A 115,343-nucleotide genomic window follows, 5' to 3' on the forward strand; every position below is an offset into this window, starting at 1 on the left:
TGTTGTCCCCCGCCCCTTTCGAGGTCGCAACCATTACTGGTCGAGGTTAGTCCGGTGGGCACAGGTCGTACCAGCTGACCTGGCTATGTTGTCATAGCACCTCCTTACTCGCGCCGTTACAGCGCACCATTCATGCCGCGATAAGGGATGCCGCACGCCCGCAATGGGCGCGAGACCGGCACACCGCGCCATGGCTTGATCCACGGCTTCGTGCCGGACTCGAGGCGGGCGATGATTTCCTGGGTGATACGGGTAGCAGGCGACACTCCGCCGCTTTGTCCCTTGCGATAGGCCATGTTGGATCTCCTGAAATGGCCTGACGACAGTTTCGTCGGTCAGTGCCGGAGATCCCGGAGCCCCCTCCGCTCTCTTTCCATGAAGGAAGCGGCCCCCCGGCATGTGCCGGAGGACCGCTTCACGGTGGCGAGCAGCCATTCCTGTCAGGAGGAGGTCAGGCGGCCAGCTCGCTCGGAGGCTGATTGTCGTCGTTGGCGACGAAATCCGCGTCGGGACTTTGCGCTTCGTTATCGGCAGGAATTTCCGGCTGGTCGGCAAAGCGCATGACTTCGGGCACCCAGGCGAGTGCCCTTTCCCGAACTTCGACCTCGGTGATGTAGGTCCCCGCGAAGACGCGCTCGGCGCTCATCGCGAGATCGCCCTTTTTCACCGATGCGAAGCGTGAGGACAGTTCCAAACCGCCAACATCGGTGAGCGCATCAAGGATGACCTGCTTCGAGACGCGGTCGAAGTAATTTGCCGCGGTCGGACGCCACCATTGCGCCATGTCGATGCCGATCGTGCTGCCCAGATGATCCTGGAACGTGATCTGACGTTCGCCTGCCATGTTGAGGCTCGCCTCGAGCGTGCGAGCGACGACGAAGCCGAGCCATGCTGCGCGACTTTCATCAGCGAGTGCCCGGAACATCTTGAAGCGCAACGAAGCGTCTTCGCCAGATCGCCAACTCTCATCGAGACCCGAGCGCAGGTCCGCAAGGGATGCGCTTGCCGGCGCATCCTTCGCTTCGAACCCGACAATCGGACCCGCGGGGACGCCGCCACGCAGGGTCGTGGCCGCGCGTGACCGCCAGTCGTGGATGTCGGCATCCGCGAGGGTGAAGACCATGATGTCGAGCGAAAGGCCAGGATCCGATGCAACGTGGAGCGCGAGCACGTCACGACGTTGCATCGCAAGTTCGTCGACCAGACGCTTGGAAAGCGCTGCACGGCGTTTGCCATCACTGCCGACACTCGCAACAACTTCGACGACATCTTCGTCACCAACGACTTCGATATCGCGCTCGCCGTAGAACACCGGCTGAAGAACCGGTGTGCCATCGCGCGAGAGAACGAGGATCATTCCGGCATCGGCCTTCAGTTCGGGTGCCAGTTCTGGGGGCTTTGCCCGAATGTCCTGGCATTCGCGCTCGATCGCTTCGATCGTCGCCTCGGCCGCAGCAATTGCTTCTTCGGCGCTGTCTTCATCCTCGAGAATGGCCGCATGCTCGTCATAGGAAGCATCGAGTTCATCAAGGCGGGCCAGTTCGGCGTCAGTCAACGGAGCCGGCTCGGCCGGAAGGCGAATGAGGCCTTCGACGAGATCGTGACTGGCATAGGGGTCAAGCGTCGGCTTGACCCAGGCGAGGCCCTGCTCTGCGGCGAGCGCCTTGGCACGTTTCTCCATCTCCTCCGAGGCGAGGGTTTCGAGAAGCGCGACATCAACCCAGGACTCGCTGTCATCGTCGTCGAAGAGTTCGCGTTCGATCCGGCCACCTGCAGAGATATATGCGTCGCGACCGACAAGACGGGCCCGAGCATCGCTGCCACGAACCGTGCCGGAGAGCACCATGCGCCGGATACTGTCGGCGCTGGGCGCATAATAGCCCGAAGACGCCTGTTCATAGACGCGAGCCTGAATCTCCTGGTCGGAGGTCGCGCCGAAAGCTTTGGCGAGATCGAGAGTGATTTCGCCAGATGCCAGAGCATCGAAGACGACAGGCGCAAGGGTCGCGAGACGCAGCCGGCCTTCGACGAAGCGGACCGTCAGTCCGAACCTGCGCGCGACATCTTCCGTCGAGGCGCCTGCCTCGATCAGGGCAGCGAACGCCTGCGCTTCGTCGGCGGGGTTCATCGCGAGGCGATGGAAGTTCTCGGCCAGGCTCGTTTCGACTGCGATTTCCGCATCGTCCTCAAGCACGAGGCAGGTAACCTCGTAGCCCTTCGGCAGGACTTTCTCTTCGGCAAGCGCCAGCAAGGCGCAGCGGCGGCGCTCTCCGGCTTCGACCTCGAATTTTCCACGAGCGGCAGGCCGAACGATGAGGTTCTGCAACAAGCCATGGGCGGCAATGCTCGCTTTCAGTTCGGAATCTGCGTCTGGGTCGCCATGACGGCGCACATTGCGAGGGGACCGGACCAACTTGGTCAGCGGGATCGACTTGATCAAGGGACGTACTCCTGATTACGAGCCCAAGCACCGACTTTCGACGCTCGTTCGGCTCAATCAGAAGCAAGCCCCCTTCCCTCTCTTATGACTCTGGTCGGACCATTCCTTATTCAGCAACATCAAGTCAGGACGAGTTGTGCCTTGGTTGCCGGTACATTCCCTATCGCCGCCCAGCACATGCAATCCACGAATTTTTGACGGGAGTTACGACTGGTTCATTGCTCTCTTTGTGTTCAGAATAGCGGACGATAAACTGATTTGCATCTGGGCGTAGGCGAACCTGTCCGTCGTCAGAACATTTGGCACAACTTGTCCGTCGTCAGAACATTTGGCACAACTCGCGGCGTAAATTAGCGGAGTGCGGGCCTCGTCTCGGGGTTGATGTTATGCGGCGAGCTTGCGGTGTTGCAAGCGTCGATATTCGATGGTCTGTCGTTTGATCCTTTCGCGTTGTTTGATGATGGCGGGTGCCCTGCCGAAGTAGGCATCGGCGGGCGTCACGTTGCTGAGGCTCTCGTGGTAACGCTGGTGGTTGTAGTGCTCGACGAAGGCCTCGATCCGGGCCTCGAGGTCGCCGGGCAGGAAGTAGTTTTCCAGCAGGATGCGGTTTTTCAGGGTCTGATGCCAGCGCTCGATCTTGCCCTGGGTCTGCGGGTGTAGCGGGGCACCGCGCGCGCTCCACGACCAACTGACCGATCTTCGCGTGAAGCTTCTCGACTTCGGCCTCGCTGGCCGCCCGGGCCGCATCACTTGCCCCCGAGAACGTGCCTGCCATCCCTTCGACCGCCTGCCGCTTCCACGCCGCGATCATCGTATGGTGAATGCCATGCTTCGCTGCCAGCTCCGCCAGCGTCAGGTCACCCCGGATCGCTTCCAGTTTCTTTGTTCGCAGGTGAAGAAACGCGGTGCAAAGCTCGGACAATCTTGCGCCCCCCGCCATTTGCCGTTTGACAAGCAGCAGGCTTTCATTCCAGTTGAATGGACAACGTTGTCCAATTACCCGTTTGTCGGCTGAGTAGAGAAGCGGCTAGAATTGCGGCAAGACGATCAAGCGTTCGGCTTGCGAACGACTACTGATGAAGCGCGGCAAAAGCCGCCATGAATGGAGGGGGGTTGGTAGCGTTATCCGGCGAGGCTGCACAACCAGCAGGGCATACGGATGCCCGTGGACTCCAGCCGTTCGTGTTTGCCCTGTTCTTCATATTCGGCGGAATCACTTCGCTGAACGACGTCATCATTCCCAAGTTGAAAGAATTGTTCGAGCTGAGCTGGACCGAGGCGATGCTGGTCCAGTTCTGTTTCTTCTTCGCCTATGCCGCGATAGGCATTCCCGGTGCGATGCTGATCAAGAAGATCGGCTACATGCGCGGGGCAGTTGCAGGCCTCCTGACCATGATGGTCGGCTGCCTGCTATTCATTCCCGCATCCCAGAATGCGGTGTATGGTCTGTTCCTGTTCGCCCTGTTCGTCCTCGCCAGTGGTGTAGTGATCGTGCAGGTGGTGGCCAATCCGCTGATCTCGATGCTCGGCCCTGCACGCACCGCGCATAGTCGGCTGACATTCGCGCAGGCGTTCAATTCGCTTGGAACCACGCTCTTCCCCTATTTTGGCGCGATCATAATTCTCGGAAGCTTGGCGACGGTTACGGCAGCCGAGCTTTCCGGGGCGGAATTGGCGGCCTATCGAACCCAGGAAACGATCGTAATCGTCAATGCCTATACCGGCCTTGCGGCAGCCCTTGCGATAGTTGCCCTGGTCGTCTGGCTGTGTCGCAATCGCCTGAAGGGTGAACGCCATGAACCTGGATCCGGCCTCGGCGGGCTGGACCTGCTGAAGCGCCCACGCTTCGGCTACGGCGCGCTCTGCATCTTCCTTTATGTCGGGGCGGAAGTTTCGATCGGCTCGATCATCATCAATTACCTGACGCAAGATCGCGTGTTCGACCAGCCAGAGCAGGCTGTTGCCTGGATGATCATCCTGTATTGGGGCGGCGCGATGATCGGCCGCTTTATAGGCTCCGCCATCTTGCGTGTGCTGAGCCCGGGCAAGGTTCTGGCATGTGTGTCGGCCGGAGCCATTGCGCTGATCCTGATCTCGACGGGAACAGAAGGATCGGTCGCAGGATACAGCCTGTTGGCCGTGGGACTTATGAACTCGATCATGTTTCCCACCATTTTCACACTCGCCTGCGATAATCTGGGCTCAAGAGCAGCAGACGGGTCCGGGATCATCAACGTCGCCATTTTCGGTGGCGCCGTCGTTCCACTGCTTACCGGTATGATTGCAGACGCAAGTGGCAGCCTGTCCATCGCCTTGGCGCTTCCCGCCATGTGTTATGCAATCATCGCCGGTTTCGGCGTTTTCGCACGCCGCCCCGCCGACGGATAAACCTCATGTGCCCACACCACTCCACGACAAAGGGAACTGCATGTCCCGTTCAGCCATGATTGCAGCGCTGTCCGCCCTGCTCCTCGCAACACCGGTCGCTGCCGAACAGGTTATGCGGGTCGAGCAAGGCCCTCTTTCGGGCGTAAAAGACAACGATGTCAGAATTTATTATGGAGTTCCGTTCGCCGCCCCTCCGACAGGAGCAGATCGGTGGGCTCCGCCGCGCCCGCCACACCCCTGGGACGAGACGGTTCGCCGAGCCGACGTGATGCCGCCGAGTTGTCCGCAGGAGCTATCGGCGGAAGGCTTCATGATGTGGACCAGTGAATACATGACGCCCGTCGAGCCGGGGGTGAGCGAGGATTGCCTCTTCGCCAACATCTGGACCGCGGCCGAAACGCCCGGTGCAGCATTGCCGGTGCTCGTCTACATCCATGGCGGTGGATATACCTCAGGCTCCGGCACAGTGCCTGTCTATGACGGGGCCAACCTTGCTCGACAGGGACTCGTCGTCGTCACTATCAACTACCGGCTGGGCGTGCTCGGCTTCCTTGCTCATCCCGAGCTGACTGCAGAACAGCGTGGCGCGTCCGGGAACTACGCGCTTCAGGACCAGATCGAAGCACTGCGCTGGATAAGGCAGAACATATCTGCGTTCGGTGGCGACCCGGCCAAAGTCACCATTGCGGGTCAGTCTGCCGGTGGCGGTTCGGTCCTTGGCCTCCTGGCCTCTCCGGAAGCCAAAGGGCTGTTCCGTGCGGCCATCGTGCAGAGCGCGCCGGGCATGGGCTCCTATCCTCCGCTTTCCGCCGCAGAACAATCAGGCTCGGCGCTGGTAAAAAGCTGGAACGTTCAATCGATCGCCGATGCTCGCGCACTTCCGGTCGAGAAGCTTACCGTATCTCCGGGGCCCGGCGGTGGTGGTCTGCCCATCGCCGACGGGAAGGTCATTCCAACCGCATCGCAATCTCTTGGAATGGCGAATGATGTCCCGGTCATGACCGGTTATACACTCAACGATCTGTTCGCGCCGACCCGCCGCGTAACTGCTACCGAATGGAACACGGAAGCGCGGGAACGCTATGGCAGCCAAGCCGAGAAATTTCTCCGGTTCTATCCGGGCGACAGTGACGCTCAGGCTTCGGATTCCGCAACCCGGGAAATCACTGCCCGCGCAGAGATGGCCCCAATTCTGGAATGGATGGAGCACCGGGGCGCCCAGAGCCCTGTCTATGCCTATCTTTTCAGCCACGTCGAACCGGGACCCAATGCCGCACAATACGGGGCGTTCCATTCTTCGGAACTGCCATACATGTTCGATACGCTGCATCTTTCGCCGGGGCGGGATTTCACCGAGGTGGATCGCAACGTCGTCAGGCAGTTTTCCGGTGCTGTGGTCAATTTCGTCACCACCGGAAATCCGGGCGGAGGGACAGTACCAACCTGGCCTGCGCTTGATGCGGAGGGCAAAGCGGTGATGGAATTTAACGCCACCGCCAAGCTTTCACGGATTTACCCGGAAGGAGCTGACGGTGTGATTGCCGCGGGCAGCCCGCCAGCGCTGCCAAATCCCTTCGCCGCTCCGGCAACTCCCTGAACAGATCGAGAAGGAATACATCATGCGTTTGATCCGATCGATTGCGGCCTGCGCGCTGATTTCATCAGCCCCGCTGCAAGCGCAGGTCTGGCCTGCCGTGGATGCCGCCCTCCAACCGATGGTCGATAAGGGTGAACTGGCTGGCGTAGTGACGATCGCGATGAAGGACGGCGCGGTGGTGCATTCCTCGGCGATCGGCAAGCGCGATCTCGAAAGCGGGAAACCAATGGAAACCGACACAATTTTCCGAGCCTTTTCGATGACCAAGCCGGTCACCGCCGTGGCAATGATGATCCTGTATGACGAAGGTAAATGGCAGCCGTCAGATCCGATCACCAAGTTCTTGCCCGAACTTGAGGGGGTGAAGCTTTTCAAGGGGATGGATGCATCGGGCAATCCGATCATCGAGGCTCCGCAATCTCTGCCCACAATCGAGCAGTTGCTGACGCATACTGCCGGATTCAGTTATGGCTTCATGCCAGGTTATGTCGACGATCTCTATCGCGCCGACAGCCCGATGGCAGCGCAATCGACCGATGCCTTCGTTGACAAGCTCGCCGCCCTCCCGCTCCTTTTCGAACCCGGTACCCAATGGCAATACAGCGTGGCGATGGATGTCCAGGGCGCAATCGTCGAGCGGATCAGCGGAATGGCGCTGGCCGACTTCATGGAACAGCGCATCTTCGCACCGCTCCGCATGACGGACACGGCATTCTACGTTCCGCTTGAGAAGAGAGAGCGTTTTGCATCGCTCTATGAGTGGCAGAACGGGAAACTGGCAAAGCCCGGCGGCGGCAGGTTTGCCGCAACCTATGCGGATCCTCCAGGCTTTGCATCAGGGGGCGGAGGCTTGGTCACCACGGCCGGAGACTATGCACGCTTCGGGCAAATGTTGCTGAACGACGGTGTCCTGGACGATGTCCGCATCCTTGCCCCCGGATCAGCAAAAACCATCATGACCGATCATCTCCCTCCTGCGCTTGTCAGCGGAAAGTTCGGCATCGGCATGCAGCAGATCCGCCCGGGATATCAGTTCGGTTACAACGGGGTCGTCGTGACGGATCCAGAGCTGGCTGGGGTCGATATGGGGAAAGGCAGCTATCTATGGGACGGCGCGGCAGGGACATGGTTCTGGGTCGATCCGACCAATAATCTCGTATTCGTCGGTATGATCCAGCGCCTGATGGCATCAGGCGGTATGCCCAATATTCAAGCCATCAGCCAGAAAGCCGTCAAGCAAAGCCTCTCCAATTGAAGTCGTCCGGCACAGCAGGAAGTCCTATGAAGAACAAATTCCTTTTCCCCCGGATTTCCGGCCTCGCCTTTCTTGCCACGCTGGGCGCCTGTTCGTCGGCTGACGGCTCGTCCATCAACTCAACAACAGCATCAGCGCCCGTGACACAGATTACGCTGGGCAGCCGTCATAAGCCCATCATCAAGGTCGATGGCCTGCAGTTTCGTGATCTCGACAACGACGGGAAGCTTGCCCCGTTTGAAGATTGGCGACTAGCTCCCGCTGTCCGCGCTCGTGACATCACAGCTCGGATGACACTGGAAGAGAAGCTGGGCACGCTGTTGCATGGAAGTCTTCCGGGCAACTCCGGGCGGTTCGACAATTCCGACACGGGCTATGCGCTGCAAGCTGTCGGCACTGCCATCGGTGAAAACCACGTCACCAGCTTTATTTCTCGGCTCACCGCCGAGCCAGCGAAACTCGCCGAGCAAAACAACGCTGTGCAGGCTCTGGCCGAACAGGCGCGGCTCGGCATTCCCGTCACCATCAGCAGCGATCCACGCAACCACTTCCAATACGTTCTTGGCGCCAGCGAGGTCGGTGGCGGGTTCTCCCAATGGCCCGAGCCACTGGGCTTCGCCGCACTGGCTGACCCTGCCCTGGTCCACGAATTCGCCGACATTGCACGGCGGGAATATCGTGCCGTCGGCATCCACATGACCCTTTCACCACAGGCCGATCTTGCGACGGAACCTCTGTGGCCGCGTCAACCCGGTACTTTCGGGAGCCAGCCCGGCCTCGCCGGTTCGCTGGCAGCTGCTTACGTCGAGGGTTTTCAGGGTGGCAAGGACGGGCCTGGCAGGGATGGCGTACTCAGCGTTATCAAACATTTCGCCGGATACGGAGCACAGCCTGAAGGTTTTGACGGACATAATTATTATGGGCGCTACGCAGATCTCGACGATGCCGAATTCGCTCATCACGTCGATGCGTTCCGGGATTCCCTGAAGGTGAAGGTGGGCGGTGTGATGCCAGCCTACCCGATCCTGCGCGGCCCTACGATAAATGGCCAACCCGTCGAACAGGTCGGCGCGGGCTTCAGTTCATTGCTACTCGACACGCTTTTGCGTGATGAGCTCGGCTTCGATGGTATGGTCGTCTCGGACTGGGCGATCACACAGGATTGCGACGAGCCTTGCAAAGCGCCGACTGCGGAGAACCCTCAAACTCCTGCACATATTGCCACGTCCTGGGGAGTCGATCATCTCTCAAAGGCCGAACGATTTGCCATTGGCCTCAAGGCAGGGATCGATCAGTTCGGTGGGGTAGACGACCCGGCGCCCTTGATGGAAGCATTTGATCGCAAGCTGATCGATGAGACACGGATAGACGCGTCGGTCGTCCGCGTCATGACCAGCAAATTCCAGCTCGGACTGTTCGAGAACCCCTACGTCTCGCCGGATGCAGCGGGCGACATGCTGGGCAATAGGCAGTTCGCCGCCCGGGCCGAGGAAACACAGCGCAAGGCGCAGGTGCTCCTGAAGAATTCCAATGCTCTCCTGCCGATCGCGGCAGACCACCGGAAAGTGTACCTGTTTGGTGTGGACCCACTCGTCGCCCAAAGAGCTGGTCTCATCGTGGTGAACCGTCCGGAAGATGCCGACTTCTCGGTAATTCGTAGCGAAGCGCCATCAGAGATGCTTCACCCGCACCACTTCTTCGGCAGCCGCTACAAGGAAGGCAGACTGGATTTTCGACCTGGTGATCCGGCCTATGATGAGCTTCTGAAAGCCAGACGGTACGGCCCGACGATTTTGGCGATCTTTCTGGATCGCCCTGCCATCCTCACCAACGTTCTGGATCACTCTGATGCGGTTCTGGCAAATTTCGGCGCGAGCGATGCAGCCGTGCTGGATGTAATACTCGGCAAAGCCAATGCTCAGGGAAGACTTCCTTTCGAGCTTCCCTCAAGCATGGCCGAAATTCGAAATCAACGCTCGGGAACTCCAGACGATACCACCAATCCGCTATTCACCAGAGGGGCCGGCATCCTGCCCTGACCGCTATCACACAGACGTCACGGATCGGCCACTGCGCACGACAAGGGAGGAAATCGGCATACTTATCCCTTTTCCCTGCAGGGCAATTTCGGTGATTTCGGCCTGCAATTGACGAAGGGTTTGTTCCGCGCGCCCAGCATCGCGCGCGATCAGTGCTCGCACTATGTCTGTTTCCCGCGCCCGGTAATGTTCCTGCGTTGGAACTTGGGTTGGCGTGCCGCCCATGCGAATCTGGTAGGAAACTACACAGAGCGCCAGAGTGTCCAGCATCGGACTATCGGCAAGCCTGGCGAAGGCTTGCTGTAACAATATGAAGCGCTGCGGTTCGGCATTGTGGTCAATGAGCTCCTGCAGCCCGCGACATTCAGTTGCTTGTTCCGCAGGTTCCATCGCGAACAGGCTGACCGCTGCCTGGCGCAAATTCACCGCATTTATATCCCACATCAAATCCACCAGCCCTGCGGGCGTGCGATGCTCTGATGCAAGCAGAGGAAAGAACTGCCGAATGACGCCGACGGCGGAAGGCTGCTTCAATTCATATCCGCCCCCTCGCCCTTTGCGGGCTTCGAGCACATCCAGATCTTGCAGGATACGAACTGCCTGCCTGATCACCGCTCGCGAGGGATCGAACTTCGTGCGCAAAACCGCCTCGCTTCCAAGGCTTGCACTATGTGCATTCGCGTTCTGCCGGATGATACGCATCGCGACGTTTGCCGCTCGCGCACTCGTGCCGCGCGATGGCTCCTCACAGGCGTTGCTATGTTCAATCGGAGCCAGAGAGAGAAGCCGAAGTGCCGCGCCATAGTCATGGCAGGAAAGAGCCGCGGCAATCTGCCCCGCTACCGCCAGCGTAGATGCCACCTCGCCAACCGTTTCCTCAGTCAGACTGAGACGTCCGAGAGCCCTCGCGTAAACCGAGAGCAGGGTTTCATCGGCCGCGCGGGCAAGCCATTCACGTACTGCCTCGCCTTTGACTGGCATGGGGAAAGGCCCGCGTCTTTGCTTCAGGCGCTCGATCAGCATCCGGTCCAACGCCCAAGCTCCACGCTTGACTTGAGACTGTGTAATCCCGTTCGCGCTGAGAAAAGCTGCAAACGCAGTTGCCACGCTTTCAACCTGCGGGCGCTCGACACTGAGCCCCCCCGCCCATCCACGGCGCATCCGCAGCGATCCCCGGCTTTCAACGATCCGCAGGGCTTCACGAAACGTTTCACGGCTGACGCCGAACTGCTCGCGCAGTTCCGCTTCGCGCCCGATGACTTCGCCAACCGGCCAGCCAAGCAAGGCTGTAAGGCTCTCCATTTCCCATGCCGTATGGCCCGGCGCATTAGCTGCTAGCCGACTTTCACCGCTAACAAACTCGTAGAACTCGTCGATATTCCCCGTCACCGGCTCGGTTTCAATTAGGTGACTTTTTTCCATTCCCTCTTCCCCTACGAACTCCGTGACAACCAGATGAAACGCTAACGAATGGCGTTCCCTGAGACAACGTTATTCTACGGAGGGAGATGGAAATGAGGTCTTGGATTCTTGTATCGGCGGCGATGACTACTTGCGCAATGGCGGCCGGCGGAGCGAATGCGCAGCAATCCGAGCGGGCCAATGCAACGCCTGCCGAGCAGGGCCTGAGCGAAATTGTCGTCACTGCGCAACGCCGCGAGGAAAATCTGCAAGACGTTCCGATTGCCGCAACGGCGTTCAGCGGAGAAGCGCTGCAAGACAAGGGTGTCGAACGCCTGGCTGACCTGCAGTTCGCCGCGCCTTCCCTTTCCGTCACGGATTCAGGCCTCACTCAATCAGTAAACATCAGAGGCATCGGCATAGCCAGCGGATCGCCTGCAGTAGCAAACGGCGTAGCGACCTATATTGACGGCATTTTCCAGCCACCGGTGCTGACTACCTCCAGCTTTTACGACATCCAGTCAGTGGAAGTCCTGCGCGGTCCGCAAGGCACGCTCGTTGGGTCGAATTCCACCGGTGGCGCGGTTTTTGTCACGACCCAGAACCCCACGACCGATCGAGTGAAGGGCTTCCTGCAGGGTAGCTACGGAACTTTCGACGAAGTCACGGCGCAGGGGGCGCTCAACCTTCCGATTACTGACACTCTGGCGGTCAGGGCAGCAGGCAATTTCCGCAGCCGTGACAGCTATTATGAAGATCTTGGGCCATTCGATAACAAGCCGGACAGCCTGGAAGAATATGCGGGGCGGCTCAGTATGCTTTGGCAGCCCGGTAATTTCCGGGCCCTCGCCAAAGTGGAATGGATCGACAAGAATACCGGCGGATACGCCTATCGCCCGATTGTCGGCACTGCGTTCGACAACAACCTGACCGACGACATTCGCGAACTGACTTACAACACGCCGACACTCAATTACGAGCGCGGCTTCCTGTCCAGTCTCGAACTCCGTTACGAACTGGATAGCGGAATCGTGCTGCGCTCGATGAGCGGTTACAGCTACAAGCGCTTCAACAATCTGTACGACAGCGATGCGGCGATGGTTGCTCCGGACCCGGCCAACAGCGCCAATCAAACCCTGGATCAATACACGGACGAGCGCCAGTACAGCCAGGAGGTCAATATTATCTCGCCGCTGGATGGCGCGTTCAACTGGATTCTCGGCGGATATTACCAGAAGAACGACATCACCGTCGATCTGGACATCGACACCGGAGGGCCGGTGCAGATCGAGATCAAGCAGGCACCGAAGAAGCAGGTCTGGGGTGTGTTCGCTCATACGGGTTACAAGTTCAACGACCAGTTCGAGCTTCAGTTCGGGCTGCGCTATTCCGCATTCAACAGCACGGGTACGGGTTCCACCCGTCTTACGGGAATTCCGATCCCGTTTCCGCCGTTCGAAATGGAAGTCTTCACGCCCGACAGCAACAGCCACAAGGACGACATGGTAACGGGCAAGCTGGCGCTCAATTGGACTCCCGACGAGAACAATCTGATCTACGCCTTCGCCGCACGTGGCTACAAGCCGGGCGGCGCGAATTCCGCCACCTCTGAATTCGGCCCTGAATCCGTATGGGATTACGAAATCGGCTGGAAATCGTCTTTCATGGACAACCGCATCCGTACCCAGCTCGGCGCGTTTTACATGGATTACAAGAACTTCCAGTTCGATGCGATTGACATCGCAACTGGCAACAACGGTGTCACCAACATCTCGAACGCCACCATCAAGGGCGTCGAATTTCAGGTCCAGGCGCAGTTTGGCGGTTTCGGCATCGATGGCGGCATCGCCTATGTGGACTCGAGCGTCGACCCGGTAACCGTAGTCAACGGCCGGCTGCTCCCGCCCAATGGGGGGCAACAGCTAGGCGGCCAATGCCCTCCGGGTGTACCATCCAACCCGCCCGTCTGCTTCGACTATGATCCGTTTCTTGGCGTAGCTGGCGGTGGCCCGAACCTGTTCTCGCCGGAATGGAGCTACAACATCAGCGCCCATTACGAGTTTCTTCTCGGCGGTGATGCAAAACTGACGCCTCGCGTAAGCTGGGCCTATGTCGGTCCGCGCTGGACCAACCTGTATTACGACCCGGATCTGGATTACCTGAAGGGGCGCGGGTTGCTTTCCGCGCAGCTTGCGCTGGACCTCGGTGATTGGTCGATCGAAGCATACGGCACCAACCTGGCCAACAAGGAATATGTCTCCGGCCAGAGCGGCAACAACGCATTCTACGGCGCCCCTCGCGAATATGGCGTTCGCGCTTCGGTCCGGTTCTGAGGAAATCCATCATGAACAGGCTCTTCGGCCCTGCGCTGCTCGCGGCCGTCTTTCTCCCGGCCACTGCGTGCATGCATGGCCAGGCCGGATCACCCGACGGGGGGGTAACTTCGGGTGATCCGGCCACTCGCTGCGCAGCACTGGCAAGCGCGATGCAGGGCAGATGGCCAGGTGCCGAGGTCCGGCTGATCTCTGCAGAGTATCATGCTGCAGGTCCGGCCATTCTTCCCCCAAATCCCATGGGAATGCCGTCTGGCCCGGCACCGCTTCTACCCGAACATTGCGAACTGGTAGGCTCAATGCATGAGCGGACCGGCGTCGATGGACAGTCCTACGCGATCCAGTTCCACCTGCGCCTACCTGCTGAATGGAACGGGCGGTTCTTCATGCAGGGCGGTGGCGGTACCAATGGTGAATTGGGCGATGCATTGGGCCAGATGGGATCAGGCCCACCTGCACTTGCTCAAGGCTATGCCGTTCTTTCTCAGGATTCAGGGCATAGCAACCGCACGAATAGCCCCCCCGAGAAAGGCGGCATGACCTCGTTCGGAATGGATCCCCAGGCTCGCGCCGAATATGGCGGAACCTCCCTCCCCGTGACTGTCGGTGCGGCAAAGGCGTTGGTGAACAGCTATTACGGCGCCGCTCCGACACGCAGCTACTTCGTGGGATGTTCCAAAGGCGGGCAGGAAGGAATGATGCTGGCGCAGCGCCATCCCGCACTGTTCGACGGCATCATTGCAGCTGCTCCGGGCATGTCGCTGCCGCGCGCCGCAATCGCACAGGCTTGGGATACGCAGGCGCTCGCTGCTGTGTCCGCAAAACCCCCGACACCAGCAAGCATTGCCTCAAGCTTCAGCAACGAAGATCTGCAGCTCGTCAGTTCCGCCGTGCTCGCTGCCTGTGACAGGGACGATGGGATAGCCGACGGCATCGTCGGCAATTTCCCCTCATGCACCACCGCGAAGGTCAAGCCTCGCCTTGATGGGTTGGCATGCACCGGTTCCAAGGATCAAACCTGCCTATCGACAAACCAGATCGACGCCTTGGTAAAGATACATGAAGGCCCAAGAAACAGCTCTGGATCACAGCTTTACACATCATTCCCATGGGATGCTGGCTGGGCCGATTTCGGCTGGCGCATCTGGAAGATGGGTAGCCCAGATGGGAGCATTCCCTCGCTCAACGTGGCAATGGGCGCACCTGCACTCGCGCAGATTTTCACCACGCAGCCGACCCTCCCGGGGCTAGGGCTTCAGGGTAGCCTGAATTATGCGCTGGGCTTCGATTTCGATCAGGACGCCGCGAAAATCTACGCGAGAGATGGACTTTTCCTCCGCTCCGCCTGGGATGACATCGGTGCCAGATCACCCGACATCGCAGCGTTTGCGGCACTCGGACACAAGATGATCGTCCCTCACGGGGTGTCAGACCCGGCCTTCTCCGTGAAGGACACGACTGCCTGGTGGGATGAGACAAACACACAGATGGGCGGGAATGCGGCCAACACTGTGCGTGTTTTCCCGGTGCCGGGAATGGGACATTGCAGTGGCGGCCCCGCAACCAGCGATTACGACGCCTTCTCCGCGCTAGTCGAATGGGTCGAGCAAGGCCGGGCTCCGGACACGATCACCGCTCGTTCAACACCGAACACTCCCTGGCCCAATCGCTCGCGGCCGCTCTGCCCCTGGCCGAAGATTGCGCACTACGTCGGAACAGGCAGCGCAGAAAGCGCCGACAGCTTTGAGTGCCGATAGACGGCGCCGTCCCGAGTGGACGGCCCCGTTTCCACAAAGGTTGATGCAGTTCTCATCCCTCGCGTCCGATATCCAGAAGTCTACGCTGGCCTGCTATCAGCAGGCGGGACTTTTACTCGCCAAAGTTGAGTAGCTACAATAACTTAGGAAAGCATTTGATGACTGCATCGAAATAATCTGCACGGAGCGGGGATGCCTACCGTTCAGAACTGCCGGGAAAGCATCGCCTGGAATGTCGCCGCCCTTTCGCCCTGCCCAGCGCGCAGGCCGGTTTCAAGATCGAGCGACCAGCCGCCCTTCAAGATATCGAACAACACGCCGACAGCGAGTTGGAACTGCTCGCGCCGCCAGCCATTGCCCTCCAGTTCGTAGATTGCCTCACCGGGGATGTCCGCATAGTCGAGCCATTGCGCATCGACATCGGCGAATTCGTGGTTCCATTCGGCGCGCAGATGCGGCGTCAGGAAGCCGAAGCCGGTCTTGCGCTGAAACTGGATCGTACCACCGAGCGTGCCGGTGAGCGAAGTCACCTCGCGCTCGTCGAAGCGGAGGTTGTATCGCCCAGCCCCTTCCTCAACATAGGCGCCGAGATCCGCATCCATATATTCGCCCCGGCCATAAAGCGACCAGCGCAATGGGCCGTCGGTACGGTCGATCCCGAGCGAGAGCGCCGCGACAGTATAGCCCCCGTCACGTTTGGCCGTGGCGATGCTGTCAACCGCTTCGACCAGCCGCCGGGTGGAGAAATCCAGCTGGCCGCGCCCGATCATCCCGTCAATGAACATGTCCAGGGCAGGCTGGAAGCTGGCATAGGCCGCAAAGATCGAGCTCTTGCTGCGCACCCGTGCGTTCGAACCGATCCGGCTGATATCCTCTCCATAGCCGCCACCGATCCCGACCAGCAGGCCCTCATCAAGCTTTATGTCGATGCCGCCGCTGAGGCCGGAGGTGGTGGCGGTGATCTTGCTTCGATCGGTCGTCGCATCGCGCGTGCCGATATCGATTGCACCGCCCATCCAGATCGCCAGCGAGCCGATCGGGCGCGTGCCATCGCCCTCACCCCCGACGGCCATGGGCGCGTCCGGATTGCCGTCGGCCTCAGGAACGTCGCCCGAGTAACGATGCGCCGCATTCAGCCCGGGGAGCCGCATTCCGGCAATGCTGGCCATTTCCGGATCCTCGTTCGGGCGGAAATCGCTAGGTGTGCCGTCACGCGATCCCAGCGTCACGCCCATCGTCAGCCCGGGACGCCCGCCACCATTGTGGAGCTGCTCTGCCCGGCGCATGAAGTTGGATGCCTGCGTCCGGGCAAAGCGACGGGTGGCCTCGGCCTGTGCATCGCTGATCGCACCGACATTGGGATCGGTTCGCGGATCGGGCCTTGCCTCGACAGTCAGCGTCACCGTGGAAGGTGCCGATGGCCCGAACATGTTGCTGAGCGTATAGGTGACCACGATGGTCCCGCCGAAACGGTGGTTCGGGGTCACATCGAGGCGATAGTCTGCCCCCTGGCCCGATCCGCTGGCGACGATCGCGGTCGTCGCCGAATCCTGTGGCGATATGCTGATTACGTTGGCGCCAGTGAACGGACCTCCGACCGCGCCTTCGGTCAGCATCACCGAAACCATCTGCCCATCGCCTGTCTTGGCGATCTTTGCCTGCGCGGTCGGAACCTGGCCCACCACCGTGATTGCGATCGTCGCCGGGGACGAAGTGCCGCCCGGGCCTACCGCGACGAAGGTGAAGCTGTCCGTCCCGGCAAAGCCGACCTCTGGCGTATAAGTGGCGATGAAGGGCGAAGGTGTGGCAAGCGCACCCTTGCCCGTCGGCACACGTGCGGTGTTACCCAGCGTCACGTTCCCATGCCCGGGCTCAGTGCGGATTTCGACGTGGTCGTAAACCCCGCTGACCAGTGCGGACAGGTCGATCTCGACGCTGCCGTCGGCCGAAGTCGTGCGTCCGGCAACCGTGCCGCTGCCCGAGGCCGCCGTCGGCGCGGCCGGCGTGGCAACGGTCAAACTTACCGTTGCTGGAGGCGAGGAGCCGCCCGGCCCGGTCGCGATATAGCTGAAGCTGTCCGCACCGTAATAGCCGCTGCCTGGCGTATAGGTGACGACGTTGCCGGCAATCGAGACACTGCCATGCTCTGGCTCGGTGCCGATTTCGATCTGCGAATAGACGCCGGTAATTTCGCCCGAGAGGTCGATCTCCGTGCCGGGGCTGTCATAGCCGACGGCCACGCCGGTCTTCCCGCCCGCGACCGGTGTGCCGGGCGTCGCCACGGTATGGCGGACTGTTGCCGGAGCGGATATGCCGCCCGGGCCCTGCGCTGTGTAAGTGAAGCTGTCCGCCCCAAAATAGCCTGTGGCGGGAATGTAAGTCGCGACATCACCCGCGATGCTCACCGTGCCATGTGTCGGATCGGTGGCGAGCGCGATGCCCGAATGCACACCGATGATCGATCCCGACAGATCGATTGCGGTGCCGCCGCTGTCATAGGCGACTGCTATCCCATCCTTGTCCGTGGCAATTGGCGCCGCCGGGGTCGCTACGGTGACGCTGACAGTTGCCGGGATCGAAGTGCCGCCGGGGCCTTCCACCGTGTAGGTAAAACTGTCCGCCCCAAAATAGCTCGCGGCCGGAATGTAGGTCACCACATAGCCCGCGACACTTACAGTGCCATGGGCGGGCTCCGTCCCGATCGCGATGGCCGAATGTACGCCGGAGACTGCATCGGAAAGATCGATCGCCGTTCCGCTGCTCTCATAGGCAACCGCGACTCCCGCCTTGTCCGCCGCAGTCGGTGCGGGCGGGACGGCGACATTCAGCGTCACGGTGGCGAAGTCGGAAATACCGCCCGGGCCTTCCGCCGCCCAAGTGAAGCTGTCAGTCCCGTGATAGGTCGGCGCGGGAATGTAGGTAACCACATTGCCCGCGACGCTCAGCGAACCATGCGCAGGGTCCGCACCGATCGTGATCGTATCGTGCGGCCCGCCGGTGATCGAACCCGAAAGGTCGATCGCGACGCCGCTGCTGGCATAGGGCACAGCGATGTTGCTCTTGTCGGCCGCGATGGGCTTGTCGATGAAGGTATAGGTGACGCTGCCAGGAGTGGTCTGGCCGTTGACGGTTACCGTGACGCTCTTCGCGCCCGAGCCGCTGGCCGGGGCCGTGACCGTGAGAGACGTAGCGCTTGCCCCGGTCACCGTGCCATCGCCCACCGAGCCGAAGCTGACCGTGTTGTTGCCCGGAGTGCTGCTGAAGCCGGTGCCAGTGATCGTCACGACCTGGCTGACCGGGCCAGAATCCGGCGAGATCCCGGTGATCGTGGGCACCACCACGAAGCTGCTGGTGCCGCTGAACGAGGTTCCGGCATAGCCATTCGGCGTCGAGACGGCGAGCGAGAAGCCCGGGGAAGAGCCCGGCGTTGCCCCCAGGTGGAGAAATCGCCTTCTGGGCGCGGGTTCGGACAGTTTCGATTTGCTCGCTGTTCAATGTTGCCCACCTTTCAGGTAGATACCACTCGAAACACGGCACCTGTTCCCGCATTTCGAACTAGGTCGACCCCCGTACCATCCCAGTGATAGTCTAGGTGACGCCCTTGAATAGGGTCTGACGCGCGGTCGGGGTAAAACAGCCCAACACATTCGCCGTTCTGATGCCGGATGCTCGGATAGACCAGACCTTCCGCGCCATTCGCCCTGAGCGTTGCAGCGAGGCTTTGCGATGCGACATAGCTGTCGGGATCAAGCGCAGGATCCTCTGGCTCAATGCCCCTGAGATCACGAAGGTCGGCGTTTACTGACAATACGATTTCACGGAACTGCGAGATCCAACCTGGCGCTTCGGCAGTGCGAGCCATGAAGCGGGCATGATGATGGATTGTTTCGAACAGCGCTGTTTCGAATGTATCCCCCGCGTATAGCACGCCGTAGGTCCCATCGGTGAAGCGACTTGGCCGGTCCGTGCTAACATGCGTGAACGGCGCCATCAGATAGGATGCGCCATTTCCGCCTACCCGGCGATCAGCCGGCACCAGATCGAGATTGCCGATCGTCGCCATAATGCGAGGATTGGTTTTTTGCTCGGCGGAGATCAGCAGCGGCCAATCTGCAGGGTCTGCGATGCCTTCGAACAGGTCAATCGGTGGAAAGGCACTGCGGATAATCCGTACAGCACCTTTCCACTCGACCTGGGCAACCGGAATCGCCTTGGGATCAATCACCAGGCACCACGTTCGGCATCAAGATAGCGACGCACCCGCATGATATCAGTCAGCTCGCCGCCAAGCATGACGTCGAGCGCACTCACTCCGGCAAAGGCGGCGTTACCTGCCTTGATCCAGGCGTAGCCACGTTGGGCTTCGGAAAAAATGATCCTCAGCGCCTTGTGGATACCCATCAGATTGGAGAGCCGCGCCGCGCCATCGCGCGAGACACGGCCTGCACCCTCAGCCTTCCATCGCCGGTAGGAGCGAACCGGCATGTCGAGCAAAGTCGCGGCTTGTTCGTCGGTTAGTTCCCATTTCCCAAACAGGTTCAGCACGGCGCGAAACATCGCCGCTGCTTCCTCCTGGGTTACAGGATCGGGCCGGAAGGAGTGGGGGACGGTATCAATGGGTTGCAGAGCCAACATGATTATTCTCCATATGGCAGTATATATTACTTTGAATGCCATTTGGCAAGATTCGTCAAATTTGGCCTGCAAGCCGCGCCAAGACCGCCACTGCGTTCATCGTCGGGACGAAAAGTCGCGTTTGATAGCGTATGATCTCGGTGAAACACCCATGTGCCTTGTACCAGTCTAGGCGAGACGCCGACCAACCAGTCAGTTCGAGCCGCTGCGCGCCGTTGACGAGGCTGCGCTTGAGCGTGAGCGCTTCGCGGCTTTTGATTTGCATCGGCCGCCCGGTCCCGTTCACCGCATCGACGATTTGCTCTGCCGAAAAGGCATGTTCGTCTTCAAGCCCAAGCGCCTGGCATAGTTCGGGCACGCAATGGAGCGGAACCTCCCGGCCTAACAGCGAGCGTCCGTCTCGCGCCGAAATCCGGCTGACGCGAACATAGTCGGAAGGGAGTTTGTCCCACACCGGGAGCAACAGGCCGGTTGCAAGATGCAGTCGCTCACGCTTGTGATTTGAGGCGGCGTCATCGACCTCCGCCTGCCAGAGGCGCTGAAATTCGGTTGGATCCACTGTTTCCCAGTTGCTCTCCTCGAGTTGATCGGCAGTGATGTGTCCGTGCTTCACGGGACGAACTAGCTCGAAGCGGGCCACACGCATACCTTCGTCGGTGAGCAGACTGCGAGCCGGGACAAGCAACCCGATCCGGCCTGAGCGCGCATTACGCAGAAGTTGCTGACGCGCACCTGACAAGCCGTAGAGCTCGTCGAGGCGTTCGAGACGCAAAGGCTTAAGCGCGCGGGCGATCTCGAGTTCGAGGAGATGCGTAGTCGCACCCGACAGCGCATCGGTGCGCAGTAGCGTGTCGGTCAGCACCTCGTAATGCTCTACCGCAATAGTCTCGACCCCAATGTCGAGCGTGCCGGCCTGGCGTGCTGCATCGATCCGCGCTTCGACGAGGCCGAGAAACTCGTCAAATATGCCGTTTTGCAAAGCAATCGGCAACGCGAGGATGCGATTGAGCCAGCGCTGGATTGTTGGCAGGTCATCGACCATCCCGCCGTCGGGCCCTTCGACCCTGAGCCCGCTCAATTCCTCAAACCGAGAAAGCGTAACGGCTTCCAGCTTGCCTGCGAACAACAGGCCGAACCAGCGATGAAGCGCCTCCTTGGCGTAGGTGCTCTCAAGATTATCGGCAGGATCGAAGAGGTTCTGCCCACCTGTCTGGCGCTGCCCTCGGGTCAGTGCCCCGAGACTGTCGAGCCGACGTGCAATGGTCGATATAAACCGACGTTCGCCACGCACGTCGGTGGTCACCGGGCGGAACAGTGGGGCCGACGCCTGATTGGTGCGGTTGGTACGGCCAAGGCCCTGAATTGCGGCATCGGCCCGCCAACCCGGCTCAAGCAGGAAGTGGACCCGGCGCATCTGGTTCTTTGCCGCAAGGTCGGCATGATAACTGCGGCCGGTGCCACCGGCATCGGAGAAAACCAGAATCCGCTTTGTCCCGTCCATAAAATCTCGCGTTTCGGCGACATTGGCGCGCGGAGAGCGCGACTGGAGCACCTGGCGTCCATCGCGTCCGACGATCAGGCGGCGGGTACGTCCGGTGACTTCGGCGACCTGATCGACACCGAACCGTTCGATGATCGCATCGAGCGCCGTCGCGATCGGCGGCAAGGCACAGAGCTGCTCGATCATGCGGTCGCGCGCGGCAAGCGCCGAACGACAGAGAACAGGAGCACCATTCTCATCACTCATCGGTTCGGACCGGGCATTGCCATTCTCGTCCGTGAACACCGCCATCAGCCGAACCGGGAAGCTTTTGGTGAGGTAATCGACCACGTATTCTTTGCAGTCGCAGTTTATGTCGAGCGTGGCGGCGGGAGGCGCAGGTTTCCTTCGGTTTTCCATGATTTCACTCCAGATAATTACCGTTCCTTCGACCTCAACAAGACGAAGGAACCAACATGCGAACAAGATCATCATTGCCGTTTCGAGCGGCCCCGCTCCGGGTCGAAGACCCGACCAGTCACAGCACCCTTTTCACCGCATTCCTCTCCTCTCTGTCGCTCGACGCGAGGTCAGGCTGCGCGGTTCTGTATGGCGCGGCGGTCCGCCATTTCCTGCATTGGCTGGACCTGCACGGGATCGCGATCCGCACGATCGACGACCGGACTGTCCGGCGGTTCGAGAAGCATCGGTGCCGGTGCCACCGGTATTCGGCACAGCAAGCGCACTACAAGGCTGACCAAGCAGCAAGGGTCAGGCGGTTCGTCCGGTTCCTGGAGGATCAAGGCTACGTCGAAGTCGACGACGGGATCGACGATTTGCCACGGCACCTCGCTGACTATTCCAATGCGATTGATCGCCTGCAACTCGCGCAGGGACCGGCGCAGTCCTATCTATCCGAGGCCGAGCACTTCGTGGCCTGGCTTCGCTTTGCGCGACGACGGTGGGCCGATATCGACGACACGATCATCGACCAGTACGCCGTGCATGATTGCCGTTGCCCGGTCTGGCGCAAGCGGGGCAAGCTGGTCGCCACGGGCACCAAGCGGCGGCGGCGCTGCGCTCGTCACTTCGTCGAGTTTCTGCGAGGCCGGGGCGCCATCCCATTGGTTGAACCGGTGGCGGACGATGACCCCCACATGTCGGCTTACCTGGCATGGCTCAAGCAACATCGCGGCGCCACGGACGAGACGATCCGGCGCTATCGGACCGATATCAGACGGCTCATGCCGATGCTGGGCGAGCCTTCGCAATGGGATGCCGCCGGACTCAGGAGCGCATTCCAGCGACGAAGCAAGGAGACGCCGGGCTCGGCATCGCTGCTCGTCACGATAATGAGGAGCTACATCCGGTTTCTGGTCGTGCGTGGCGAGTGCCGGCCGGCATTGTTGCATGCCGTTCCATCAGTGCAGCGCTACCGCCTTTCGACGCTGCCGCGCCACGTCGACCCGGCAACGATCGAGAGGATCATTGCGGCCTGTCCGACAGATCGTCCGGTGGAAGTCCGGGACAAGGCCATCATTCTTCTGCTCGCCAGGCTCGGCCTGCGGGCTGCCGATATTCAGGACATGCGCCTTGAGGATATCGACTGGCGATCCGGCCACCTGACGGTCAAGGGCAAGACGCGTCGGCCGGACCGACTGCCGTTGCCGCAGGATGTCGGTGACGCGATCCTGGCATATCTCGCGGCAGCCCGCCCGAAGGCCGCCGAAGAGCATTTGTTTCTGCGCGCACAAGCCCCGTTTCGGCCATTCCGCTCGTCCGCCGAGATCGCGGGCATCGTCGCTCGTACGCGCGACCGCGGTGGGATCGACGGGGTGCCGACCGGGTCGCACATATTCCGGCATTCGCTTGCCACCAACCTGCTGCGAGCGGGCGCAGGCCTGGAGTCCGTCGGGACCATCCTGCGTCACAGCTCGCCCGAGACCACTGCCATCTACGCCAAGGTCGATCTGCCAATGCTCATGAAGATCGCGCAGCCGTGGCCGGGAGAACCGTCATGCTGAACATGCACATTTCCAGATACGTCGCGCTGCATCGCAGCCTGGGGCGGAAGTTTTCCGAACAGGAACGCTTGCTGCGCCAATACGCCGATTTCGCCGTCCGCGCCGGTGACCGGCACACCCAAGTGCATCGCATCTACGGCTGGTGCCACACGGCAAGCTCGCAGAACGTGGCCCGCCATAGGTTCGACGCCGTACGTAACTTCAGCCTTTTCGCTCACGCCGAAGATTCACGCCACGAGGTTCCGCCTGCCGGCGTCTTCGGCAGGGGCAAGCGGCCACGCCCGACCCCGACCATCATCGAACCGGAACAGGTCCGGGCGATCATGACCGCGGCAATGGACGTTGCGCCCCAAGGCACGATCAGCCCATACACGTACCATTATCTGTTCGGCCTGCTGGCGGCGACAGGTCTCCGGATTTCCGAGGCTCTCGCTCTTCAATGCAACGATCTCGTCGAGGATGGCCTGATCGTTCGCAACGGCAAGTTCGGCAAGCAGCGGCTGATTGCCCTGCAGCCATCGACCCGTCAGGCGCTCGAAGCATATCTCGCCACTCGGGCAAGGCTTGGCGCCACGGGCAATGACCTGTTCGTGACCATCCGGGGGAGAGCACCGCACAAGGTGCGCGCCCACGTGGTGTTCGTCAGGCTGGCCCGGCAGCTCGGATACCGCGGACCGACCGGAACGGCCGGGATGCGGTTACACGACCTGCGGCACACTTTTGCCGTGCGTTCCCTTGAGTCCTGTCCGCCGGACAGGGAAGCCATCGCTCACCACATGGCTGGGCTCAGCGTCTATCTGGGGCACACGTCGGTCGCCAACACCTATTGGTATCTCGAGGCCACTCCGGTGCTGCTGCGCGACATCGCTGCCGCCAGCGAGCAACTTTACCGGGGAGAAGCGGCATGACAGCGCTTGCTCCGCATCTCTCGGCATACTTGCGTGAACATCTGCCACGCGAACGCGCTGTCAGTCCGCACACAGTGAAGACATACGCCAACTGCTTCGTCCTCCTGGTCCAGTTCGCTGCCGATCGTCTGAAGCGTCGGCCGACAGATCTCGCGATCGAGGATCTCGGCACCGACATGATCATGGCCTTCCTTGACCATGTCGAGAACGGTCGCGGCAGCTGTGTTCGGACCCGCAATGGCAGACTCGCCGCGATCCGGTCCTTCTTCCGCTACATCGAGTATCGTATTCCGGCATGCCTGGATCAGGCCCTTCGCGTCAGATCGATCCCTACCAAGAAGACCGACAAGGCGCTGATCGATTACCTCGACCGGGCGGAGATCAAGGCTTTGCTCGATGCCCCGGATCCCCGGACACGCCTTGGCACCCGCGATCGCGCAATGCTGCATCTGGCCTATGCTGGCGGGCTGAGGGTGTCGGAACTCGTAACGCTGCAGCTGCGCGATTTCCCGGACCGCTCCCTGTCCACCGTGCACATCATGGGCAAGGGTCGGCGTGAACGGGTCCTGCCGCTCTGGAAGGAGACCCAGTTCGCATTACGCGCATGGCTTGCGCTCCGCCCCGAAGCCGAGGTCGCCGAGATATTCCTCAATGCCAACGGCCAGCCGATGACCCGCGACGGGTTTGCGTTCCGTTTGGCCCAGCACGTCAAGGCCGCGGCAGAGAAGCAGCCGTCGATCCTTGGTAAGCGCGTAACACCGCACGTGCTGCGACATTCCTGCGCAATGCACACGCTCGCGGCGACCGGGGACATTCGCAAGGTCGCATTGTGGCTCGGCCATGCCAGCATCCAGAGCACCGAGACCTATTTGCGCGCCGATCCCGAGGAGAAGCTGCAGATTCTCGCGGCGCACGGCGCTCCTGCCATCAAGCCCGGGCGCTTCAAGCCGCCATCCGATGCCCTGATCACGATGCTCACCGACGTTCGTAGACGGGCCTAGCCCGTCTCCGGACCCCCCCCTGGCACTCATATTATCTGGAGTGAAATCATGGAAAACCGAAGGAAACCTGCGCCTCCCGCCGCCACGCTCGACATAAACTGCGACTGCAAAGAATACGTGTAATGTTGAGCTAAACATTACATCAATTCGCGAGGGGAGAGATCGATTTCGAGTGCTTCGCGTTCCGCATCGGAGAGATCAGCGAGGCGGCGGTTGAGCATGGCTTCGGCGGTCGAGACGAGTTGCACGACAACCGCGTTGCCGTCCGCAAGTGCCGCGTCGATTGCGGGCAGTAGGCTCGGCAACTTCATCGATAGAAGGAGCTGCGCGAAGAAGCGCTGCTTGGTGCCTTCAAAAACCGAAAGCGCCGCTGATTTGGCACCTGAATTGAGTGTCTCGCCACTCTCAGTGTCGACGATCCGCGTTGCCTCGAGAGCTTCCCGCAGGTTGGCATGAATAATTGCCCAGGCGTCTGCATAGGCGTCATAAACCGCTACCTGGTCGGGGGTCAGGCAATGCTCGAGAATCTCGTACTCAACTCCGGCGAATGAAAGGGCCCTCGCCGTATACAGCCCCAGTGCCTTCAGATCGCGCGCGACCAGTTCCATTGCAGCGATACCGCCATCGCGAATATCTGCGACGAAGGCTTCGCGATTGGCAAAAGCCGTCTCGGGACCCCAAAGGCCAAGACGGGTGGCATAGGCGAGATTATTGACGTCGGATGCCCCGGTCGCCGAAGCGTAGAGCACGCGGGCGCGCGGCAGCAGATTCTGGATGCGAACACCGGCAATGCCCTGCTCCGACCCCTTGACCTTACCACGTGAGCCCTCCCCGCCTGCGGCGTTGGCCATCGCATGGGCTTCGTCGAAGACGATGAGCCCGTCGAAGTCCTCGCCTGCCCATTCGAGAATCTGATCGAGCCGGGTCGCGTCGCTTCGACCCGAACGCAGTGTCGGATAAGTCACGAAGAGTATGCCCTCGCGCATCCCGATCGGGACACCGAGCTTCCATTGGCCAAGGGGCTGGACGTCGATGGGAAGGCCGCCGAGCGCGCTCCAGTCGCGGCGGGCATCTTCGAGCAGAGCTTCGTTCTTGGAAATCCAGATGTGGCGCCGTTCGCCCCTCACCCACCGGTCGAGGATGACAGATGCGACTTGTCTGCCTTTGCCTGCGCCAGTTCCGTCACCAAGAAAGTAGCCCATGCGGTAGGCGTGCCCCTCGGCGCTCGCCTTCAAAGCGCAGCCCTTGTCGTCGGGCTCGAACCGGCCCGGCAGATCGCGGGCATGCGCGCTTGCGGCATAGATCAGGGTCTCGGCCTGCGCAGCGGATAGGAGGCCTCCAGCAATGATACTCGAAGGAAGCTGAGGCACCACTTCAGGCACGGGTGCGTTTATCGAACCCATCGCAACGGATTCGACCAGCGGGGTCGGGTGGGAGACCGCATCTGCAATTGAGATCCGGCTCGGTCGGTAAGGCAAATAATGCCCAACCTGATTCTCGATCGGCGCAGGTGCTTCGAGCGGAGTAAATTCAAGCGGCAGGATCGACGCCGCCGCCGCGGCTGGGTGGACCTTAAGTGGAACCGGTTTCGTCCTGTTCGCCACCAGTCGAAGCGGCAAGGCTGGCTTGGTGCCGATGCTGGGTTCGGCGGGCAGGCTTACCCGGTCAGGCAGCATATCGATCAGCAGATGAAGCTCGGCAAAGTTTGCCGGCTGGGCGATGATCGGGCTGGTACCATCCTCAGCCTTGTCGAGAACCAGGAGCCGAGTTGAGATTGATGTGCCCTGCTTGATGAAACCGCGCTCGATCGTCGCGTTGAGGCGCAACGAGAGGGGACCGGCGATCCCGACAAGAAACTTCGGAAGCTCGAACCATTCGGGCATCACTGCGACCAGGCGGCCACCAGGCAGAAGGCGCTTCCAGGCAGAACGCAAGTGCCGGTCGCCAGTGCGGCTATCGTGGCCCCTCTCGATACCGTGTGAATATGGCGGGTTCATCAGCACCACGCTCGGACCCACGTCGGGCGTGAGAAGTTCGTCGATCAGTTCCCCGTCAAATCCCGTGACTGTCGCCTCCGGAAACACGGCGCCCAGGCATTCGCGGCGCAGCGGCGAAATCTCGTTGAGAGCAAGACGCGCAGTTGCCTTTGCTGCCCATACGCCCAGCATCCCGGTCCCGGCCGACGGCTCGAGAACCAGTTCAGCGGCAGAAATCGCGCATGCCTTTGCAGCCATCCAGGCCAGACGGGGCGGCGTCGCGAATTGTTGCCACTCGATCTGCTCATCGCTCCGGTTGGACTGGGTCGGGACCAGTCGTTCGAGGCGCGTGAAAGCCTCATCGGCGGCGGTGGATGGCATCGCGAGAGAGAATTCAGTTGCCTGCGCCAGGAACAACACCTGCGCCAATTCAAGTGCCGCATGGGCATCGCGTACGGACCAGCGTCCTTCGGCGTCGCTACCGCCGAAGTGATCGGCCATCGTTGCATTCACAGTGAGCCGTGAAATTGCTTGATCTGCAACGAGCCGCGCGGCCAGCGCCCTCGCCGCTGCCAGCACTGGCGGCTCGGCGAGATCGGAGAATGCGAAAGCGGTATTTGCGTGTGACATGAGAGACCTCCTGAAGAGGCCCTGGGTTTGTCCGGGTGTCCGTTCGGATGGATCCGCCCGGGGGCCTCACAAGGCCCCAAGCCCGCTTTCCTCTCACCGACATTCAGACCGCAGCTCGGACTGAGCGCATGAGCACATCATTCCAGTCGTCGCCGGTTAGCTCCGGACGCCTGGTGACAATCAGACGCCCTTCGCAAGCGTAGGCCTCTCGCGCACGCTCTTCAGCAAGGTGCCCGCCCGCATCATTGTCGACAAAGAGATACAGCTGGTGCACCGATTCCGGGATTGTGGCCAAGCCGAAGCGTTCGTTTCCTAGCGTCGCCCAGCAGGGAACCTTGAACATTTGCATCGCTGAGAGGGCCGTTTCGTTTCCCTCTGCGAGGCCAAGGCGTCCGCCATTCGGGTACGCGAAACGCACCGCCCCAGAACCGGGGCTGCCTAACGCACGCCTGGGCTGATCGAAAGAAGCCAAGCTGGTTTTGTCGAGGTCAAGGAAGGAGCGGTGCAGCGCCAGAATTCCGGCATCATTGCGCACGGCTGCCACCATCGCGGGTAGAAACCGGACAGCACCCTTTGGCCCCAGCGGCATATGCGGGTGGAAACGCAGCTCCGGCGAAGAAATCGTGATGCCTCTGGACACGAGGTACTTCTCGGCGGGGCTGCCAGCGATGGTCGACGCCTCACGCCAGAGCCTCAGCGCATTGCGATTGGCGACTTCCTCGCGCGGTTCGGCCACGATCGGACCACTCGTGCCATCGAACAGATCCGCAATTCTTATTCCGAGCCCGGCCATGGCTTCTATCACCGCCTCGTTCGTGCAGCCGGCAAAGCAATGAACAAGAATTGCGCGCTTTCCGAGTGTGATACTTAGCGAAGGAGTGCGGTCGTCGTGGGCCGGACAGCAGCACATTCCGCGCGAACGCGACCAGGCACCGCCCAGCTGCTCGACTATCTTGCGCGCGCGGGTTTCCAGTTGCAGACCTTGGAATTGGGATGATCGGTGTTGGTGCATGGGGGCATCTCCATCGTAACGTGCCTCCACCCGCGCAGCCTCCGCTCTGCGTCGCTGACGTTTCATTTTCCTACATCATATGTTCTATATATGTTCTTTCCCGATTCGACACCAAAGGATTTGGGAATGAGACTGAAATGGGCAGTAGTTGCAGGGGCAACGACAGGATTTGGGTCCGTCCTCCCCGCTCACGCGCAGGAGATGGAGCCCCCTCAGATGACCGTTGCCTCGGAGTTGACGACCGATGGCTTCCGCGTTGCAGAAGGGACTGATGGCTTCCTTCTCGTCGAACATGGCATTTGGAGAAAGCCTCCAACGGCCTCGTCCGAGCCGCTGGCTACCGATGCGGGTCGAACCTATCTGCCCTATCGATATCCAAAGCCCCAAGGCAGCGCGCCATCGGGCTTCCGTCGGGCAAGCTACCTTCCTCATGTTTACGCTGCTGAGGCTCAATACTCGCTACCAAGCGGCCTTCTCGACGCTCTTGTATGGACGGAATCACGATATAATCCGATGGCCATCAGCAAGGCCGGGGCCGCAGGCTTGGGGCAATTGATGCCAGGGACAGCGCGGGACCTTGGCGTTTCAAATCGCTTCGATCCCAAGGCGAACATCTTGGGTGCGGCCCGATACCTACGCCAGATGCTGGACAAGTTCGGGGTGGTTCATCTGGCCCTCGCTGCCTACAATGCAGGTCCAGGTGCCGTCGAGCGCGCAGGCGGTATTCCTCGCAATGGCGAGACACCGGCCTATGTGCGTGAAGTGCTGCGCCATTGGCGTTTTTGAACGGGGGGTGTTGTGAGCGCGGATCGAAGACGCGTCTCGGGGACGTTAAGCAGCGGTAGACGCGGAATGATCCTGACTACATCTGCTGACGATGTCTGGATTGTCAAAGGCGATGATGTCCGTGAGGACTTCATCGGATCTACAGTGACCGTCGAGGGCGTTGTCGCGGGCATGGATCGGATACGCGCCGACTGGCTCGGGGTGGAGAGTCATTCTTCCTGACTGTCCTGCGGCGGATATTTCGCGACGAGTAGTTGAACCTCCCTGCCCCACAGTGCGAGAGCTTCGCGTTTTTCATTCGTGTACTGATGCCGATGATAGACCCCGGCGACACCAGCCATTGCCGAACCCGACTGATGATTGAGAACGGCCTCTGAAACGACCAGCGGTATTCCAATCCTCTGCAGTCCGGTCGCCACCGTCCGGCGAATGTCATGCATGGTGAAATGAGCGGCTTCATAGCCGAGTTTCTCGTCCACGCTTGCCCTTATCCGCTTCCAGGCCTTTGACAGCCCACTGACACTGTTTGTGCTAGTGACCTTGGATGCCAATAGAATTTGGGATTGCTTGTGGGCATCTTCAGGCGCGATCCCGGCGGCCGCGAAGATGTCGGTGATGACCTCAAGGGCCTGCGCGGATAAAGGCACCACATTTGCCTTGCCGTTTTTCGCTCTATCTCCTGGTACAGTCCAAACTTTCCCCTTGAAGTCGAACTCGTCGCAAGTGGCGTCGAGCACCTCTCCCCGGCGCTGCGCTGTGAGAATTAACATCTGCACAAGATGGCCAAACGGATAGCCATCCTCGACGGCGGCTTGCCACAGTGCAGCGACCTCTCGATCGCTGAGCACCCGGTCGCGAGGCTCGCTCCGTTTTGGGCGCCAAGCGTCCCGGCACGGATTGGCTGGCAGATGTTCAAGTCTGGTGAGCGCCCATGAGTAAAACGTCGAAAGGTGTCGATAAACGATGCGAGCCATCGTCAGGGTTTCCTTGCCCCGCTCAAATGCGATCTTCTCTACGAAGCGGCTGACGTCGCTTCGGGTGATCGAATCGGCGAGGCGGTCGCCTAGCTCAGGTTCAATGTACTTGCGGAAAACCCGGTCGAACTCATTCGCGCTCCGCTTTTTGCCGACGATCTGTTGAGCCAGGTATGTCTCGTATAGTTCGGCGACGGTGCCGACACCCTTCGATCCCTTCCTCTTCGCTCCCGGCTTTCTGGCGATGCTTTTGCCTTGCTCAACGTCGACGAGCAGGTCCCGCGCCTTCCGACGGGCGTGTGCGAGAGTGAAATTCTGGCCATGCCGCCCGATAGTCACATTCAACCATTTACCTTGGACGCGCTTACGCAAGATATAAGTCTTGGTGCCGCTCGCTCCCATTCGGAGCCTCAGGCCGGTCACGATGCCATCAGCGACCTCAATTTGCCCGCTTGCAGGCGCTTTCAATCCTGCGATCCGAGCATCTGTCAAACCAACTTTGTTCGCCATATGATCCTGCTACCTTAGGTAGCTTTTTGTAGTGGATACTGGCGAACATTTCAAGAACAATGCGGACAATGAATCGCAGATTTCTGCCGTTGTTGGACGCATACGGAAGCGTAAGGACCCTCTGATTTCAGCTCTTAATCAGCGGGTCCTAGGTTCGAGCCCTAGTGCGTCCACCATACTTTTCCCTCTCCGCTGCAAGTGCTTGGCCAGGGCGCTGCTCGCCCCTCTGAGGGGCCCTCACGTTGTGCTCCCATGGCGGGCCGGACGCATCGTTATGCGCCATGGTGGACGGCTCCGGTGGCCCTGCGTGATCGATGACTGCCGCAAGGGTGGACGGGGCTCGCCAAGCCTGCCACTGACATGGACCAGTTGATCGGAACCCAGCCATGAGCGTCCGTCCTTCCTTCACTTCCGCCGCGGCGGCCAAGGCGTGGGATGATCATTTCGCCGAGGTCGATCGCCTGCTGGCCCGGGCGGGGCTGAGTGACAGCGGCCTGGGCGACAACCTGCGCCGTCAGCTTCACGACAGCTTCCTGGCTGAGCCGGGCGAGCGCGAGCCGCCCCGACTCCACGCGGCGATGGAGCGGGTCGGGCGTCCGGCCGATCGTCTGCGGAAAGAGCTGGCCCAGGCGCTGCTCGACCGCGGGTCGCGCACCGGCCATCCGGTGACGATCGCCCTTGGTCTGTGGCACGCACTGTTCACCAGCACGCGGGAAGCCCTGCGCGCGGCGGCTTTCGGGCTGGGTTATGGCGTGGTGATCGGCCTGATGGTCCTGGCCCTGCTCAAGCCTGTCCTGTTCCGCAATGTCGGCCTGGTCCGCGATCAAGTGGGCCGGTTGAGCTTCGGGACCGTAACCGAATACAGCGGCAGCACCGAGGTGCTGGGCTGGTGGGCCATCCCGATCGGCCTGGGTCTGGGCACCGTGCTGTACCTGGCCCTCACCCTCCTGCTGCGGTGGTCGCGAAGCCGCTGACCGGCGGGAACCCCTGCGGCTGTGGGGACTTGGCTAGGGCATGGACGGCCCGCTCGAATGGTTTGGCGCGATGGGCGCGATTGTCGCGGCCGGGCTGATCGCGGCGGACCTGGGGCGTCGCTTCACCGGCTGGGCTTTTGTGCTGTTCCTTGCCGTGTCGCTGGCATGGATCGCCTCGGGCCTGCGTCACGATGCCTGGTCGCTGGTAGCGCAGAACGCCCTGCTGCTGGCGGTCAACGGCTGGGGCGTGTGGCAATACCTGCTGAGCCCGCGCAAGAAGCGCGAGATCGATCGCCAGGAGCACATCGCCGAGCAGGCCCGCGACGAGCTGGACCGCGCGGATCCCGCCTGAGCGTGGGCTGCGGCCGGGGCCTTACCAGATGCGCGCGCGCTTGCTTTCGGGCAGGTAGAGCCGATCGCCGGGCTGGACATCGAACGCACGGTACCAGGCATCGATGTTGCGCACGGTCAGGGCGCGATAGGCGGCTGGCGCATGGCCATCGGTCGCGATGCGGGCGCGCAACATCTCTTCGCGCAGCTTGGCCTGCCAGGCCTGGGCAAAGGCGATGAAGAAACGCTGGTCGCCGGTGAACCCCTCGATCACCGGGGGCTCCTTGCCCTTCAGCGAGGCGCGATAGGCATCATAGGCGGCGGCCAGCCCGGCCACGTCGGCCATGTTCTCGCCCAGCTCCAGCTCTCCCTTGAGCGCCAGGTCCGGGAATGGACGGTAGGCGTTGTATTGCAGCACCAGCACCCGGCTGTTGCGGCGGAAGCGGGCCAGATCGGCATCGGTCCACCAGTTGCGCAGCTTGCCGGTGGAATCGAAGGCCGCGCCGCTGTTGTCGAAGCTGTGGCTGATCTCGTGACCGATGACGGCACCGATCGCGCCATAGTTGAACGCCGGATCGGCGCCAGGATCGAAGAACGGCTTTTGCAGGATCGCGGCGGGGAAGTTCAGCGCGTTCTGGACCGGCAGGTTGACCGCATTGACCAGTTGCGGGTTCATCCACCACTCGCCGCGATCAAGCGGCTTGCCCAGTTTGCCAAGCTGCTGGCGGGTGCGGAACAGCTCGGCCGCCTGTCGGTTGGCATAGGCCTGTCCGGGCTGGAGCGAGAGCCCCGAATAGTCGCGCCAGCGATCCGGATAGCCGACGCCCACCACGATCGAGCGGACCTTGGCCAGCGCCTCGTCCCGGGTCTCCGGGGCCATCCAGTCCAGCCGGGTGATCCGCGCGGCAAAGGCCTGCTTGATCGCATCGACCATGCCGCTGATCTCGGCCTTGGCGCCGGGCGGGAAATGCTGTTCGACGTAAAGCTTGCCCAGCGGCTCGCCGAGCGCTTCGTTAAGCGCATCGATCGCGCGCTGTTGCCGCGTCCGCTGGGCGGTGCGCCCCTCCACCACCGTGCCGTAGAAGGCGAAGTGCAACTGGTCGAGCCGGCTGGGCAGCACGTCGGCATTGGCGTTGAGCTGGTGGAACACCAGCCAGTCCTGCCAGGTGGCCAGGGGCTCGCGCGCGACCAGTGCCGACAGGCGGGCGATGGCCCCGGCGTGATAGGCAACGAACCGCTCCTGCCGGCCAAGCCCCGCTGCTGCGAAGAAGGCGTCCCAATCGATCCCGGGGGCCTTGCGGGCAAAGTCCGCCCGCTCCCACTCGGTCGCGCCCGATCGCATGTCCGCGCTCTGTTCGGCCGTGGCATGGGCCTGGGCGATCCGCGTTTCCAGCGCGACGATCCGCGCCGCCTTGGCCGCAGGGTCGGGCTGGCCCGCGGCGCCGAGCAGATCGGTGACATAGGTCAGGTACTTGGCCCGGATCGCCACCATCCGCGGCGCCGATGACAGGTAGTACTCCCGCCCGGGCAGGCCCAGCCCGCCCTGCAGCAGGTAGGGCAGCACGCCCGACCCGCTCAGCGACTGGGTCACGAACAGGCCGAACAGGTGCTCGGTCTGGAAATCGGTGCTGTTGAAGGGATCGACGTCGGCGCGCAGTTGTGCCCCCAGCACACGCGACAGATCGGACAGGCTGGCGATGGCGGCGAACCGTTGCAGGTCGGGCTGGACCGGGGCCAGACCGGCGGCGTCGATCGCGCGGGTATCGAGATAGGCAGTGTAGTAGGTCTTGATCCGCCCGGGATCGCTGTCCGGCGCCGCATCGCCCTTGGCGATATCGTCGACCAGGCGGACAAGCTGCTCCTCGGTCCGCTGCCGCGCCGACTGGAACGCCCCGACCTGGGCCTTGTCCGCCGGGATCGTCGCCTCGCGCATCCAGGTGCCGTTGGCATAGCCGTAGAAATCGTCGCCCGGCTTGACGGTCTTGTCCATCGCGGCCTGATCGATCCCCAGGCCGGTCCCGGGACTGCGCGCGGCGTCGGCATCGTTCCCCGGCGTGCAGGCCGTCAGACCAGCCACGGCCAAGCCGAGGCCGAGCAGCAGGCCAAGCACCTGGCGGGGGCGGGCGGAGCGGGACACAACGGACATGCGGGGCTGTGGAACGATCGGCATGTCACCTCGAAACGGTCAGCACAGGCGCTGCGGGCGCCCTCTATAGGGCTTTGCCCGCGCCTGGACCACCCCTCCCCACGGCTCTTCGCGCAACCGATTCGCCGTCCTGCGGGCATGAACCACGGCATCGGGGTTTGCGCGGGCCCGGCGGGCAAGCCCAATTTCATGTTATTGCTCCATATCGGTGCCAAGCGGCGCCATTCGGCGCTGCATCGGAACTTTCGATGTCCAGTTTCCTGTTTGGCAAAGCCGGCGGAGTTGAATGCATGTGGTCGCATCCCGGCCCTGACAATCCAGCAGACATCCTGACACGGCTCGAGGCGTGCCTCGCGGACCTGGACAGGATCGGCGCTGCTCTGCCCGCCGCCCATCTGGCCACGGCGATCGATCATTTCCGGACTCAGTTCGATCTGCCCGAGAATGCATCGGGATCGGACTAATCTGGCGCCGCGCGTACGCGGCGCCCGCTCTATCCTGCGACTGCAGGCGCCAACCACCCTCATGACCGGTCCGGGCTTGCAGTTGGAGGTGATCGGCCCATGGTGGGCGCCAGGAATCGCAATAATCCGGCAGGCGCGCCGCTGCCCCTCATTCCCGTCGATCGTCAGCTTGCAGCCAACCGTCTCGATGTCAGGCAACTGATCGCCACGGCCAACGAGCTGTTGGCGCTGGCTGCCGATCTGGAAGGGATCGTGTCGCGCGAGCCCGATGGCCCGATCCCGATGGCCCCGGCAACGGTCCTCGCCATGGCCCGGGCCGAATACCGGCGGCGGCGGCTGCGCGGGACCGTGTTCGACAGCGATGACCTGTTCGGCGAACCGGCCTGGGACATGCTGCTCGATCTGTTCATTGCCGGACTTGAGGGCAAGCGCGTGCCGGTGACCAGCGCCTGCATCGGCGCCTGCGTTCCGACCACCACGGCCCTGCGGTGGCTGACCCTGATCGAGGAGCGCGGGCTGGTCATCCGCGAGCCCGATCCGAGCGATGCCCGGCGCGCGCACGTGCGCCTGTCACCCGAGGCGATGCGGCGGATGGAACAGTACTTTCAGCGCGACCGGAGACCGCGCGAGGGGTGACACGCGGCGATCGGGCCCAGCCGGACCCGACGCCGCGCGAAAGGTGGCGTCAAGCCAGCCGGCCGAACGCCCCGGCCCCGGCATAGACCGCCGCGGCGCCCAGCTCTTCCTCGATGCGGATCAACTGGTTGTACTTGGCCAGCCGGTCCGAACGGGCGAGCGATCCGGTCTTGATCTGGCCGCAGTTGGTGGCCACCGCCAGATCGGCGATCGTGGCGTCCTCGGTCTCGCCCGAACGGTGCGACATGACCGCAGTGTAGCCGTTGCGTTGGGCGATGCTGACCGCCTCGAGCGTTTCGGTCAGCGTGCCGATCTGGTTGACCTTGACCAGCAGCGAATTGGCCAGGCCCTTGGCGATGCCCATCGAAAGGCGCTTGGGGTTGGTGACGAACAGATCATCGCCCACCAACTGGACCTTGCTACCGATCTTGTCGGTCAGCGCCTTCCAGCCCTCGAAGTCGTCCTCGCTCATCCCGTCCTCGATCGAGACGATCGGATAGGCGGTGGTCAGGTCGGCCAGGTAGTCGGCGAACTGCACCGGGGAGAGCGACAGCCCCTCGCCGCTGATCTCGTACTTGCCGTTCTTGAAGAACTCGGTCGAGGCGCAGTCGAGCGCCAGCTTGACCTCGCTGCCGGCCTTGAACCCGGCCCTCTCGATCGAGGCCATGATGAAGTCCAGCGCGGCGCGGGTGCTGGCCAGGTTCGGGGCGAAGCCGCCCTCGTCACCCACTGCGGTCGCCAGGCCCTTTTCGTGCAGGCCCTTCTTCAGCGTGTGGAAGATTTCCGAACCCCAGCGCACCGCCTCGGCCAGCGAGCTGGCGCCAACCGGCATGACCATGAATTCCTGGAAGTCGATCGGATTGTCGGCATGCTCGCCGCCGTTGATGATGTTCATCATCGGCACCGGCAAGACATGGGCGGAAACGCCGCCGACATAGGCATAGAGCGGCAGCCCGCGCGCCGCCGCGGCGGCCTTGGCGATCGCCAGCGAGGTGCCGAGGATGGCGTTGGCGCCAAGCCGCGCCTTGTTCTCGGTGCCGTCCAGCGCGATCAGCGCCAGGTCGATATCGCGCTGGTCTTCGGCATCGAGGCCCAGCAGGGTCTCGCTGATCTCGCCGTTGACCGCGTCTACCGCCTTGAGCACGCCCTTGCCCAGATAGCGCGCCTTATCGCCATCGCGCAGTTCCACAGCCTCGTGCGCGCCGGTCGAGGCGCCCGAGGGGACGGCGGCGCGGCCGAAGCTGCCGTCGTCCAGCAGCACGTCGACCTCGACGGTCGGGTTGCCGCGGCTGTCGAGGATTTCGCGGCCGTGAATATCGATGATCGCGGTCATGTTGGGTGCTCCTGCCTGATCTGGGGAGGTGGGACGCTAAAGCGGTGGTGAGCGGTTCGCGCGCCCCATGGCCGAAGGAACCTTGGCAGGCAAGCCGCGTTGGCGCATCATGCCGGCGAAGGCGGGTCGGAAGCCGGTTTTGCGCCCTTGCATGGCGCCGGCAGCCCCCCACATAACCAGTTCAATGGCCTTCGGGCCCTGCAACCCTAGGATGAACCATGGCTGACAGCACCGCCAAGCCCGAGACTGCCAAGTCCACCCGCAAGCCCCGCGCGCCCAAGGTTGCCCCGGCAACCGATTCGGCCGTCGTGGAATCGACCGCCGTGACGCCCGCCCCCACAGCCGGCAAGGAAGCCAAGGCGAAGTTTGCCAAGGCGATCGAGGAAGCCAAGGCCGGGGCCAGCGCGCTCGGCACCCAGGTCCAGGATACGGCCGGCGCCTATCGCGAAAAGATGGTCGACCAGGGCGAAGCCTTGATCGAAGAGGCCAAGGCCGCGGCCGGTCAGGCCAAGGAGAAGGCCGCCGCTCTCGCGCAGGAAGGCAAGGCCCGCGCCGTGGACGGCATCGCCACCGTGTCCAAGCTGGTCGCCGAAAATGCGCCGGTGATCGACGAGAAGCTGGGGGCCAAGTACGGCGACTATGCCCGTTCTGCCGCCAAGTCGCTGGACCAGACCGCCGCCAAGCTCGAGGCCAAGGACCTGGGCGAGCTGGGTGACGACGCCCGCGAGTTTGTCCGCAAGAGCCCGGCCCTCGCGGTGGGAATTGCGGCGGCCTTCGGGTTCTTCGTGTCACGGCTGTTCCGGGGATCGCCGAAGTCGGACGATTGACCGGCTGCAGGCGATCGGCTGACCCGCGCACATGACCCATCCTGACCCCGATCCGGCCGAGGCGGCGTCGCCACGGGACGGCGTTGCCCCGTTGATCGACGACCTGCGCCAGTTCGCGGACGAAGCCCGTGCCTATGCCGCCGCAGAAGTCGCCTTCCAGAAGGCCCGCGGAAAAGTGGTCGCCCTCGGGCTCCGCCGACTGGCGCTGCTTGGGTTTTGTGCCCTGTCCTTCGCGGTCTTTGCCCTGGGCGCGCTGGTTGTGGGCCTGCTGCTGGCCCTGACCCCGCTGGTCACCGCCTGGGGGGCCACGGCGATCGTCGCGGGCCTGCTGGTGCTGGCCGCGCTGCTGAGTGTCAGGAGCGCGATGGGAGTCTGGCGCCGGATGGTCCGGGTTCTGACCACGGAAGGAGATGACCCGGCATGAGTGCGGCAGAGCGCGAACTTGCCGAGGCGCGTCAGGCCCGGGCCGAGACGCGGGCGGCGGTGGACACCAGGGTGGAAGACCTGCGGTCCTCCCTGACCGGGGAAAACCTGGCTCAGCGGGTCAAGCACGACGCCCTGGCCCGGGTGCAGGATACGGCGGACGAGGCGATCGCGGTGGCGCGGGAATCGCGTTGGGTGATCCTGGCCACCGGCGCGGCGCTGCTGGCCTGGTGGGGGCGCCGACCGCTGCTCGCCTGGGGGCGGCGCCTCGCCGAGCGACTGCCCGAGGGGGAACCGCTCCGCGCATGGCAGCGTTGCCAGGACTGGATTGCACGAAAGGCAAAATGGTGAGCGACAAGAGCCAAGCGACCGAAAAGGGCGAACGCAAGAACGTCGGTGCCACACCGGGCCAGGACCTTGTCCCGGCCCCGGTCAAGGCCGACGCCGCGCCGCCAGAGGGCCTGCGCGCCCTGGTCATGGACTATCCCTTCGCCTTGCTGGCGGGCGGGATCGTTGCCGGCGTGGTGATCGGCGCCCTGTTGCCCCGCCCCAACACCAGCCGGCTGGCCCGCAACGTCGGGGCTCTGGCCGGGGTGGTCGGCGAGCTGGGGTTGTCCTATGCCCGCCGCGCTGTCGATGGCGTCAGCGAAGCCGCCGGCACTGCCGCCGAGGCGGGCGGCAGGATGGCCGACACGGTTGGGGATCGTACCGCGGACCTGATCGGGGCGGCCGGAGAGACGGTCGGCACCTATTCCGGCAAGGCCGTTGAAACGGCGGAAAACGCCGTGGCCAACCTGCGTCATTCCGCCGAAGGGCTGGCCCGCCAGGTGATCCGACTTACGTCGCACCTGCGTCACTGACGCTTGCACTGCGCCGGGGCGAGGCGCTAGAGGGGCGGCCTCCCATCCTCTCTCCCCGGGACACACAACCTGATGAGCAAACTGCACCTAGTCATGGGTGGCCGGGTCGCCGACCCGCAGGGCCTCGATTTCGTGGATCTGGACAGCCTGGACCTTGTCGGCGTCTATGGCTCGCTGGCCGAGGCGACCGAAGCCTGGCGCGGCTGCGCCCAGCGCACGGTCGATGATGCCGAGATGAAGTACGTCGTGGTCCACCTGCACAAGCTGCTGGAACCGGACCAGCCCGAGGGCTGAGTCCCGGGGCCGCGAACGCCTCCACGCCAACAAAAAAAGAGGCGCCGCAGTCCGACTGCGGCGCCTCTTTCCGTTGATCCTGATCGTACGGTTCAGATGAACTCGATCTTCTCGACCAGATAGAACCGGTCGCCCGACGGCACGGTGACCTCCACCTCATCGTCGACGCGGCGCCCGATCAGGGCGCGGCCGAGCGGCGAATTGTAGCTGATCCGGCCAACCTTGGCGTCGGCCTCGTAAGGCCCGACGATCTGGTAGCGGACCGGCTTTTCGTCCTCGTCCAGCAAGGTCACCGTGGCGCCGAAAACGATCCGGTCGCCCGACAGGCTGGTCGGGTCGATGATATTGGCCCGGCTGACCTTGTCCTCCAGATCCGCGATCGTGGCTTCGACCTGGCCCTGGCGTTCCTTGGCGGCGTGGTACTCGGCGTTTTCTGAAAGATCGCCGTGCGCGCGGGCTTCCTCGATCGCATCGACGATCTTCGGGCGTTCCTCACGCAGTGCCTTCAGCTCGGCGATGAGCTTTTCGTAGCCCTCCGCCAGCATCGGCAACTTTTCGACACTCGCCATCCCTGTTCGTTCCTTCTGGCGTCCCTTGGCGACGGCTTACCCGTGCCGCAGTGCGCGGTGAACGCGCAACACGGACAAACGGGACCCGACGCGGTTGGGAAAAAACGCGATTGGTTCAGGCATAATAGGACTGAAGCGAGCGCACTTCAAGTTGCGCCCCGCGCAGCGACCCGATCGCCTCGACCGCGGCGACGCTGCCGGCGGCCGTGGTGAAGTAGGGCACCTTGCCCCCCAGCGCGGCCATGCGGATCGATTGCGAGTCCTTCAGGCTCTGCCAGCCCTCGGTGGTGTTGAAGATCAACGCGACATCGCCGTCCAGGATCCGGTCGACGATGTGCGGCCGGCCTTCCGCCACCTTGTTGATCCGTTGCACCGGCACCCCGGCCTCGGCCAGGAACCGCTCGGTCCCGCCGGTGGCGATCAGGGTGAAGCCCAGCGCGACCAGCTTGCGCGCGGCCGGCAGGATCGCCGGCTTGTCGGTGTCCTTGACCGACACGAACACCAGCCCGCTGTCCGGCAGGCGCACCCCCGCCCCAAGCTGGGCCTTGGCGAAGGCCGTGGCAAAATCGCGGTCCAGCCCCATGACCTCGCCGGTCGACTTCATCTCGGGGGAGAGCACCGGATCGACCCCGGGGAACCGGGCGAAGGGGAACACCGCCTCCTTGACCGCCATGTAATCCAGCTCGCGCTTGATCGCCGGGAAGTTGGTGAGCGGCTCGCCCGCCATGACCCGCGCCGCGATCTTGGCGATCGGCTGGCCGATGGCCTTGGCGACAAACGGCACGGTCCGGCTGGCCCGCGGGTTCACCTCGATCAGGTAGACCACGCCATCCTTCACCGCGAACTGCACGTTCATCAGCCCCTTGACGCCCAGCGCCAGGGCCAGCGCCTCGGCCTGGCGCTCCATCTCGGCCACGACCTCGGCGGGCAGGCTGTACGGCGGCAGGGTGCAGGCGCTGTCGCCCGAGTGGATCCCGGCCTCTTCGATGTGCTGCATCACGCCGGCGATCACCACGCGTTCGCCGTCGCACAGCGCGTCGACATCGCATTCGATCGCGTCGCGCAGGTACTGGTCGATCAGGACCGGGCTGTCGCCCGAGACCTGGACGGCGGTGGCGATGTAGTCATCCAGTTGCTGCTGGCTGTCGACGATCTCCATCGCCCGGCCGCCCAGCACATAGCTGGGGCGCATCAGCACCGGATAACCGATCCGGCTCGCCACGGCGACCGCCTCGTCGCGGCTGCGGGCGATGCCGTTGAGCGGCTGCTTGAGGTTCAGCTTCTCGACCAGGGCGGCGAAGCGCTCGCGGTCCTCGGCCAGGTCGATCGCATCGGGCGATGTGCCGAGGATAGGGATGCCCGCATCCTCCAGCGCCTGGGCCAGCTTGAGCGGGGTCTGCCCGCCGAACTGGACGATCACGCCCAGCAGCTCGCCCCTGCTCTGTTCGACGCGCAGGATCTCGAGCACGTCCTCGCCGGTCAGCGGTTCGAAGTAGAGCCGGTCCGAGGTGTCATAGTCGGTTGAAACCGTCTCGGGGTTGCAGTTGACCATGATGGTCTCATAGCCGGCCTCTTCCAGCGCGAAGCAGGCGTGGACGCAGCAATAGTCGAACTCGATGCCCTGCCCGATCCGGTTCGGGCCGCCGCCCAGGATCACCACCTTCTTGCGATCGGACGGGCGCGCCTCGCATTCGGCCTCGCCGAAGCTTGGCGCCTCGTAGGTCGAATACATGTAGGGCGTGACCGCCTCGAACTCGGCGGCACAACTGTCGATCCGCTTGAACACCGGGCGCACGCCCAGCTTCTCGCGCAGCTCGCGCACCTCGGCCTCGCTGGTCGCCCCGGCCAGGCCCTTCAGCGCATCGTGCAGCAGGCCCGAGCGACGCGCCTGGGTCTCGCCCAGCCCGCCCGCGACATGGACCGACCGCACCGCGAGGTTGGCCAGCCGCTTGTCCGAAAAGCCCATGGCCTTGAGCCGGCGCAGCCCATCGGCGTCGAGCGGCAGGCCGTTCTCGAGGATGTTCGCCTCCTCGGCGATGATCTCGTGGATGTGACGCAGGAACCAGGGATCGAAATGGGTGATCGCGTGGACGTCCTCCACGGTGAAGCCTTCGCGGAAGGCCTGGGCGACGTGGAGCAGCCGATCGGGCGTCTGCTTGGCCAGGGCGGCGGTGATCTCGTCGCGGCTCGCGCCCTCCAGCTCGAGCACGCGGTTGAAGCCGTCGAGCCCGGTCTCCAGCCCGCGCAGGGCCTTCTGCATCGATTCCTTGATGTTGCGGCCGATCGCCATGACCTCGCCGACCGACTTCATCGCAGTGGAGAGCAACGGCTGCGACCCCTTGAACTTCTCGAAGGCGAAGCGCGGGATCTTGGTGACGACATAGTCGATCGTCGGCTCGAAGCTCGCCGGGGTGGCCCCGGTGATCTCGTTGGTCAGCTCGTCCAGGGTGTAGCCCACCGCGAGCTTGGCGGCGACGCGGGCGATCGGGAAGCCGGTCGCCTTCGAGGCCAGGGCCGAGGACCGCGAGACCCGCGGGTTCATCTCGATGACGATCAGGCGGCCATCCTTGGGATTGACCGCGAACTGCACGTTGGACCCGCCGGTCTCCACCCCGATCTCGCGCAGCACGGCGATGCTGGCCGAGCGCATGATCTGGTATTCCTTGTCGGTCAGGGTCAGCGCCGGGGCGACCGTGATGGAATCGCCAGTGTGGACGCCCATCGGATCGACGTTCTCGATCGAGCAGATGATGATGGCATTGTCGTTCCGGTCGCGGACGACCTCCATCTCGTACTCTTTCCAGCCGAGCAGCGATTCCTCGATCAGGACTTCCGTGGTGGGAGAGGCTTCGAGCCCGCTCTTCACGATCGCCTCGAACTCGGCCTTGTTGTAGGCCACGCCGCCGCCGGTGCCGCCCAGCGTGAAGCTGGGGCGGATGATCGAGGGCAGCCCGGTGCGCTCCAGCACGGCGAAGGCCTCCTCCACCGTGTGCGCCACGCCCGAACGCGCGCTCTCCAGCCCGATCCGGTCCATCGCCTCACGGAAGCGTTGGCGGTCCTCGGCCTTGTCGATCGCATCGGCATCGGCGCCGATCATGGTGACGCCGTACTTTGCCAGCGTGCCGTCGTTGAACAGCGCCAGCGCGGTGTTCAGCGCGGTCTGCCCGCCCATCGTCGGCAGCACCGCGTCGGGCCGCTCCTTCTCGATGATCTTGGCCACCACCTCGGGCGTGATCGGCTCGACATAGGTTGCGTCGGCGAATTCCGGATCGGTCATGATCGTGGCCGGGTTGGAGTTGACCAGGATCACCCGGTACCCCTCCTCCTTCAGCGCCTTGATCGCCTGGGTGCCGGAATAGTCGAACTCGCAGGCCTGGCCGATGATGATCGGGCCGGCGCCGATGACGAGGATCGAGGAGATGTCAGTGCGTTTGGGCATTACCGAGTTACCAACTTCCCAATCTTGCTAAAGTGGTCATAGATGCACTGCTCTTTTGCGGCATGATCCGGAACTGAGGCAGGAACATACGCAGCCCAAGCCGCACCCGCCTTCGTTGGCTCGAAATCTGCAACGCCACATTTTGCAGCAGCTTCGACGATCTCATCCCGTTCTGCCCAATTCCCCTCGTCGTCAAACGGTAAGCAGCCGCCCAACGCAAAGAAAAGCAAGGCAGGAAAACACCTCACCCCAGCATCCCCACAAAGCTCTCGAACAGGTAGAAGCTGTCCATCGGCCCGGGGCTCGCCTCGGGGTGGTACTGGACGCCGAAGGCCTTCTTGCCCTTGATCGCGATGCCGCAGTTCGATCCGTCGAACAGCGAGACGTGGGTCTCCTCGACCGTGTCGGGCAGCGAGGTGTTGTCCACCGCGAAGCCGTGGTTCATCGAGGTGATCTCGACCACGCCGTCTTTCAACCGCTTGACCGGGTGGTTGGCGCCACGGTGACCCTGCTGCATCTTGGTAGTCCTGGCCCCCGCCGCGATGCCGAGCATCTGGTGGCCGAGGCAGATGCCGAAGATCGGCACGTCCTGGTCGAGCAGGGCCTTGATCGTCGGCACGGCATAGACGCCGGTCGCGGCCGGATCGCCCGGGCCGTTGGACAGGAACACGCCCGCCGGCTCCAGCGCGAGGATCGTCTCGAGCGGGGTCTGGGCCGGAACCACCGTCACTTGCGCGCCGGCCTTCACCAGGTTTCTGAAGATGTTGTCCTTCGCGCCATAGTCGATCGCGACCACGTGCGGGCGGGCATCGCGGGGCGAGCGGGCATAGCCCTGCCCCAGCGTCCAGACGCCGCCTTCCCAGCCTTCCTGCTTGTCACGGCTGACCACGCGGGCCAGGTCCATGCCCTCCAGCCCCGGCCATGCCTGGGCGCGCTTGAGCAGGGCGGGAATGTCGAACTTGCCCTCGGAGTGGTGCGCGATCACCGCGTTGGGCGCGCCGGACAAGCGGATGCGGCGGGTCAGGGCGCGGGTGTCGATCCCGGCGAGACCGATCCTGCCCTTGGCGGCGAGCCAGCGGGAGAAGTCCTCGCGCGAGCGGAAGTTGCTCGGCGCAGTCACGTCCTCGCGCACGACGCAGCCCACCGCGCCATCGACCTTGCTCTCCAGATCCTCGTCGTTGCAGCCGACATTGCCGATATGCGGGAAGGTGAAGGTGACGATCTGCCCGGCGTAGGACGGATCGGTCATCACCTCCTGGTAGCCGGTCATCGCGGTGTTGAAGCAGACCTCGCCGACGGCCTCGCCGGCCGCGCCGAAGCCCTTGCCCCAGACCACGGTGCCGTCCGTCAGCACGAGGACTCCGGTGGCCCCTTTCGGCTGCGGCCCGGCGGAGGGTTGGGCGTGCGAAGAGGCGGCGTCGGCCATGGGGTGGCGCTCCGTAAACGGGGGTCTGGCGATGGGTGCTAAGGCCCGCCCGCTAGAGGGCCCGGCCCCTGCCGTCAACCTAGGAATACCCGGAAATTGCGGCTAGGGAGAGGCGATGGACGCGGGCCACCGCGCATATCCACGCTTTTCGTTAAACGCACTCGGGGAAATCATGCTTCGCGATTCGATCAAGGCCGCGCAGGTCGCAGCAATGAAGGCCGGGGACAAGGGCCGGCTGGCCGCCGTCCGCCTCATCCTGGCCAAGCTCAAGGACAAGGACATCGAGCTGCGCACCGCCAGCACCGTGCCAGATGATGACATCATCGTGGTCGACGTGCTGCAGAAGATGGCCAAGCAGCGCCGGGAATCGATCACCCTGTACGAACAGGGCGGCCGCCAGGAACTGGCCGATGTCGAGAAGGCCGAACTGGCGGTGATCGAGGCGTTCCTCCCCCAGCAGATGGGCGAGGACGAGGTGAAGGCCGCGATCGAGGCGATCAAGGCCGAGCTCGGGGCTTCGACCATGAAGGACATGGGCAAAGTCGTCGCCGAGCTGAAGGCGCGCCATGGTAGCCAACTGGATATGGGGCGCGCCAGCGGCTTGGTGAAGGCGGCATTGAGCTGACCGGCGTGGGGTGGTGGCAAAGGTATCTGGACTGGCGCCACCGCCATATCGCGGCGATTGAATTGCGGTCTGGCGCCTTTCGGATCCGGGCTGGACAATCGAACCGCGAAGCATCTTGGAACGCCGTACAGCGAGTGACTGCCTACAAGCGGGACCTGATGACGGTGGACCTGCTCTGCCTGTTGCTCGAACTGGACGAGGGCGTGCTGGAGGTCCACGAAGACATGAGAGGCTATCCAGCCTTCGAGCAGGCCATGTTCGAAGCCCTTGGCCTCGATCCCGAGTGGAAGCTGGGCGTATTGTTCCCCGCTTTCGAGGCCAGACCGACATTGATCTACCAGCGGACCAGCATCTGATGCTCTCCCCCCAATGGCTCGACGAACTGCGGTCCCGCATCACGCTGTCCAGCGTGATCGGCCGCACCACGCGGCTGCAGAAGGCGGGGCATGAGTTCAAGGCCTGTTGTCCGTTCCACAACGAGAAGTCGCCCAGCTTCACCGTCAACGACGCCAAGGGCTTCTACCACTGCTTCGGCTGCGGTGCGCATGGCGACGTGATCCGCTGGATGACCGACCAGCGTGGCCTCGCCTTCATGGATGCCGTCAAGGAACTGGCGGCCGAGGCCGGGATGGAGGTCCCCGCCCCTGATCCGCGCGCAGCCCGGCAGGCGGAACAGCGTGACACGCTCCACGATGTGACCCGGGCCGCGCAGGACTGGTTCGTGGCGCAACTGGCGGGTCCGGAGGGTGCCCGGGCGCGGGACTATCTCGCGACCCGCGGGTTCGATGCGCACACGATCCAGCGCTTCGGCTTCGGCTATGCCCCGGAAGGCCGCCAGGCGTTGAAGAACAGGTTGAGCCAGATCCCCGAGGACAAGCTGATCGAGGCGGGTCTGCGGATCGCGGTGGAAGAGCGCGAACCCTATGACCGCTTCCGCGGCCGGCTGATGCTGCCCATCGAGGATGCCCGCGGCCGGGTGATCGGCTTCGGCGGCCGGATCCTCGACAAGACCAAGACCGATGCCCCGAAATACCTGAACTCGCCGGACACGCCGTTGTTCGACAAGGGGCGGACGCTTTACAACCTGCACCGTGCGGGCCCGGCATCGCGGCAGACCGGCCGGATGATCGTGGTCGAAGGCTACATGGACGTGATCGCGCTCGCCGCCGCCGGGTTCGCCGAAGCGGTCGCGCCGCTGGGCACCGCGCTGACCGAGCACCAGCTTGGCCTGCTGTGGCGCATGGTCGAAACCCCGATCCTGTGCTTCGATGGCGACGCCGCCGGGCAGCGGGCGGCGATGCGGGCGATTTCGCGCGCACTGCCGCTGCTCAAGCCCGCCCATTCGCTGCGCATCGTCCGCCTGCCCCCGGGACTCGATCCCGATGACCTGATCAAGCAGCAGGGCGCCCCGGCCATGGCCGCGCTGCTCGACGGCGCTCGCCCCCTGATCGACATGCTCTGGGAGCACGAGCGCGATGCCCTGCCCCTGGCCACGCCGGAGGACAAGGCCGGGCTCAAGGCGCGGCTGCTCGCCCATGTCGAGACCATCACCGATCCGGACATCCGGTCGCTCTATCGGCGCGAACTGCTCGAGCGGTTTTCGGAGCATGCCTTTCCGCGCCGCGAATCGGCGGGCTGGCGTCCGGCCGCTCCGGGGCGCGCGCCGCGCGGGGGCGACCGTGCCGGCGGATGGCGCAATGCCGCCCCCCCGCCGCCGGTCGATGCCACGGTCCGCTTCGTCCAGCGCGGCGCGGCGAGCCAGCGGGATGCCCTGGCCGCAGCCGTCCTGGTGGGACTGGCCCGGTTTCCGGACCGGATCGCCGCCTGCGCCGAGGCCCTGTTGCGCAGCGATCTGCCCGGATCCCGGCATGGCGCGCTGCTCGATGCCCTGCTGGATGCCGCCGACCTGGCGCAACCTCTTGAATTCGAGGCGATCGGCGCCATCTTTGCCGAGCGTGGCCTGGCCCTGCCCTCGCCCGCCGACTGCGGCAACATTCCCTACCCCTTCCTGCGCGAAGGGGCGGACCGAACCCGGGCCGGTGAATGCCTGGACGCGGCGATCGGCCTGCTGGTCGAAGGTCCGGCGCTCGACGCGGCGCTCGCCCGGGCGACCGAGGCGGCGGATTTCGACTTCGACGAGCAGCAGCGGCTGCGGGCCCGCCGCACGGAACTGGAGAACCGCCTCAAGGAACTGATGCGGGCGTGATGCGCGGTTCTTGCCCCAAAGTTTGCGGGCGGAACGGAAACGAATGCTGGAAATTGCCGTAGGGATGAGGCATGGCCCGATCTGCGGTATAATCCGGCGACAGATACGGACAACCGATTGCGGCCCCCGGCTCGGGGCACGCATCCATATGGCGGACCAATGGACGAAGAACTCACCGGCAACGACAAGGATGGCGGCGATGCGCCGCTGATCGATCTGAACGACGCGTCGATCAAGAAGCTGATCGCCCGGGCCAAGCGGCGGGGCGTGATCACCTATGACGAGCTGAACGAGGCCCTGCCGCAGGACCAGATGTCATCCGAGCAGATCGAGGACATCATGGCCGCGATCTCGGAGATGGGCGTCAACATTGTCGAGACCGACGAGGACGCGGTCGATCCGGATGAACCGCCGGTCGACGACGTCGATGATTCCGACAGCGTGGGTGAACGCCCCGTTGCCGAGAAGAAGAAGGAAACGGTCGACCGCACCGATGATCCGGTGCGGATGTACCTGCGCGAGATGGGCGCGGTCGAGCTGCTCAGCCGCGAGGGCGAGATCGCCATCGCCAAGCGCATCGAGGCCGGTCGCGACACCATGATCCTGGGCCTCTGCGAAAGCCCGATCACCTTCCACGCGATCATCCAGTGGTCCGAGGCGCTGAACGCCGGCGAGATGCAGTTGCGCGAAATTCTCGATCTCGACGCCATGCTGTCGAAGGAGCCGCAGCCCGAGAACCTGTCGGAAGACGGCGAGGACGGCGACGGCGAGATCAGCGAGGCCACCGCCGGCCCCTCTTTCAAGGAAGAGGACGAGGTCGAGGAGGAGGAATCCGCCGACGAGGAGGATGAGGACGGCATCGAGCGCCGGGCCCGCCGTCCGGTCGAGGAAGAGGAAGAGGACAACACCCTCAGCCTTGCCCAGATGGAGGCGCAGCTCAAGCCGGCCGCGCTCGAGCGGTTCGCCGAGATCACCGCGCTGTTCCGCGAGTTCGAGAAGATCCAGGCCGATCGCCTCGAGGTGCTCGGTTCGGGCGGGGTGTTCCCCGATGCCAAGGAAAAGCGCTACCAGCAGCTGCGCGAGGACCTGACCGCCCAGGTTGAGTCGGTTCAGTTCCACGCGACCAAGATCGAGTACCTGGTCGACAACCTCTATGCCTTCAACCGGCGTCTGACCACGCTGGGCGGGCAGATGCTGCGCCTGGCCGAGCGGCACAAGGTCAACCGCAAGGACTTCCTCGACGCCTACATGGGCCACGAGCTTGACGAGAACTGGCTCGAAGCCAACGCCGGGCGCGACAAGAAGTGGGCCGCCTTCGCCGCCAACGAGGCGAGCGGGGTGGAGCGTATCCGCGCCGAGGTGGCCGACATCGCCGCCGCCACGGGCATGAGCCTGACCGAGTTCCGCCGGATCGTGAACATGGTCCAGAAGGGCGAGCGCGAGGCGCGCATCGCCAAGAAGGAAATGGTCGAGGCCAACCTGCGCCTGGTGATCTCGATCGCCAAGAAGTACACGAACCGTGGCCTGCAGTTCCTGGACCTGATCCAGGAGGGCAACATCGGCCTGATGAAGGCGGTCGACAAGTTCGAGTACCGCCGCGGCTACAAGTTCAGCACCTACGCCACGTGGTGGATCCGGCAGGCGATCACCCGTTCGATCGCCGATCAGGCCCGCACCATCCGCATCCCGGTGCACATGATCGAAACGATCAACAAGCTGGTCCGCACCAGTCGCCAGTTCCTCCACGAGCAGGGCCGCGAGCCCACGCCCGAGGAGATGGCCGAACGGCTTTCCATGCCGCTCGAGAAGGTGCGCAAGGTGATGAAGATCGCCAAGGAGCCGATCTCGCTCGAAACGCCGATCGGCGACGAGGAGGATTCGCACCTGGGCGACTTCATCGAGGACAAGAACGCGATCATCCCGGTCGATGCCGCGATCCAGGCCAACCTCAAGGAAACGGTCACCCGGGTCCTGGCCAGCCTGACCCCGCGTGAGGAGCGCGTGCTGCGCATGCGCTTCGGCATCGGCATGAACACCGATCACACGCTGGAGGAAGTCGGCCAGCAGTTCTCGGTGACGCGCGAACGCATCCGCCAGATCGAGGCCAAGGCGCTGCGCAAGCTCAAGCACCCGAGCCGCAGCCGCAAGATGCGCTCGTTCCTCGATCAGTGATGGCGCGGGTGCAGCGGGCCGCCGGACTGGGCATCGTACCGGCGCTGACGCTGGCGCTGGCGGCCGGGGGCATGTCCCCGGCGCTGGCCCAGCCCGCCGCCCCGACCGAGACGGCGGCAACGGGCGCTCGAACCGCAGCGCCGGACGAGCGGGCTCTGGCCCTGGCGCGGGATATCGTCCGGATCGCCTATCCCGAGGACAAGCGCAGAGCCATGTTCTTCGGCACGGTCGACGCCATGACCAGCCAGATGCGCGGCGCAACCATGGCGCGGTTCAACAATGATCCCGCGGCCAAGGCGATCATGGACCGCAACCTCGATCGCTTCATCGCGGCGAGCAAGCCGATCATCGATCGGCATATTCCGGACTTCATGGACGCCTATGCCCAGGGCTATGCCCGCGAATTCTCGGTGGCCGAGCTGGAGCAGGTGCTCAATTTCATGAAGACGCCGGTCGGCCAGCAGTTTCTGCTGCGCAGCACCGCGATCATTGGGGATCCGGCCTTCGTCGCCGCCAACCAGGCCTACCTCCGCGATCTCCAGCCTGAAATGGATCGGTTGCGCGATCAGCTCACGCGGGAGCTGATGGAGCACTTTGTCAAGCACCCGCCGAAAGCGACCACCGGATACTGAACCGGATTGGGCGGCCCGGGCCGCTACTTGCGATGCTCGGAATAGACCGCCCGGCTTTCGGCGGGCGGGTCGAGCTGAACCCACAGGGCCAGGCCGATCGCAATGGCCATCAGGGCGGTCGCCATGGGCCTGGACCGCTCCGATCCCGGCCAGACCGGCAGCAGGGCCAGGGTCGCGATCGCCAGGGGCAGGCTGGCCGCAGAAGGCAAGCCCGGCCCCACGCCCTGCATGAGCTGGTGCCCAAGCGCGAGCATGTAGCCCACCACCAGGGCCGCCAGCACCGCGCGGACCTCTGGCAGGGGCAGCAGCAGCGCCAGGGCCGTCAGGCCCAGCGGGATTGCGACAACATAAGCGGCCGTTGGGGCCCAGACCTGCAGGGCAAGGCCCACGGCGAGGAGCGGCAAGGCCGCACCAACCTGTCTCACCCGATCGGCCGCCGCCGCGCCGAAGACCATCAGGGCCGTCGCCAGCCCGCCGCACAGCACCATGCCTTCCAGCCGGGGAATGGCGGCCAACCGATCATAGTAGTTCGCCTCGCCGAGGCCGAGTGACAGCCGGTTGAGCGCATAGGCCACGGCCGCGCTGGCAATCAGCAGGACAATCATGCCTCCCGCGCCGCGCCCCAGCCCCCGCATCCCGTCGCGACGCAGCACCAGGCCGAAGCTCAGCACCGCGCCCGCGAGAGGAAGCCAGCCGGCCCAGGTCGGGTAGATCACGGTGAGCTTGCCGAACAGGTCGAAGAACACCACGTCCGGCTTGCGCCCGGGGAATTCCGGGGCGCGCAGCAGCCCTCGGGCGAGGTCGAGCACCTGGGCGCCCATGTCCTGCAGAGCCCCCTGGTCCAGCCGGTCCGGCGTGGCGAGCGGGGAATGGTACAGGCCCGGACGGCCGATGAAGGCGAAGTTGTAACCGGTCTGGGGGCCCTTGAGCACCTCGGTCAGGTCGGTGTCGTTGGGCAGGACGGAATAGACGAAGGCGGCGAGCGAGGACGTCGCGGGCTGACGCACGGCCGATGCGTAAAGCTGCGCGGCGGCGCCGTTTTGCGTCGAGGTCTGGAACATCGTGGTCCGCCCGCCCCCACCCCGCGCCTCCATGTTGATCACCACCCCCACGCGATGGCGCAGGGGATGGCTTGCCCAGAACTGACGGGCCCCTTCCAGCCCCAGCTCCTCAGCATCGGTGAACAGCACGATCACGTCGCGCGGCGGCGGCCCATCCTGCCGCAGTGCCCGGATCACCTCGAGCGTGGCGGCCACCCCGGCAGTGTCATCCGCTGCTCCGGGCGAGCCCCAGACCGAATCGTGATGCGCCATCAGCATCAGCGCGGGCCGGGTGCGGTCACGTCCGGGCAGCACCCCGATCAGGTTGACCAGGGGCACAGCGGCATCGGAACGGCCACTCCAGCGGTTGCGCCGTGCCACGCCGCGACCGTCGAGCCGGCCCTGCTGGGTTGAGGTTTGCAGCCCCAGGCTGGCCATGCGCTGCAGCAGATAGGCGCGGACCCGCGCGTTCTCCGGCGTCGCGGTCACATGGGGCGTGGCGGCGATGGCCCGCACGTCAATCATGGCCCGCTCCGCCGAGAAGGCTGCGGGCGGGGCCGAGGCCGGCCGCGGCATGGGCGGTGTGGTGGCGATCACGCCCAGGACAGCGGCCAGGACCAGGGCCACCAGCAAGGCGCGCCATTCGGACAAACGCGATGTCGGACGGAACTGATTCATCGGGATCCCCTCTTGCGGCCGGGTCTGCAATGACCATTCCGCCAAGTCAAACCGGGGGTAACAGACGTGATCTTGCCCCTAGGGGGTCTGGCCTTTGGCAGGCGCCGGGCCTAAGGGGCGCATGCACCGATTCCGTTCCCAGCCCGGGGTTAGCCTCTTGCGCATCGCCATCGCCTCCGACCACGCCGCCGTCGCGCTGAAGGCCGAACTGCGCGAGTACCTGATCGGGCTGGGCCATGAAGTGGCCGACCTGGGGCCCGCCACCGAGGACCGCGTCGACTATCCGGACTACGGCTATCGCCTGGCCAGTGTCGTTGCCGATGGCACGGCCGAACGCGGTGTGGCGCTGTGTGGTTCGGGGATCGGCATCTCGATCGCGGTCAACCGCAACCCGGCCTGCCGCTGTGCGCTGGTGTCCGAGCCGCTGTCGGCCGCGCTTGCCCGCGAACACAACGATGCCAACTGCATCGCCATGGGCGCCCGGTTGACCGGGGTGGACATGGCCAAGGCCTGTCTTGACGCCTTCCTCGCCACCGATTTCGCCGGCGGCCGCCACACCGGGCGAGTTGCCAAGCTCTCGCATCCTGCTGCCTGAACCGCTGACTGACATAGGGAACTGCCATGAACGCCGTAACTCGCGAAGGTTTCTTCACTGCCAGCCTGGCCCAGCAAGATCCCGAAATCGCCGGCTGGATCGGCAAGGAGCTGGGCCGGCAGCGCGACAAAATCGAACTGATCGCCTCTGAGAACATCTGCTCGAAGGCGGTGCTCGAAGCGGCGGGATCGATCCTGACCAACAAGTATGCCGAAGGCTATCCCGGCAAGCGCTATTACGGCGGCTGCGAGTACGTCGACGAGATCGAGACGCTGGCGATCGAGCGGGCCAAGGCCCTGTTCGGGGCGCAGTTCGCCAACGTCCAGCCCAACTCCGGCAGCCAGATGAACCAGGCGGTGTTCCTGGCGCTGCTTCAGCCGGGCGACAGCTTCATGGGTCTGGACCTCGCCGCCGGCGGGCACCTGACTCACGGTTCGCCGGTCAACATGAGCGGCAAGTGGTTCAAGCCGATTCCCTACGGGGTTCGTGCCGACGATCATCAGATCGACATGGATGAGGTGGCCCGCATTGCGCGTGAGAACAAGCCGAAGCTGATCATCTGCGGCGGCACCGCCTATTCGCGGTTCTGGGACTGGCCGCGCTTCCGCGAGATCGCGGACGAGGTTGGCGCCTATCTGCTGGCCGACATGAGCCACATTTCCGGGCTGGTGGCGGGCGGCGCCCACCCCTCGCCGGTGCCGCACGCCCACGTGACCACGACCACCACGCACAAGTCGCTGCGCGGGCCGCGTTCGGGGATCATCCTGAGCAATGACGAAGCGATCGCGAAGAAGATCAACTCGGCGATCTTCCCCGGCATGCAGGGCGGCCCGCTGGTCCACATCATCGCCGCCAAGGCGGTGGCTTTCGCCGAGGCCATGCGCCCGGAATTCAAGCTCTACGCCCATGCGATCGCCGAAAACGCCAAGGCCCTCGCCGCCAGCCTGCAAGCCCAGGGGCTGGGCATCGTGTCGGGCGGGACCGATAACCACCTGATGCTGGTCGACCTGCGTCCCTACGGTGCCAAGGGCAAGCATGCCGAACACGCGCTGGATCGGGCCGCGATCACCTGCAACAAGAACGCGATCCCCAACGATCCGGAAAAGCCGTTCGTCACCTCGGGCATCCGTCTGGGCACCCCGGCGGGCACCACGCGCGGGTTCGGCACGGCCGAGTTCACCCTGATCGGCGAGCTGATCGCCGAGGTGGTCGACGGCCTGCGCAAGAACGGCGAGCAGGGCGACGCCCAGATCGAAGCCTCGGTGGCCGGGCGGGTGGCGGAACTTTGCGCGAAGTTCCCCATTTACCCGACGCTCTGAACAGGGCAGCCATAGACCAGACCCGATTCAGGAGCACGCCATGAGCGACGCAAACAACCTGCTGGATGCCGCCAAGACCGAGATCAGCGGAATGGCCAAGGACGGTATGGCCCACCCTTCGACCAAGCCCGTCCTGATCGGCATGGGGGTCGGCGCGGTGGCCGGGGCCCTGCTCCCGGTCGTCTCGCTGCCGCTCGGCCTGATCGCCGGCGGGGCCGTGGCGCTGTACAGCCGGATCAAGCGCTGAGGCTGAATGCGCTGTCCGTTCTGTGCCCATGATACCTCGCAGGTAAAGGATTCCCGCCCGGCCGAGGACAACGCCTCGATCCGCCGGCGCCGTCAGTGCGAGGGGTGCGGCGCGCGCTTTACCACGTTCGAGCGGGTCCAGTTGCGCGAGATCCTGGTGGTCAAGAGCAACGCCGCGCGTGAGCCTTTCGACCGCGCCAAGATCGAACAGTCGGTCACCCTGGCCTGTCGCAAGCGCAACGTGTCGCAGGAACGGATCGACCGGCTGGTCTCGGGCATCCAGCGTCAGGTGGAAACCCTGGGCGAGACCGAGGTTTCGACCAAGGCCATCGGCGAGATGGTGATGGACGGCCTGCGCCAGCTCGACAGCGTGGCCTACATCCGCTTCGCCAGCGTCTACCGCGATTTCAGCGAAGCGCGCGATTTCGAGGAATTCGCCAGCAACGTGCGCGAGATTGGCCGGGCATGAGCGACAACAAGCCCGTTATCGTGCTGGTTCGGCCCCAGCTCGGCGAGAATATCGGCAAGGCGGCCCGGGCCATGCTCAATTTCGGCCTGACCGAGATGCGCCTGGTCAGCCCGCGTGACGGCTGGCCCAATCCCAGCGCGGGACCGGCGGCGGCAGGGGCCGATGTGGTGCTGGAGCGTGCGCAGGTGTTCGCGAACCTGGCCGAGGCCGTGGCCGACTGCGCGCACGTCTATGCGACCACGGTCCGCAAGCGCGGGGTGACCAAGCCGGTGCTGACGCCCGAGGAGGCCTGCCACGATGTCCATGGCCAGACCGGGCGATCGGCCTTCGTGTTCGGGCCCGAGCGGTCGGGACTGGAGACCGATGACGTGGCCCTGGCCCGCGCGATCATCACCGTTCCGATCAATCCGGAGTTCGGCTCGCTCAACCTCGCCCAGGCGGTGATCCTGTGCGCCTACGAGTGGTCCAAGGGCGCTGATCTGGTGCAGCCCACCGTCGAGGATCTGCTCCCCCCGGCCCCGCAGGACGAGCTGGAGGGGATGATCGCCCAGTTCGAAGCCCTGCTGGAGCCGCGCGGCTACTTCCGGCCGCCGAGCCGGGCCGCCGCGACGCGCCGCACCTTGCGCAACATGCTGACCAAGCCCGGCTGGAACCATCTGGAGGTGCGGACGATGCGCGGCGTGTTGTCGGCGCTGGAGCGCCGGATCGAGGCGGAGAGCCCCGAAGAGGGTTGACTTTCACGCCCTCGGCGGTCATGGGCGCGCCTTCGCGATTGACCCCGCATTCCCGGTGAAGCGGTGGTCGCATCCGGCAACAGGCCGGATGTTGCGGGTCCGGGACCTGAAGGCGGGGCAAGGTTCGCTCCGTCACGCAAGTTGGAAAGAGCATAGACATGTCGAAGCGTCACGCTTCCAAGTACAAGATCGACCGTCGCCTTGGCGAGAACATCTGGGGCCGTCCGAAGAGCTCGGTCAACCGCCGCTCCTACGGTCCCGGCCAGCACGGCCAGCGCCGCAAGGGCAAGCTTTCGGACTTCGGTATCCAGCTGCGCGCCAAGCAGAAGCTCAAGGGCTACTATGGCGACGTGACCGAAAAGCAGTTCAAGGCGACCTACCAGGAAGCCGCCCGCATGAAGGGTGACACCGGCCAGAACCTGATCGGTCTGCTCGAGCAGCGCCTCGACATGGTCGTGTATCGCTCGAAGTTTGCGCCGACCATCTTCTCGGCCCGCCAGATCGTTTCGCACGGCCATATCCGCGTGAACGGAGTGAAGTGCAACATCGCCTCGCGCCGCGTTCGCCCCGGCGACGTGATCAGCCTGGGCACCAAGGCCAAGGAAATGGCCCTGATCGCCGAAGCGCAGTCGCTGCCCGAGCGTGAAGTGCCCGACTACGTGGCCGTGGACGGCACCGACAAGGTCACCTTCGTGCGCGTCCCGACGCTCGACGAAGTGCCCTATCCGGTGAAGATGGAACCGAACCTGGTCGTCGAGTTCTACTCGCGCTGATCGGTCACCGGTCCAGCCATCGCATTTGGGAAGGGCGGCCTCGCGGGGCCGCCCTTTTCCGTTGCGCCGGGTCCAGGGCAGCCATCGTCACGCGCCGCTTGTCGCGATGGTTTCACAATCGGACGCCAGGGGCAGCTCCGGCGGGAACGACCCCGCCGGACGAACCTTGATCGGTCATGCAACTCTATCGCTTCATCACCCCGCACCGCGCCGGCAAGTGGTACCCCGATCTCGCCACCGCCCAGCGTCACGCCTGCGAGATCGGCGCCGGCTTCCTGGCGGAGCGCAGCGGCGAGTTCTGCGCCTACCGCGACACACGCCTGGAGGTGGTTGAGCGGGAGGGTCCCGACCGCCAGGCCGCCTGAGCCGGTCGGCGGCAACCGTCAGCGCTGATCGGCTGGGGTCGCATATTCGCGGCGGAACCCGGCCGCGAAAGCGGCAAAGCGGCCTTCGGCGATCGCATCGCGCATCGCCTGCATCAGTTGCTGGTAGAACGCCAGGTTGTGCTCGGTCAGCAGCATGGCGCCGAGCATCTCGCCCGAGCGGTGGAGGTGGTGCAGGTAGGCCCGGCTGTAGGTGGCGCAGACGGAACAGCCGCACCGGGCGTCCAGGGGCGCCTGATCCTCGGCATGGCGGGCATTGCGCAGGTTGACCGGGCCGGCCCAGGTGAACCCCTGTCCGTTGCGGCCCGAGCGGGTCGGCAGCACACAGTCGAACATGTCGACCCCGCGTTCCACTGCGCCGACGAGATCGTCCGGCTTGCCCACGCCCATCAGATAGCGCGGCCGGTCAGCCGGAAGCTGCCCGGGCGCGAAGTCGAGCGTGGCGAACATCGCCTCCTGCCCTTCCCCCACGGCCAGCCCGCCGATGGCGTAGCCATCGAAGCCGATCGCCGTCAGGGCCTCGGCCGATTCGCGCCGCAGCTCCGGATCGAGCGCGCCCTGTTGAATGCCGAACAGCGCGGCATCCTCGGCGTGCTGGCCGCCGGAATCGAACCCGTCACGGCTGCGCCTGGCCCAGCGCATCGACATTTCCATCGACCGGGCGATCTCGTCGCGCGGACGGTCGGCCCGCGGACACTCGTCAAAGGCCATGACGATGTCCGAACCCAGCAGGCGCTGGATTTCCATCGACCGCTCGGGGGTGAGCAGGTGGCGCGATCCGTCGAGATGGCTGGCGAAAGTCACCCCGTCCTCGGTGATCTTGCGCAAGTCCGATAGCGACATCACCTGGTAGCCGCCACTGTCGGTCAGGATCGGGCGGTCCCAGTTCATGAAGCGGTGCAGCCCGCCCAACCGGGCGACCCGTTCCGCGCCCGGACGCAGCATCAGGTGATAGGTGTTGCCCAGGATGATGTCGGCACCGATCGCGCGGACGGTTTCGGGCTTCATCGCCTTGACCGTCGCGGCCGTGCCCACCGGCATGAAGGCCGGCGTGCGGATCTCCCCGCGTTTCATGCGGATCGTGCCGGTGCGGGCCTTGCCATCGGTGGCGTGTATGGTGAAGGAAAAACGGGTCATGAGGCGTGGCGCGCCTTAGGAGGAATTGTGGTGGGGCGCAAATGATCGAACCGTGGCTGTTCGCGGCACTGACCGGGGTGGCGGTGGTCACCGGCTTTATCGATTCGATCGCCGGCGGCGGCGGTCTGATCATGATGCCCACCCTGCTGTTTGCCGGACTGCCCCCGCACATCGCGCTGGGCACCAACAAGCTCCAGTCGATCTGCGGCACGACCATGGCCGCCTGGCGTTACCGCAAGGCCGGCCTGTTCCGCGTTGGCCCCAACAGGGTGCTGGTGGGCGTGGTCTTTGCCGGCGCCCTGGCCGGAGCGCTGACCATCCAGCGCATCGACGGGCGGTCGCTGGCGCTGCTGGTGCCCGTGCTGCTGCTTGCGGTGGCGCTCTACACCGTGTTCTCGCCGCGCATGGACGATCATGACAGCGAACCCCGGATCGATGAACGACGCTACCTGCCGCTGGCCGGAGGAATCGGCTTCTATGACGGATTCTTCGGTCCGGGCACCGGATCGTTCTTCGCGGTCAGCCTGGTCGGCCTTCGGGGGATGGGCCTGACGCGGGCCACCGGGCTGACCAAGCTGCTCAACCTGACGAGCAACCTGGCCAGCCTGATCGTTTTCGCTCTGGGCGGACAGGTGTTGTGGCTGCTGGGCCTGTGCATGGCCCTGGGAGCGATCGCCGGGGCCTGGCTTGGGGCCCACAGCGCCACGCGCTTCGGGGCGCGCCTGATCCGTCCGCTGCTGGTCACGGCCAGCCTGGCCCTCACCGGGAAGCTCATCTGGGGGTGGTTCGCCTGACCGGCCCAACCCGGGCCCACCCGGGCCCGGGGCAACGCAGGCCGTGGCCAGGTTCAGCCAATCACCACGAAATGCTCGGCAGTCAGCGCCGGCTTCGAGACGAGGACGGCGAGTTGAACGGGCAGGTCCTTGCCGGACCCGTCGCTGTCATAGAACAGCCCTCCGGTGCGGTCATTGTAGATGATCCGCTGGTCGGGCGAGACGGCCCGCGCACCAACCACAAAGCTGGCAGGGTCCAGCCCTCCACCCTTGAGTGTGCCAAGAGCGCCGAAGACGCCCCGGTCAAGCGCGATCCTGTCGTTCGCAGGGTCGAAGTCGACAATCACGTCGCGGTTGGCCGATGACTCCAGCACGTCGAGCACGAAGGTGTCGCGTCCCTCGCCACCGGTCAGCCGGTCCAGGCCCGGTCCGCCGGCAAGCCGGTCATCGCCGGCCGCACCCAGCAGGGTGTCGTTCCCGTCGAGGCCGAACAGCGCGGCGTTGCCCCCCTCGGCCACGATCGTGTTGGCCAGTCCGTTGCCCCGGCCCACCGGATCGGCCTTGGTCCGCAACACCAACCGCTCAACGTTCTCGGGGAGCGTGTAAGACGTCGAAACGACAACCGTGTCAGATCCCTCTCCGGCGGCCTCGATGATCGACACGCCGCCGACATCCTGGCCCAGCACATAGGTGTCGTCACCGGGTCCGCCCTTGAGATAAGCCAGCCCGCCCATCACGGCCAGGCGGTCATCACCGGCGCCACCATCCAGGAGGCTGTAGCCGAGGCCGCCGGTCAGGATGTCCGCTCCGTCCCCGCCGAGCAGCAGGTCCGGGCTTGCCGCGCTGCCGATGATGGTGTCGTCGCCCCGCCCCCCGACGATGGCGAATCGCTCAAACCCGGCGAACTGGCCCGATCCCACCCGCATGACATTGTCGTCACCGACCACGGCCCTGATCCCGGTCGCGGCATCGGCGAAAATCATGCCAAGGATATCGGCCGGGCTTGTGCCGGCGACGACGCTGATGGGGAGTTTGCCCAGGGCGACGGCAGGGTTCCCGACGACCAGCTCATTGGCGGAATCGTTGAGATAGACCTGGACGTTTTCAAAGCCGGTGAACGCCTCCTCGCCAATGGTCCCGCTGTAGGACGCGGCCAGGCCCGCGATGCGGCTCTTCTCGCCGCCGGTCGTTCCGCGCCGGTCGACGACCAGCATGTCACGGCCATCTCCACCGAACACCGAAGCGTCGGAGGTCTGGTTGAGGGTGATGCGGTCATTCCCGCCACCCAGATCGACCGTCGCGTCAGTCCGGGACAGGTTGACCACGTCGGCGCCCGCGCCCATGACCGCAGCCATGCGTTCCACGTTGGCGACGATGGTTCCATTGCTGGTGCTGCCGCGACCAGAGGCCCCATCGAAGTTCAGGGTGGTCGCAACCTTGCTGGCCGCCAGGTCCAGCGCCCAGGTGTCCCCCCCGCCGCCACCGTCAATGAAATCGACCCCGCCACGCGAGACGATGAGATCGTCACCGCCGCTGGTCACGATGGTGTTGCGGCCGACGCCGGCCATGACGACATCGTTTCCGCCCGCGGTCGTCACCTGGTTGGAACCGCCGCTCAGCGACAGTCGATACTGTTCGAAGCCCCTGAACAGGGCACCGGTATTGGTGGTCGTATCGTCCCCGCTGCCCGCATCGAAGACCAGGTCAGGCGTTCGCATGACCAGGGTGAGCGAGTCCCGGCCCTTGCCGGCGTCGAGCAGCATCTTCGATCCACCGCGGGCTCCGTCGACGGTGAACTCGACGCTGTCATCCCCGGCTGACAGCCCGATCGCAAGACCTTCGATCCCCGAAAAGGTGGTGGAGTTCGCGGCATCGGCGCCGACAGTTCCGCTGAACTGGGATCCATCCCAGTTCAGCCGCCACGATTGCGGCTCCCTGGCGGGCCACTGCGCCGAGTAATCGACTTCAAGATAGTCCCGGCCTGCGCCGCCCTCGATGGTGTCCTGTCCGGCGCTGGAAAAGAAGCGGTCATCTTCCGATGATCCCACGATGCCATCATCGCCAGCGGTTCCGCGGTAATTGCCCATATCTTGATCCCTCAGAAGCCTTGGTTCGGCCGCTCAGGCGCGCAAACCGCACCGGGGTCCTTGGGACCGGCCGCCACAGGAAAGCAGCCGGCCCCAAGGGTCAGATGACCACAAAGTGGTCGGCAGTCAGAGCCGGTTTGGTCTGCAGGATGGCGATCTGGATCGCAGACGCCGCGCCGTTGCCGTCGCTGTCATAAAACAGGCCGCCGGTTGCCTGGTTGTAGACGATCCGCTGATCGGCCGTGGTGGCCTTGGTCCCCACGGCGAAGGCGCCGGGCGCAAGCTTGCCGCTGTCCGACGGCAGCAATCCGGCAAAGGCCTCGGCGGACAGGGCGATACGGTCATCCGCGACCGAGAAATCGGTGATCTGATCGCGGTTGGCCGAGGTCTCAAGCACGTCGAAGATGAACAGGTCGGCCCCCGTGCCGCCCGTCAGCGTGTCGCGGCCGGCGCCACCGTTCAATTGATCGAGACCGGCCCCGCCGCTCAGCCGGTCGTTGCCTTCCCCGCCGATCAGTTCGTCGCTTCCCATGCCCCCGGTCAGCGTGTCGTTGCCGAGCCCGCCGTCGATCGTGTTCGGACCGGTCCGGCTGCCGGTGAAGGCGTCATTGCCGTCGGTGCCGTAAATGGTGAAGGCCTCGAACCCGGTGAAGATCGCCGACCCGACCCGCGCCACACCATCCGATCCCACCGCGAACTTCGTGGCCGGTGCGAACAGGAAATCGAGCGTCAGGCGATCGAAACCGGTCCCGCCGATTATGGTCAGCGGTGCGTTCTGGGGGATCGTGTCGGCGCAAACCGAGATGTCATTGCCGTTGTTGCCCAAGCGAACCGAGACGCTCTCGAAGCCCTCGAAATAGTAATTGTCGCTGCCGCCCCAATAGCCAAGGCCCGCCTCGTAACCGAACGCCATGGTCTCCGCATGGGCGACGCCGCGCTGATCGAGGACCAGGGAATCCCGGCCATCTCCGCCCGAGACCAAAGCGCTGTCCAGGTTCTTCAGCACAACCGCATCGTCACCGCCGCCAAGCGTGACATCGATCCTTTCGATGTCGCGGAATGTGGTCCCGTTGCCGAGCGTGCCCATGCGGGTGCCGCCATCGTACTGGATCGTGGTCGGCGTCGTGCTCGACGAAAAGACCGCCCGCCAGACGTCGAACCCGTCACCGCCATCGATCGTGTCGATCCCGCCCTGGGAGACGATGCGATCGCTGCCGCCGCCGGTGGAAATGATGTTGCGGCCGGTTCCCGAATAGACACTGTCGTTGCCGGAGCCGGTCTGGACCGAGTTCTGCCCGGCGCCAAGCTCGAACTGGTAGCTTTCAAACCCCGTGATGGTCCATCCCAGCGAATTGGACCCAGCATGCCCATCGCGGGCATCGAACGTGAGCCCAGGGTCCGCCGACTTGACGAACAGCGTATCGGAGCCCTCACCACCGTCGATCCGGACCTGTCCCGGCGATGCTGCACCTCTTGCGGTCAGCATGACAACATCGTCGGCCCGGGACAGACGGACGTCGAGATCGGTGATGTTGGCAAAGGTGCATTCGTTGACCGTACCCGCCGTGCGGACATTTCCGGACAGGGTGGAACCGTTCCAGTCGAGGCTTGACCACGCAACGGTGCCGCCCCGGGGGCTTTTCAGATAGGCCGAATAGTCGATCGCGAGCGCATTGGAACCGCCTCCGCCATCGACGCTATCCCGACCGGCGGCGATCCGGAAGGTGTCATTCCCATCCATTCCGGTGAACCGGTCATTGCCGGCAGTATCTGTGAAGGTGGCCATAAACCCTCCAATCCCCTGCGAATTCCCTGTAGGCTGCCGCATTTGCCGGGATTGGACGGGTTGGTTCCATAACCAAAACAGCAGTTATCTAACCCAAAAGCTAATGCCCGACCGGCCGTGCCCGCTTACAGGCTTGACCCACCACTGGCCCGGTCGGCGGTGGTTTGATCGGGTGAACGGGACTGGCTTGGCCCTTGTTCAGGGCAGCAGCAGGCTGGAGTCCCCGTAGGAATAGAACCGGTACTCGGCTGCGATCGCATGGGCATAGGATGCCTGCATCCGTTCCAGCCCCATCAGCGCGCTGACCAGCATGAACAGGGTGCTCTTGGGCAGGTGGAAGTTGGTCATCAGGCCGTCGATCGCGCGGAAGCGGTAGCCGGGGGTGATGAAGATCGAGGTATCGCCTTCGAACGGCCGGATCACCTTGTCTTCCCCGGCGGCGCTTTCGAGCAGGCGCAGCGAGGTCGTGCCGACGGCGACCACCCGCCGACCGGCCGCGCGGGCCGCGTTCAGGCGATCGGCCGTGCCGGCATCGATCGTGCCCCATTCCGCATGCATCGTATGGTTCGTGGTGTCCTCGGCCTTGACCGGCAGGAACGTGCCCGCGCCCACATGGAGCGTCAGCGTCTCGTAAACGATCCCCGCCGCGGCAACGGCTTCCAGCAGCTCCGGCGTGAAGTGCAGGGAAGCCGTGGGGGCGGCTACCGCGCCGTCCTTGGCGGCGAACATGGTCTGGTAATCGCTGCGATCCGCCTCGTCGATCGCGCGCCTGCCGGCGATGTAGGGCGGCAGCGGCACCGTGCCTGCGCGCTCGAGCAGGACTTCGACCGGCTCGTCGCCCGGAAAGAACAGGACCCAGCTACCGTCGCCAAGCCGCTCTTCCGCCCTGGCTTCCACCCCGGCAGCGAACTCGATCCGATCGCCCGGATGGACCCGCTTACCATTGCGGACAAAGGCCTGCCAGCGACGCAGGTCGATCCGCTTGTGCAAAGTGGCACCGATCCGGGCCTCTCCGCGATATCCTTCCAGCTGCGCCGGGATCACCCGGGTGTCATTGAACACCAGCACGTCGCCCGGGTTGAGCAGTCGCGGCAGATCCCGGACGCCGTGATCGCCGAATGGCCCGGTGGGTGGGACCAGCAGCATGCGCGCCGCGTCGCGCGGCCGCGCCGGGCGCAAGGCGATGCGCTCGGACGGCAGCTCGAAATCGAACAGGTCAACCCGCATCGGATGCCACGTGGGCCGGGATCAGGGCTTGGGCTTGGATGCGGGCTTGGGGACCGGTCGGGCGGCGGGCCTGGCGGCAGGCTTGGTCGCGGACGCGGCGGCCGGTTTGGCAGCGGGCTTGGCCGCGGGGGCGAACAGCTTTTCCGGTACCAGGCTGGGGGCAGGACCCCCGGTCAGGCTGGGGGCCGCTGCCGGCGGCGGCGGGAGGACCTGGGCCTTGTGTTCGCTGGCGAGCGAGGCCTGGAGGATCTTGGTGGGATTGGCCGGGGGTTCGCCCCGCTGGATGGCATCGACGTACTGCATGCCGCCAATCACGCGGCCGAAGTTCGTGTACTTCCGGTCGAGCGCAAAGCGCGGGTAGAACACGATGAAGAACTGGCTGTTGGCGCTGTCGGGCTCATTGGTCCGGGCCATCGAGACCGACCCGCGCACGTGGGGCATCGGGTTGAACTCGGCCTTGAGGTCCGGCAACTGCGATCCGCCCTGACCGGTCCCGGTCGGATCGCCGGTCTGGGCCATGAAGCCCTCGATCACGCGGTGGAAGATGATCCCGTTGTAGAACCCGCTCTTCACCAGGGTCTTGATCCGCTCGACATGGCCGGGTGCCCAGGCGGGCACGAGCCGGATGGCGACCCGCCCGCCGTTCGACAGATCCAGCAACAGCACGTTGTCCGGATCATGGGTCGGGTCGGCGTCCACCGCCGCGCTGAGCACCGGCGCCGCAGGGGTCACCGGCGCGGCATCCTTGGCCAGCGCCGGAGCAGCGCCGCAGAGCAGGGCGACGCAGAGAACGGAAAACAGCGACCGGCGGTTCATTCGTTTACTCACGCAAGCGGCCCGCGTGCGGGCCAGTCGGCAGGCGGGATAGCGGGGAGACACTGTCATGGCAATGAACGCCCGCGCTCTCCGGCCCGATGAAAGGGTTCGCTCAGTATTCGCCCAACTGGCCCTGGCTGGTCACCCGCGCCAGCACGTCATCCCGCACCGCCGGGCTGACGAACCGCGAAATGTCCCCGCCGAACAGGGCGATCTCCTTGACCAGCTTCGATGCGATCGGCTGCAGCTCGACCGCGGCCATCAGGAATACGGTCTCGATCCGCGGGTTGAGCTGCTGGTTCATCCCGGCCATCTGGTATTCGTATTCGAAGTCCGCCACGGCGCGCAGCCCGCGCACGATCACCGTGGCGCCCTGATGCTCGGCGAACTTCATCAGCAGGGCGTTGAAACCGACCACGGTCACATTGTCGATCCCGAGGCTCGCCACCTCGCGCTCGACCATCGCCATCCGCTCTGCGGGGGTGAACATCGGGTTCTTGGACGGGTTCGTCGTCACCCCGATGATCAGCCGGTCGACCAGCTTGGCCCCGCGGCGGATGATATCGGTGTGGCCCAGGGTGATCGGATCGAAGGTCCCCGGATAGACGCCGATGCGTTCTGCGGACGCGGCGCCCACGTCAGTGGTTCCTGGCCACGATGAACCGCGCCAGCGCGCGCAGGATATCCGCCTCCGGGCCGTATTGGGCCAGATGAGCGATCGCCTGGTCGACCAGCATGGCCGCCTGGGCGCGGGCCCGGTCGGCGCCAAGCAGCGAGACGAAGGTCTGCTTGCCCGCGGCCGCGTCCTTGCGAAGCGCCTTGCCGGCGGCGGTCTCGTCGCCTTCGTGGTCCAGCAGATCGTCGGCGATCTGGAAGGCCAGCCCGATATCGCGGGCATAGCCGCGCAGGTGCGTGCGGCCCTCGGCCGGCAGCTTCCCCAGGATCGCGCCCATTTCCACCGCCGCACCCAGCAGCGCACCGGTCTTCAGTTGCTGCAGCCGGGTGACGGTGGGCAGGTCGAACGATTCCGTCTCGGCCGCGATGTCCATCATCTGGCCGCCGGCCATGCCGTTCAGCCCGCTGGCGGTGCCGAGGCACAGGACCAGTTCCGAACGGGTAAAGGGATCGCCGGACAGGGCCGGATCGGCCAGCACCTCGAAGGCGAAGGCGTGCAGCGCATCGCCCGCCAGCACCGCGGTCGCTTCGTCAAAGGCCAGGTGCGCAGTCGGCTTGCCGTGGCGCATGGCGTCATTGTCCATGCACGGCAGGTCATCATGGATCAGCGAATAGGCATGGATCGCCTCGATCGCCAGGCTCGCCCGCACCGCCACGGCGCGATCGACGCCCAGCAGCTCGGCGGTGGCGGTGAGCAACAACGGGCGCACCCGCTTGCCGCCGCCGATCACCGCATAGCGCATGGCCTCGACCAGCCTCGCCCGGGCGTCGCCCGGTACGGGCAGGAGCGCGTCGAAACCCGCGTCCACTTCGGCCTGGATCCGCGTCAGTGCGGCGCCCAGCACGTCCTTGCCTGGAAAATCGGTCATATCCCTCCCCGCGTCCGGCCCATCACCGTGTCCCGTCAGCGACCGGGATCGTCGAACGGTTCCACCCCGGCCGAACGTCCGTCGGCCCCGCCCACGATCTTCTCGATGCGCGCCTGGGCGGCATCGAGCCGGGCCTGACAATGGAGCCGCAGCGCCTCGCCACGCTCGTACAGCGTGATCGAATCGTCCAGCGGCACCTCACCGCTTTCCAGTTTGCGCACCACGTCCTCAAGCGCGCGCAGGGCGTCCTCGAAGCTCAATTCGGCGAATTCGGCAGGGCTGTCGACCATGGTCACTGCCATGGCGCTGTGGAAAGGCACGGTCAAGCGCAGCCGTCGTTTGCGTCCCGCATAAGTGCGGGCTAAGGGCCCGGTCATGAGCCAGATCACGCCCGACGTCGTTGCCGCCCATGGCCTGTCCGAGGAAGAATATGCCCGGGTGCTGCACGCGCTCGGCCGCGAGCCCAACCTGGTGGAGCTCGGCATCTTCTCGGTGATGTGGTCCGAACACTGTTCGTACAAGTCGAGCCGCATCCACCTGAAAAAGCTGCCCACCGAGGCGCCCTGGGTGATCTGCGGTCCGGGCGAGAACGCCGGCGTGATCGACATCGGGGATGGCCAGGCGGCCATCTTCAAGATGGAGAGCCACAACCACCCCAGCTATATCGAGCCCTACCAGGGCGCCGCGACCGGCGTTGGGGGCATCCTGCGCGACGTGTTCACCATGGGCGCACGCCCGGTCGCCAACATGAACGCGCTGCGCTTCGGCCGGCCCGACCATCCCAAGATGAAGCATCTGGTCCAGGGCGTGGTCGCCGGGATCGGCGGCTACGGCAATTGCGTGGGTGTGCCGACGGTCGGCGGCGAGACCAACTTCCATCGTGCCTATGATGGCAACATCCTGGTCAACGCGATGACCGTGGGCGTCGCCGATCAGGACAAGATCTTCTATTCGGCGGCCACGGGCATCGGCAACCCGATCGTCTATGTCGGATCCAAGACCGGGCGCGACGGGATCCATGGCGCGACCATGGCCAGCGCCGACTTCGACGAGAAGAGCGAGGAAAAGCGCCCGACCGTGCAGGTGGGCGATCCCTTCACCGAAAAGCTGCTGATCGAAGCCTGCCTCGAACTGATGGCGACCGACGCCATTGTCGCAATCCAGGACATGGGGGCGGCCGGCCTCACCTCGTCCTCGGTCGAGATGGCCAGCAAGGGCGGTGCGGGCATTCGCCTGAACATGAACCGGGTGCCCTGCCGCGAAGAGGGCATGACGCCCTACGAGATGATGCTGAGCGAAAGCCAGGAGCGCATGCTCATGGTGCTGAAGCCCGGCAAGGAGGCCATGGCCGAGGCGATCTTCCGCAAGTGGGAGCTGGACTTCGCGGTGATCGGCGAGGTCACCGAAGCCCAGGCCGACGGGGGCCACATGGTGCTGGAATTCGATGGCGAAGTGGTCTGCGACATCCCGCTGGGCCCGCTGGCCGACGATGCCCCGCTGTATGACCGGCCCCACGTCTCGCTCGACGAGTACAAGGCCTGGGCCAAGGTCGCCCCGCTGGACCAGGTGCCCGCCAGCAGCGATCTCGGCGCCGATCTGCTCAAGCTGATCGGCTGCCCCGATTTGGCCAGCCGGCGCTGGATCTACGAGCAGTACGACAGCCAGGTCGGCGCGGACACGATGCAGAAGTCCGGCGGCGATGCGGCCGTGGTGCGGGTACACGGCACCACCAAGGCGCTGGCGATCAGCACCGACTGCACCCCGCGCTATTGCTATGCCGATCCCTACGAAGGCGGCAAGCAGGCGGTGGTCGAGACCTGGCGCAACATCTGCGCGGTCGGCGCGCGGCCGCTCGCCATCACCAACTGCCTGAACTTCGCCAATCCGCAGCGCCCCGAGATCATGGCCCAGATCGTCGAGGCCCTGCGCGGCATGGGCGATGCCTGCCGGGCGCTCGACTATCCGATCGTCAGCGGCAACGTCTCGCTCTACAACGAGAGCAAGGCGACCGGCGGTGGCTCGGCGATCCTGCCCACCCCGGCGATCGGCGGCGTCGGCCTGATGGAGGATCACTCCGTCATGGCGACCGTGCCGTTCAAGGCCGCCGGCGAGGCGATCTTCGTGATCGGCCAGAGCAACGGGCACCTGGGCCAGTCGTTGTGGCTGCGCGAGCTGCACGGCCGCGAGGATGGCGCGCCGCCGCCGGTCGATCTGGCCGCCGAGCGCTGCCATGGCGAATTCGTCCGGCAACTGATCGCCGAGGGCAAGGTCAGCGCGGTGCATGACGTGTCTGATGGGGGCCTGCTGATGGCCCTCGCCGAAATGGCCATGGCCAGCGGGATCGGCTGCACGCTGGAGGACATCGGCGACCACTTCACCGCCTTTGGCGAGGATCAGGGCCGCTATGTCGTGACCAGCGCGGTCGCCGACCAGATCCAGGCCGCGGGCATCCCGATGACCCGCATCGGCACCACCGGCGGCGACAGCCTCCGCGGCCCCGGCTTCACGGTGAGCATCGCCGCCCTGAAGGCGGAGCACGAGCGCTTCTTCAAGGCGTGGATGGAGGCGTAATCAAGCCCCTCCGCCACCCGCTTCGCGGGCGGTCCCTCTCCCCATCGCATCGCGACGGGAAGGATCAGCCAGTCACCGTAATGGTTGAATTGATCCTCCCTGTCCTGCGCAGCAGGATGGGGACGTGGCAGGCACCTTGGCGCCTGCCGGAGGGGCCGTTACTCTGCCCTAACCCAGCACCCAGTCCCGGCGCGGAATGCCCAGCAGGGCCAGGACGCTGGTCAGATCTCCGCGATCGATCGCGCCATTGGCGGCGGCGCGGGCCTTGGGCTTGGCGTAGTAGGCCAGGCCATAGGTCGCCGCTTCCAGCATCGGAATATCGTTGGCGCCATCGCCCGTCGCCAGGCTGACCGTGTCCGCGCCGAGCCGCGCGCCCTCTTCCAGCAGGACCTGGCGCTTGACCCCGCTGTCGGTGATCCCGCCCACCAGTCCGCCGGTCAGCCTGCCCTCATGCATGCCCAGCCGGTTCGCCACCACGCGTTCGAAGCCCAGGTGTTCGGCCACCGGATCGGCGAACTGGTGGAAGCCACCGGTGACCAGCACGGTGAAACAGCCGTGGGCCTTCAGCGTCGCCACCAGCACCCGGGCGCCGGGCATCATCTCGATCCGTTCGGCCAGGCACTGCGCGATGGCGTCCTGCCCCAGGCCACCCAGCAGGGCGACCCGCTCGGTCAGGGCCTGGGCAAAGTCGAGCTCGCCCTGCATCGCCCGTTCGGTGATCGCCGCGATCTGCGGCTTCAGCCCGGCGAAATCGGCCAGCTCATCGATGCATTCGGCCGCGATCATGGTCGAATCCATGTCGGATACGAACAGCCCGGGCAGCGCGATCGGGGCATCGGACAGGAGCAGGTCGGCCGGCGCGAAACAGGCGTCCAGGATCGCCCGGACGCGTGCCGGATCACCCGCCGGAAGCTGCAGCTCGATCACGTCCTCGCCGCTGGTCAGCGGTTCGGCCAGGGCCAGCGCCAGGCCTTCGCCGGCCAGCATCGTCCGGGCCTTGTCGAGATTTGCTGCAAGGGTCGACGGGTCTGCTATCAGCCGGGCGATGAGCACTGCGAATTCCTCTGTCGGGGCCTCCGCCGGCCGGTCCGGGGCGCCACCGGTGGCGGTCATCGCAGGGCCGACCGCCAGCGGCAAGAGCGATCTTGCGGTCCGGCTGGCCCTCGCCCTGGGTGAGCGTGGCCAGGCAGCCGTGGTGATCAATGCCGACAGCGCGCAGGTCTATGCCGATCTCGCCATCCTGAGCGCACGCCCCAACCAGGCCGAGATGCGCGGGGTGCCCCACCGCGTGTACGGAGCCTGGGACGGCGCCGTGGCCTGCAGCGCGGCGGACTGGGCGCAGGCCGCCACAGCCGAGATCGACCGGGCGCACCGGGACGGCGCGATCCCGATCCTGGTCGGCGGAACCGGGCTCTATCTGCGGACCCTGCTGGACGGGATCGCACCGGTTCCGGCGATCGATCCGGCCGTGCGCAGCGCGGTGCGGGCCTTGACCGTGGCCGAGGCCCATGCGGCGCTGACGCGCGAGGACCCGGCCCGCGCCGCACGGCTCAACCCGGCCGACACCACCCGCATCACCCGCGCGCTGGAGGTCGTGCGGTCCACCGGGCTCTCGCTGGATGAGTGGCAACGGCACCGCGAGGGCGGCATCGCCGACCGGATCGCGCTGCATCCGGCGGTGCTCCTGCCGGACCGGGCCTGGCTGTACCAGCGCTGCGACCTGCGGTTCGACGCCATGCTGGAGCACGGCGCCATCGCCGAGGTCGAAGCGCTGCTGGCCCGCGGCCTCGATACGGCCCTGCCCGTGATGCGCGCGATCGGCGTGCCCGAGATTGCAGCCTATCTCGCCGGGGAATCCTCGCTCGACGCGGCGCGGAGGCTTGGGGCCCAGGCGACCCGGAACTACGTGAAGCGCCAGCTCACCTGGCTGCGGCACCAATGTCCGCCGGACTGGCCGCGACTGGCTTACGAACAATACGCCACGGACATTCCTTTTGCATCTTTATTACTCGATTAGCTGTTGACGAGACATTTTTTATCGTCTAGCCGCCTCCCGCTTTCGGCAGCGGTTCGCGGGTTGACAGTCCGCGCGCCGAATCCGAAGGGCGACCCGGCCTGTGGGTCCGAGGAAGCAAGGGCACAGGCGGCCGCAGGTGCGGTCACGCGAGAAGGAATTGACGGTGACGGAAGAGCGCAGCGGCGCGGACATCCTGGTCGAAACCCTGATCCGTCAGGGGGTCGAATACGTGTTCGGTTATCCCGGTGGGGCCGTCCTGCCGATCTATGACGCGCTGTTCGAACACCCGCAAATCCGCCACATCCTGGTCCGTCACGAGGCCGGTGCCGCCCACGCTGCAGAGGGCTATGCCCGCTCCACCGGCAAGCCCGGGGTCGTGCTGGTGACCTCGGGCCCGGGGGCGACCAATGCCGTGACGGGCATTGCCGATGCCTTCATGGATTCGATCCCGATGGTGGTGATCACCGGGCAGGTGCCGACCACGGTGATCGGCTCTGACGCATTCCAGGAAGCCGACACGGTCGGCATCACCCGGCACTGCTGCAAGCACAACTATCTGGTCAAGGACCCGGCCGAACTGGCTGCCACCCTGGACGAGGCGTTCCAGATCGCCACCACCGGGCGCCCCGGCCCCGTGCTGGTGGACATTCCCAAGAACGTCCAGATCGCCACGGCGGCCTGGAGCGATGCGCCCCCGCAGCGCCGCAACCGCTACACCCCGCGCCTGGAAGGCAGCGCCGACGAGATCGACCGGGCCATCGACCTGCTCGCCAAGGCCCGGCGCCCGGTGTTCTACACCGGCGGCGGGGTCATCAACTCCGGGCCCCAGGCCACCGCCCTGCTGCGCCAGTTGCAGGCGCTGACGGGCGCCCCCCTCACCTCCACCCTGATGGGCTTGGGCTCGTTCCCGGCCGATCACCCGGACTGGCTCGGCATGCTGGGCATGCATGGCACCTACGAAGCCAACATGGCGATGAACCAGGCCGACCTGATCGTCTGCGTGGGCGCCCGGTTCGACGATCGCGTGACGGGGCGGCTCGACGCCTTCGCGCCGAACTCGACCAAGATCCACATCGATATCGATCGGTCGTCGATCAACAAGACGGTCCCGGTCGATCTCCCGATCGTCGGCGATTGCGGCAAGGTGCTGGCCCAGCTGATCGCGGCCTGGGGCACCCGCAAGGGGCAGGACCTGGCGGACTGGAAGCAGCGGATCGATGGCTGGCGCGGGCGCAACAGCCTGGCCTATCCCCGCCGCAAGGATGCCATCGCCCCGCAGTATGCGGTGGAGCGGCTGTTCGCGCTGACCCGGCACAAGGATCCGATCATCACCACCGAGGTCGGCCAGCACCAGATGTGGGCCGCGCAGTATTTCGGATTCTTCGGGCCGAACAAGTGGCTCACCTCGGGCGGGCTCGGCACGATGGGCTATGGCCTGCCGGCGGCGATCGGCGCGCAGCTCGGCAATCCGGACAGCCTGGTGATCGACGTGGCCGGCGATGCCTCGATCCAGATGAACATCCAGGAAATGGGCACGGCCACGCAGTATCGCTTGCCGGTGAAGGTGTTCACCCTGAACAACGAATACATGGGCATGGTCCGCCAGTGGCAGGAGCTGACCTATGAAAGCCGCTATTCGAACTCGTACTCGGACAGCCTGCCCGATTTCGTGAAGCTCGCCGAAGCCTATGGCTGGAAGGGCATCCGCATCGAGGACGAAAGCCAGCTCGATGCCGGGATCCAGGCGATGATCGATCACCCGGGTCCGGTCTTCGTCGACTGCCTCGTCGCCAAGGAGCACAACTGCTTCCCGATGATCCCGTCAGGCGCGGCGCACACCGAGATGCTGCTCTACGGCGATACCGTGGCCGGCACGATGGACGATGAAGCCAAGGCGCTGGTCTGAAGGGGTCGAGATGAAAATCCTGCACGAAGCCGAGGAACGCCACGTCCTCACCGTCATCGTCGACAACGAGGCGGGCATCCTGGCCAAGATCGCCGGGCTGTTCACCGCGCGCGGCTACAACATCGACAGCCTGACCGTGGCCGACATCACCGAGAACCACGCGGTGAGCCGGATCACCATCGTCACCCACGGCCCGCCGGCCCAGATCGACCAGATCCATGCGCAGTTGGAACGCCTGATCCCGGTCCACAAGGTGATCGACCTGACCGAGGTCGGCCCCTATGTCGAACGCGAACTGGCGCTGGTGAAGGTGGCCGGGATCGGCGACGCCCGGGTCGAGGCCTTGCGCGTGGCCGAAATCTTCCGCGCCAAGCCGGTCGATACGACCACGTCGAGCTTCATCTTCGAACTGACCGGGACGCCCGACAAGATCGACACCTTCGTCGGCCTGATGCGCGAGCTTGGGCTGGTCGAGGTGGGGCGCACCGGCGTGGTCGGCATGGCCCGCGGCGCGACGGGCGTGTGAACGGGCCGGGCGAGAATTCTGGAAACCGATTTTTGAACCGTCGTCATCCTGAACTTGTTTCAGGATCCATTTCTCCGGATGGCTCCGAGCGGGCGGCAAGGTGGATGCTGAAACAAGTTCAGCATGACGAGTTTTAGGCAAGGAATGGAACGATGAAGGTTTACTACGACGCCGATTGCGATCTCAACCTGATCACCGGCAAGAAGATCGCGGTGCTCGGCTACGGCTCGCAGGGCCATGCCCATGCGCAGAACCTGCGCGACAGCGGCGTCAAGGAGGTGGCGATCGCGCTGCGGCCCGGTTCGGCCAGCGCCGCCAAGGCCGAAGCCGCCGGCTTCAAGGTCCTGTCGAACGCCGATGCCGCGGCCTGGGCCGACGTGCTGATGATCCTCGCCCCGGACGAGAGCCAGGCCGAGATCTACGCGGCGGACATCCACGCCAACCTCAAGCCCGGCGCGGCGCTGGCCTTCGCCCATGGCCTGAACGTCCACTTCGGCCTGATCGAGCCGCGCGCCGATGTCGACGTGATCATGATCGCGCCCAAGGGCCCGGGCCACACGGTGCGCAGCGAGTACCAGCGCGGCGGCGGCGTGCCCTGCCTGGTCGCGATCTACCAGGACGCCACCGGCAATGCGATGGACGTCGCCCTGGCCTATGCCTCGGGCGTCGGCGGCGGCCGTTCGGGCATCATCGAGACGAACTTCAAGGAAGAATGCGAAACCGACCTGTTCGGCGAGCAGGCCGTGCTCTGCGGCGGCCTCAGCCACCTGATCATGGCCGGGTTCGAAACCCTGGTCGAAGCCGGTTACGCCCCGGAAATGGCCTATTTCGAATGCCTCCACGAGGTGAAGCTGATCGTCGACCTGATGTACGAGGGCGGCATCGCCAACATGCGCTATTCGATCTCGAACACGGCCGAATACGGTGACTACCACACCGGTCCGCGCGTGATCACCGACGAGACCAAGGCTGAAATGAAGCGCGTGCTGACCGACATCCAGCAGGGCAAGTTCGTCCAGCGCTTCTTCACCGACATCAAGATGGGCGCGCCCGAGATGAAGGCGAAGCGCAAGCTGCAGAGCGAACACCAGATCGAGAAGACCGGAGCCCAACTGCGCGCGATGATGCCGTGGATCGGCGCCAACAAGCTGGTCGACAAGGCCCGCAACTGATTCCTTCAGAGAGTGGACCTCTGACCGGCCGGCGCGGTGCCCCTGGGGCATCGCGCCGGCCATTTTTGTGCCGCGGCTTGGAGGCGCCAGGAATTTCGCCTAACCGGCCCTGGCAACTGGGGGGATGCGGTGCCCGACGATCTGGTAGTGGTGGCCTGGAACGGCAGCGGTGATCCGTTTGCGCTGCTGGAACGCGATGCCCAACCCGAGTTCCGCCTCGCCGCGTTCTGCTACACCGGACCCGGGCACCCGCCGCTGGATGCCGTCACCGTCCATGCCCATGCCACCCAGTGCAAGGGCGAGGCGTTCCAGGCCCTGATCGCCGACCTGTCGGCCAGCGGCGAGACCTTCGGCTATGTCGGCTTCATCGACGATGACGTCGCGATGTCCATCTCCGGGATCAACGCCATGCTGGCCGATGCCCGGGTGCATGGCCATGCCTCGTTCTCGGCCAGCCTGAGCCGTGACAGCTACCATTCGCACCCGCGCTTCTTCACCCTGGCCGGTTCGACCAAGCGGACCGTCGCATGGGTCGAGGTCATGGCCCCGTTCATCCGCTGGGACATGCTGCGCGCGGCGGGGCCGCTGATTGCCGGGAACACGTCGTCCTACGGGATCGACCAGTTCGTCATGCCCATGCTGCAAAGGGCCCTGCGCCTGCCGGATACGGTGATCTATGACAGCGTGGTGATGCGCCACACCCGTCCGATCACCAGCGACGGCAAGGTCTATCGCAACGGGCTGACCGCGGATCAGGAACGGGTGCTGCAGCGCCAGCGCTGCATGGCTTTCCTGCGCGAACAGCATCCCGACCTGCTGGGGACGCCATGGTGGTTCGACTGGGCGGCGCCGTGGAATGGTCCGGCCCGCTTCTGGGGGCCGCGACTGTGGCAGCCGGTCGCCCCGCTGCTGCGCCTGGCGCGGCGGCTTGGGATTGTCGGCTAGAGCCTCTGGCGTGGCCGGTCCGGATCGGGCACAAGCCGGGGCCAACCCCCTGACCGAACCTGCGATCCCGGCGCGGAGCAGGGTTCGGGAGGTGTGGGGCTGGCACGGGGCGAGCGTGTCCGGAACAGGAGGGGACGTGGTTGCGAGCATCGCTGAGGGGCCGCCGCGCTGGTCGGTGGTCATTCCCTATTTCAACGAGGCCGCGTTCATCGCCACGCCGATCGGCAGTGCCATTGCCCAGCAGGGCACGAGCCTGCGCCTGATCCTGGTCGACAACCGCTCGGACGACGGGAGCGAGGCCTGCGCCAGACAGCTCCTCGCCGGTCATCCGGAGCTGGAGGTGGTCTATCTGCGCGAGGAGACCCCGGGGCAGAACCATGCCCTCGCCAGGGGCTTTGCCGCGGTGGAAACGCCCTTCGTGGCCTTCTGGGATGCCGACACCGCCTACCCGCCGCATTACCTCGCCAGCGCCGAGCGCCTGCTGACCGGCGGCCCCTTCGTCGGAGCCCAGGCGATCGACGTCTATTGCGATCCGCTCAGCCCGGCGGGATGGCTGCGCCGCTGGCGGATGCGCCTGACGCAGCGCGTGCTCTCGCGGCAGGGCCACACCGGATCGTTCGGGCAGTGCTTCCGCAGCGATGCGCTGCGCTTGGCCGGAGGACCGCTCAGCCTAGCCTGGCCCTTCGTGCTGTACGATCACGAACTGATCCACCGCATGCTCAAGCAGGGGCCCCTGACCGGCGCAACCGACCTGTGGTGCCAGCCCTCCCCGCGCCGCTCGGCCAATGCCCATGTGCGCTGGACCCTGTTCGAGCGGGTCCTGTACCATGCGACGCCCTTCGCGCTGAAGGACTGGTTCTTCTACCGTTTCCTGGCCGGCCGGTTCGAGCGGCGGCGCATGGTCCAGGCCAATCTGCGCAAGCGCGACTGGTAGGGCGCCCCGGCAAAGCTGGGCCTTTACAGCGGCGGCGCAAATGCCCATAGACACCGGGATGATCCTGCGGACCGGCCTTACCCTGCGACTTATCCGCCCTTGGGCGTGAGCTGACGCGTCGGTTTGACCCGGCGCGTGCGGCGCCCAAGGGAGCCTGCACCGCCACTCTCCACATCTTCCCTGCAACGGCCCAACAACCCCGCTGCAACGCATTTGAGATCACACCATGACCATGCTGCAAGACCCCTCGGTCAAGTACCGTCCCTTCCCGCAGATCAACCTGCCCGACCGGCAGTGGCCGAGCCGCACGATCACCAAGGCCCCGCGTTGGCTTTCCACCGATCTGCGGGACGGCAACCAGTCGCTGATCGATCCGATGGGGGCCGAGAAGAAGACCCGGTTCTTCGATCTGCTGGTCCGCGTCGGTCTGAAGGAGATCGAGGTCGGCTTCCCCAGCGCCGGAGCGACCGAGTATGACTTCATCCGCGGCCTGGTCGACACCGGCCGCATCCCCGCCGACGTGCTGGTCCAGGTCCTGACCCAGTCGCGCGAGGATCTGATCAAGACCTCGTTCGAAAGCCTGGCCGGAGCGCCCGAGGCGATCGTTCATGTCTACAACGCGGTCTCGCCGCTGTGGCGCCAGGTGGTGTTCGGGCTGGAGAAGCCCGAGATCCGGGATATCGCCAGCCAGGGCGCCAAATACCTGCGCGACCAGGCCGCCCGGTTCCCGCAGACCAAGTGGCACTTCGAATACTCGCCGGAGACCTTCTCGACCGCCGAGGTCGATTTCAGCATCGAATGCTGCGAGGCGGTGATGCAGGTGCTCCAGCCCACCCCGGAACACCCGATCATCCTCAACCTGCCGGCCACGGTCGAGGCGGCGACGCCCAACATCTACGCCGACCAGATCGAGTACTTCTGCCGTAACCTGCCCAACCGCGAGAGCGCGGTGATCTCGCTCCACACCCACAACGATCGCGGCACCGGCGTCGCTGCCGCCGAGCTGGGCCTGATGGCCGGAGCGGACCGGGTCGAAGGCTGCCTGTTCGGCAATGGCGAGCGTACCGGCAACTGCTGCCTCGTCACCGTGGCGCTCAACATGTACACCCAGGGGGTCAATCCGGGGCTGGACTTCTCGGACATCGACGAGGTGATCCAGACGGTCGAGTATTGCAACCAGTTGCCGGTCCCGGCGCGCCATCCCTATGGCGGCGAGCTGGTCTACACCGCCTTCTCGGGCAGCCACCAGGATGCGATCAAGAAGGGTTTCGCCGCGCAGGAAACCCGCAACGACCAGATCTGGTCGGTGCCCTATCTGCCGATCGATCCGGCCGACCTGGGCCGCAGCTACGAAGCGGTGATCCGCGTCAATTCGCAGAGCGGCAAGGGCGGGTTCGCCTGGGTGATCGAACAGGACCAGGGCCTCAAGCTGCCCAAGCGGATGCAGGCGCACTTCAGCCGCCACGTCCAGGAACTGGCCGACGAGCTGGGCCGCGAACTGCAGGCCACCGACATCTGGGACGTGTTCCGCAAGGTCTACCGGCTGGACGAGCCCCAGCACTTCCAGCTGGTCGACTGGGACGAGGGCCGCGCCGCCGATGGCACCCGGGTCTTTGCCGGGAAGATCGGCGTGGACGGCCAGGAAAAGTCGGTGTCGGGACGCGGCAACGGCCTGATCTCTTCAGTGGTGGCGACCCTGCGTGACAGCTTCGGGGTGGCGCTGGAAGTGCGCGACTACACCGAACATGCCCTGGGCACCGGTTCCGACGCCCGGGCCGCGGCCTATGTCGAGTGCGTGACGGCGGACGGCCGCACGGTCTGGGGCGTGGGCATCGACGAGGACGTCGCCACGGCCAGCGTCCGCGCGGTGCTCAGCGCCGCCAACACCGCCGCGCTCTAAGCGGACCCGGCTGGCTTCGGCCGGGCGGGCGCGCAGCCGGCCCGGCCAGTCATCAGAACACGCCGAGCTCCAGGCCGCTCGCCAGGGCCTGGCCCAGGGTCCGGGCCTCGGCCAGCGCCGGGGCCGGCACCGTCTTGGGGGCCATGATCTGCTGGGGGGTCTGGGCGGCGAGGTTCACGATCAGTGGTTCGGCCACGCGCCGCAGGCGCCAGCCGGTCACTATCCGGTCGATCTGGCGCTGGGCCCCGCTGCCGTCCGATCCCGCCGCCACGATCGTCGCATAGGCCCGCCCCTCGATCGCGCCGAGCAGCGGGTAATAGCAGCGATCGAACATCTCCTTCAGCACCCCGCTCAAGGCCCCAAGGTTTTCCGGACCGACGAACAGATAGCCCGCCGCGGCGATCAGGTCGGCCGGCTGGCAGGCACTGGCGGGCAGCAAGCGACCCGCCGCCCCCGCCCCGTCCCCGGCCGCGCGGGCCAGGGCCTCGGCGGCGCCGGTGCGGCTGTGCCAGACGATCAGCAGGGTGCGCGGGGGAACGGTCAACGGGCTTGCCTCCAGGACGACGCCCCCCGCTTATCACGAAGTTTCGGATCGGCTCCACTTTCCGCCCGCGCCGCCATGCAGTAACCGGCGGGCATGGCATCACGTGCGTCAGCCCTTTCCGGGATCACCCGCTCGCTGACCGGCCGGCAATGGCGCTGGCGCGGCGGGAACATGGACCTGGGCGCTGCGGGACCGGATGAAGGAATCGAGCCGGACGGCCGGATCGACGACGATCTGGTGGCCCAGCTCCTGCTGTCGCGCGGGGTTCCGCGCGAGGATCTGGAGCGGCACCGCAACCCCTCGCTGCGGACCTTCCTGCCCGATCCCTCGCACTTCCGCGACATGGACCCGGCGGCCGAGCGGTTGGCCCAGGCCGTGCTCGGCGGCGAGACGGTGACTATCTACGGGGACTACGATGTCGACGGGGCGACCAGTGCGGCCCTGCTGGTGCGTCTGCTGCGGGCGCTGGGCCTGCCCGCCGGCTATTACATCCCCGATCGCCTGCTGGAAGGCTATGGCCCCTCGGGCGAGGCGCTGGTCCGCCTGGGCCGCGAGGGCTCCAGCCTGATCGTCACGGTCGACTGCGGGGCCATGGCCCACGAGGCCCTGGCCATGGCCGCTGCGGCCGGGATCGACGTGATCGTGGTCGATCACCACAAGTGTTCGGCCGAGCTTCCCCGCGCAGCCGCGCTGGTCAATCCCAACCGCCTGGACGAGAGCGACACCGGCGCCGCCCATGGCCACCTGGCGGCCGTGGGGGTGGCGTTCCTGCTTGCCGTGGCGATCGTGCGCTGCCTGCGGAGTCGCGGCTTCTTCGCCGCCCGGCCCGAGCCGGACCTGTTCGCCCTGCTCGATCTGGTCGCCCTGGGCACGGTGGCCGACGTGGCCGCGCTCCACGGTCTCAACCGCGCGCTGGTGGCCCAGGGGCTGAAGGTCATGGCCCGGCGCGACAACATCGGCATGGCCGCACTGATCGACGCCAGCCGGCTCAACCGCGCGCCGACCTGCAGCGACCTGGGCTTCGCGCTCGGCCCGCGCATCAACGCCGGTGGCCGGGTCGGCGAATCGACCCTGGGCGTGCGCCTGCTGACCACCGAGGACCCGGACGAGGCCCGTGCCATCGCTGCGCAGCTTTCGGCGCTGAACGAGGAACGCCGAGCGATCGAGCAGGCCGTGCAGGAGGCCGCCGAGGCCCAGTTGGACGGGCAGCACAACCGCGCCGTGCTGGTGCTGGCCGGCGCGGGCTGGCACCCGGGGGTGATCGGGATCGTGGCCGGGCGGCTCAAGGAGAAGACCGGCAAGCCGACGCTGGTGATTGCCCTGGAGGCCGACGAGGCGGGCCACGGCAAAGGCTCCGGCCGCTCGATCCCCGGGGTCGATCTGGGCGCCGCGATCATTGCCGCGCGCGAGGCGGGCCTGCTGGTCGCGGGCGGCGGTCATGCCATGGCGGCGGGGCTGACGATCGATCCCGGACAGCTCAACGCCCTGGCCAACTGGCTCGACGCGCGGCTCGGCGCGACGGTCATGGCGGCCATGGCGAACCAGGCGCTGACGCTGGACCTGGGACTGACCCCGCGCGGGCTGACCCCCGCCCTGATCGAACAGTTGGAAAGCGCCGGGCCCTTCGGCATGGGCTGGCCGGCACCGCGCGTGGCGGTCGGCCCGGTGCGCGTGGTCAAGGCCGATACCGTGGGGAACGATCACGTCCGCCTGATCGTGCGCGGCGATGACGGCGCCAGCTTCAAGGCCATGGCGTTTCGGGCCGCCTCGGGCGAGCTGGGTCAGGCCCTGCTCCACGGCACCCGCGATCGGCGGCTGTGGCTGGCGGGCCGCGCCAAGATCGACGACTGGGCGAGCCGGCCCCAGGCCGAACTCCACATCGATGACGCCGCCTTCCTCGACTGAAGGCCCGCTGCCGGGCGGCTTGCCGCCGACGGCCCTGTGCCAAGGGGCAGGTGCCCGGTGCCATTGCAATTCCGGGGTTGACCCCTGCGGGCGATCAACCTAAAGGCGCGCTCTCTCCGGCGCGAGCCGGGGCGGCCCCTTCGTCTAGCGGTCAGGACGCGGCCCTTTCACGGCTGAAACACGGGTTCGATTCCCGTAGGGGTCACCATCTCTTTCGGCCAGCGCCATCGGGCCCGGCCGGATTGACCACGCCACGTGGCTACCGTGGCCCCTTCGTCTAGCGGTCAGGACGCGGCCCTCTCACGGCTGAAACACGGGTTCGATTCCCGTAGGGGTCACCAAAGCCGCCGCACGGTCCTTTTCCTGACCTGGTCGTGTCACAAAACTCTTGTGGCGACGGAACCGCCGCCCGGCTAGTTGCGCGGGTGATGACTGGCGAGCAACCCAAGCCCTGGGCCGGCACGATTCTCGCGCTGATCGGCGGCGGCGCCATGCTGTCGACCGGGTCCGATCCGCTGCTGGTGCTGGGGATCGTGGTGTTGTGGTCGGCCTCGCTGTGGTTGTTCCGGCATGAGCCGCCGACGCCGCTGCCGGACATCGACACCGCCCAGATCGTCGCGGCCACGCGGGAAGCCGTGCTGGAAGCCGTGGGCATTCCCCTGATCCTGATCGAACGGGGGCGGATCGCGGCGGCCAATGCGCCCGCGCGGGCCGCGCTGGGCGAACACATCCTGGGGCAGGACGCCCGGATCGCGTTCCGCCATCCCGATGCCATGCAATTGCTCGACCGGGACGAGGACGGCAGCGTCAGCGTGTCCGGGTTCCTCGGCAGTCGGACCCTTTGGCAGCTCACCCGCCGCCGGATCGATGCAGGCGCCTGTCTGATAGAACTGCTCGACCGCACCAGCGAGGCCGACGTGAGCCGGGCCCAGACCGATTTCGTCGCCAATGCCAGCCATGAGCTGCGCACCCCGCTGGCGGCGATCATCGGCTATGTCGAAACCTTGCAGGACAGCGGCGCCGACATCGATGCAACCACGCGCGAGCGGTTCCACGCCACGGTGCTGCGGGAGGCCCGGCGCATGCAGGCGCTGGTGTCCGATCTGATGTCGCTGTCGCAGGTCGAGGCCGAGAAGCACGATCTGCCCGACCAGACAGTCGATCTGGTCCGACTGGTCGAGCGGGTGGCCGGTGAGGCCCAGGCGATTGCCGGAAGGGACCGGATCTCCATGGACCTGGCGGGCGGCCCGGTCGATGTCCGCGGCGACCGGACCCAGCTGGAACAACTGGTCCGCAACCTGATCGACAATGCGCTGAAGTATGGCGACGCCCAGCGGCCGGTGCGGATCACCCTGCGGACCGGCACACGCCGGGGAGTCGATCTGCTGGTTGCCGATGAAGGCGCCGGGATCGCTCCGGAACACCTCCCTCACCTCACCCGGCGGTTCTACCGCACCGATCCCGGACGCAGCCGCGGCGCTGGCGGCACGGGGCTTGGTCTGGCGATCGTCAAGCACATCGTCGAACGGCACCGCGGCCAGCTCGATATTGCCAGCACTCTGGGCGTCGGCACGACCGTCACCGTGGCTCTGCCGGTGCCGACTGCGGCTGTTGCCCCGCCTGCGGCCGGTCTGTCATGAAGGTGTCACGATTGTTTCACAGAGCGCCGGCACGGTTGGCGCGGCGGAGCGTGTGACAGATGTGCAGGATGGGCCAGTGAACGGCAGCATGGCGGGACGGGCATCTGCCCGTGCGGCTACTGGCTTCACGGCTCTGGCCCCGGCGCTTTGTGTCCTCGGCCTGGCCGGCCTGCTGGGCGGCTGCGACGCCGGATTCGGGACCCCGCGCGATCAGATCCGGGCCGTCGGATCGTCCACGGTCTATCCTTTCGCCAAGGCCGTGGCGGATTCGCTGGCCAAGTCCGATCCCCGGATCAAGTCGCCGATCATCGAGGCCAACGGGACCGGCGCAGGGCTGAAGCTGTTCTGCAAGGGCGTGGGGGCCAGCTTTCCCGATATCGCCAACGCCTCGCGGCGGATCAGGCGCACGGAATATGCCGAATGTGCCCGGAACGGGGTGGACCGCATCGTCGAGATCCAGGTCGGCCTGGACGGCATCGCCTTCGCCGAGGCGGCGAGCGGTCCCGCCCGTTTCGCGCTCAGCCCGGTCGATATCTACAAGGCCATTGCGGCCCGGCCCTTTGGCCTGCCCAACCGGGCGCGGCGCTGGTCCGACGTCAACCCGGCGCTGCCCGCCGAGCCGATCCTCGTCTATGGCCCGCCCTCCACCTCGGGGACGCGCGACGCGCTGAAGGAACTGGTCCTCGTCAGGGGCTGTGAAAGCGATCCGGCCATGGTGGCGCTCAAGGCGCGGGACCGGGTCCGTTATGCAGCGACCTGCACCGATGTGCGCAGCGACGGGGCCTATGTCGACACCGGCGAGAACGACAATCTCGTCGTGCAGAAGTTGCAGGCCAATCCCCGGGCGGTGGGAGTGTTCGGCTACAGCTATCTGGCAGAGAACGGGGACCGGCTGCGAGGGCTGACGCTTGACGGCGTGACGCCGAGCTATGCGACGATCGCCGACTTCCGCTACCCCGGGGCCCGTCCGCTCTACATCTACGTCAAGGCCGCCCACCTCGAGGCGATCCCCGGGCTGAAGGCCTTCGTCGCCGAATGGGTCGCTTCCTGGGGGCCGGACGGCCTGCTTGCCCGGCAGGGCATGGTGGTTGAACCGGACGCGGTGCGGGCCAGCAATGCCCGGATCGCGGCGGCCATGGCGCCCCTCGATCCGGCCGGGTTGAACTAGCATGGAGGGTACGCGGCCTTGTCCCCGGTGATACCCCTGCTGCTGGTGCTGGGCCTGGCCACGGTCGGCTGGCTGGTGGCCCGGGCGCGGGCCCGGATCTTCCGCCGGGCCCGACCGGGCGGGCGGCTCGATTCGCGACCGCAGTATCATGCCTGGTTCGTCGCGCTGTGCGCCGGGCTGCCGGCGGGGCTCTTCGCTCTGGCCTGGAGCGCATTCAGCCCGGGCCTGGTGGTGATGCGCGTGCTGCAGGCCCCTGCCGCAGCGGCCCTGCCGGCCGAGGGCATCCTGCGCGATGCAATCCTGGCCGAGGCCGGGGCCCTGGCGACCCGGCACGCGACCGGTGCCTTCCACCCGCTGGCCCGCACGCTGGTGCCCGCTTTCGAGCAGGCGATCGCGCATTATGCCCAGGTGGGTTTGGCCGTGACCCTGCTGCTGGGTTTCGCCACCGGGACCTGGGCCTTCCTGCGCCTGCGCCCCGACTTCAGGGCACGGACCCAGGTCGAGCGGATGATCATGGCCGCGCTGCTGCTCGCCTCGCTGGCGGCGATCCTGACCACCTTCGGCATCTTCGCCTCGCTGCTGGCCGAAACCTGGCGTTTCTTCCGCTTCGTTCCCCCGGGCGACTTCCTGTTCGGAAACCACTGGTCGCCCGATCCGATGGCCGATGTTGGCCCGGTTGCTACGGACAGCTATGGCGCCCTGCCCCTGTTCTGGGGGACCTTCGCGATCGGCGTGGTGATCGCCATGCTGGTGGCGATCCCGCTCGGCCTGATGAGCGCGATCCATCTGACCCAGTACGCCTCGCCCGCCCTGCGGCGCTGGGTCAAGCCGATGCTCGAGATGCTCGCCGGGGTGCCCACGGTTGTCTACGGCTACTTCGCGGCGCTCACCGTGGCGCCGGCAGTCCGTCGCCTGGGCGAAGCGCTGGGCCTAGCCAATCCCTCGTCCGAGAGCGCGCTGGCGGCCGGGCTGGTGATGGGCATCATGATCATCCCGTTCGTCTCCTCGATGGCGGACGATGCGATCGCGGCGGTCCCGGCCGAGATGCGCGACGGCAGCCTGGCGCTGGGCGCGACCCGCTTCGAGACGATCCACCGGGTGCTGATCCCCGCCGCCCTGCCGGGCATCGTCGCCGGGATCATGCTGGCGATCAGCCGCGCCATCGGCGAGACCATGATCGTGGTCATGGCGGCCGGCGCGACCGCGCGGCTGACCGCCAACCCGTTCGAATCGATGACGACCGTGACCTTCCAGATCGTGGCCATGCTGACCGGCGAGGGCAGCTTCGATCACCCGGCGACGCTGTCGGCCTTCGCCCTGGGCATGGTCCTGTTCCTGGTGACGCTGGCGCTGAATTTCGTGGCGCTGCGGGTCGTGCTGCGGTTCCGGCAGGCCTATGACTGAGCGGGCCTCTACGGACGCTGGTGCGGCCGACGGTGATCGCGCCGCGCGCCGGCTCAAGGCCCGCTATGCGGCCGAGCGCCGCTTCCGCGCGCTGGGGCTGGCCGCGATCGCCTGTTCGGTGGCGGCCCTGCTGTTCCTGCTGGTGACGATGATCGGCAACGGCATGTCCGGGTTCCGCCGCACCGAGCTGCGCGTCCCGGTCGATTTCGCCAGGGCGGGCCTGCGGGTCGAGCCCGCCCGCCTCGGCGCGATCGACGCCCTGCCGGCGCTGCGCCAGGCCGGTCTGTCGCAGGTGCTGGGACAGGCCGCCGCGGCCAGCCTCGGCCCCGACGGCGCAGCCGAGCTCGATCCCGACGCCTGGCGCGAGGTGGCCCGGGCGATCATCGCCGATCCCGGCCTGCTGCAGCGCCGCGTGGTCCTGTCCCTTCCCGCCAGCGACAACCTCGCCGCCGCCCAGCGCGGCGATGGACAGCGCCGCCTGCGCCCTCTCGCCACCCGGCTGGCCGCGCAGGGCAAGCTGGTCCGGGCCTGGGATCCGGGCTTTCTGACCCGCGCCGATTCCACCCACGCGCAGTCGGTCGGGATCTGGGGGGCGCTCAAGGGTTCGCTCCTGACCATGGCCGTGACCATGGCCCTGGCCTTTCCGATCGGCGTGCTGGCCGCAGTCTATCTGGAGGAATATGCGCCGCGGAACCGCTGGACCGATCTGATCGAGGTGTCGATCAGCAACCTCGCGGCCGTGCCCTCGATCATCTTCGGGCTGCTGGGACTGGCCCTGTTCGTGGGACTGTTCCCGAGCTGGCGCTCCGCCCCGCTGATCGGCGGCATGACCCTGGCGCTGATGACCATGCCGGTGATCGTGATCTCGGCCCGCGCCGCGATCGGGGCCGTGCCGCCCTCGGCCCGCGATGCCGCGCTGGCGATCGGCGCCAGCCGTATCCAGGTGGTGTTCCACCACGTCCTGCCGCTGGCTATGCCCGGGATCATGACCGGCACGATCATCGGCATGGCCCGGGCGCTGGGCGAAACCGCTCCGCTGCTCATGATCGGCATGCGGGCCTTCGTGGCCACTCCGCCCGCCGGCCTGACCGCCCCGGCCAGCGTCCTGCCTGTGCAGATCTTCCTGTGGTCCGACGAGATCGACCGCGGCTTCGTCGAGCGCACCAGCGCCACGATCATCGTCCTGCTGCTGTTCCTGCTCGCGATGAATGGCCTGGCCATCCATCTGCGCAACCGCTTCGAGAAACGCCTGTGACCACCTATCACGAACTGGACCCGGTCGAGGCCAAGATCGCGGCGCGCGACGTCTCGGTGTTCTATGGCGACCAGCAGGCGCTCGACCGCGTCTCGATCGACATCGGCACCGAATATGTCACCGCCTTCATCGGGCCTTCGGGCTGCGGCAAGTCCACGCTGCTGCGCACCTTCAACCGGATGAACGACACGATCGCCAATGCCCGCGTCGAAGGCGAGGTTCGGCTCGATGGCGTGGACATCTACCGTTCGGACCTGGACGTGGTGCAGTTGCGCGCCCGGGTCGGCATGGTGTTCCAGAAGCCCAACCCCTTCCCAAAGTCGATCTACGAGAACGTCGCCTACGGTCCGCGCATCCATGGCCTGGCGGTCAACCGCACCGAGTTGGACGCCATCGTCGAACGCTCCCTGCGCCGGGCCGGCCTGTGGGACGAGGTCAAGGATCGCCTGTCGGACAGCGGCACCGCCCTGTCCGGCGGCCAGCAGCAGCGGCTGTGCATTGCCCGGGCCATCGCGGTCGACCCCGAGGTGATCCTGATGGACGAGCCATGCTCGGCGCTCGACCCGATCGCCACGGCCCGGATTGAGGAGCTGATCGGCGAGCTGAAGGGCCGCTACGCGATCGTCATCGTCACCCATTCGATGCAGCAGGCGGCCCGCGTGTCGCAGCGCACCGCCTTCTTCCACCTCGGCCGGATGGTCGAATACGGCAAGACCTCGGACATCTTCACCAACCCACGGGAAGAGCGGACCAAGGATTACATCACCGGCCGCTATGGCTGAGGCACAGGAACGATAGGCCATGGCCCAGGAACACACCGTCAAGGCGTTCGACGAGGACATCACCCGGCTGCGCGGCCTGATCGCCGAGATGGGCGGGCTGGTCGAACTGGCGATCGAGGAGGCGCTGGCGGCGCTGGTCCGGGGCAGCGAGAGCCTGGCCGATGCGGTCATCGCCCGCGACAAGCGGATCGACGCGCTGGAGATGGAGGTCGACAAGCTGGCCGTCCGCGTGATCGCCCTGCGCGCCCCGATGGCCGACGACCTGCGCGAGGTGATCGGTGCGCTGAAGATCGCCGGCGTGCTGGAACGCATCGGCGACTATGCCAAGAACATCGCCCGCAGCGCCAAGCGCGTGGAGAACCGCAAGCGGTTCGAGCCGCTGACCCTGATCCCGGCCATGGCCGAGATCGCGGGCGGGATGGTCCACGACGTGATGACGGCCTTCGCCGCGCGCGATCCGCAACTGGCGATCGACGTGGTCACGCGCGATGCCAAGGTCGACGCCTTCTACGACAGCATTTTCCGCAACCTGCTGACCCACATGATGGAGCACCCGGCGTCGATCACGTCGGGCGCCGAACTGATGCTGGTCGCGCGCAATATCGAACGCATCGGCGACCATGCCACCAATGTCGCCGAAATGGTCCATTACGCGGCCACCGGGCTTTACCTGACCGACCGCGATGAACGTCAGTCCGCCGGCTGATCCGGCAAACGGGGGAAGAACAACCATGTCGCAACCGAGGCTGCTGCTGGTCGAGGATGACCAGGCCCTGGCCGAGCTGGTCGAGTTCCGCTTCAAGGCCGAAGGCTATGCCGTCACCCGCACCGATGACGGGGACGAGGCCCTGCTGCTGGCCACCGAGCAGGTGCCCGATGTCGTGATCCTCGACTGGATGATCGAGGGGACCAGCGGGATCGAGGTCTGCCGCCGCTTGCGCCGGGACAAGCAGACCGCGCATGTCCCGATCGTGATGCTGACCGCGCGCGAGGCCGAGGATGATCGCGTGCGCGGACTGGAGACCGGCGCCGACGATTATGTGACCAAGCCCTTCTCCCCGCGCGAGCTGGTGGCCCGGGTCAATGCGATCATGCGGCGCATCCGCCCCGCGCTGGCCGGGGAGGTTCTGGCGGTGGGCGATCTGACCCTTGACGCCACCGCGCATCGGGTCACCCGCCGCGGCACAACGATCGCGCTGGGACCGACCGAATTCCGCCTGCTCCGCCACTTCATGGAGCACCCCGGGCGCGTGTTCTCGCGCAATCAACTGCTCGACGCGGTGTGGGGCAACGGCAGCGACATCGAACTGCGCACGGTCGACGTGCACATTCGCCGCCTGCGCAAGGGGATCGAACTGCCCGGCGTGCCCGATCCGGTGCGCACGGTCCGCTCGGCCGGATACTCACTCGAGGCTGTCTGAGCGGCGTGATCGGCTGCGCCAGATCAACGACCCGCACCGCCTGGCGTGGCACGGCTTGCGGAGGACCATGGCTCGGCTAGAGTCACGGGTGGTCGAGGCGGAGGCAGTGGCGTGAAACTTCGAGGCAGCCGGGTCCTGGCCCTGATCGTCGTCGTGGCTGGCGCGGCGGCTGCGGCGCTGGCCTGGCACGGCCGCGCGGTGCCCGTGACGGTCGCCACGGTCCGCACCGGGCCTGCGGTCGAGCTGGTTTACGCCACCGGTTTTGTCGAGGCGCGTCAGCCGGTGGCGGTCCAGGCCCGGATCACCGCTCCGGTCGTCCGGGTGCTGGTCGCCGAAGGGGACTGGGTGACCCGGGGACAGCCCCTGTTCGTGCTGGCCGACGAGGAACAGCAGGCGCTGGTCGCCCAGGCGGCGGCGCAGCGGCGCGCGGCCGAGCAGACCGAGCAGCGGACGCTGACCCTGTTTCGCCAGGGCTGGGTGACCCGTGCGGCCCGCGATCAGGCCGTCGCCAATGCCGACGCCGCCCGCGCCGCCCAGGCGACCGCAGGGGCCCGCCAGGGGCAACTGGTGGTCCGCGCCGAGATCGACGGAGTGGTGACCAAGCGCGATATCGAGCCCGGCGAGCTCGCCACCCCGAACCGGGTCCTCGCCCAGTTGGGCGATCCGACCCGGGTGCGCGTCACCGCCACGGTGGACGAACGCGACATCACCCGGATCCGTCCGGGACAAGTGGCGCTGATGTCCAGCGATGCCTGGGCCGGCCGGACGATCGGCGCCACGGTCAGCGAGGTGACCCCGGGCGGCGATCCCACTCAGCGGGCCTTCCGAGTCAGGCTGGCCACCCCGGCCACCGATCTGCCGCTGGGCCTGTCGCTGGAGGTCAACATCGTCACGCAGCGTCACGAGCCGGCCCTGCTGGTGCCGGCGGATGCGGTGCGCGATGGCCGGGTGTGGGTGGTGACGGCCGGACAGGTTCATCGCCGCCCGGTGCGTACCGGGATCGTCGGGCCCGACATGATCGAGGTTCTGGCCGGTCTGGCCGCTGGCGACACGGTGGTGATCAATGCTCCGGAAGGCCTGGCCGAGGGCCAGCGGGTCAGGACCGGGCCCGCGGCCCAACCGGCCAACCGTCCACCCGCGCCGGCAGTACCCTGAGTGGCGGGACGGCTGGGCCTGCTGCTGCACATCGCCGCGAAGCACCTGCTGGTGCGGCGGCGCCAGACCATGGTCGCGGTCAGCGGCGTGGCGGTTGGCGTGGGCTTTTTCCTGGCGGTCTCGGCGCTGATGGTGGGCAGCCAGAGCGACTTCGTGAAGACCCTGATCGACGCCGCCCCGCACATCATCGTGTCCGACGAACTGCGCAGCCCCCAGCCCCAGCCGGGCCGACGGGTCTATGGCGAGGGCGCGGTCGCGCTGCGCGGCTACAAGGTTCGCAACGAGGTGCGCGGCATCAAGGACTGGCAGCGCATCCTGCGTGAGGTCGACGCGATTCCCGGTGCAATCGGCAGCCCCAGCCTGTCCGGCGCGGTGACCCTGCGACTGGGCGGCCGCGAGGAGGCGCTGGGCATTGTCGGGATCGATCCGGCGATCGAGGCGCGCGTCACCACCATCGGCGACAAGCTGCGATCCGGCCGGCTGATCGATCTGGAGCGCACCCAGGGCGGGATCATCGTCAGCGAGGAGCTGGCGCAGCGGCTGGGGCTGAGCATGGGGGACATCGTTTCGGCCACATCGGCCCGCGGGGCGAGCCGCAGCCTGCGCATCGTCGCACTGTTCAAGAAGGGACAGGCCCAGCTCGGGGCCGGACAGGGCTACATGCTGCTGCGCGAAGCCCAATCGCTGCTCGGCCGCCCCTTCGTGATCAACCGCATCGGCGTCAAGCTGGCCGACCCCTACCAGGCCGATGCCGTGGCCAAGCGGATCGAGGCCCGCCATGCCTACAAGGCGGAATCCTGGCAGGAGCGCTCGGCCGACTTCCTCGGCCTGCTGCTGACCCGCAACGTGATCATGTACACGGTGGTATCGGCGATCCTGCTGGTGGCGAGCTTCGGAATCTACACCGCGGTTTCGAACAGCGTGGCCGACAAGCGGCGCGATATCGCGATCCTGCGCTCGATCGGGTTTTCCCAGGGCGATCTCCAGTTGATCTTCGTGATGGAAGGGCTGGCGCTGGCGGTGATCGGCGTGATCGCCGGATGGCTGCTCGGCTTTGCCCTGATGGCCGTGCTGGGGTCGCTGGAATTCCCGATCCGGGGCGAGATCCAGCATATCCCGCTCGACCGCAGCAGCCGGCAATACCTGATCGCCGCCGCCGCCTCGCTCACCGCCGGGATCGTCGCGGCCTGGCTGCCGGCGCGCAAGTCGGCGCGGGTCGATCCGGTCGATATCCTGCGGGGCGCGGTATGAACGGGCCGCCACAGCCACCTCCGCTTCAGGCCCCGGCCCGGGCAGCGGCCCATGTCCCGCTGCTGAGCGCCGAACACCTCGTCCGCACCTTGCCCGGCGATCCGCCGGTCACCCTGGTGGCCGACGCCGACCTGGTCATCGAACCGGGCAAGTTCACCGCGATCGTCGGACCATCGGGGTGCGGCAAGAGCTCGCTGCTCTATCTGCTGGCCCTGATCGACCGGCCCACCGGGGGGCGGCTCCTGCTGGAAGGGCAGGACGTGACCCCGCTCAGCGGCGACGAGCGCGCCAAGCTGCGGCTGGAGCGATTCGGCTTCGTCTTCCAGTTCCACTTCCTGCTGCCCGAATTCGACGCCCTGGAAAACGTGATGATCCCGATGCGCCGGCTCGGGCGGCTGTCGCTGGCAGCGGCCGAGGCCCGCGCGCTGGAACTGCTGGGCTTCATGGGACTGGCCGACAAGGCCCACAAGTCCCCCGACAAGCTGTCGGGCGGGGAACGCCAGCGCGTCGCGGTCGCGCGGGCCCTGGCCAACGATCCCGCGCTGGTGCTGGGGGACGAACCCACCGGCAACCTCGACAGCGTCAATTCCGCCCGGGTGGTCGACCTGTTCCGCCAACTGGCCCACGAACAGGGCCGCGCCGTGGTCTGCGTCACCCACGACCCGGCGATCGCCGAAGTGGCCGACGTGCGGGTGACGATGCTCGACGGGCGGGTGATCGAGGTGAAGCAGCAGGGGTGATTGGTCCGGCCCCTGCGCGTGGCCCGCATCACACCCGCACCGCCACGGCGCGCAAGTCCGCCGCGAACCGTTCCTCCTCGGCGGCGCGGCTGTCCTCCGGCAGGCGCAGCAGATAGGACGGGTGCGTGGTGATCCAGAGTTCGGACCCGTCATCCAATGGCATGGGTCGCGCCCGTTCGCGCTGCACCGAGACGGTCCGGCCCAGCAGCCCCCGCGCCGCACTTGCCCCCAGCGCCAGAACCACCTGCGGGCGAACCAGCGCGCGCTCGCTGTCGAGCCACCAGCGGCAATGATCGATCTCCCCTGCGGTCGGCGACTGGTGGAGGCGTCGCGGGCCGCGCGGTTCGAACTTGAAATGCTTGACCGCGTTGGTGACGTAGGCCCGTTCCGCGACGATCCCGGCCCGCTCGAGATGCTGGCGCAGCAGGCGTCCGGCCGGACCGACGAAGGGCCGCCCCTGCTCCTCCTCGACATCGCCCGGCTGCTCGCCGACGATCATCAGCGCGGCCCGGGCCGGGCCCTCGCCCATCACCGCCCGCGTGCCATTGCAGCCGATCGCGCAGCGGCGGCAGGCGGCGATCCCGGTCGCGACCGCCGCGAGCGTGGCCGGCCGATCGCCGAAATCGATCGCGCCCGCCTGCACCATGGCCACCTCGCGCGCCTGGGCCCCGGCGATCAGCTCGGGGATCAGCGTCGCCTCGGGCAGGTTCTTCCAATAGCGGCGGGGCATTTCCTTGAGCATGGCACCCACCTTGAGGCGGGCGGGGTTGAAGATTGAGGCATAGTAGGTGCGCCAGAGGTCCTCGGCCGCATCGGCACCCGGGGCGTCGGCGCGCGTGGCGGGCGGGCCTTCGCGCAGGGTCGCGCCATCCCAGTCGAGCGAGCCCGCCGGGGTCAGGATGGTCCACCGCATCGCCGTGAACCGGTTGACGAAGAACCGGGCATTCGCGCGCAGGATGTGGTGCTGCGGCTCGAACCAGGCGACATAGCGCTCGCCACCATCGGGCTCACTCACGCGGCGGAACCGGACGAAGGCGCGCATCTTGTGGATGTCGCGCCGCACCGCCCGGGCCAGGTCGTGCAGGCGGCGGACATCGGGGTCGGCACCGTCCTCGATCAGCCGGGGTTGGCGCTGCAGCCGCCAGAGCAGGCGATAGAGCAGGTCGAAGCGCCGGGAATCGCAGTGAAGCACGGCGCTCCCGGCCAGTTGCAGGAAGGCGCGCGGCGCCCGGATCGCCGCCGTGGCGGCCACGGGCGGGCAATCCGCCGGGGCAGCTACGGCAAAGAGATCGCCGGCCGCGCCGCCCGGTTCGCTCCACAGCACGCCGTCGGGCGCGATCCTGGCGGCGATCAGCGCCCGCGCCCGCTCGCGCCATTCGGCCAGGTCATCGGCGGCGCTCAGCGCCACCACCAGCGGCGAAGCAGGCGGGACCATCAGGCCGCGAACAGCTCCAGTTGGGCAGCCCGCGGCGGCGCGATCACCTCGCGCAGGTCCTGCCGGTCAATCAGCAGGGTCGGGCGCCAGTCCGCCGTGACGATGAACGGGCGCAGCTTGGCGAGCGACACGGTCAGCCGCGCCACGTCCTCCAGGCGCAGGCGGCGATGGCGCCGCGCGGCGATCAGCGCGCCCACCGCCCGCACCCCCAGCCCCGGCACGCGCAGCAGCGCCTCGCGCGGGGCGCGGTTGACGTCCACCGGGAACCGGTCGCGAAAGCGCAGCGCCCAGGCCAGCTTGGGATCGATGTCGAGCGGGAGCATCCCGTCCGCCCCCGCCGCCTGGGCCACCTCCTGCGCGGCGAAGCCATAAAAGCGCATCAGCCAGTCGGACTGGTAGAGCCGGTGTTCGCGCAGCAGCGGCGGGCGCTTGAGCGGCAGGACCGCGCTGGCATCCGGGATCGGGCTGAAGGCCGAATAGTACACGCGGCGCAGCCCGAACTGGCCATAGAGCCGGCTGGAGCGGGTGACGATGTCGCTGTCGGTGGCGCCGTCGGCCCCGACGATCATCTGGGTCGACTGCCCGCCGGGGGCGAAGCGCGGCGCATGGCGGAAGCGCTTGCGCGCGTCCCTGGCTTCGACGATCGCTTCGCGCACGCCGCCCATCGCGCCTTCGATGGTCGTGATGTTCTTGTCGGGCGCGAGCCGGGTCAGCCCGGCGACGGTCGGCAGCTCGACATTGATCGAGACCCGGTCGGCCCAGAGGCCCGCCTGCCGGACCAGCTCGGGATCGGCCTCGGGAATGGTCTTGAGGTGGATGTAGCCGCGAAAGTCATGCTCCTGGCGCAGGATGCGGGCGACCTCGATCAGCTGCTCCATCGTGTGGTTCGAGCTCTTGACGATGCCCGAGGAGAGGAACAGCCCCTCGATGTAATTGCGGCGGTAGAACGACAGCGTCAGATCGACCACCTCCTGCGGGGTGAACTGCGCGCGGCGCACGTTCGAGCTCTTGCGGTTGATGCAATAATGGCAATCGAACACGCAGTGGTTGGTCAGCAGGATCTTCAGCAGCGAGATGCAGCGGCCATCGGGGGCATAGGCGTGGCAGATCCCCGAACCCTCGGTCGAACCGATCCCCTTGCCGCCCTTGCTGGTCCGTTTGGCCGTGCCCGATGAGGCGCAGGAGGCATCGTACTTGGCGGCATCGGCGAGAATGGCGACACGGTCGAGCAGGGGGAGTTCGGGCATTTGTTCCTTATACGTTCCATTGACGGACCTGACCACCCCGTCCGAACGGTCACGCCGTTGCCCTCCTCCGATCAGGATGGCCGCCACGTCCGTCCTGACGTCCCCCGCAACGAGAAAGGGCCGCCCATCGGACGGCCCTTTCCGTGTCAGCGGGGCAAGCCCGTCCGGTCAGGCCTGGGGACCGCCCGGGGTGGGGACGCCCGGCAACGGGGGGACCGGCTGCGGCGGGGCATCGGCATCGTCCTCGTGCACTTCGACCGTGCCCAGGCCGACATGGCTGCGGCTGCGGCTGTAGGCGAAGTAGACGAACAGTCCGATCACTGCCCAGATCACGAACAGCAGCTTGCTCTTGTCGTCCAGCGAGAAGAACAGGTAGCCGCAACCCGCGATCGAGAGCGGCGCGGTCAGGTAGATGAACGGGGTGCGGAACGGCCGGTGGCGGCTCGGATCTTTGCGACGGATCACCAGCACCGCGAACGACACCGCGGCAAAGGCGAACAGCGTGCCCGAGTTCGAGATGTTGGCGAGCAGACCCACCGGGAAGAAGGCGGCGAACAGCGCCACGCCGATCCCGGTCAGGATCGTGATCACGTGCGGCGTGTTGTACTGCGGGTGGATCTTCGAGAACATCGCCGGCAGCAGCCCGTCGCGGCTCATCACGAAGAAGATGCGGGTTTGGCCGAACATCATCATCAGGATCACCGAGGGCAGCGCCAGGCCGGCGGCGAGGCCGACCAGGTTGCCGATCTGCGGCCAGCCGATCTGGCGCAGGGTCCAGGCCAGTGCCTCCTTCGAGCAGACCACGGCCTGATCCGCCACTGCGGCACAACTGGCGGCCAGTTCCGGGCTGCCGGGCTCGAGCCCCTCGCCCATGGCGCCCAGCATCGGCTGCGCGCCGACCGAGCCGATGACCCCGGCCGCGACGAGCAGGTAGAAGATCGTGCAGATGGTCAGGCTGCCGATCAGGCCAATCGGCATGTTGCGCTGCGGGTTCTTGGTCTCTTCCGCGGCGGTCGAGACGGCGTCGAAGCCGACATAGGCGAAAAAGATCGAGGCCGCCGCCGCGCCGACCCCGCCGAAGCCGAGCGGCATGAACGGGCTGAAGCGTTCCATGTTCATCACCGGCACCGCCAGGATGATGAACAGCGTCAGCGCCGAGACCTTGATCACCACCAGCGCGGCGTTGACCGTGGCGCTTTCCTTGGTCCCGATCACCAGCAGCCAGGTGACCAGACCGGCGATGAGCATGGCCGGCAGGTTGATCAGCCCGCCATCGAACGGCCCGCGCACCAGCATGTTGGGAATATCGATGTGGAACACGTTCTCGATCAGGCCGACCACATAGCCGGACCAGCCGACGCTGACCGCCCCGGCGGCGACCGCATATTCGAGGATCAGCGCCCAACCGACCATCCAGGCGATCAGTTCGCCCATGACGGCGTAGGAATAGGTGTAGGCCGAGCCCGAAACCGGGACCATCGCGGCCATTTCGGCGTAGCACAGCGCCGCGAAGGCGCAGACCACGCCGGCGATCACGAAGCTGAGCATCATGCCGGGACCGGCCTTCTGCGCGGCCTCGGCGGTGAGAACGAAAATCCCCGTGCCGATCACCGCACCGATCCCCAGCATGGTGAGCTGGAAGGCGCCGAGCGAGCGGTGGAGTGATTTCTTTTCGGCAGTGGCAAGAATGGCGTCGAGTGGCTTGACGCGTCCGAACATGCGGAATCCCCTAGCAGCGGCGCCTTGACCGGGCCGCGATGGTTGAACCTTTAAGGCTAGCGCCCGGTCAGCTTCGCGCAAGGGGTTTTTCCCGAATGGACGGGCGTTCCACCGCGTGTGTCCCGAAGCGCTTCACCTTCCTTCCGGGTGCCGCTAAGACCGCGCGCATGTCCACCACCTTCCAGCTCGATACGAGCACCAGCCGGGCCAATCCCACCCCCGCGCCGATGAAGCGGCTGACGGTCCCGGCCATCCGTCAGCGCAAGCAGGGCGGGCTGACTGTCGAGCCGATCGTCATGCTGACCGCCTATACCGCGCGGCAGGCCCAGTTGCTCGATCCGCACTGCGATATCCTGCTGGTCGGCGATTCGCTGGGCCAGGTGATTTATGGCCTGCCGTCGAGCGTGCCGGTCACGCTGGACCTGATGACCGCCCATGGCGCCGCCGTGGTGCGCGGGTCCTACCATTCGGTGGTGATCGTCGACATGCCGTTCGGCACCTACGAGGCTTCTCCGGAGCAGGCCTTCGCCAGCGCGGCGCGCCTGTTGAAAGAGACCAGCTGCGCAGGCATCAAGCTGGAAGGGGGCGAGGCCATGGCGCCGACCGTGGCCTTCCTGACCGAGCGTGGCATTCCGGTCATGGGCCACGTCGGCCTGACCCCGCAGGCGGTCAACGTGCTGGGCGGCTACAACGCGCGCGGGCGCAGCGAGGCCGAGGCGGCCAAGATCGTCCGCGATGCCCAGGCCCTGGCCGATGCCGGCGCCTTTGCCATCGTGGTCGAGGGCGTGGTCGAACCGATCGCCGTGGCCGTGACCGAAGCCGTGCCCTGCCCGGTGATCGGGATCGGCGGTTCGGCGCGCTGTGACGGTCAGGTGCTGGTGACCGAAGACATGCTCGGCATGTTCGAGCGCGTGCCCCGGTTCGTGAAGCGATACGAGGCGATCGGCGACATCATCTCGGGTGCGGCCGCGCGCTATGCCGCCGAGGTTCGCAGCCGCACGTTCCCCGGCATCGAACAGACCTACCAGCCGAAATGACCGCCACCCCCGCTCCCGCTGCCGCACCCGCGCAGCGTCCGCTTTCGTCCTATTTCGCCGGGTCGGTGATCTTCACCCTGGTTTGCCTGGGGCTGGGCGCCGCCTATGGCTGGACCCAGACCGGCACGGCCGGGGGCACCCTGGCGCTGCTGTGGATCGTGGTGGTCCTCTCGGTGCTGGAGATCTCGCTCTCGTTCGACAACGCGGTGGTCAACGCCGCCGTGCTCGAAACGATGGACCCCGTCTGGCGCCGCCGCTTCCTCACCTGGGGCATGGTGATCGCCGTGTTCGGCATGCGGGTGCTGTTTCCGCTGGCGATCGTCGGCATCGCCGCGCGATTGGGCCCCCTCGATGCGCTGCGCCTCTCGCTCAACGATCCCGTCCGCTACGAGGCGATCGTCAGCAGCGCCCACATCGGCATCGCCGGGTTCGGCGGCGCCTTCCTGGCCATGGTCGGGCTGAGCTTCTTCTTCGACGAGGAGAAGGACATCCACTGGATCAAGGCGATCGAGCAGAAGCTGAGCCTGGTTTCGAACATCAAGGCGGCGGAGATCGCCTGCCTGCTGCTGGCGCTCTACGGCGTTTCGCTGCTGCTCGAGACAGCCGAGGCGCTGACCTTCCTGGTCGCCGGCATTCTGGGCATCGCGGCCTTCATCGCGGTCGAGGCCATCGGCACCCTGCTGGAAATGCGCGAGGCGGCGCAGCGTGCGGCGGGGATCATGGTCCGGTCCGGGTTGAGCGGCTTCCTCTATCTCAATGTGCTGGATGCCTCGTTCAGCTTCGACGGGGTGATCGGGGCCTTCGCCTTGTCGAACAACATGGTGATTATCGCCCTGGGCCTGTCGATCGGGGCCATGTTCGTGCGTTCGCTGACGATCCTGCTGGTTGAGCGGGGGACCCTGGCCGAGTACCGCTATCTGGAGCACGGCGCCTTCTGGGCGATCCTGGCGCTGGGCGGGATCATGCTGCTGTCGGCGCGCTTCGCGATTCCCGAAACGGTCACCGGGCTGATCGGGGCGGTGCTGATCGTGGCCTCGCTGGCCTGGTCGATCCGCTGGCGTCGACGCCACGGCAGCGACGACTGAGGCAGACGACTGAGGCAAAGGTATCACACTCGCCGGGTTTCGTGCGCATGACACCGGTGGCCAGCAACAAACGGCCCGTGCAATCGGTTGCAGCGACTTTCTATGACACAGATCGGACTTGCAGCGATCCGTTTAGCGGATAAACAGGGCCCGGGAGTCTAGGAGAGGAGAGAAAGGGTGCCGCGAAAAGCGGCGCCCTTTCTTGATTCTGGCTCACAAGAAATTGAAAAGCGCGGATTCAGCGCTGCTCTGGGGACCGTGAATCACCCGCCAGCGGCAGCAGTTCCGACGCCGCCAGACCAGCCTGCCGGGCCACCTCCGGCCGCTTGGCGCGGGCTGCTGCGCGCGCCAGATCGCGTTGCAGAGCGGCATCGCGCCCCAGCCCCGAGCGGGACAGGTACGTCAGGCGGTCCGTTGCGGCAGACCAGTCGCCCCGTTCGGCGGTCAACCCGGCTTCGATCCACAGCAGCAGGGGGTCGCGTGGGCGGGCCACCCGCAACCGGGCGACGAAGGGCGCAATCGCACCGCCCTGCCCCATGCGCTGCAGGCAACCGATGACGCGCAGCACCAGCCCATCGGTCATGCGGACTTCTGCCACCTGGCGGTAGTGGGCCAAAGCCCCCGCGCAGTCCCCGCGCAGGGCCTGGACATCACCGGCGAGGAGCCGGGTCACGGCCGATCCCGGCAGCGCCGCCAGGGCCGCCCCGGCAACAGTCCCCGCCCCGGCCACATTCCCCGCAGCCGCCATGGCCCGCGCCCGACGCACCGCCCCGGCCGGTCCGGGCCCGGCGTCGGGCGCACCCGGCAGAAGCACCAGCGGCACTGTCACCGTGCGGGCCGCCGCATCGAGCAAGGGCGCCGCCTGGTCCCGTTCGCCCCGGTTCTCGTGCGCCCGGGCCACCAGGGTTTTCAGATAGGGCGATGCGCCAGCCGTGGCTGCCTCGGCACCGAACCGGGCAACCAGCTCGTCATCGTTGCCAGCGGCGGCCAGGGCCCGGGCGAGCAGCAGGCGGGCGGGCGCGTTGTCCGGCTGAAACCGGACCAGACGGTCGAGCTGCTCCACCGCGAGATGGGCATTGCCGGCCTCAAGCTCGAGCAGACCCGACAGCAGCAGTCCCCCGGGCCGGTCCAGCGCGCGCCGCCCGGCCCGTTCGACCAGGTGGCGCGCCAGTTCGGTCTGCCCGGCCCGCGCGGCCAGGACGGCCTGCAGCAGGAAGCCCCGCGGATTGCGGTCATCCAGCGCGATCACCCGCCGCGTGACGGTCAGCATGTCCTGGGCTCGCCCCAGATCACCGAGGGTGGCGGCATATTCGAGCAGCAGCGGCACGTCGTCCGGGCGCCGCTTGAGCCCGCCCTCGAACCACGGCAGGGCTGCGGGCAGACCATAGCTGTCGCGCACCATCAGACCGCGCAGTTCGATCGCGCGGACGTTCTCGGGATCGAAGTTCACCGCCTGCTCGGCCGCGGCGATGGCGCCGGTGTGCTCCCCGCCCTGATAGCGCAGGCGCGCGATGTCGACCCACAGGCGGCTGTCGCGCGGCGTTATCGTCAGCGCCTGATCGAAGGCACGGCCGGCAGCCGGCAAGTGCCCCTCGGCCATTTCCAGGCGGCCGAGCATGCGCCAGCCGTGAGCGGCGTCGGCCGGAGCAAACCGTGCCGGCCCCAGCCATTCCCGCGCCTTGCGCAGGTCACCCTGATCGATCAGCGCTTCGCCCATCCGGGCGGCCAGCGCCGAGCGGTCCATCCCCGCCGCCTCGGCCTTGCGCAGCGCGACCTCGGCGGCAATCCCGTCGCCGCGCGAGAGCGCGACCAGGGCCTCGCGGTAGGCCACCCCGCTCCGCTCGCTGACCGCCAGCGCCGGCGCCGCGATCACCAGCACTGCGGCCAGGAGCGGACCCGGACGGCGCAGCCGGTGCAGGTCAGACCTGCAGGTCATACTGCTTGAGCAGATCGTACAGGGTGGGCCGGCTGATCCCGAGCAGCTTGGCCGTGTTGGAAATGTTGCCCTCGCTGCGCGCCAGGGCGTGGCGGATGGTGCGCCGGTCGGCCTGCTCGCGCGCGGCCTTCAGGTTCAGCGGCTGGGCGCCGTCCTCCTCGGGCTCGGCCAGGTCGAGATCGGTCGCGCCAACCAGCTTGCCGTCGGCCATGATCACCGCGCGTTTGACCCGGTTCTCCAGCTCGCGGACGTTGCCGGGCCAGGACCAGGCGTCGATCGCGGCCAGGGCATCGGGCGCGAAGCCCTTGACCTGGGGATTCATCTCCGGCGCGAAGCGCTGCAGGAAGGCCTTGGCCAGCAGCGTCGCATCGCCCGGCCGTTCGGCCAGGTTGGGGATGCGCACGACGATTTCGGCGAGGCGATAGTACAGGTCCTCGCGGAAGCGGCCGTCGACGATCATCTGTTCCAGGTTCTGGTGCGTCGCGCAGACCACCCGGGTGTCGACCTGGATCGACCGCCGCGAGCCGATCCGCTCGATCACCCGTTCCTGCAGGAACCGCAGCAGCTTGACCTGGAGCTGGAGCGGAATGTCCCCCACTTCATCCAGGAACAGCGTGCCGCCGTCGGCCTGTTCGATCTTGCCCTCGGTGGTCTTGACCGCCCCGGTGAAGGCGCCCTTCTCGTGCCCGAACAGTTCGCTTTCCAGCAGGTTCTCGGGGATTGCCGCGCAATTGATCGCTACGAACATGCCGGCCGAGCGGCTGCTGGCATCATGCAGCCCGCGGGCAAGCAGCTCCTTGCCGGTGCCGCTGGCGCCCAGCAGCATCACCGAAACGCTGGTGTTGGCCACCCGTTCGATCGTCCGCGCGACCTTAACCATCTCGGGCGCGGCGGTGATCATCCGGCCGAGCACGCGGTTTTCCTCGCCCACCTTGCCGGCGAGCTGGCGGTTCTCCGCCTCGATCTGGTGAAGCTGGTAGGCCCGGCGGACGATCAGGCCGATCGTGTCGATGTCGACCGGCTTCTGGTAGAAATCGTAAGCCCCGCGCGCGATCGCCTGCAGCGCGCTCTCGCGGGCGCCGTGGCCGCTGGCGACGATCACCTTGGTATCGGGCTTGAGCGCCATGATCTCGTCGAGCACGGCCATGCCCTCGCTGGTGCCGTCGGGATCGGGCGGCAGGCCCAGGTCCAGCGTGACCACCGCCGGCGCGAGGGCACGCAGCAGGGCAATGGCGCTGGCGCGGTCCCCGGCCACGTGGACTTCGAAATCGGGATAGGCCCACTTGAGCTGCGCCTGCAGCCCGGGATCGTCCTCGACGACCAGCAGGGGGGGCTTGGGCTCGGACATGTCAGGCAACCTTCTGCTGCGGCACCGACTGCGGCGCGCTGGCCTCGCTCGCCGAAGCTGCGGGCTCCAGCGGCAGGCGGATGATGAAACGGGACCCGATCCCCTCGCGGCTCTCGACATCGAGCCGGCCGCCCATCCCGTGGACCAGCTCGCGGGCCTCGCAGGCGCCGATGCCGAACCCGCCACTCTTGGACGATACGAAGGGCTTGAACAGCTTGGTGCGGATGAAGTCGGGGCTCATGCCGGCACCGGAATCGACGATCTCGATCCGCACACCGGCCGGCTCGCGGGTGAGGCCGATGAAGACCGGGGTCCCGGGCAGGCTGGCGTCGACGCCGTTCTGAACCAAATGGACCAGCGCCTGCTCCAGCGCTTCGGCATGGCCAAGCAGCGGGATGGCGCCCTCGACATTGACCACCACCGGGTGGCGCCCGTCGAATTGCCCCGCGACGGTCCGGGCAAGCGCGGCGACATCGAAGTCGACCAGGGCCTCGCGGCCGTTCTTGCCATAGCGGTTGAGCCGCACGATCAGCGCATTCAGCTTCTCGGCCGAGTTGCGCAGGGTCACCAGCATGTCGGCCCGGAACTGCGGGTTTTCGGCATGGCGCTCGGCATTGCGGGCCAGCAGGCTGAACTGGCTGGCCAGGTTCTTGATATCGTGCATGACGAAGGCGATGCGGCGGTTGAACTCGTCGAAGCGGGCCGCCTCGGCCAGAGCGTCCTGCCCGGCATGCTCGGCCAGGTACGAGGCGAGCTGCTGGCCGACCACCCGCAGCAGGTCGAAATCCTCCCAGTCGAGCATACGCGCCACCTTGGGACGCGCGAGCACGACCACGCCGACCAGGCGATCGAAGTGCAGCAGGGGGACCAGTGCCCAGGCCATCGGTTCGCACAGCAGCCAGGCCGGGACGATCTTGCCTTCACCCTGGGCATCGCCGCCGCGGCGCACCTGATCCATGTCGACGATCAGGCCGGTGCGCTCGAAGAAGGCGCAGGCTTCGGCCGACAGCGCCGGGGCGGGCACCTCGGCGGTGCGCCACTGCCATTCGGCGGAGAGCACCAGCTCGGCATGATCGTTGGGGCCCAGCAGCAGGCCGCCCGGGCTGTCGGTGATGTCGCACAGCGACTGGATCGCGCGCTGCTCCAGCGGGGCGCTGCCCGAACCGGCGCGGCCGATCGTGCGGTTGAAGCGCAGCCATTCGGCGCGGTAATCGTAGCGGTGCCGGAACAGGTGCTTGACGAGGGTCACCTTCAGCCACCCGCGCAGCCGGCGCGACGGCAGGACCAGCGCGGCCGCCGCCACGCCCGCCAGCAGGAAGCCGAAGCGGAACAGGCTGGCAAAGCCGCCGCCGACATAGGACAGCCACTTGCCCAGCGCGGTCATCACCAGCAGGTAGAGCCCGATGCCCAGCAGCGAGGCGAGTTCGAAGGCCACCGCGCGGGACGGGCTGAAGCGCAGCTCGGCGCGCCGGCCGGTCATCCCCGGGAGCAGGGCCGCCACCGTCGCCACCAGCGCGCACCCGCGCAGCGCGGCCAGCTCGTCGGGCCAGGCGCCGGTCAGGTAGGCGACGGTGTAGAGGTTGAGATCGAACAGCCACAGCACGGCGACCCCGACCGTCGGCCAGTGCAGCACCGCGCGGGTCGAGACCGAGGCTCCGCCATAGAGGTTGTGCAGCAGCACCAGCCCGCCGATCGTGAACATCAGCCGGAACATGATCGCCATATGGAACAGCACGTCCGACGTGCTGCTCGCGAAGGTGAAGCCGGGCGCGATGATCCCCTGGAGGATCTGGAACAGCTCGATCGCGGCGAGCGACAGCATGACCGGCCGGATCGGACGGACCAGGGTGTGCCGGCCATCGGCGCTGAACAGACGATAGACCACGAACAGCCAGGCCAGGTTGCGCCCTGCCTCCAGCATGTGCGCCACATGGGTATCGACGTTCGTCGCGGCGATCGCCATCGCCCAGGTCGCGCTCAGCACCAGGGCGACGAGCAGGGCCGTGCCCGCGGCCCCGGCCGCCGAGCGCCGTCCCGCCAACCAGATCGCCAGCGTCATCGCCGCGCAGGCCGCGGCGAGGTGAGCCAGCCCGGCGGTGAAGTGCCAGCCGTCGCTCACCTCAACGCGCCCCTTCCCGCCACAATACCACGCGCAGCGTCTGCAGCAGGATCAGCAGGTCAAGGAACGGCGTGTAGTTCTTGGCGTAGTAGAGATCGTATTCCAACTTCTGGCGGGCATCCTCGATCGAGGCGCCATAGGGATAGTTGATCTGCGCCCAGCCGGTGATGCCCGGCTTCACCATGTGCCGTTCGGCATAGTAGGGCAGTTGCTCTTCCAGATCGGCAACGAACTCGGGCCGCTCGGGACGGGGGCCAACGAAGCTCATCTCGCCCTTGAGCACGCTCCAGGTCTGCGGCAGCTCGTCGATCCGCACTTTGCGGATGAAACTGCCGATGCGGGTCACCCGCGGGTCGTTCTGGGTGGCCCACTGCGCCCCGCCCGCCTCCGCGTCGAGGCGCATCGACCGCAGCTTGATGACGTTGAACGGCTGGCCATAGAGCCCCACGCGGGTCTGGCGGAAGAAGGCCGGGCCACGGCTGTCCAGCTTCACCAGGATCGCGAACAGCGCGATCACCGGAAAGGTCAGCGCCAGCAGCAACGAGCTGGCCGCGATATCGAACAGGCGCTTGGCCACGCTCGACACCGCGCGGCCTGACGAAAAGCCGTCCGAGAAGATCAACCAACTGGGATTGACCGTGTCGAGATCGATCCGACCGGTCTCGCGTTCCAGGAAGCTCGAGAAGTCATTGACGTGGACCCCCGCGGTCTTGATCCGCAGCAGGTCCTTCAGCGGCAGCGAATTGCGCCGCTCTTCCAGCGCCAGCACCACCTCGCTGACGCCCAGGTTCTCGACAAAGCGGGTGAGGTTGTGGATCGCGCTGCGGTTGATCGCCTCCTCGATCACCGGCGTCTGATCGCTCATCCCGATGTAGCCGACGATGACGAAACCGACCTCGGGGCGCTCTCCCAGTTGCCGCAGGCGGTTCGCCCGTTCGCCGGCACCCAGCACCAGCACCCGCCGGCGGAACGCGTTGGCGCCCAGAATGCCGCCGATGACCATGCGGTTGGCCATCAGGAACACGATCGCGTTGAGCATGCTGTAAGCCAGGGTCGAGCGCCAGAAATGCGCGCCCTTCAAAGCCCAGTCGATGAACGACAGCCCGATCGTGCCCAGCGAGATCGCCACCAGGATCCGCGCCGCGGCATAGCGCAGCGAACGCGTGGCATCGGCGCCATAGACCCCGACCGAGATCATCGCGGTGAGCATGACGACGGCAAACCCGGTCAAGGCCCAGGCGCGATCCAGCGGATTGCCCAGGTCCATGCCGATCTGCCCCGCGCGGATCCGCCAGCCCAGTTCCCCCGCCAGTGCCAGCAGCACCGCGTCGAACAGGCCCAGCAGAATCACCGCATGCGGGATGTAGTGCTTGAAAAGTCGGACCATACCCCTGCCAGCAGCCAGGCCCGGAACACGCGGGCTCGCCTGGCGGGTCTAGGCCCGAGGGGTAAATTGTCGGTAAATCTGACAGCGCCAGACCCGCCGGATTCCCGCGGGAAACCACGGTTTTCGGCCATTCGCGCAGTGTGGATGTCGAACGATTTTACACTTCGGGTCGAGTCAACCGGGGGAACGGGACGGGACCTGGCGCAAGGTACGACCCGGCGGGATGCCAATCAGCCCTCCGTCGATCCGGCTGGCGCGGCCCGGGTGACCCGGGAAAAGCGCTCATCCGCCGTTGCTGGTGCCCCTGGCCCGACTCGAACGGGCACGGATTTCTCCAACCGATTTTGAGTCGGTCGCGTCTACCATTCCGCCACAGGGGCCCCGATCAAACCGAGGAGGTGCGGTCGGGGGGTGCTTAGCGGGCCGATCGCGCCGGGGCAACTGCCCTGCGCGATGCCGACCGCAAGCTTTACTTCAGCGCGCCGGCGACCAGCTTGTGCAGCTTGGAATGCAGCGCGTCGTTCCCGGCCAGGACCTCGTCCGCACAGATCGCTTCGGACTGGCCCTTGAAATTGGTGACGAAGCCACCGGCCTCGCGCACCAGCAGGCAACCCGCGGCGCTGTCCCACACCTTGAGGCCCGATTCCCAGAAGCCGTCGTAGCGGCCCGCGGCCACCCAGGCGAGATCGAGCGCGGCCGAGCCGAAGCGGCGGATGCCCGCCACGTTCGGGCCGATCGCGCCGAAGATGCGGGCCCATTCGGCAAAGTCGCCATGACCGGCGAAGGGAATGCCGGTGGCGATCAGCGCCTCGTCCAGATGGCGCCGCGCCGACACGCGCAGGCGCTTGTCCTGCAGCCAGGCGCCCCGGGTCTTCTCGGCCCAGAAGCTTTCGTCGGTGACCGGCTGGTAGACCAGCGCGGCGGTCACATCACCCCAGCCGTTGCCGTCCAGCCTGGGCTCCTGCACCGCAATCGAGATGGCGAAGTGCGGAATGCCGTGGAGAAAGTTGCTGGTCCCGTCGAGCGGGTCGATGATGAAGCGAGGCTTGCCCTCGGCCCCTTCGATGGTGCCGCCTTCCTCGAGCACGAAACCCCAGTCGGGCCGCGCGGCAATGAGTTCGTCATACAGCGTCCGCTCGGCCGCCCGATCCGCCTTCGAGACGAAATCGGCCGGGCCCTTGCGGCTGACCTGCAGGTGCTCGATCTCGCCGAAGTCACGCCGCAGCCGCTGGCCGGCCTTGCGCGCGGCCTTCTCCATCACCCGGATCAGACCGGACACAACAGCCATGAGAGATCAGCCCGCCTTGCCGACGTAGGTGCGCTCGTACACGTCGACCACGATGCGGGTGCCGCTTTCGATGTGCGGCGGCACCATCACGCGCACCCCGTTGTCGAGGATCGCCGGCTTGTAGCTGGACGAGGCGGTCTGGCCCTTCACGACGGCGTCGGCCTCGACAATGGTCGCCTCGACCTGTTCCGGCAACTGCACCGAGATCGGGCGCTCGTCGTACATTTCGAGCAGCACGGTCATGCCGTCCTGCAGGAAGGCGTCGGCGCCGCCGAGCAGGTCCTTGGGCAGGGTGATCTGGTCGTAGGTCTCCACGTCCATGAACACCAGATCGTCGCCCTCGACGTAGAGGAACTGGAAGTCCTTGGTGTCGAGGCGGACGCGCTCGACCGTGTCGGCGCTGCGGAAGCGCACGTTGGTCTTGCGGCCGTCGATCAGGTTCTTCATTTCGACCTGCATGAAGGCCCCGCCCTTGCCGGGCTGGGTGTGCTGGGTCTTGGCGACCTTCCAGATGCCCTTTTCATATTCCAGGATATTGCCGGGGCGGATGTCGACGCCGCTGATCTTCGCCATGGGGATGCCTTCACAGATTGGGAAAGAGCGAGAAGTCTCGGATGGCGGGCCCTTAGCGCGGGGCGGACCGATCGGCAAGCGCGGTGCTTGGACCGCGCTCCGGCCCGTCCCCGCCCGCAGGTGACTGGTCCGGCGCGGGCGGACCTGCTAGGTCCGGAGACATGAAGGCCCCCGCTCCCCTCCGCCGGATCAGCCGGTCCGGCTGCCTTGCCCTGGCCCTGCTGTGCCCCCTCGCGCCCGCGGCGGGGGCCCCGGGTGGTCCGGTCGGCGTGCTGACCCTGGGGCGCTACACCTGCGAACTGCCGGGTGACGCCCTGGGCGCGGCATGGATCCCGCAGCCGGCGGAAGACTTCACCATCGCCTACGGATCAACCTATCGCACCGAGCTGGGTCACGGCACCTACCTGCTGACCGGAGACCGTTTGCGGTTCACCGCCGGACCGCTGAAGGATGCCGAGTATCGCCGCACCGGCAACACCCTGCTGCGCCGCATCCTGCCCGATGGCACGCCCGGCCGGCTTCGCTGCGTGCGCCGTGGTGGCCTGACCCGCTGAATGGTCCGGGCTAGCTTTGCAGCCCCAGCGCCTCGGCGAAGGCCCGCACCGCCGCAGCCTCGTCGCCGTTCCACACGGCCCCCGACGCAGCGACGAAGTCCGCCCCGGCGGCGGCCAGGCCGGCGCAGTTCTCGGGCGTGATTCCGCCAATCGCCACGCAGGGCAGCTCGAAGAAGGTCTGCCACCAGGTCAGGATATCCGGCTCGGCATGATGCTTCACCGCCTTGGTCTGGGTGGGGAAGAAGGCGCCGAAGGCCACGTAGTCGGCCCCGGCCTCACCCGCTTCCATCGCGAAATGGCGGCTGTCGTGGCAGGTCACCCCGATCTGCGCATTGCGCCCCAACCGTTCGCGGGCGTCCCGCGGGTCACCATCGTCCTGGCCCAGATGGACCCCGTCCGCGCCGAGCCGCTTGGCCAGGCTGATCGAATCGTTGACGATGAAGGCCACCTCGCGATCGGCGCAGATCCGCTGCAGCGGCTCGGCCAGGCGGGCGGCGTTGTGCTCGTCGACGCCCTTCACGCGGAACTGGAAGGCCGCGACCGGACCGGCGTCGAGCGCGCGGGCCAGACGATCGGGGAACGCGCCGTCGACCTCGCCCGGGGAGATCAGGTAGAGCTGGGTGGGCAGGCGCTGGATCTCGTAAACCATGCGCCGCTCCTAGACGGGCTTGCGCAACAGGACAATGGCGGCAGACTGTGCATTCCGAGCCCAAAGGATCACGCCGTGCCCCAGTCCATCCGCCGTGCCACCTGGCCCGCCGCGCTCGCCCTGCCCGCAATCGCCCTGCCCGCAATCGTCCTGCCCGCGTTGGCCGGGCTGTGCGCCGGCTGCATCACGATCCGCACCGTGGACGATGGCGTGGCCCGCGCCCGGCTGGGCGAGACGGCCCAGGCCGGCCCCATCACGGTCAGCCCCGAGCAACTGGTCGAGGACAGCCGCTGCCCGGCCGGGGTGGCCTGCGTCCGGGCCGGCACGGTGCGTGTCATGGTCCGGATCGACAATGGCCCGGTCGAGCTCACACTCGACCGCCCGCTGGCCGTGGCCGGCGGCACAGTGGCACTGGTCGAGGCCTATCCGCTGCCCCGCGACAAGGTCCGCCGCTACCCCGACGAATACCGCTTCGGCTTCCGCTGGACCCGGGATGGGCGCTAGGTCGAGGGTGCGGGGCGAGTGATCGGTAGCGAAGTCGGACCTTTGCTCTCTCCCCTTCGGGGGAGAGATACGAAGGCTTGTCCCGAAGGGATTAGCCGAAGTTGAAAGGGGATTTGCGCAATTGATGAGCGCAGACCCCTCTCCCAACCCTCTCCCCTGAAGGGTAGAGGGCTAAGGCAGTTCCCCACCTGTTCCGCCGTACCGCTAGCCTTCGCCCGCCAGCCCCAGGATATGGGCCCAGTGCCCCGGGGTCACTTCCGCCACCGACAGCCGGCTGAGCCGCAGCAGTTCCATGTCGGCCAGGGCCGGATCGGCCTTGATCTGCGCCAGCGTCACCGGCCGGGCCAGCTTGCGCACCGGCTTGACCTTGACCGCGGCCCACTTGCCGTCCGGGTCGGTGGGATCGGTCAGCCCGCCCTGGCTGATGGTGACGATCCCGACAATCTCCTTGCCGATGTTCGAATGATAGAAGAACGCCAAATCGCCCACCTCCATCGCCCGCAGGTTGTTGGCGGCGCGGTGGTTGCGCACGCCGTCCCAGGTGCCTTCGCCCTCAGCCAGCAGGTCGTCCCACGAATAGGCATCGGGCTCGGACTTCATCAGCCACAGGCGGTCGGACAGGGCGGGATTGATTTCGGTCATGTCAGGCGCTCGCAAACCGGTTATGGGGAGCGCCATACCCACAATCTTCGGACCATCACAACATGCCCCTGACGACTCTTCCCGTGCTTTCTTTGGGCGATGACGCGGCGAGCTTTTCCGCGGCGATCGGCGCCTCATTCCGCACCTTCGGCTTCGCCATGGTGCGCGATCACGGGATCGATCCGGACCTGATCGCGCGCGCCTGGCAATTGACCGAGGCCTTCTTCGCCCTGCCCGACGCCGAAAAGCGCAGCTACTTCACCCCGGAACTGTGCGGCGCGCGCGGCTATACCCCGTTCGGGCGCGAGATCGCCAAGGGGGCCAAGGTCAGCGATCTCAAGGAATTCTGGCACGTCGGCCGCGACCTACCCGATGGTCATCCGCTGCTCGATGCCTCGATGCCGCACAACATCTGGCCCGAACGCCCGGCGGGATTCCGCGAGACCTTCGAGGCGCTTTATGCCGCCTTCGATGCGGCCGGCAGCACCATCCTGTCGCGCATCGCGGTCGATCTGGGCCTGGCCGCCGACTGGTTCGATCCGGCCATCGCCGATGGCAATTCGGTGCTGCGCCTGCTGCACTATCCTCCCGTCCCCGATGCCCCGGAAGGCGCGATCCGCGCCGGCGCGCACGAGGACATCAACCTGATCACCCTGCTGCTGGGGGCCGAGGAGGCCGGGCTGGAACTGCTGACCAAGGACGGCGAGTGGATCGAGGTCGCGCCCCCGCCGGGCGCCCTGGTGATCAACATCGGCGACATGCTGCAGCGCCTGACCAATCACGTGCTGCCCTCCACCACGCACCGGGTGCGCAACCCGGTGGGCGAGCGGGCCGGGTTCAGCCGCTATTCGATGCCGTTCTTCCTGCACCTGCGCAGCGATTTCCGCTTCGAAACCCTGCCGCAGTGCATCAGCGCCGATAACCCGGACCGCTACCCCGATGCGATCACCGCGGACGACTACCTGCAGGAACGGCTGCGCGAGATCGGCCTGAAGACCTGAGCGAAGGCCCCCCGGTCAGGCCCTCGTGCGGGTACGTTTACCTATCTGCAACCCTGATCGTTCATACCGCATCCTCCATACCAGCGAGGATCGGACGTGGCCGCAGGGCGAGGAAGAATGCGCGATTTCAACGATCCGGCCGATCAGCCGGTGGTCGCGCGTTCGGTCAGCCGGGCGGATCGCGATCTCATGGCCCTTGCCATCGGCGTGGCCGCGATCATCATGTTCATCGGCACCGGCGCCAATGTGATGCCGGACGTGGTGCAGGCCCTGCAAGGCGTGGGTCTGCCGCCCGACCGCCTGCTGTCCAACGCCCTGCTGCTCAACATCGCGCTGATCATTTTCGGACTGCGCCGCTATCGCGATCTTCAGGAAGAGGTGCGCGAACGCCGTATGGCCGAGGAACGGGCGCGCGAACTGGCCGAGCATGACCCCCTGACCGGCTGCCTCAACCGGCGTGCGATCGCATCGGCCACCGACGCCCTGATCGCCGGCAGCGCCGAGCGCGGCGAGCACGTCGGCTTCCTGATGATCGACGTCGACAACTTCAAGCGAATCAACGACGCCAACGGCCACAGCGTGGGCGACAATGTACTGCAGGCCTGTGCCGCGCGCATAGCCGATCTGCTGCCCGCGCGCGGCCTCCTGGCCCGGCTCGGCGGGGACGAGTTCGCCTGCGTGGTGCCTTTCGCCGCCGGGATGCCGGAACCGGTCGAGGACTTCGCCCGCCGCATCACCCTGCATGTCGCCCGCCCGGTGCCGATCGGCCACCTGGAGCTTGAGGTCACGGTCTCGGTCGGCATTGCCCGGTCCGATGCCCATGCCGAAGCCAATGCCCAGGCCCTGCTGCACATGGCCGATATCGCGATGTACCAGGCCAAGAAGACCGGCAAGAACAACCACTGCTGGTTCGATCCCGCGATGGAGAAGGACCTGCGCGAACGGCACGAGCTGGAGACGGCCCTGCGCGCCGCGATTCCGGCGGGTGAATTTGTGCCCTACTACCAGCAGCAGATCGATATCGAGACAGGCCGGATCACCGGGTTCGAGATGCTCGCCCGGTGGAATTCGCCGCACTATGGCCACATCGGTCCCGAACAGTTCATCGCCATCGCCGAGGAAATCGGCGTCATCGATGACCTGTCCGAAGGCCTGATCCGCCAGGCCCTGCGCGATGCCCGCGAATGGGATCCTTCGATCACCCTCGCGATCAACGTCTCGCCGGTGCAGTTGCGCGATCCGTGGTTCGCCCAGAAGCTGATCAAGCTGCTGGTCGAGGCCAACTTCCCCGCCAGTCGCCTGGAGGTGGAGATTACCGAGACCTGCCTGCACGACAACATCCAGCAGGTCCGCACCCTGATCGCCAGCCTGAAGAACCAGGGCATGACGGTCTCGCTCGACGATTTCGGCTCGGGCTACAGTTCGCTGGCCCAGCTGCAGAGCCTGCCGTTCGATCGGCTGAAGATCGACCGGTCGTTCGTCAGCCCGATGTCGGGATGCACCGACAGCGCGACGATCGTGCGCGTCATCTCCTCGCTCGGCGAAGGCCTGGGACTGCCGATCACGGCCGAGGGCGTGGAAAGTGCCGAGATCGCCCGCCAGCTTCGCGACCTGGGCAACATGCACGCCCAGGGCTATCTCTATGGCCGGCCCGAATCCGGCAGCGAGACCCTGGCCCGGCTGGCGGACATGGGGCTGACCGCAAAGACCCGCCCCACCGAGCGCCACCAGCGCCCCCCGCTGTCCGACGTCGCCTGATCCGCGGCTGACGGGCGGCGCACGGGCACACTGGCCCCGCCGCGTCGAGCGTGCGCGAAAAGGGGTGCCACGAACCGCCGGGATGCTCTAGACGCCCCGCCATGGCTGTTTCCTTCATCAAGATGCACGGACTGGGCAACGATTTCGTCGTGCTCGACGCCCGCACCGGGGCGCTGCCGGCCATCGACCAGACCCTGGCCAGCGCTCTGGCCCATCGCCACACCGGGATCGGTTGCGACCAGTTGATCGTGCTGGAGCCGAGCGGGGTGGCCGATCTCAGGATGCGCATCTTCAACGCCGATGGCACCGAATCCCCGGCCTGCGGCAATGCGACCCGCGCGGTCGGCTTGCTCGAGGGCCGCCCTGCCACGATCGAAACCCTGGCGGGCATTCTGCGCACCGAACCAGCCGATGCCGGCATCGCCGTGGACATGGGCGAGCCGCAGTTCGACTGGCAGGCCATTCCGCTGGCCTATGCCATGGACACGCTCGCCCTGCCCGTCGGCTGGGAGCATCTGGACAACCCGGTGGCGGTCAATGTCGGCAATCCGCACGCGATCTTCTTCGTGCCCGATTGCGATCGGGTGGACCTGGCCCGGCTCGGGCCGCTGATCGAGACCGATCCGCTGTTTCCGGAGCGGGTCAACGTCAACGTTGCCACGATCGAAAGCCGTCAGGCGATCCGCCTGCGCGTGTGGGAACGCGGCACCGGGCTGACCCTGGCTTGCGGCACGGGCGCCTGCGCGACCGCGATCGGCGCCATGCGGCGCGGGCTGGTCGATCGCGAGGTGCGGGTCACGCTGCCGGGCGGCATGCTGACCATCGGCTGGGGGACGGACAATCGCATCACGATGACCGGCCCGGCGGTCGAAGCCTTTCGCGGCACCTTCGAGCCCGAACGCTTCCGCGCGGCAGAGCCCGGGAATGGCGGCTGAGGTCGTCTCGCTCGGCTGCCGCATGAACCTGGCCGAGGGCGAAAGCCTGCGCGGCCTGCTCCGTGATGCCGACGATCTGGTGGTGGTGAATTCCTGCGCGGTGACGGCCGAGGCTGTGCGCCAGACCCGCCAGACCATCCGCCGGCTCCGTCGCGCCCGGCCCGAGGCGCGCCTGATCGTCACCGGTTGCGCCGCCCGGACCGAGCGGACTGCGCTGGCCGCCATGGCCGAGGTCGATGGCCTGGTCGACAACACCGCCAAGCTCGATGCGCGGGCCTGGAACGTTGCCGGTTCGCCGGGGCCCGTTCCGCCCGGCGCTTACACCCGTGCCTATGTGGTGGTGCAGAACGGCTGCGACCACGCATGCACCTTCTGCATCATCCCGCAGGGGCGCGGGCCGAGCCGCTCCGTCCCTGTCCCCGAGGTCATCGACGAGGTCGCCCGCCGGGTCGACGCCGGTGCGGCCGAGGTGGTGCTGAGCGGTGTGGACCTCACCTCTTGGGGGCACGATCTGCCCGGCGCCCCGGCGCTGGGCGATCTGGTCGCGGCGATCCTGCACCATGTCCCGACCCTGCCCCGGCTGCGCCTGTCCTCGGTCGACGGGGTCGAGCTTGACCCCCGGCTGATCGCGCTGATCGGGTCCGAGCCCCGCCTGATGCCGCACCTCCATCTCTCGCTGCAGCACGGGCATGACCTGATCCTCAAGCGGATGAAGCGCCGCCACACCATGGCCCAGACCCGCGCCCTGGTGGCCGATCTGCGCCGACAGCGCCCGGACCTGGCCCTCGGGGCCGACCTGATCGCGGGCTTTCCGACCGAGGATGACGCCATGCACCGGGCCAGCCTGGCCGCGATCGACGAACTGGGCATCGTCCACGGGCATGTGTTCCCCTATTCCCGCCGCCCGGGCACGCCCGCGGCGCGCATGCCGCAAGTGCCGTCCGCGGTGATCCGCGCCCGCGCGGCCGAGCTGCGCCGGGCGGTGGCGGCGAGGCGCGAGGCCTGGCTCGGCTCGCTGCTGCACCAGCCGCTGTCGGTGCTTGCCGAAAGCGACGGGACCGGCCATGCGCAAAACTTCGCCCGGGTGCGGCTTGCGCCCACTGTCCCGCGCGGACAGATCGTTACCGTGATCCCCGAACGGATCGTTGAAGGCCTGCTGGCATGAGCACTGAGACGTCACCACCCTCCGGTCCTGCCACCTCCTGGTCGGACCGCCTGTTCGGCGGGTTGCGCAAGACCTCGGAGCGGCTGGGCGAGAACCTGGCGGGGATCGTCAGCAAGACCCGGCTGGACGACAACCAGCTCGACGATATCGAAGACGCGCTGATCCTGTCCGACCTTGGCCCCCGCGCCGCCGCACGCATTCGGGCCCGGCTGGCCGACGAACGGTTCGAGCGCGGCGCCGACGAGCAGGCGATCAAGGAAGCGGTCGCCAAGGAAATCGCCGCGATCCTCCGCCCGGTCGCCAAGCCGCTGGAGATCACCGCCTTCCCGCGCCCGCAGGTGATCCTGGTGATCGGGGTCAACGGATCGGGCAAGACCACCACCATCGCCAAGCTGGGCCACCTGTTTCAGGAACAGGACTATGCCGTGATGTTCGCCGCCGGCGACACCTTCCGCGCCGCCGCGATCGGGCAACTGGGCGTCTGGGCCGACCGGCTGGGCGTGCCGATCGTCAAGGGCCCGGAGGGCGGCGACCCTGCCTCGATCGTGTTCGACGCGGTCAAGCAGGCGACCGAACGCGGCACCGATGCGCTGATCGTCGACACGGCCGGACGGCTGCACAACCGCCGCGAGCTGATGGACGAGCTGGCCAAGATCCGGCGCGTGCTGGGCCGCCTCAATCCCGAGGCGCCGCATGACGTGGTGCTGGTGCTGGATGCCACCAACGGCCAGAACGCCCTGCAGCAGATCGAGATCTTCCGCGAGGTGGCCGGGGTGACCGGGCTGGTCATGACCAAGCTCGACGGCACGGCCCGCGGCGGCGTGCTGGTGGCCGCGGCCGAGCAGTTCGGCCTGCCGATCCACGCCATCGGCGTGGGCGAGAAGATGGACGATCTGCGTCCGTTCGATCCCGACCTGGTTGCCCGGGTCATCGCCGGAGTGGCCTGATGAACGCGCCTGCCAGCACACCGAAGTCCGGGCCGAAGTCCGGCTGGCTCAACCTGCTGGTGGACTACGGTCCGCTGCTGGTGTTCTTCCTGGTCTACCGCCACTACGCCCCCGGCAAGGGCGAGCATGGCGTGCAAGAGGTCACGGCCGTGATCTTCGGGACCATGGCCTTCATGGCCGCCTCGATCGCGGCGCTGGTGTTCTCGAAGCTGCGGCTGGGCCACATCTCGCCGATGCTGTGGCTGACCACGGCGATGATCGTCGGGTTCGGGGCCATCACGATCTACACCCAGGACCCGGAATGGATCCGCCACAAGCCGACGGCGGTCTATCTGCTCTTCGCCGTGATCCTGTTCGCGGGGTTGTGGCGCGGCAAGGCCCTGCTCAAGACCCTGCTCGAAGCGGCCTTCGAAGGCCTGGACGATCGGGGCTGGTGGCTGCTGTCGCGCAACTGGGCGGTGTTCTTCCTGTTTCTCGCCGCGCTGAACGAAGGGCTCAACCTGAAGCACCAGGGGCAGTTCTATGTGTCGATGGAAACATGGATCGCGGCCAAGCTGTGGCTGTTCATGCCGCTGTCGTTCCTGTTCACCTTCGTGCATCTGCCGATGCTGATGCGCCACGGCCTCGGCGCCCCGGCCGAGGATGAGATCACCGGCGGCACCCCGCACG

Annotated in this window: 98 protein-coding genes, 4 tRNA genes and 3 pseudogenes (1 of these 105 running past the window's edge); 65 read left to right on the forward strand and 40 right to left on the reverse strand. The window is 66.1% G+C overall.

Translation table 11 applies throughout. From position 1 onward, the window contains the following. Positions 1-128: 128 nt before the first annotated feature. The 4 genes and pseudogenes from H7F49_RS02170 to H7F49_RS02185 all read right to left on the reverse strand — a co-directional run. Positions 129-296: pseudogene (locus H7F49_RS02170) on the reverse strand (ArdC-like ssDNA-binding domain-containing protein); the annotation flags it as partial. 155 nt (positions 297-451) lie between these two features. After that, positions 452-2,440, reverse strand: a complete 1,989-nt coding sequence (locus tag H7F49_RS02175) for a ParB/RepB/Spo0J family partition protein (RefSeq protein WP_185681941.1) — start codon at positions 2,438-2,440, stop codon at positions 452-454. A 384-nt stretch (positions 2,441-2,824) separates the two neighbouring features. Further along, positions 2,825-3,112 (reverse strand): annotated as a pseudogene (locus tag H7F49_RS02180) (integrase core domain-containing protein); the annotation flags it as partial. A 1-nt stretch (position 3,113) separates the two neighbouring features. Further along, positions 3,114-3,362 (reverse strand): annotated as a pseudogene (locus tag H7F49_RS02185) (transposase); the annotation flags it as partial. Positions 3,363-3,538: 176 nt separating this feature from the next. On the opposite strand from H7F49_RS02185, the gene H7F49_RS02190 reads away from it, so the two are divergent. The 4 genes from H7F49_RS02190 to H7F49_RS02205 are packed head-to-tail and all read left to right on the forward strand — an operon-like array spanning position 3,539 to position 9,719. Beyond that, positions 3,539-4,828 (forward strand): sugar MFS transporter, encoded by a 1,290-nt coding sequence (locus H7F49_RS02190; RefSeq protein WP_185681942.1) that lies wholly within the window; start codon positions 3,539-3,541, stop codon positions 4,826-4,828. Between the two features lie 40 nt (positions 4,829-4,868). Beyond that, entirely contained in the window at positions 4,869-6,425 is a 1,557-nt protein-coding gene (locus H7F49_RS02195) for a carboxylesterase/lipase family protein (RefSeq protein ID WP_185681943.1), read from the forward strand. A gap of 22 nt (positions 6,426-6,447) precedes the next feature. Next, positions 6,448-7,680 carry a serine hydrolase domain-containing protein gene (locus tag H7F49_RS02200; protein ID WP_185681944.1) on the forward strand — a complete coding sequence of 411 codons (1,233 nt, stop codon included), beginning with the start codon at positions 6,448-6,450 and terminating at the stop codon, positions 7,678-7,680. Between the two features lie 26 nt (positions 7,681-7,706). Next, positions 7,707-9,719, forward strand: a complete 2,013-nt coding sequence (locus H7F49_RS02205) for a glycoside hydrolase family 3 protein (protein WP_185681945.1) — start codon at positions 7,707-7,709, stop codon at positions 9,717-9,719. Between the two features lie 6 nt (positions 9,720-9,725). On the opposite strand, the gene H7F49_RS02210 is transcribed toward H7F49_RS02205, so the two are convergent. After that, positions 9,726-11,141, reverse strand: a complete 1,416-nt coding sequence (locus tag H7F49_RS02210) for a GntR family transcriptional regulator (protein ID WP_185681946.1) — start codon at positions 11,139-11,141, stop codon at positions 9,726-9,728. A gap of 122 nt (positions 11,142-11,263) precedes the next feature. Here H7F49_RS02210 and H7F49_RS02215 point away from each other — a divergent pair, with 122 nt between their 5' ends. Together H7F49_RS02215 and H7F49_RS02220 are read left to right on the forward strand one after the other, a co-directional pair. Continuing rightward, entirely contained in the window at positions 11,264-13,453 is a 2,190-nt protein-coding gene (locus H7F49_RS02215; protein ID WP_214647612.1) for a TonB-dependent receptor, read from the forward strand. A gap of 11 nt (positions 13,454-13,464) precedes the next feature. Beyond that, entirely contained in the window at positions 13,465-15,210 is a 1,746-nt protein-coding gene (locus H7F49_RS02220; protein WP_185681948.1) for a tannase/feruloyl esterase family alpha/beta hydrolase, read from the forward strand. A 203-nt stretch (positions 15,211-15,413) separates the two neighbouring features. Here H7F49_RS02220 and H7F49_RS02225 read toward each other — a convergent pair whose 3' ends face one another. The 4 genes from H7F49_RS02225 to H7F49_RS02240 all read right to left on the reverse strand — a co-directional run bounded on the left by H7F49_RS02225 (position 15,414) and on the right by H7F49_RS02240 (position 21,820). Then, positions 15,414-18,551: an Ig-like domain-containing protein gene (locus H7F49_RS02225; RefSeq protein WP_185681949.1), complete on the reverse strand. Its 3,138-nt coding sequence runs from the start codon at positions 18,549-18,551 to the stop codon at positions 15,414-15,416. Between the two features lie 167 nt (positions 18,552-18,718). Then, positions 18,719-19,435, reverse strand: coding sequence for an RES family NAD+ phosphorylase (locus tag H7F49_RS02230; protein WP_185681950.1), 717 nt, complete (start codon positions 19,433-19,435; stop codon positions 18,719-18,721). Next, positions 19,432-19,845, reverse strand: a complete 414-nt coding sequence (locus H7F49_RS02235) for an MbcA/ParS/Xre antitoxin family protein (protein ID WP_185681951.1) — start codon at positions 19,843-19,845, stop codon at positions 19,432-19,434. The genes H7F49_RS02230 and H7F49_RS02235 overlap by 4 nt, the downstream gene beginning before the upstream one ends. Before the next feature lie 55 nt (positions 19,846-19,900). Further along, positions 19,901-21,820, reverse strand: a complete 1,920-nt coding sequence (locus H7F49_RS02240; RefSeq protein WP_407940282.1) for a strawberry notch C-terminal domain-containing protein — start codon at positions 21,818-21,820, stop codon at positions 19,901-19,903. Here H7F49_RS02240 and H7F49_RS02245 point away from each other — a divergent pair. From H7F49_RS02245 to H7F49_RS02255, 3 genes are read left to right on the forward strand one after another with little or no spacing between them, the layout of a single operon-like run. After that, complete coding sequence (locus tag H7F49_RS02245; protein ID WP_185681952.1) at positions 21,802-23,349, forward strand: tyrosine-type recombinase/integrase; 1,548 nt, start codon at positions 21,802-21,804, stop codon at positions 23,347-23,349. The two genes, H7F49_RS02240 and H7F49_RS02245, sit on opposite strands and share 19 nt — an antisense overlap. Continuing rightward, positions 23,343-24,257, forward strand: coding sequence for a tyrosine-type recombinase/integrase (locus H7F49_RS02250; protein WP_185681953.1), 915 nt, complete (start codon positions 23,343-23,345; stop codon positions 24,255-24,257). The genes H7F49_RS02245 and H7F49_RS02250 overlap by 7 nt, the downstream gene beginning before the upstream one ends. Then, positions 24,254-25,258, forward strand: a complete 1,005-nt coding sequence (locus tag H7F49_RS02255; RefSeq protein WP_185681954.1) for a tyrosine-type recombinase/integrase — start codon at positions 24,254-24,256, stop codon at positions 25,256-25,258. The genes H7F49_RS02250 and H7F49_RS02255 overlap by 4 nt, the downstream gene beginning before the upstream one ends. A gap of 137 nt (positions 25,259-25,395) precedes the next feature. Here the strand turns inward: H7F49_RS02255 and H7F49_RS02260 are convergent, their stop codons facing one another. Further along, positions 25,396-27,864, reverse strand: a complete 2,469-nt coding sequence (locus H7F49_RS02260; RefSeq protein ID WP_185681955.1) for a strawberry notch-like NTP hydrolase domain-containing protein — start codon at positions 27,862-27,864, stop codon at positions 25,396-25,398. Positions 27,865-27,967: 103 nt separating this feature from the next. Continuing rightward, a complete protein-coding gene (locus H7F49_RS02265) occupies positions 27,968-28,876 on the reverse strand; it encodes a DUF7146 domain-containing protein (RefSeq protein WP_062912871.1) in 909 nt (302 codons plus the stop codon). 126 nt (positions 28,877-29,002) lie between these two features. On the opposite strand from H7F49_RS02265, the gene H7F49_RS02270 reads away from it, so the two are divergent. Both H7F49_RS02270 and H7F49_RS19450 read left to right on the forward strand, forming a co-directional pair. Continuing rightward, positions 29,003-29,662 carry a lytic transglycosylase domain-containing protein gene (locus H7F49_RS02270; protein ID WP_185682160.1) on the forward strand — a complete coding sequence of 220 codons (660 nt, stop codon included), beginning with the start codon at positions 29,003-29,005 and terminating at the stop codon, positions 29,660-29,662. Positions 29,663-29,674: 12 nt separating this feature from the next. Further along, positions 29,675-29,884, forward strand: a complete 210-nt coding sequence (locus tag H7F49_RS19450) for a DUF5818 domain-containing protein (RefSeq protein WP_328806460.1) — start codon at positions 29,675-29,677, stop codon at positions 29,882-29,884. Here H7F49_RS19450 and H7F49_RS02275 read toward each other — a convergent pair. Further along, entirely contained in the window at positions 29,872-31,146 is a 1,275-nt protein-coding gene (locus tag H7F49_RS02275) for a tyrosine-type recombinase/integrase (protein ID WP_185681956.1), read from the reverse strand. The two genes, H7F49_RS19450 and H7F49_RS02275, sit on opposite strands and share 13 nt — an antisense overlap. A gap of 94 nt (positions 31,147-31,240) precedes the next feature. Here H7F49_RS02275 and H7F49_RS02280 point away from each other — a divergent pair. The 3 genes from H7F49_RS02280 (at position 31,241) to H7F49_RS02290 (ending at position 32,472) form a co-directional block, all read left to right on the forward strand. Then, positions 31,241-31,322: transfer RNA gene (locus H7F49_RS02280), tRNA-OTHER, on the forward strand. A gap of 210 nt (positions 31,323-31,532) precedes the next feature. Further along, positions 31,533-32,120 (forward strand): hypothetical protein, encoded by a 588-nt coding sequence (locus tag H7F49_RS02285; RefSeq protein ID WP_185681957.1) that lies wholly within the window; start codon positions 31,533-31,535, stop codon positions 32,118-32,120. A gap of 40 nt (positions 32,121-32,160) precedes the next feature. After that, complete coding sequence (locus H7F49_RS02290) at positions 32,161-32,472, forward strand: hypothetical protein (protein ID WP_185681958.1); 312 nt, start codon at positions 32,161-32,163, stop codon at positions 32,470-32,472. Positions 32,473-32,493: 21 nt separating this feature from the next. Here H7F49_RS02290 and H7F49_RS02295 read toward each other — a convergent pair whose 3' ends face one another. Beyond that, entirely contained in the window at positions 32,494-34,596 is a 2,103-nt protein-coding gene (locus tag H7F49_RS02295) for a M13 family metallopeptidase (RefSeq protein ID WP_185681959.1), read from the reverse strand. Between the two features lie 248 nt (positions 34,597-34,844). Here H7F49_RS02295 and H7F49_RS02300 point away from each other — a divergent pair, with 248 nt between their 5' ends. Both H7F49_RS02300 and H7F49_RS02305 read left to right on the forward strand, forming a co-directional pair. Beyond that, complete coding sequence (locus H7F49_RS02300) at positions 34,845-35,060, forward strand: hypothetical protein (protein WP_185681960.1); 216 nt, start codon at positions 34,845-34,847, stop codon at positions 35,058-35,060. Between the two features lie 99 nt (positions 35,061-35,159). Then, complete coding sequence (locus tag H7F49_RS02305) at positions 35,160-35,696, forward strand: helix-turn-helix domain-containing protein (protein ID WP_185681961.1); 537 nt, start codon at positions 35,160-35,162, stop codon at positions 35,694-35,696. A gap of 49 nt (positions 35,697-35,745) precedes the next feature. Here the strand turns inward: H7F49_RS02305 and eno are convergent, their stop codons facing one another. Continuing rightward, a complete protein-coding gene (gene eno / locus H7F49_RS02310) occupies positions 35,746-37,029 on the reverse strand; it encodes a phosphopyruvate hydratase (RefSeq protein ID WP_185681962.1) in 1,284 nt (427 codons plus the stop codon). Between the two features lie 218 nt (positions 37,030-37,247). Here eno and H7F49_RS02315 point away from each other — a divergent pair, with 218 nt between their 5' ends. From H7F49_RS02315 to H7F49_RS02335, 5 genes are all read left to right on the forward strand, one after another. Next, positions 37,248-37,856, forward strand: a complete 609-nt coding sequence (locus H7F49_RS02315) for a hypothetical protein (protein ID WP_214647613.1) — start codon at positions 37,248-37,250, stop codon at positions 37,854-37,856. 31 nt (positions 37,857-37,887) lie between these two features. After that, on the forward strand, positions 37,888-38,280 hold the full coding sequence (locus H7F49_RS02320) for a phage holin family protein (RefSeq protein WP_185681963.1): 393 nt from the start codon (positions 37,888-37,890) through the stop codon (positions 38,278-38,280). Continuing rightward, complete coding sequence (locus H7F49_RS02325) at positions 38,277-38,630, forward strand: hypothetical protein (RefSeq protein ID WP_185681964.1); 354 nt, start codon at positions 38,277-38,279, stop codon at positions 38,628-38,630. The genes H7F49_RS02320 and H7F49_RS02325 overlap by 4 nt, the downstream gene beginning before the upstream one ends. Then, the gene (locus tag H7F49_RS02330; protein WP_185681965.1) at positions 38,627-39,139 is read left to right on the forward strand and encodes a hypothetical protein; all 513 of its coding nucleotides are present in this window, start codon (positions 38,627-38,629) and stop codon (positions 39,137-39,139) included. Before H7F49_RS02325 ends, H7F49_RS02330 begins: the two co-directional genes overlap by 4 nt. A 72-nt stretch (positions 39,140-39,211) precedes the next feature. Beyond that, the gene (locus H7F49_RS02335) at positions 39,212-39,433 is read left to right on the forward strand and encodes a DUF4170 domain-containing protein (RefSeq protein WP_185681966.1); all 222 of its coding nucleotides are present in this window, start codon (positions 39,212-39,214) and stop codon (positions 39,431-39,433) included. 92 nt (positions 39,434-39,525) lie between these two features. Here the strand turns inward: H7F49_RS02335 and greA are convergent, their stop codons facing one another. From greA to carA, 3 genes are all read right to left on the reverse strand, one after another. After that, complete coding sequence (greA, locus tag H7F49_RS02340; protein WP_185681967.1) at positions 39,526-40,002, reverse strand: transcription elongation factor GreA; 477 nt, start codon at positions 40,000-40,002, stop codon at positions 39,526-39,528. Positions 40,003-40,117: 115 nt separating this feature from the next. Next, the gene (gene carB / locus H7F49_RS02345; RefSeq protein WP_185681968.1) at positions 40,118-43,441 is read right to left on the reverse strand and encodes a carbamoyl-phosphate synthase large subunit; all 3,324 of its coding nucleotides are present in this window, start codon (positions 43,439-43,441) and stop codon (positions 40,118-40,120) included. A 244-nt stretch (positions 43,442-43,685) separates the two neighbouring features. Then, positions 43,686-44,867 carry a glutamine-hydrolyzing carbamoyl-phosphate synthase small subunit gene (carA, locus tag H7F49_RS02350; protein ID WP_185681969.1) on the reverse strand — a complete coding sequence of 394 codons (1,182 nt, stop codon included), beginning with the start codon at positions 44,865-44,867 and terminating at the stop codon, positions 43,686-43,688. Positions 44,868-45,039: 172 nt separating this feature from the next. On the opposite strand from carA, the gene H7F49_RS02355 reads away from it, so the two are divergent. From H7F49_RS02355 to H7F49_RS02375, 5 genes are all read left to right on the forward strand, one after another. Continuing rightward, entirely contained in the window at positions 45,040-45,492 is a 453-nt protein-coding gene (locus H7F49_RS02355) for a GatB/YqeY domain-containing protein (protein WP_185681970.1), read from the forward strand. Between the two features lie 134 nt (positions 45,493-45,626). Beyond that, positions 45,627-45,848: a hypothetical protein gene (locus H7F49_RS02360; RefSeq protein ID WP_185681971.1), complete on the forward strand. Its 222-nt coding sequence runs from the start codon at positions 45,627-45,629 to the stop codon at positions 45,846-45,848. Continuing rightward, a complete protein-coding gene (gene dnaG / locus H7F49_RS02365) occupies positions 45,848-47,698 on the forward strand; it encodes a DNA primase (protein ID WP_185681972.1) in 1,851 nt (616 codons plus the stop codon). The genes H7F49_RS02360 and dnaG overlap by 1 nt, the downstream gene beginning before the upstream one ends. Before the next feature lie 159 nt (positions 47,699-47,857). After that, positions 47,858-49,870, forward strand: coding sequence for an RNA polymerase sigma factor RpoD (gene rpoD, locus H7F49_RS02370; protein ID WP_185681973.1), 2,013 nt, complete (start codon positions 47,858-47,860; stop codon positions 49,868-49,870). Further along, entirely contained in the window at positions 49,870-50,502 is a 633-nt protein-coding gene (locus tag H7F49_RS02375) for a DUF2059 domain-containing protein (protein WP_185681974.1), read from the forward strand. Before rpoD ends, H7F49_RS02375 begins: the two co-directional genes overlap by 1 nt. A 23-nt stretch (positions 50,503-50,525) precedes the next feature. On the opposite strand, the gene H7F49_RS02380 is transcribed toward H7F49_RS02375, so the two are convergent. Continuing rightward, entirely contained in the window at positions 50,526-52,220 is a 1,695-nt protein-coding gene (locus tag H7F49_RS02380) for a M20/M25/M40 family metallo-hydrolase (protein ID WP_214647614.1), read from the reverse strand. Positions 52,221-52,377: 157 nt separating this feature from the next. Between H7F49_RS02380 and rpiB the strand changes: the two genes are divergently transcribed. The 7 genes from rpiB (at position 52,378) to H7F49_RS02415 (ending at position 56,721) form a co-directional block, all read left to right on the forward strand. Then, on the forward strand, positions 52,378-52,815 hold the full coding sequence (rpiB, locus tag H7F49_RS02385; RefSeq protein ID WP_185681975.1) for a ribose 5-phosphate isomerase B: 438 nt from the start codon (positions 52,378-52,380) through the stop codon (positions 52,813-52,815). Positions 52,816-52,841: 26 nt separating this feature from the next. After that, positions 52,842-54,134 carry a serine hydroxymethyltransferase gene (gene glyA / locus H7F49_RS02390; RefSeq protein WP_185681976.1) on the forward strand — a complete coding sequence of 431 codons (1,293 nt, stop codon included), beginning with the start codon at positions 52,842-52,844 and terminating at the stop codon, positions 54,132-54,134. 40 nt (positions 54,135-54,174) lie between these two features. Next, a complete protein-coding gene (locus tag H7F49_RS02395; protein ID WP_185681977.1) occupies positions 54,175-54,381 on the forward strand; it encodes a hypothetical protein in 207 nt (68 codons plus the stop codon). Positions 54,382-54,387: 6 nt separating this feature from the next. Next, positions 54,388-54,849 carry a transcriptional regulator NrdR gene (gene nrdR / locus H7F49_RS02400; RefSeq protein WP_185681978.1) on the forward strand — a complete coding sequence of 154 codons (462 nt, stop codon included), beginning with the start codon at positions 54,388-54,390 and terminating at the stop codon, positions 54,847-54,849. After that, positions 54,846-55,583, forward strand: coding sequence for an RNA methyltransferase (locus tag H7F49_RS02405; protein WP_185681979.1), 738 nt, complete (start codon positions 54,846-54,848; stop codon positions 55,581-55,583). The genes nrdR and H7F49_RS02405 overlap by 4 nt, the downstream gene beginning before the upstream one ends. Before the next feature lie 158 nt (positions 55,584-55,741). Continuing rightward, positions 55,742-56,356 carry a 30S ribosomal protein S4 gene (gene rpsD / locus H7F49_RS02410; protein WP_185681980.1) on the forward strand — a complete coding sequence of 205 codons (615 nt, stop codon included), beginning with the start codon at positions 55,742-55,744 and terminating at the stop codon, positions 56,354-56,356. 176 nt (positions 56,357-56,532) lie between these two features. Next, positions 56,533-56,721, forward strand: coding sequence for a hypothetical protein (locus H7F49_RS02415; protein ID WP_185681981.1), 189 nt, complete (start codon positions 56,533-56,535; stop codon positions 56,719-56,721). 18 nt (positions 56,722-56,739) lie between these two features. Here the strand turns inward: H7F49_RS02415 and tgt are convergent, their stop codons facing one another. Next, positions 56,740-57,876, reverse strand: coding sequence for a tRNA guanosine(34) transglycosylase Tgt (gene tgt / locus H7F49_RS02420; RefSeq protein ID WP_185681982.1), 1,137 nt, complete (start codon positions 57,874-57,876; stop codon positions 56,740-56,742). A gap of 41 nt (positions 57,877-57,917) precedes the next feature. On the opposite strand from tgt, the gene H7F49_RS02425 reads away from it, so the two are divergent. Beyond that, positions 57,918-58,670, forward strand: coding sequence for a TSUP family transporter (locus H7F49_RS02425; protein WP_185681983.1), 753 nt, complete (start codon positions 57,918-57,920; stop codon positions 58,668-58,670). Between the two features lie 53 nt (positions 58,671-58,723). On the opposite strand, the gene H7F49_RS02430 is transcribed toward H7F49_RS02425, so the two are convergent. From H7F49_RS02430 to H7F49_RS02460, 7 genes are all read right to left on the reverse strand, one after another. Beyond that, positions 58,724-60,736 (reverse strand): calcium-binding protein, encoded by a 2,013-nt coding sequence (locus H7F49_RS02430; RefSeq protein WP_185681984.1) that lies wholly within the window; start codon positions 60,734-60,736, stop codon positions 58,724-58,726. A 100-nt stretch (positions 60,737-60,836) separates the two neighbouring features. Continuing rightward, entirely contained in the window at positions 60,837-62,522 is a 1,686-nt protein-coding gene (locus H7F49_RS02435) for a calcium-binding protein (protein ID WP_185681985.1), read from the reverse strand. A gap of 198 nt (positions 62,523-62,720) precedes the next feature. Beyond that, positions 62,721-63,749 (reverse strand): tRNA preQ1(34) S-adenosylmethionine ribosyltransferase-isomerase QueA, encoded by a 1,029-nt coding sequence (queA, locus tag H7F49_RS02440; RefSeq protein WP_185681986.1) that lies wholly within the window; start codon positions 63,747-63,749, stop codon positions 62,721-62,723. Positions 63,750-63,770: 21 nt separating this feature from the next. Then, positions 63,771-64,565 (reverse strand): peptidylprolyl isomerase, encoded by a 795-nt coding sequence (locus H7F49_RS02445; protein WP_185681987.1) that lies wholly within the window; start codon positions 64,563-64,565, stop codon positions 63,771-63,773. Between the two features lie 112 nt (positions 64,566-64,677). Next, positions 64,678-65,202 carry a pantetheine-phosphate adenylyltransferase gene (gene coaD / locus H7F49_RS02450; protein ID WP_185681988.1) on the reverse strand — a complete coding sequence of 175 codons (525 nt, stop codon included), beginning with the start codon at positions 65,200-65,202 and terminating at the stop codon, positions 64,678-64,680. A gap of 1 nt (position 65,203) precedes the next feature. After that, complete coding sequence (locus H7F49_RS02455; protein WP_185681989.1) at positions 65,204-66,109, reverse strand: polyprenyl synthetase family protein; 906 nt, start codon at positions 66,107-66,109, stop codon at positions 65,204-65,206. Between the two features lie 35 nt (positions 66,110-66,144). Continuing rightward, positions 66,145-66,399, reverse strand: coding sequence for an exodeoxyribonuclease VII small subunit (locus tag H7F49_RS02460; protein WP_185681990.1), 255 nt, complete (start codon positions 66,397-66,399; stop codon positions 66,145-66,147). 85 nt (positions 66,400-66,484) lie between these two features. Between H7F49_RS02460 and purL the strand changes: the two genes are divergently transcribed. Further along, positions 66,485-68,680: a phosphoribosylformylglycinamidine synthase subunit PurL gene (gene purL / locus H7F49_RS02465; protein ID WP_185681991.1), complete on the forward strand. Its 2,196-nt coding sequence runs from the start codon at positions 66,485-66,487 to the stop codon at positions 68,678-68,680. A 168-nt stretch (positions 68,681-68,848) separates the two neighbouring features. Here the strand turns inward: purL and serB are convergent, their stop codons facing one another. Then, on the reverse strand, positions 68,849-69,793 hold the full coding sequence (gene serB / locus H7F49_RS02470) for a phosphoserine phosphatase SerB (RefSeq protein ID WP_235981663.1): 945 nt from the start codon (positions 69,791-69,793) through the stop codon (positions 68,849-68,851). Between serB and miaA the strand changes: the two genes are divergently transcribed. From miaA to leuA, 7 genes are all read left to right on the forward strand, one after another. Then, positions 69,726-70,697: a tRNA (adenosine(37)-N6)-dimethylallyltransferase MiaA gene (gene miaA, locus H7F49_RS02475; protein WP_185681992.1), complete on the forward strand. Its 972-nt coding sequence runs from the start codon at positions 69,726-69,728 to the stop codon at positions 70,695-70,697. The two genes, serB and miaA, sit on opposite strands and share 68 nt — an antisense overlap. A gap of 163 nt (positions 70,698-70,860) precedes the next feature. Further along, positions 70,861-72,603 carry a biosynthetic-type acetolactate synthase large subunit gene (ilvB, locus tag H7F49_RS02480; RefSeq protein ID WP_185681993.1) on the forward strand — a complete coding sequence of 581 codons (1,743 nt, stop codon included), beginning with the start codon at positions 70,861-70,863 and terminating at the stop codon, positions 72,601-72,603. Positions 72,604-72,613: 10 nt separating this feature from the next. Further along, positions 72,614-73,129, forward strand: coding sequence for an acetolactate synthase small subunit (gene ilvN, locus H7F49_RS02485; protein ID WP_185681994.1), 516 nt, complete (start codon positions 72,614-72,616; stop codon positions 73,127-73,129). A gap of 152 nt (positions 73,130-73,281) precedes the next feature. Continuing rightward, entirely contained in the window at positions 73,282-74,301 is a 1,020-nt protein-coding gene (gene ilvC, locus H7F49_RS02490; RefSeq protein ID WP_185681995.1) for a ketol-acid reductoisomerase, read from the forward strand. Between the two features lie 129 nt (positions 74,302-74,430). Beyond that, complete coding sequence (locus H7F49_RS02495) at positions 74,431-75,246, forward strand: hypothetical protein (protein ID WP_185681996.1); 816 nt, start codon at positions 74,431-74,433, stop codon at positions 75,244-75,246. 136 nt (positions 75,247-75,382) lie between these two features. Further along, entirely contained in the window at positions 75,383-76,180 is a 798-nt protein-coding gene (locus H7F49_RS02500; protein ID WP_185681997.1) for a glycosyltransferase family 2 protein, read from the forward strand. A 226-nt stretch (positions 76,181-76,406) separates the two neighbouring features. Next, a complete protein-coding gene (gene leuA / locus H7F49_RS02505; RefSeq protein ID WP_185681998.1) occupies positions 76,407-78,080 on the forward strand; it encodes a 2-isopropylmalate synthase in 1,674 nt (557 codons plus the stop codon). Between the two features lie 52 nt (positions 78,081-78,132). Here the strand turns inward: leuA and H7F49_RS02510 are convergent, their stop codons facing one another. Then, a complete protein-coding gene (locus H7F49_RS02510; RefSeq protein WP_185681999.1) occupies positions 78,133-78,624 on the reverse strand; it encodes a flavodoxin family protein in 492 nt (163 codons plus the stop codon). 93 nt (positions 78,625-78,717) lie between these two features. Between H7F49_RS02510 and recJ the strand changes: the two genes are divergently transcribed. From recJ to H7F49_RS02575, 13 genes are all read left to right on the forward strand, one after another. Further along, positions 78,718-80,529 (forward strand): single-stranded-DNA-specific exonuclease RecJ, encoded by a 1,812-nt coding sequence (gene recJ / locus H7F49_RS02515; RefSeq protein WP_185682000.1) that lies wholly within the window; start codon positions 78,718-78,720, stop codon positions 80,527-80,529. A gap of 133 nt (positions 80,530-80,662) precedes the next feature. Beyond that, a tRNA-Glu gene (locus H7F49_RS02520) sits at positions 80,663-80,737 on the forward strand. 58 nt (positions 80,738-80,795) lie between these two features. Beyond that, positions 80,796-80,870: transfer RNA gene (locus tag H7F49_RS02525), tRNA-Glu, on the forward strand. 87 nt (positions 80,871-80,957) lie between these two features. After that, a complete protein-coding gene (locus H7F49_RS02530) occupies positions 80,958-82,169 on the forward strand; it encodes a sensor histidine kinase (protein ID WP_185682001.1) in 1,212 nt (403 codons plus the stop codon). Between the two features lie 88 nt (positions 82,170-82,257). Next, a complete protein-coding gene (locus H7F49_RS02535; protein ID WP_185682164.1) occupies positions 82,258-83,337 on the forward strand; it encodes a substrate-binding domain-containing protein in 1,080 nt (359 codons plus the stop codon). A gap of 18 nt (positions 83,338-83,355) precedes the next feature. Beyond that, positions 83,356-84,741, forward strand: coding sequence for a phosphate ABC transporter permease subunit PstC (gene pstC, locus H7F49_RS02540; RefSeq protein WP_185682002.1), 1,386 nt, complete (start codon positions 83,356-83,358; stop codon positions 84,739-84,741). Continuing rightward, entirely contained in the window at positions 84,734-85,996 is a 1,263-nt protein-coding gene (gene pstA / locus H7F49_RS02545; RefSeq protein WP_185682003.1) for a phosphate ABC transporter permease PstA, read from the forward strand. Before pstC ends, pstA begins: the two co-directional genes overlap by 8 nt. Beyond that, entirely contained in the window at positions 85,993-86,778 is a 786-nt protein-coding gene (gene pstB / locus H7F49_RS02550) for a phosphate ABC transporter ATP-binding protein PstB (RefSeq protein WP_185682004.1), read from the forward strand. The genes pstA and pstB overlap by 4 nt, the downstream gene beginning before the upstream one ends. Positions 86,779-86,797: 19 nt before the next feature. Next, on the forward strand, positions 86,798-87,484 hold the full coding sequence (gene phoU / locus H7F49_RS02555; protein ID WP_185682005.1) for a phosphate signaling complex protein PhoU: 687 nt from the start codon (positions 86,798-86,800) through the stop codon (positions 87,482-87,484). A gap of 25 nt (positions 87,485-87,509) precedes the next feature. Continuing rightward, on the forward strand, positions 87,510-88,199 hold the full coding sequence (phoB, locus tag H7F49_RS02560) for a phosphate regulon transcriptional regulator PhoB (protein WP_185682006.1): 690 nt from the start codon (positions 87,510-87,512) through the stop codon (positions 88,197-88,199). A 111-nt stretch (positions 88,200-88,310) separates the two neighbouring features. Beyond that, positions 88,311-89,354 carry an efflux RND transporter periplasmic adaptor subunit gene (locus H7F49_RS02565; protein ID WP_328806470.1) on the forward strand — a complete coding sequence of 348 codons (1,044 nt, stop codon included), beginning with the start codon at positions 88,311-88,313 and terminating at the stop codon, positions 89,352-89,354. Then, the gene (locus H7F49_RS02570; RefSeq protein ID WP_185682007.1) at positions 89,355-90,605 is read left to right on the forward strand and encodes an ABC transporter permease; all 1,251 of its coding nucleotides are present in this window, start codon (positions 89,355-89,357) and stop codon (positions 90,603-90,605) included. Next, positions 90,602-91,345, forward strand: a complete 744-nt coding sequence (locus H7F49_RS02575) for an ABC transporter ATP-binding protein (RefSeq protein ID WP_185682008.1) — start codon at positions 90,602-90,604, stop codon at positions 91,343-91,345. Before H7F49_RS02570 ends, H7F49_RS02575 begins: the two co-directional genes overlap by 4 nt. Positions 91,346-91,373: 28 nt before the next feature. Here the strand turns inward: H7F49_RS02575 and H7F49_RS02580 are convergent, their stop codons facing one another. The 3 genes from H7F49_RS02580 to H7F49_RS02590 form a co-directional block, all read right to left on the reverse strand. Then, complete coding sequence (locus H7F49_RS02580; RefSeq protein WP_185682009.1) at positions 91,374-92,780, reverse strand: UdgX family uracil-DNA binding protein; 1,407 nt, start codon at positions 92,778-92,780, stop codon at positions 91,374-91,376. Then, positions 92,780-94,027, reverse strand: a complete 1,248-nt coding sequence (locus tag H7F49_RS02585) for a putative DNA modification/repair radical SAM protein (protein WP_185682010.1) — start codon at positions 94,025-94,027, stop codon at positions 92,780-92,782. Before H7F49_RS02585 ends, H7F49_RS02580 begins: the two co-directional genes overlap by 1 nt. A 168-nt stretch (positions 94,028-94,195) precedes the next feature. Then, complete coding sequence (locus H7F49_RS02590; protein ID WP_185682011.1) at positions 94,196-95,746, reverse strand: amino acid permease; 1,551 nt, start codon at positions 95,744-95,746, stop codon at positions 94,196-94,198. Positions 95,747-95,913: 167 nt separating this feature from the next. On the opposite strand from H7F49_RS02590, the gene panB reads away from it, so the two are divergent. Together panB and H7F49_RS02600 are read left to right on the forward strand one after the other, a co-directional pair. Continuing rightward, a complete protein-coding gene (gene panB, locus H7F49_RS02595) occupies positions 95,914-96,783 on the forward strand; it encodes a 3-methyl-2-oxobutanoate hydroxymethyltransferase (protein ID WP_185682012.1) in 870 nt (289 codons plus the stop codon). Then, on the forward strand, positions 96,780-97,868 hold the full coding sequence (locus H7F49_RS02600) for a DUF475 domain-containing protein (protein ID WP_185682013.1): 1,089 nt from the start codon (positions 96,780-96,782) through the stop codon (positions 97,866-97,868). The genes panB and H7F49_RS02600 overlap by 4 nt, the downstream gene beginning before the upstream one ends. Positions 97,869-98,106: 238 nt before the next feature. Here H7F49_RS02600 and H7F49_RS02605 read toward each other — a convergent pair whose 3' ends face one another. The 7 genes from H7F49_RS02605 to efp all read right to left on the reverse strand — a co-directional run bounded on the left by H7F49_RS02605 (position 98,107) and on the right by efp (position 106,519). Beyond that, positions 98,107-99,804 (reverse strand): tetratricopeptide repeat protein, encoded by a 1,698-nt coding sequence (locus H7F49_RS02605; protein WP_185682014.1) that lies wholly within the window; start codon positions 99,802-99,804, stop codon positions 98,107-98,109. Beyond that, positions 99,788-101,152, reverse strand: a complete 1,365-nt coding sequence (prsR, locus tag H7F49_RS02610) for a PEP-CTERM-box response regulator transcription factor (protein WP_185682015.1) — start codon at positions 101,150-101,152, stop codon at positions 99,788-99,790. Before prsR ends, H7F49_RS02605 begins: the two co-directional genes overlap by 17 nt. 1 nt (position 101,153) lies before the next feature. Next, entirely contained in the window at positions 101,154-103,271 is a 2,118-nt protein-coding gene (prsK, locus tag H7F49_RS02615) for an XrtA/PEP-CTERM system histidine kinase PrsK (protein ID WP_328806472.1), read from the reverse strand. 1 nt (position 103,272) lies between these two features. Beyond that, complete coding sequence (locus H7F49_RS02620) at positions 103,273-104,658, reverse strand: TIGR03013 family XrtA/PEP-CTERM system glycosyltransferase (RefSeq protein ID WP_185682016.1); 1,386 nt, start codon at positions 104,656-104,658, stop codon at positions 103,273-103,275. Between the two features lie 296 nt (positions 104,659-104,954). Beyond that, positions 104,955-105,038 (reverse strand) — tRNA-Leu (locus H7F49_RS02625). A gap of 89 nt (positions 105,039-105,127) precedes the next feature. Next, complete coding sequence (locus tag H7F49_RS02630) at positions 105,128-105,946, reverse strand: inositol monophosphatase family protein (RefSeq protein WP_185682017.1); 819 nt, start codon at positions 105,944-105,946, stop codon at positions 105,128-105,130. 6 nt (positions 105,947-105,952) lie between these two features. Next, positions 105,953-106,519: an elongation factor P gene (gene efp / locus H7F49_RS02635; RefSeq protein ID WP_185678453.1), complete on the reverse strand. Its 567-nt coding sequence runs from the start codon at positions 106,517-106,519 to the stop codon at positions 105,953-105,955. 161 nt (positions 106,520-106,680) lie between these two features. Between efp and H7F49_RS02640 the strand changes: the two genes are divergently transcribed. Beyond that, positions 106,681-107,073 carry an elongation factor P gene (locus tag H7F49_RS02640; protein ID WP_185682018.1) on the forward strand — a complete coding sequence of 131 codons (393 nt, stop codon included), beginning with the start codon at positions 106,681-106,683 and terminating at the stop codon, positions 107,071-107,073. 10 nt (positions 107,074-107,083) lie between these two features. Here H7F49_RS02640 and thiE read toward each other — a convergent pair whose 3' ends face one another. Then, the gene (gene thiE / locus H7F49_RS02645; protein WP_185682019.1) at positions 107,084-107,722 is read right to left on the reverse strand and encodes a thiamine phosphate synthase; all 639 of its coding nucleotides are present in this window, start codon (positions 107,720-107,722) and stop codon (positions 107,084-107,086) included. A gap of 75 nt (positions 107,723-107,797) precedes the next feature. Between thiE and H7F49_RS02650 the strand changes: the two genes are divergently transcribed. Beyond that, positions 107,798-108,226: a hypothetical protein gene (locus H7F49_RS02650; RefSeq protein ID WP_185682020.1), complete on the forward strand. Its 429-nt coding sequence runs from the start codon at positions 107,798-107,800 to the stop codon at positions 108,224-108,226. 204 nt (positions 108,227-108,430) lie between these two features. Here the strand turns inward: H7F49_RS02650 and H7F49_RS02655 are convergent, their stop codons facing one another. Continuing rightward, complete coding sequence (locus tag H7F49_RS02655) at positions 108,431-108,868, reverse strand: EVE domain-containing protein (RefSeq protein ID WP_185682021.1); 438 nt, start codon at positions 108,866-108,868, stop codon at positions 108,431-108,433. 62 nt (positions 108,869-108,930) lie between these two features. On the opposite strand from H7F49_RS02655, the gene H7F49_RS02660 reads away from it, so the two are divergent. From H7F49_RS02660 to H7F49_RS02685, 6 genes are all read left to right on the forward strand, one after another. Next, positions 108,931-109,869: an isopenicillin N synthase family dioxygenase gene (locus tag H7F49_RS02660; protein WP_185682022.1), complete on the forward strand. Its 939-nt coding sequence runs from the start codon at positions 108,931-108,933 to the stop codon at positions 109,867-109,869. Between the two features lie 117 nt (positions 109,870-109,986). After that, positions 109,987-111,627, forward strand: a complete 1,641-nt coding sequence (locus H7F49_RS02665; protein ID WP_185682023.1) for a putative bifunctional diguanylate cyclase/phosphodiesterase — start codon at positions 109,987-109,989, stop codon at positions 111,625-111,627. A 101-nt stretch (positions 111,628-111,728) separates the two neighbouring features. After that, positions 111,729-112,562, forward strand: coding sequence for a diaminopimelate epimerase (gene dapF, locus H7F49_RS02670; RefSeq protein WP_185682024.1), 834 nt, complete (start codon positions 111,729-111,731; stop codon positions 112,560-112,562). Next, on the forward strand, positions 112,552-113,727 hold the full coding sequence (locus H7F49_RS02675; RefSeq protein ID WP_185682025.1) for a MiaB/RimO family radical SAM methylthiotransferase: 1,176 nt from the start codon (positions 112,552-112,554) through the stop codon (positions 113,725-113,727). The genes dapF and H7F49_RS02675 overlap by 11 nt, the downstream gene beginning before the upstream one ends. After that, a complete protein-coding gene (ftsY, locus tag H7F49_RS02680; RefSeq protein WP_185682026.1) occupies positions 113,724-114,674 on the forward strand; it encodes a signal recognition particle-docking protein FtsY in 951 nt (316 codons plus the stop codon). Before H7F49_RS02675 ends, ftsY begins: the two co-directional genes overlap by 4 nt. Then, positions 114,674-115,343, forward strand: partial view of an inner membrane-spanning protein YciB gene (locus H7F49_RS02685; RefSeq protein ID WP_185682027.1) — the 5' portion only. Its footprint extends 5 nt past the window's final position; only the first 670 of its 675 coding nucleotides appear in the window; it begins with the start codon at positions 114,674-114,676; the stop codon falls past the right edge of the window. The genes ftsY and H7F49_RS02685 overlap by 1 nt, the downstream gene beginning before the upstream one ends.

The organism is Novosphingobium aerophilum (genome assembly GCF_014230305.1).
Taxonomy (GTDB): domain Bacteria; phylum Pseudomonadota; class Alphaproteobacteria; order Sphingomonadales; family Sphingomonadaceae; genus Novosphingobium; species Novosphingobium aerophilum.

Bases quoted from the DNA above. Each gene is read 5' to 3' on its own strand.
- H7F49_RS02190 (WP_185681942.1), top strand. From the start codon at position 3,539: ATGAATGGAGGGGGGTTGGTAGCGTTATCCGGCGAGGCTGCACAACCA.
- H7F49_RS02195 (WP_185681943.1), top strand. From the start codon at position 4,869: ATGTCCCGTTCAGCCATGATTGCAGCGCTGTCCGCCCTGCTCCTCGCA.
- H7F49_RS02200 (WP_185681944.1), top strand. From the start codon at position 6,448: ATGCGTTTGATCCGATCGATTGCGGCCTGCGCGCTGATTTCATCAGCC.
- H7F49_RS02205 (WP_185681945.1), top strand. From the start codon at position 7,707: ATGAAGAACAAATTCCTTTTCCCCCGGATTTCCGGCCTCGCCTTTCTT.
- H7F49_RS02210 (WP_185681946.1), bottom strand. From the start codon at position 11,141: ATGGAAAAAAGTCACCTAATTGAAACCGAGCCGGTGACGGGGAATATC.
- H7F49_RS02215 (WP_214647612.1), top strand. From the start codon at position 11,264: ATGACTACTTGCGCAATGGCGGCCGGCGGAGCGAATGCGCAGCAATCC.
- H7F49_RS02220 (WP_185681948.1), top strand. From the start codon at position 13,465: ATGAACAGGCTCTTCGGCCCTGCGCTGCTCGCGGCCGTCTTTCTCCCG.
- H7F49_RS02235 (WP_185681951.1), bottom strand. From the start codon at position 19,845: ATGTTGGCTCTGCAACCCATTGATACCGTCCCCCACTCCTTCCGGCCC.
- H7F49_RS02245 (WP_185681952.1), top strand. From the start codon at position 21,802: ATGCGAACAAGATCATCATTGCCGTTTCGAGCGGCCCCGCTCCGGGTC.
- H7F49_RS02240 (WP_407940282.1), bottom strand. From the start codon at position 21,820: ATGATGATCTTGTTCGCATGTTGGTTCCTTCGTCTTGTTGAGGTCGAA.
- H7F49_RS02250 (WP_185681953.1), top strand. From the start codon at position 23,343: ATGCTGAACATGCACATTTCCAGATACGTCGCGCTGCATCGCAGCCTG.
- H7F49_RS02255 (WP_185681954.1), top strand. From the start codon at position 24,254: ATGACAGCGCTTGCTCCGCATCTCTCGGCATACTTGCGTGAACATCTG.
- H7F49_RS02260 (WP_185681955.1), bottom strand. From the start codon at position 27,864: ATGTCACACGCAAATACCGCTTTCGCATTCTCCGATCTCGCCGAGCCG.
- H7F49_RS02265 (WP_062912871.1), bottom strand. From the start codon at position 28,876: ATGCACCAACACCGATCATCCCAATTCCAAGGTCTGCAACTGGAAACC.
- H7F49_RS02270 (WP_185682160.1), top strand. From the start codon at position 29,003: ATGAGACTGAAATGGGCAGTAGTTGCAGGGGCAACGACAGGATTTGGG.
- H7F49_RS02275 (WP_185681956.1), bottom strand. From the start codon at position 31,146: ATGGCGAACAAAGTTGGTTTGACAGATGCTCGGATCGCAGGATTGAAA.
- H7F49_RS02285 (WP_185681957.1), top strand. From the start codon at position 31,533: ATGAGCGTCCGTCCTTCCTTCACTTCCGCCGCGGCGGCCAAGGCGTGG.
- H7F49_RS02290 (WP_185681958.1), top strand. From the start codon at position 32,161: ATGGACGGCCCGCTCGAATGGTTTGGCGCGATGGGCGCGATTGTCGCG.
- H7F49_RS02295 (WP_185681959.1), bottom strand. From the start codon at position 34,596: ATGTCCGTTGTGTCCCGCTCCGCCCGCCCCCGCCAGGTGCTTGGCCTG.
- H7F49_RS02300 (WP_185681960.1), top strand. From the start codon at position 34,845: ATGTCCAGTTTCCTGTTTGGCAAAGCCGGCGGAGTTGAATGCATGTGG.
- H7F49_RS02305 (WP_185681961.1), top strand. From the start codon at position 35,160: ATGGTGGGCGCCAGGAATCGCAATAATCCGGCAGGCGCGCCGCTGCCC.
- eno (WP_185681962.1), bottom strand. From the start codon at position 37,029: ATGACCGCGATCATCGATATTCACGGCCGCGAAATCCTCGACAGCCGC.
- H7F49_RS02315 (WP_214647613.1), top strand. From the start codon at position 37,248: ATGGCTGACAGCACCGCCAAGCCCGAGACTGCCAAGTCCACCCGCAAG.
- H7F49_RS02320 (WP_185681963.1), top strand. From the start codon at position 37,888: ATGACCCATCCTGACCCCGATCCGGCCGAGGCGGCGTCGCCACGGGAC.
- H7F49_RS02325 (WP_185681964.1), top strand. From the start codon at position 38,277: ATGAGTGCGGCAGAGCGCGAACTTGCCGAGGCGCGTCAGGCCCGGGCC.
- H7F49_RS02335 (WP_185681966.1), top strand. From the start codon at position 39,212: ATGAGCAAACTGCACCTAGTCATGGGTGGCCGGGTCGCCGACCCGCAG.
- greA (WP_185681967.1), bottom strand. From the start codon at position 40,002: ATGGCGAGTGTCGAAAAGTTGCCGATGCTGGCGGAGGGCTACGAAAAG.
- carB (WP_185681968.1), bottom strand. From the start codon at position 43,441: ATGCCCAAACGCACTGACATCTCCTCGATCCTCGTCATCGGCGCCGGC.
- carA (WP_185681969.1), bottom strand. From the start codon at position 44,867: ATGGCCGACGCCGCCTCTTCGCACGCCCAACCCTCCGCCGGGCCGCAG.
- H7F49_RS02355 (WP_185681970.1), top strand. From the start codon at position 45,040: ATGCTTCGCGATTCGATCAAGGCCGCGCAGGTCGCAGCAATGAAGGCC.
- dnaG (WP_185681972.1), top strand. From the start codon at position 45,848: ATGCTCTCCCCCCAATGGCTCGACGAACTGCGGTCCCGCATCACGCTG.
- rpoD (WP_185681973.1), top strand. From the start codon at position 47,858: ATGGACGAAGAACTCACCGGCAACGACAAGGATGGCGGCGATGCGCCG.
- H7F49_RS02375 (WP_185681974.1), top strand. From the start codon at position 49,870: ATGGCGCGGGTGCAGCGGGCCGCCGGACTGGGCATCGTACCGGCGCTG.
- H7F49_RS02380 (WP_214647614.1), bottom strand. From the start codon at position 52,220: ATGAATCAGTTCCGTCCGACATCGCGTTTGTCCGAATGGCGCGCCTTG.
- glyA (WP_185681976.1), top strand. From the start codon at position 52,842: ATGAACGCCGTAACTCGCGAAGGTTTCTTCACTGCCAGCCTGGCCCAG.
- H7F49_RS02395 (WP_185681977.1), top strand. From the start codon at position 54,175: ATGAGCGACGCAAACAACCTGCTGGATGCCGCCAAGACCGAGATCAGC.
- nrdR (WP_185681978.1), top strand. From the start codon at position 54,388: ATGCGCTGTCCGTTCTGTGCCCATGATACCTCGCAGGTAAAGGATTCC.
- H7F49_RS02405 (WP_185681979.1), top strand. From the start codon at position 54,846: ATGAGCGACAACAAGCCCGTTATCGTGCTGGTTCGGCCCCAGCTCGGC.
- rpsD (WP_185681980.1), top strand. From the start codon at position 55,742: ATGTCGAAGCGTCACGCTTCCAAGTACAAGATCGACCGTCGCCTTGGC.
- H7F49_RS02415 (WP_185681981.1), top strand. From the start codon at position 56,533: ATGCAACTCTATCGCTTCATCACCCCGCACCGCGCCGGCAAGTGGTAC.
- tgt (WP_185681982.1), bottom strand. From the start codon at position 57,876: ATGACCCGTTTTTCCTTCACCATACACGCCACCGATGGCAAGGCCCGC.
- H7F49_RS02425 (WP_185681983.1), top strand. From the start codon at position 57,918: ATGATCGAACCGTGGCTGTTCGCGGCACTGACCGGGGTGGCGGTGGTC.
- H7F49_RS02430 (WP_185681984.1), bottom strand. From the start codon at position 60,736: ATGGGCAATTACCGCGGAACCGCTGGCGATGATGGCATCGTGGGATCA.
- H7F49_RS02435 (WP_185681985.1), bottom strand. From the start codon at position 62,522: ATGGCCACCTTCACAGATACTGCCGGCAATGACCGGTTCACCGGAATG.
- queA (WP_185681986.1), bottom strand. From the start codon at position 63,749: ATGCGGGTTGACCTGTTCGATTTCGAGCTGCCGTCCGAGCGCATCGCC.
- H7F49_RS02445 (WP_185681987.1), bottom strand. From the start codon at position 64,565: ATGAACCGCCGGTCGCTGTTTTCCGTTCTCTGCGTCGCCCTGCTCTGC.
- H7F49_RS02455 (WP_185681989.1), bottom strand. From the start codon at position 66,109: ATGACCGATTTTCCAGGCAAGGACGTGCTGGGCGCCGCACTGACGCGG.
- H7F49_RS02460 (WP_185681990.1), bottom strand. From the start codon at position 66,399: ATGGTCGACAGCCCTGCCGAATTCGCCGAATTGAGCTTCGAGGACGCC.
- purL (WP_185681991.1), top strand. From the start codon at position 66,485: ATGAGCCAGATCACGCCCGACGTCGTTGCCGCCCATGGCCTGTCCGAG.
- miaA (WP_185681992.1), top strand. From the start codon at position 69,726: ATGAGCACTGCGAATTCCTCTGTCGGGGCCTCCGCCGGCCGGTCCGGG.
- serB (WP_235981663.1), bottom strand. From the start codon at position 69,793: ATGACCGCCACCGGTGGCGCCCCGGACCGGCCGGCGGAGGCCCCGACA.
- ilvN (WP_185681994.1), top strand. From the start codon at position 72,614: ATGAAAATCCTGCACGAAGCCGAGGAACGCCACGTCCTCACCGTCATC.
- ilvC (WP_185681995.1), top strand. From the start codon at position 73,282: ATGAAGGTTTACTACGACGCCGATTGCGATCTCAACCTGATCACCGGC.
- leuA (WP_185681998.1), top strand. From the start codon at position 76,407: ATGACCATGCTGCAAGACCCCTCGGTCAAGTACCGTCCCTTCCCGCAG.
- recJ (WP_185682000.1), top strand. From the start codon at position 78,718: ATGGCATCACGTGCGTCAGCCCTTTCCGGGATCACCCGCTCGCTGACC.
- H7F49_RS02530 (WP_185682001.1), top strand. From the start codon at position 80,958: ATGACTGGCGAGCAACCCAAGCCCTGGGCCGGCACGATTCTCGCGCTG.
- H7F49_RS02535 (WP_185682164.1), top strand. From the start codon at position 82,258: ATGGCGGGACGGGCATCTGCCCGTGCGGCTACTGGCTTCACGGCTCTG.
- pstA (WP_185682003.1), top strand. From the start codon at position 84,734: ATGACTGAGCGGGCCTCTACGGACGCTGGTGCGGCCGACGGTGATCGC.
- phoU (WP_185682005.1), top strand. From the start codon at position 86,798: ATGGCCCAGGAACACACCGTCAAGGCGTTCGACGAGGACATCACCCGG.
- phoB (WP_185682006.1), top strand. From the start codon at position 87,510: ATGTCGCAACCGAGGCTGCTGCTGGTCGAGGATGACCAGGCCCTGGCC.
- H7F49_RS02575 (WP_185682008.1), top strand. From the start codon at position 90,602: ATGAACGGGCCGCCACAGCCACCTCCGCTTCAGGCCCCGGCCCGGGCA.
- H7F49_RS02580 (WP_185682009.1), bottom strand. From the start codon at position 92,780: ATGGTCCCGCCTGCTTCGCCGCTGGTGGTGGCGCTGAGCGCCGCCGAT.
- H7F49_RS02585 (WP_185682010.1), bottom strand. From the start codon at position 94,027: ATGCCCGAACTCCCCCTGCTCGACCGTGTCGCCATTCTCGCCGATGCC.
- H7F49_RS02590 (WP_185682011.1), bottom strand. From the start codon at position 95,746: ATGTTCGGACGCGTCAAGCCACTCGACGCCATTCTTGCCACTGCCGAA.
- panB (WP_185682012.1), top strand. From the start codon at position 95,914: ATGTCCACCACCTTCCAGCTCGATACGAGCACCAGCCGGGCCAATCCC.
- H7F49_RS02600 (WP_185682013.1), top strand. From the start codon at position 96,780: ATGACCGCCACCCCCGCTCCCGCTGCCGCACCCGCGCAGCGTCCGCTT.
- H7F49_RS02605 (WP_185682014.1), bottom strand. From the start codon at position 99,804: ATGACCTGCAGGTCTGACCTGCACCGGCTGCGCCGTCCGGGTCCGCTC.
- prsR (WP_185682015.1), bottom strand. From the start codon at position 101,152: ATGTCCGAGCCCAAGCCCCCCCTGCTGGTCGTCGAGGACGATCCCGGG.
- H7F49_RS02620 (WP_185682016.1), bottom strand. From the start codon at position 104,658: ATGGTCCGACTTTTCAAGCACTACATCCCGCATGCGGTGATTCTGCTG.
- H7F49_RS02630 (WP_185682017.1), bottom strand. From the start codon at position 105,946: ATGGCTGTTGTGTCCGGTCTGATCCGGGTGATGGAGAAGGCCGCGCGC.
- efp (WP_185678453.1), bottom strand. From the start codon at position 106,519: ATGGCGAAGATCAGCGGCGTCGACATCCGCCCCGGCAATATCCTGGAA.
- H7F49_RS02640 (WP_185682018.1), top strand. From the start codon at position 106,681: ATGAAGGCCCCCGCTCCCCTCCGCCGGATCAGCCGGTCCGGCTGCCTT.
- thiE (WP_185682019.1), bottom strand. From the start codon at position 107,722: ATGGTTTACGAGATCCAGCGCCTGCCCACCCAGCTCTACCTGATCTCC.
- H7F49_RS02655 (WP_185682021.1), bottom strand. From the start codon at position 108,868: ATGACCGAAATCAATCCCGCCCTGTCCGACCGCCTGTGGCTGATGAAG.
- H7F49_RS02660 (WP_185682022.1), top strand. From the start codon at position 108,931: ATGCCCCTGACGACTCTTCCCGTGCTTTCTTTGGGCGATGACGCGGCG.
- H7F49_RS02665 (WP_185682023.1), top strand. From the start codon at position 109,987: ATGCGCGATTTCAACGATCCGGCCGATCAGCCGGTGGTCGCGCGTTCG.
- dapF (WP_185682024.1), top strand. From the start codon at position 111,729: ATGGCTGTTTCCTTCATCAAGATGCACGGACTGGGCAACGATTTCGTC.
- H7F49_RS02675 (WP_185682025.1), top strand. From the start codon at position 112,552: ATGGCGGCTGAGGTCGTCTCGCTCGGCTGCCGCATGAACCTGGCCGAG.
- ftsY (WP_185682026.1), top strand. From the start codon at position 113,724: ATGAGCACTGAGACGTCACCACCCTCCGGTCCTGCCACCTCCTGGTCG.